The organism is Lacrimispora brassicae (assembly GCF_054772055.1).
The window spans coordinates 115,343-230,685 of record NZ_BRYH01000023.1; the positions used below are offsets into that span (position 1 = coordinate 115,343).

Consider the following 115,343-nt stretch of genomic DNA (forward strand, 5'->3'; position numbering starts at 1 on the left):
ACCTGGTCATCAAGCCTTGGAATGCAGTTCATAAGCCCTTCAGTGTAAGGATGCATGGGGAGGTCAAAAATCTCATCCGTAGTCCCCTGTTCCACCACTTTTCCTCCGTACATGACCATAACATCATCAGCTACCTCAGCGATCACTCCTAAGTCATGGGTGATCATCATGATGGAAGCGCCTGTCTTCTGTTTTAATTCATTGATCAGCTCCAGGATCTGGGCCTGAATGGTCACATCCAGGGCCGTAGTCGGCTCGTCACAGATCAAAAGCTCCGGATTGCAGCAAAGGGCCATAGCGATCATAACCCGCTGGCGCATACCGCCGGAAAGCTGGTGAGGGTATTCATCAATCCTTCTTTCAGGCAGGGGGATCTTCACCATGCGGAGCATGTCTATGGCTTTTTCCCGGGCCTGCTGCTTGGATATTCCTGCTTCGTGGATCAGTAAGGCCTCCGTGATCTGCTGCCCTACCGTAAAAACAGGATTTAAGGAGGTCATAGGCTCCTGAAAGATCATGGCGATCTTTTTGCCCCGGATCCTTCTCATTTCGTCAGGAGTCTTCTTTAAAAGGTTCTCCCCCCTGTAAAGAATCTCCCCTCCTGCGATCTTTCCCGGAGGCGTCTCCACAAGCTGCATGATGGACAGGGAGGTAATGCTTTTACCGCATCCGGACTCCCCTACGATTCCCAGGGTCTTTCCCTGTTCAATGGAAAAGGATACGTCATCCACAGCCTTTACCACACCTGCATCTGTATAAAAATATGTTTTTAGATTTTTAACGTCAATTAATTTATCGTCCATCTCTTCCTCCTGATCAGGTTCTAAGCTTGGGGTCCAGGGCATCTCTTAAGCCATCCCCAAAGATGTTGAACGCTACAACCGTCACCATAATGGCAATTCCCGGTACGATGCTGTACACAGGAAGGAAGCTGATAAAGGACTGGGCGGAGCTGATCATATTTCCCCAGCTTGGGGTGGGGGGCTGGATGCCAAGGCCCAGGAAGCTTAAAGAAGCTTCGTACATGATAGCATTGGGGATTCCCAGGGTCACCAGCACGATCACCGTTGATAAGCAATTGGGGATCAGATGCTTTGTAATGATCCGAAAGGAGGTCCCGCCGCTGGCCTTACTCGCCTCTACATACTCTTTTTCCTTAAGCTGCATGACAGAGCCGCGGATGAGCCTGGCAGTCCTTACCCAGGTCAGAAGGCCAAGGGCAATAAACAGGTTCTGGATTCCCTGGCCCATAAAGGTCATGATAGCCATGGCAAAGAGAAGATCCGGGAATGCTGCAAAAATCTCCATGATCCGGGAGATCAGGGTGTCCACCGCTCCCCCGAAATAGCCTGCAATGGCTCCCAAAGTGATCCCGATCAGGGAAGCCAGGAGCTGGGCCAGGATCCCGATGCTTAAGGATACCCTTGTTCCGTAAATCAGGCGGGATAAAATATCCCTTCCATATTCATCCGCCCCCAGAAGGTGCTTGGATGAAGGCGGGGCCAGAACCGAAGCATAATCCTGGTAAGTAGGATCATAAGGGCTTATCACCGGTGCAAACAGGGCCAGAAGGATCAGAAAAAAGATCACTCCCAGGCAGAACAGGGAGGCCTTATTCTTTTTAAGCCTCTTAAAGCTGTCCTTATAATAGCTGGAATATTCCATCTCACCGTTTAGGAGCTGTTCTTCAAATTTCTTCTGTTTTGTAAAAATGTTTAAAATTTTCATTAGTTCGCTCCTTTCCCATAGCGGATTCTTGGATCAATAAATGCGTAGGAAATATCCACCAGCAGATTTACGATAACAAATACAAAGGCAATGTACATGACGGTCCCTTCCAAAAGGGGCAGGTCACGGTTTGACATGGAATCCACCGCCAGTTTTCCGATTCCAGGTATGGAGAAAACCTTCTCAATGAGCATGGAACCGGTAAGCATGTTTCCAAGCTCCGTACCCACCAGGGTAATGATGGGGATCATGGCATTTTTCAAGGCATGCTTCATAATGACCAGGCCTTCCGTCACTCCCTTTGCCCTTGCTGTCCTGATATAGTCCTGCTTGATCACGTCAAGCATACTGGTACGGGTGATACGGGCAATGCTTCCTGCATAACGGGCGCCCAGAGCAATGCTTGGGAGAATAAAAAATGAAGGCCCATCAAAACCGGATATGGGAAGCAGATCCAGCTTCAGCCCGAATACGATCTGAAGGATGATGGCGATCCAGAAAGACGGTGCGGATACGCCGATGATTGAGGTGGTCATAAGGGCGGAATCGATCCATTTTCCCCGGTTGATGGCTGCAGCCATACCGCATGTGACGCCCAGGACCACTGCAAATACAAAGGACATGGAAGCCAGTTTTACAGTCACCATGAAGCAGCGCATCAGGGCCGTTGTCACCACCTCCTTGGTAAAATAGGATTTGCCGAAATCCAGGCGGATGGCGCCCTTTAAGAAATTCAAATACTGCTGGGGGAGGGATACATCAAGCCCCAGCTCATGGCGGACCGCGGCAATGGTCTGCGCGTCTGCCCGTTTCTCAAGCATTAACTCCACAGGATCTCCAGGTACGACCTGAAGAAGAATAAAAGTAATAAGACTGATGCCAAACAATACCAGCAGCGTCTGGAGCAGTCTTTTTGAAATATACTGAAACATATGGTTCCCCTTTTTCATAAAAAGGGAGTGGTTTTCCACTCCCTTAGGTCACTTACTCCAGTTGCATTATTACTGGAAATCTGCGTTAGCGTAGTTGCTGCGGAACGTTGAATCCATAACAAGACCTGTAATCTTCGGATTTAACAGATAGCACTTGGACTCGTTGTAAATAGGTGCAATGGCATAATCTTCTCTTGTGAGAATGTGTTCTGCCTTTACATAAATCTCCTGGCGCTTTGCGTCATCTGAGGTCTTGACACCCTCTTCCATCAGCGTCTTGAATTCTTCGTTATGCCAAAAGCTTGAAGAGCGGTCTGTACGGGAATCGCTTACCGGATACAGCATGCTGTCAGGATCGTTGTAATCTACATACCAGTTACCTACACCGGCATCCACACCGCCGGATTTCTTCATATCAGACCAGGCCGCTGAATCAACCTGTTCAATGGTAACGTTGATGCCTGCTGCCTTTGCCTGCTCCTGGAATGCGGTGGCAATTGGGATAGAGGTTGCATATTTTGTATTCACTGTAAGGCGAAGGTCATATCCATTGGCATATCCTGCCTCTGCAAGGAGAGCCTTTGCGCCTTCTGGATCGTAAGCGAACTCCTTCTGGGAATCGTCATGTCCGATGATTCCGGCGGGAATAAAGGAAGAGGCCGGTTTTGCAGTACCATGGAAAATGCTTTCGCAGATAGCCTGTCTGTTGATTGCCATGGAAATGGCTTCTCTTACCTTTGGATCGGAAATGGATTTTACGTTAAAGGTCATGTAATATCCGCCGATGGGCTGGAACATGTGCATCTGATCTTTTATTTTGGGATCAGCCTGATATACCGGATACATGTTTGTTTCCACATCCACGTAATCAATATTTCCCTTCTGATATTCCAGAACCTGGGTATTGGAATCCTCGATAAACTTATAGCTTACTCCGTCGAACTTGGCGGCAGTGCCGTGGTAGCCGTCAAATCTGGAAATCTCCACACCCACACCAGGGGTGTAGCTGTCAAACTTAAATGCACCTGTACCGATCAGCTCTGTCTTTCCCCAGTTATCCCCTGCAGCCTCGCAAGCCTCCGCAGGATAAACGGCACAGTAGGGAGTGGATAATACAGAAACAAAGGGCGTATAAACCTCTGACAGGGTAATGGTGAAATGAGTGTCATCAATGACTTTAATTCCTGTCAGCTCATTGGCGGAACCGTCTGCCAGGGCTTCATAGCCTTCCACCTTCTCCAAAAGGCTTCCCATACTCTGCTTTTTTACCACTCTCTCCAGAGAATACTTCACATCAGAACTTTTTAAGGTCTCTCCGTTGTGAAACTTCACTCCGTCAATCAACTCAAAGGAATAGGTAAGCATGTCATCGGATAATTCCGGCTCTTTGGCCAAAAGCGTTGGAACCACCTTTCCTCCGTCAATGGTGGTAAGGAGGGACTCTACTACATTATCCGTAACCTTCATAATAATGCTGTATGTATACTGCTGCATATCATATGCAACCTGAGGGTCTACTGCTGCCACACGGAAAATCTTTGCTCCTGTATTTTCAGCCCCTGCTGCAGAGTTTGCCGCAGCCGTTGTCTCAGCCGTTGTGGTGGAAGGGCCTGAAGAACTGCCGCAGGCGGATAATGCAGCCGCCATGGAAACAGCCAAACCCAGCGAAACAAGCTTTTTAATGGTTTTTTTCATAATATCTCTCCTCTTTTAGTGTTTAAATATACATCATTATGCATTGAGTACTTTCCTCAGTTTACTGATACTCCATAGATTTGTCAATATACCACGGTATGAAAATAATGCATAATTATAATTCCTCTGCGTTATACCTGAACGAAAAAACGGTTTCCACATTCACCCTTACACACAAAAAAGCCGCTTCTCCGCCCCTGATCACTCAGGGACAAAACAGCGGCCTCTGCAGGCTTAGCAATAACTTTTTACTTTTTTTCTTTTTTCTTCTCCCACATAGCCCAAAGCGTACCTGCCACGCAAATGGAAGAGTAGCATCCGGTCAGAATACCAAAGAACATTGGAAGAGAAAATTCCAAAATGGATCCGATCTGGAAATAGACCGAAGCAGCCAATATGATGAGCACACAGATCCCCGTGGTACAGGACGTATTAATGGATCTTCCAAGGGTTTGGGAGGTGCTGACATTTACCAGTTCATCCACCGGCATTTTGGAATCCTTCTTTCTGTTTTCACGAATCCGGTCATAGATAACAATGGTATCGTTAATGGAATAACCGATAATCGTAAGGACTACCGCCACAAAGGCATCGTTTAACGGAATCTTAAACAGCACGAATACAAAGAACACCACAATCACATCATGGAGCAGGGCGATCATGGCCGTGACTCCTGCCGAAAGGCCGGAAATGGCTGAAAACCGGATCCATACATATACAACAATAAACAGCATGGACAGGACAATGGCAAGGGCTGCGTTCTTCATGGCCTTTGCTCCGATATAAGGCTCAACCACAAAGGTCTCCGACAGCTTTGCATCTGCCTTGTCCGAAGTACTGTTGATGGCATCGGTCACCTTTTTCTGGTCTTCCGGAGACATCCCTGAATTTCCGGCAAGTGTGACGGAAAGCCTCTTAAGCCCGGTCATGTTATCTTCCTTGATCTGAACCGTAACCGGACGGCTTGTCTGCTTTTCAATGGCTGCCTGGATCTTACCCGTATCTGCCTCCTCTGTTACGGAATAGCTTAACACCGCACCTCCGGTAAACTGGGTATCCAGCTTTACGCCAAAATGGAAGCAGCCGATGATTCCGGAAATAATAACCACTCCCGAGATGATACCAAACATATATTTCTTCTGATAGAATGGTATGGTTTTTTTATCTTTTCTGATCCGGAACCATTTCTCCCCGCGCCATGGATCATACTGGATAAAGGATAATAAAAGCTGCTTGGAAACAGAAACCCCTACCAGAAGGTTTACGATCATACCGATCAATAAGGTATAGCCAAAGCTCAGCATGGTGCCTGAACCTAAAAACATGAGGATCACCGCAACAATGGCAGTGGTCACATTACCGTCTAAAACAGACGAAAAAGCATTTTTATATCCTGTCAATACCGCACCTTTCACGGATATGCCCTTTTTCAGCTCATCGGATATACGTTCTGAAATAATAATATTCGTATCCACTGCCATACCCAGAGTCAGGATAATACCGGCGATGCCTGGAAGGGTCAGGGTATACTGGGGAACGGAAATGGCAAGCATCTGCAGAACCATCTGGAGAACCAGGGTGATGCAGGCAATGATGCCTGGCAGCCTGTAAAATACGGTCATGAACAGGCAGATCACCAAAAACGCAGCAATTCCAGCATACACCATAATCGTTAAGGCATTATTTCCCAGAGAAGGACTTATGGTGGAGAAATTGGTAGTCTTAAGAGAAAATGGAAGAGAACCTGCATTGATCTTCTCTGCCAGATTCTTTGCCTCATCATAATCTTTCATCCCTGTAATAACTGCCTGTCCGCCTGAGATCTTGGTCTGAACCGTGGGACTGGAGATAAGATCCTTGTCCATGTAAATGCTCATCCGTTTTCCGATCAGCGTTCCTGTTGCTTCTTCAAACAGCTTGGCGCCGTTGGCGTTAAAGCTAAGAGCTACCTGATAGCTCTTGATCCCATTGGCATTTGTGGTCTCAGGTGATGCATTCTGCACATCCTTTCCCTGAATCAGCACATTTCCCTCCGGGTCACGGAAGGTAAGCTCAGCCATTTCTCCTAATTCCGCAATGGCATCTTCCGGATTAAAATTGGTTTCCCCTGATTTCCAAGGAAACTGGACGATGATATATCCTCCGTTGGTATCCACGGTTACTTCACGGTCCACGATATTCTGGTTATCCATTCGGGTTTCTATAACTTCCCTGGCTGTATTAAGTTCCTGTTCCGTAGGGCTGCGGTCAAGTCCCTGAGGTTCAAAAATCGCCTCAACTCCTCCGCGGATGTCGATGCCGTAGCGCATGTCAAATACGCCCTTAACACTTTTTCCAGCCCCAAATACTGCAATATAAACAAGAGCCGCAATTACTAAAAAAATTGCAGCAAGCATTTTCTTTCCTGGCTTCATAGGTTATCCCCTTTTATTGTTAAATTTTTAATTTGCCATGAGAATGCCTGCCGGGATCCCTTTCTCACCGTCCGAATCATGGATATACCCCATCAGATACTTTCTGCTAACGTACCCTTCCTGCATCAGTACAGTCCGTTCCGACCATAAAACCATGGGAACGAATAAGAAAATTTTATTCATTACAAGATATTTTATTGGTAAACTCCTGAAGAAAAACCGGCTGAAGCCATCGGCTAAAATCTCACCCATGGCATCTTCCTCTACTGTCCCCGGAAACTCAGCAATGGCGTCATTCTTCTTCGGATGGAAATGTCCCTTTGGTACGCCTCCTGTCAGGGCCAGATATTCCTGCTCTGGGATCCCGTCCATTCCAGGTGTATTCAGTTCTGCCAAAAGTAATGCAATACAAAATAACAACGCCAGCATCCGACTCACAGCCCTGGCCCTTTTTACCTGGTATCTCAATGGTACTCCTCCTGCGGCAGCCGCATCATAAAAAATCATAATTACCGGATCATATCCTGTTGCATTGTACTACAAATTTTTCTGAAACACAACCCTGACCCCCTGGAAGAATATGCAATCCATGGCGGGAGATTTCTACTTCAGGATTTTTTTCAAAATACCTTCCAGAGAGTTTTTTTCTTCCTCTGTAAGAGGGGCCAGCACGCCGTCATTCTCTCTTTTCCAGTCCCTGATATGTTCTTCTGCCCACTTAAATCCCTTGCCGGTCAAAGAAATTTTTATATTCTTATCTTCCGCCTGCTTCCGGCTGACATGTCCCTTTTTTTCCAGTTTTTCCAGGGCCTCTTCCAGCTCCCCGGAATGGAGCCCGGAATTTTCTTTTAGCTCTTTTTGTGTCAGGTCTCCTTTTTCCGCCAACGCTGCCAGTATGGAAAGCCTGGCCTCTTTGCCTCCCTGTTTCCCTGCCTTCCTGCCGGACAGCAGGTTGAAGCCGTTGTGATAAAGGCACAAGAGCCTGATTTCAGACTGGATATTTTTCCACTCTTCCTTTTTAAGAACCGGGACAAGTTCCTCTACCGGATTGGGTTCCCCTGGCAGCAGCTCATCCTTTTGCCTGTCTTCTTCTTTAAGGTGCTTTTCTTCCTTAAGACATTTTTCTTCCTTAAGGCAATTCTCTTCTTTAAGGCAGTTCTCTTCTTTAAGGCAATTCTCTTCTTTAAGACAATTTTCTTCTTTAAGGCAATTCTCTTCTTTAAAACAATTTTCTTCTTTAAGGCAATTCTCTTCTTTAAGACAATTTTCTTCTTTAAGACAATTTTCTTCTTTAATGCATCTATCTTCTTTAAGCTTTTCTTCTTTAAGCTTTTTTTCTTCTTTAAGCTTCTTCTCTTCTTTTATCTTTTTCTCTGCCAATGCTCTCCCCTTTCCGCAATGGGGATCTATTAAAGAACAATGTCTTTTGCAGTGCGGGCAGTGTTCTCCTGCCAGTATCTCTTTTTTCATGCCGGTTCCTCCATCTGTATATTCTATTTCTTCTTCCAAAAATCAAAGGTTACGTTTCTGGTTATTCTGCTGATTCTATTATTATATTTTTCCTAACCGGTTATTTCAAGCTTTTTTTTAGATAATCCCTTTATTTTTCCAGAATTTACAGAAAAAAAGGCCGGAAGGACAGATTTATAAAAGCCTGCGCTTCCGGCGTGACAGGAATTCTGGTGCCTTTCCCATCATTACAGTTCTAAAACCAACACCTGATATCCCTTTAAATCAAGGGTCTTTCCCTTACAGGAAACCTCATCATAATTATTTAACAGTACCCGGCTGTATTCCCTGGACAGTTCAACCGTCTGGGGCCCGGTCTGGAAATTACCTACCACCAGGATATCCTGGTCTTTTCCTCTGCGGTAATAAGCCATGATCCTTGTCCTGTCCCTGTAAACCGGTTCCATTGACCCATAAACAAAGGTATCCTTGTATTCATCCTGCTTTCTAAGGGCAATGAGTTTCCTGTAATAGCTGAATACGGAATCAGGATCATCCATTTGCTGTTTTAAATTGATCTTCTCGTATTCCGGATTGACCATGATCCAGGGACTTCCTTCCGTAAATCCGGAATTTTTGCTGTCATCCCACTGGAATGGAACTCTGGCATTATCCCTGCTGTACCGGCAAACGGTCTTAAACGCCTCATCCTCCGGAATTCCATTGTCCAGGGCCACCTTGTATTCGTCCAGGGTGGATATGTCATCCAGATCGCCAATGGATTGAAAGGGAACATTTTCCATTCCTATTTCCTGCCCCTGGTAAATAAAGGGCAGACCCTTCAGAAGAAAATAGACGGTGGCTAAAAGCTTCTTGGAAACATGGCTGCATTCCCCTTCCGGAATGTACCGGCTGACACCTCTGGGTTCATCGTGGTTTTCAATGATATTGGATAAAAATCCGATTCCTTCCGCCCTGAGCTGGCTGCCGAAGCAGCAGTCCCTGTAATCATCAGGGGAAATGGCCTGGTTATCATACCAGCCTTTTTCACTGGCTCCGAATATGGTTTCATTAAAATCAAACATGGAGGAAAAACATCCCTCATCTCCAATGAAATCGGGAAGGTCCTCCTTTTTTTCATTAAATACTTCTCCAACGGTAAATGCCTGGTATTTTTTAAAGGTGGAATCATTCATTTCCTTTAAAAAGTCCATTACACCCACAGCTTCTTCCAGCATCTTTTGGCAGGTCGCCAGCCCGTCGTCCCGGTCAGGCTCATAATCGTGAAACGGCAACGCTTTTTTGATGTTTATGATGGCGTCTATACGGAAACCGGCAATCCCCTTTTCCAGCCACCAGTTGATCATGGTATAGATTTCGTTTCTTACAACCGGATTTTCCCAGTTAAGATCCGGCTGTTTCTTATGGAAGAGGTGAAGATAATACCTGTCCGTATCCCCGATCCGCTCCCAGGCGCTTCCGCCAAAGTAGGACCGGATGTTGCTGGGCTCTTTGCCTTCCTTTCCTTCCATAATATAGAAATAGTTTCCATACTCTCCGTCAGGGTCTTCCATGGCCTTCTTAAACCATTCATGTTCATCCGAGCAGTGATTGACCACCAGGTCCATGAGAATATACATCTCTCTTTTCTTGGCTTCCTTTATCAGCTCTTCAAGGTCTTCCATGGTTCCAAACCTTGGATCAATGTTATAATAATCCGAAATATCATATCCCTGATCTGCAAGTGGGGAAGAATAGATGGGAGAAAGCCATATGATATCAATGCCCAGATCCTTTAAATAATCCAGCTTCTCTATCACACCTTTTATATCCCCGATTCCATCCTCATTGGTATCCTTAAAGCTCTTGGGGTAAATCTGATATGCCACCTTGTCATGCCACCATTGTTTTTTCATATCTGCAATCTCCATCCGGTTATTCCTTGATTTTCTTCTTTCAATCAACATCGCCTATGGGAAGTTATCTTTTCAGCTCCCCATAAAAACTGCTGTTTTAAACGCCGTCCATCCCGTTATGAAAGCAGCTTTTTGCTTTCTAAATATACAGCCGCTTCATAAGGACGGAGCCTGTTTCTATTCTCTTTCGACGGCTGCTCATAATTACTGATCAGGCATTCCACCTCTTTCCCATAAAATTCATTGGGTATGGAAACCTGTAATTCTTCAGCCGTGAAATTACACAACACAAGTAATGTTTCCTCTTCCAGCTTCCTGATATAAGCAAATACCCTGGAATCCTCCTCCATCAAAAGCTGGTAGCCGCCATAGACGATGATGTCATGGCGTTTCCTCAGTTCAATCAGCTTCCTATAATAGTGAAATACGGAATTATTGTCTGACACTTCCTTTTCAGCATTGATTTCCGTATAATTGGGATTTACCTGGATCCAGGGAGTGCCTGATGTGAACCCTCCATGGGGACTGTCATTCCACTGCACGGGAGTCCTTGCATTGTCCCTGCTTTTAAATCTTAGGTAGCTCATCATTTTATCATGGCTCACCAATCCCGCATCCACAAGCTGCTTATATATATTCAGGCTTTCAATATCCTTAAACTGTGACATGTCCTGGAAGGGAAAATTCGTCATCCCCAGTTCCTCCCCCTGATAAATGTAGGGGGTCCCCTTTAACAGGTGCAGACATGTGGCAAGCATCTTGGCTGAAGTTTCCCGGTATGCTTCACTGTCATCTCCAAAAAAGGATACAGCTCTTGGCTGGTCGTGATTATCCCAATACAGGCTGTTCCATGCACTATCTCCAAGGCCAACCTGCCATTTGGTAAAAATCTCCTTTAATTCCAGCAGATCCGGCCGTTGGTCCGTCCACTTCCCGATTTCACCGTTTATTGTCACATGCTCAAAATGGAATACCATATTAAGCTCTTCTTCCTCTTGTCCGGCATATTTTTTCGCCTCTTCAAGGGTAACGCCAAAGGCCTCTCCAACGGTCATCAAGTCATATTTTGACAATACCCTGCGGTTCATTTCCTTCAGATAAGCATGAACATTGGGACCGCTGGATGCATATGGAGAAAAATCCCCATATAGCCCATCCTTTACCGGGCCGTCAGGGAGGCTGGGTTCTTTTGATATCAGGTTGATCACATCCATGCGGAAGCCGTCAATGCCTTTTTGGCACCACCAGTCCATCATCTCAAATACCTCGTCTCTTACCTTGGGATTATCCCAGTTTAGATCAGGCTGCTTCTTAGAGAACAGGTGAAGGTAATACATCTCTGTGTCATGATCATATTCCCATGCAGGACCTCCAAAGCAGGAACCCCAGTTGTTGGGGCCGCTCCCGTCTTCCTTCCCTTCCCGCCATATGTAATAATCCCGGTATGGGTTATCCTTGCCTGTTCTGCTTTCCACAAACCACTTATGTTCATCGGACGTATGGTTCACCACCAGATCCATGATGATCTTTATGCCTCTTTTATGGGCTTCCTGAAGAAGTTCATCAAAATCCTTTATGGATCCGAACTCTTTCATGATCTCCTGGTAATCACTGATGTCATATCCGTTGTCATCATTGGGAGACTCATAGATGGGAGAAAGCCATATCACATCAATTCCTAAGAGCTTTAAGTAGTCCAGTTTTTCTGTAATCCCCCTTAAATCTCCTATCCCATCCCCATTGCTATCCATAAAGCTTCTCGGATAGATCTGGTACACCACCGCTTCCTTCCACCATCTTCGATCCATGTTAATATCCTGTCCTTTCTAATATTTATTTGATTGCACCTTCTACCATGCCCTGAATGATCTGCTTCTGTGCCAGCAAAAAGAGAATGATAACCGGTATCATGGCCAAAAAGGCCGCAGCCAGTATTAAGTCCCACTGCTTTACGTAAGAGCCTACAAAGCTGCTTACAGCCACCGGCAGTGTCTTGATCCTTCCGTTCAGCCCCAGCATCAGAGAAGGCAGGAGATAATCGTTCCAGATCCAGATTCCGTTTAATATGAGAACCGTCATCTGAACCGGCTTTAAAAGCGGAAATACCACCTTAAAAAAGGTTCCTTCCGGACTGCATCCGTCGATCCATGCCGCTTCTTCCAGTTCCCTTGGAACCCCTTTTATGAAGCCATGGAGGATAAATACGGACATGGAGCCGCCAAATCCTAAGTAAGCGATAATAATTCCCGTATAGCTGCTGAGAAGCCGGATGCCGGTAAAAGAAGACAGTTCCCGGAATGTGGATAAAAGAGGGAGCATGACCACCTGAAAGGGAATTACCATGGCTGCAACAAATGTCATGAAAATAACATTGGACCATGTGGTCTTATTCCGGACCAATACCCAGGCTGCCATACTGGAAAATAAGGTCAGAAGTCCCAGGCTGACAACGGTTATGAACAGGGAGCTGGAAAAAGATTTCCAATAGCTGAAATTCTGGTTGTGGATCACGTTCTGCAGATTAACAATCATCTGCCCCCAGTTTTCGGGCAGTGCAATGGGGCTAATAACAATGGACGCACTTTTCTTGGCCGCATTGAATATGACCAGAATAAACGGGGATAAAACCAAAAGGGATAATGCAAGGGCGATCAGTTCCACGATGGTTCCTCTTAATTTTCTGCTGCTCACAGTTCAATTTCCCTCCTTTTGCTGATGGTCACCTGGGTCAGGGACACGATTGCCAGAATGATGAAAAATACAACCGCTTTTGTCTGTCCCTGGGCATACTGGTTCTTGGCAATGGCCGTATTGTAAATGTTAAGGGCCAGAAACTCGGTGGAAGCAATGGCCTTGGCTCCCAGGATCCTGCTGGGGGCTCCGTTTGTAATGGCAAAGTTTAAGTCAAACTGCTTAAAGGAATTGACCAGGGTCAGGAAAATACAAACTGTAAAAGTATTGGCTATCATGGGCAGCTTAATATGAAACAAGGTCTTTAAGCCATTTGCCCCATCCACCCCTGAGGCTTCCAGTACATCCTTTGGGACCGATTGAAGCCCTGTCACATAGATCATCATAATATAACCGGCATACTGCCAGGTACTGACGATCAGTATGGCCAAAAAAGCCAGATTAGGGTTTGTCAGCATGGAAAGGCTTCCCGGAACAAGGGACGGGAACACCTTGTTAAATATAAACTGCCATACATATCCCAGAACAATTCCTCCGATTAAGTTTGGAAGAAAAAATGACGCCCGGTAAAAGTTTCTTCCTCTTGCCCCTGATGTACACAAAAGCGCCAAAGCAAAGGCCGCGAAGTTTACAACGATCATATTGACCACTGTAAACAGAAAGGTGATCACCAGGGAATATAAGTAGTCAGGAGACTGGAACATATTCACATAATTTTCCAGTCCCACGATCTGTGTAAACCCAATTCCATTCCAGTTTGTAAAAGAATAAAAGATGCCGAATAAAAAAGGAATCATGACCGTTATTCCAAAAGCACCCAGCAGTGGCAGTAAAAACAATCCATTGACGATCATCCTGTGCTTCTTCCCAGGAAAGAAATATAATCCGGCAATGACCAGAAGAAATCCAAGGACCAGAAGGAATCCCCTGAATGCCATATCCTTGTGGAACAAATCTAAATAAAGTGCATAAATAATTATCAGCACGCCAAGCAGCACAGGTAAAATAAATACAACCTTTTTTGCGTTTCCATCCATATATATTCTCCTAACCTCTTCCCCTATCTTCCATGGTGGCGACTACCTGGATAAGGCGGCTTTGTTAAGCCGCCTTATCCAAACTATTTTTTCACATAATCGGCAATTGCGGTTTCCATCATGGCAACAAACGTATCTCTGTCGATCTCTCCTTTTGCATACAATTCAAAAACAGCTCCTATTGCGTTCATGGCAATGCCTTCCGGCATCTTGGCCCATTCCCAGGAATAAGTATTTCCTCCATCCACATAGGTTTTCAAGCTCTTTGCAAGAGGGGTTTCAGGACTTACCGTACAAGTGGTATATGGAGAAATCATTCCGCAATCGGTCACAAGGGATTTCTGGCCGTCTGCTGAGGTTGCAAGTTCCTTTAAGAAGGCTTTTGCTGCGTCAATATTATTTCCTTTGTTATAAACGGCCCACCAGGAGGGACAATCGGCAAGCACGCCCTTCATTTCCTCTTTGGTAAATGCCAGAGGAGCTATCCCGCAGCCAAACTTCACCTGATAGTCAGGAAGGGATGGGTCGATCCAGTTTCCCTGAGTGATGAATGCAGTCTTTCCCTGAGCCCACAAAGCCAACTGATCATCGTAAGTTCCGGAAATCAGAGTATTTTTATCGGAATAATCAAAGAGCAGCCTGATGAAATCTGCAAACTGTCCCAGACGTTCCTTGTCCACGGTACCCGCTTTTAACATATCAATGTATTTGGTATCTCCTCTTTTTAAGCCGCCGGATAAATAATACCCAAACAAATGGTTTCCTGTTGACCAGTACATTTGTCCCGATTCCGCCGCAACGGAGCAAACCGCTGTGATTCCCAGTTCCCCTTTCTTGCTGTCAATGGTTTCAAACGCCTTCTTGAATCCATCGTAGGTTGTCAGAGAAGCTGGATCGATTCCGGCAGCATCCAGAATATCCTTATTATATGTAATTCCATATCCTTCCACCGCATATGGAAAACCAACGGTTTTTCCATCCGCCGACTGAAAGCCGAAATCTGTCTGGGAAGCCCATTCTTCTCCGCTTAAATCCACCATGTAATCCTTCCAGGTCTGATAATCCCCTTCTCCTCCAAATACGAAAACATCAGGCATATTTCCTGCTGCCAGATAGTTCTTTAAAGCTCCGTTAATATCCACTCCGCCTCCCAGGGATTCGATCACCACTTCCTGGCCGGTCTTTTCCTGATACTGTTTTGCAAAAGCTTTTAAGGGACCGTCAATTTCGATCTTTCCGTTTACAATGCGGATCGCCTCCCCGCCCTTACCTGGTGCAGCTTCTTCCTTTCCTTCCTGGGAAGCCGTACTTCCTTTGCTGCCGGAATTGCTCCCGCAGCCTGTTATCACTCCCAAAACCATTGCTCCTGCTAATGCCATAGCCACTAATCTCTTCTTCATAATGCCCCTCCATTATTCATTTTGCTGTTGACTGACAACTTTTTTTCATTTTAATTGTAACTTATGCGCATAAGTTATTTGAACATTATATTATCATTTTATTGACAAGATATCAAGTATTTTTTTTCGTTTTTTTATGAATAATTATTTTTTTCAAAGGGAAACAAGGTGTGAATTGTGATTTATGTACTCATTAACAGCTTATGCGTTTAAGTTCCTTTGGTAAAAGTCTCCAGATTAAGTATGGCGGCTCCTTGGATTCAATACACGGATAAAAAGGGCTGTCGCAAAATGCAAAGATTCAACAAGATATGGTTCTTGGCTGTTTGGCCAATACCGATATCTTGTATGAAAAATTCATTTTGCGACAGCCCCATATACTGGCTTTCACTTTCATTGTTATCCTCTGCCCTTGGTATTGCTTAAGGTACAGAGCTGCAAACTATTGGATTTCCCTTACGGAATCTCTTTCCACCAAATAAACAGGGAGCTGTTCATAATTATTTCCATAGTCCTCATTGCCGATCATTTGAAAAAGCTTTTCAACTGCAATCTCGCCTTTCTGTGTCACATCCTGGTGAACCGTAGTCAATGCCGGCCTTACCATTCTGCTGTAAATATTGTCGTCAAACCCTGCAACCGATAATTCTTCCGGTATTTTCATCCCTTGATCCTGTAAATAATTCATAATATTTGCCGCATAGTAATCGGAAGCACAAACAAAGGCGGTAAAATCCCCTGCCCTATGGTACACCTCAGATAAAAGCATGGACAAATCCGAGCCATTGGGCTCCAGCATGATAAAATCTTCCTCCTGATAAGAAATACCCGCCTCTGTAATCGCTTCCTTATACCCCTTAAACCGCTGATAATCCCCTCCCAGGCAGTTATCCGCAAGAAAGGCGATCCTTTGATGGCCTTTCCGAATAAGATAATTGGTTATTTCATAGCTTCCCCTCTGATCCTCAATTCCCACATTGACATATTCAAAGATGGAATCATCGAAATAACAGTCCACAAAGACCATGGGCCTTTTTACCTTCTTTTTCAGCAGGATAGCGTCCGCCTTCCGCATTCCTAACAGGATAAGGCCGTCCACATTCCAGCTTGCAACAGAATTAATAATCTCCGTAATATCATCGGAAATATAAAGCATGGTAAAATATCCCTTGTCCCGGACGCAGCCTTCAACGGCTCCAGTCAACTCTCCTGCAAAGGGATCCTTCATAAAATTATCATATTTGTCCCGGTTGGTTTTCATGGCCAGCCCAATAATGCCTGATTTATTTTTGGCAAGATTTCTTGCATTAATATTGGGAACATAATTATATTCTTCCAGCAGCCGCTTTACCTTTTCCACCATGGCCGGAGAAACCTCACCTGTTTTCCCATGAATGACATTGGATATGGTCGTCGTACTGGTGCCCAGTATTTCCGCCATTTTTTTTATTGTAATCATACCGTTCTCCTTAAATTTACAGTAATGGGGTTGAATGATTTGTGTCTCACAATTCAGGAGCCTATTTAAACTATTTTATTACTACTTATTTAATTATGCAAGGCAAATTCTGAAATGACAGGACTGCCCTGCCGGGTCATTGCAAAGTTCCAGTAAATCAAAAAAAGGCGAAGCCAGAAAAGACTTCGCCCAAAACCACTGATTATTCACCGAATACTGCTTTATAATCTGCCTTGAATTTCTCGATTCCCTGATCGGTCAGCGGATGCTTTGTCATCTGCACCAGTACACCATAGGGCACAGTGGCAATGTCAGCTCCTGCCTTTGCGCAGTCGATCACATGAATAGGGTTGCGGACGCTGGCTGCAATGATTTCCGTTTCAATTCCATGTTCCCTGAAAATGTCCATGATGTCACAAATCAGATCAATGCCCGGCATGGAAATATCATCCAGGCGTCCTAAAAATGGAGAAACATAGGTCGCGCCTGCGCGGGCCGCCAAAAGTGCCTGAGCAGCAGAAAACACCAGCGTCACATTGGTCTTGATTCCTTCGGAAGTCAATACCTTAACAGCTTTCAGCCCTTCCACGGTCATAGGGATCTTTACAACCATATTGGGATGGATTGCTGCGATTTCACGGCCTTCTGCGATCATGCCCTCTGCATCCACTGTGGTTGCCTTTACTTCTCCGCTGATGGGTCCGTCTACGATGGAAGTGATTTCCTTGATAACCTGGGCAAAGTCACGGCCTTCCTTTGCGATCAGGGAAGGATTGGTGGTAACGCCGCAGATGATGCCCATGTCGTTTGCTTTCTTTATTTCTTCCGTATTTGCTGTATCGATAAAAAATCTCATGGCAATTCTCCTTTAAATTTTATTTATTTAAAATTAGCCAACTTTGCAAAATTCAATCTTTTCCCCATTAGGACCCTGAAAAAGAAAGAAACGGTTGGTGAGAGGTGCAAACATCTGGTTGGATTCTATTCCGTCCGACAAAAGCTTATGTCCCTGAGCTGAGATTTCCTCATATGCTTCATCCAGATTTTCGCAGGATAAGGCAATGTGATCGATGTTTCCGATAGGCTTTGCATCCTGGCGTCTGGGGTAGTATTCAATGACACAGGTCCCACACTTCAGCATTCCCCTGATTCCTCCATCCACCAGTCTGGTAAAGCCCAGACTCTCATAAAAAGCTACGGTTTCTTCCGGTTCATCCGTGGGAATTGCCACATGGGCAACTCCCGATGGTTTATTTTTCAGCATAAGGAGCCTCCTATGCCAACAGGCTCTTTACATATTCTGCAATGGATTCATCTTTGCAGTTTGCAAAGAACAGCTCTCCAAACTTTTCGCCGCTTACGGCTCCCTTTACCAGTTCCTGGTCAATGCCTTTTAAACAGGTCAGGATATCTTTTAAGTTGTTCTCTCTTACCACATCTAAGATTTTTTTATTTCTCTGCTCCGGAACGGCTCTCTCTCTTGGATAGCCTTGTCCGCTTGCTTCAGAGAATAATTTCTCAAATGTATATTCCAGATTCAGCTCTGCGCCCCAGCCAAAGCCCTTTGCAAAAGGCATAGCAATGGCATTGCCGTCATTGATCTGTGCAAACATGTAGCCGTCGCTTGGGTCACATACATGACCGCAGATCACGCCTGGGAAGCTGTTTAATGCCAGCATGGCGCCTTCACCGGTTCCGCATCCCGTAACCACATAATCGGCTGCGCCGGAGTTTAAAAGTATTGCTGCCAGGATTCCGTTCTGTACATAAGTCAGGGAATTGCTGTCCTCTGCAGAATACATGCCATAGTTATCCACTACATAGCCCTTTGTATCAGCAACCTTCTTTAAGCTGTTGTAAATCATTCCGTTTTTAGCCGCCTGGCTGTTCTCATTAATTAATGCGATTCTCATGCTTCCACCACTCCTTTTATCTGATTATATACCTGTTTCTCACTGAGTCCGTATTCCTCCAGAAGCTCTTCCGGCTTTCCGGACTGTCCGAACCTGTCCTGAACACCGATCTTTTTAAATGTAACGTTGCACTTGTTTTCCAGTAAAACATCGCCAACGGCATCTCCAAGACCGCCGATAACGCTGTGTTCCTCTACGGTAATGACATTGCTGTACTTTAAAGCATATTTTAAAATGCAGTCTTTGTCAATAGGCTTAATGGTATGCATATTAACTACTGTAATGGACTTTCCTTCCGCTTCCAGCTTTTTTGCACATTCCAGCACAGTAGATACCATGATGCCGCAGGCAAAAACCACTGTATCAGTACCCTCTTTCAATACGTTTGCCTTTCCGATAACAAATGGCATATCCTCTTCAAACACCGGGCTTGGAAGCCTTGCCAGACGAAGATAAGCCGGTCCTTCCATCTCTGCAACTGCCTTTACGGCACGGTGGGTTTCACTGGCATCACAGGGAACCACCACGGTCATGCCGGGGATTACCCGCATAAGAGCCATATCTTCAATGGCCTGGTGGCTTCCACCGTCTTCTCCAAGTGTGATTCCGGAGTGGGTCATACCCAGCTTTACATTAAAATTAGGATAAGCTACGCCATTTCTCACCTGCTCATAAGCCCTTCCGGCGCCAAATATGGCAAAGGTGCTGCAAAAAGGGATATATCCCATAGTAGAAAGGCCTGCACTCATATCAACCATATTTGCTTCTGCAATCCCTGCATTAAAAAACCGTTTGGGGAACTTTTCTGCAAAGGTAGCAGTCATGGTGGCATGGGCCAGATCCGCATCCATTACAACAACCTTTTCATTTTCCTCGCCAAGTTCCGCCAATGCCTCACCGTATGCCACTCTAATTGCTTTCATTTCACTCATGTCTTAACCCTCCAGTTCCTTTAATGCCTGCTGTCTCTCCGCTTCACTTGGTGCCTTGCCATGCCAGCCTACCTGGTTTTCCATAAAGGAAATTCCCTTTCCTTTTACCGTGTGTGCCAGGATGCATTTTGGCTTGCCTTCCATGGTGCTGATGGAGTACGCTGCCAGCACTTCTTCTAAATTGTTGCCGTCGGGAAGTTCCAGTACGTTGAATCCAAATGCTTTGAATTTGGAAGATAAATCACCGAGAGACATGACCTGATCATTGGTTCCGTCGATCTGGAGACCGTTGTTATCAATGATGATGGTGAGATTGTCAAGCTGGTAGTTGGCTGCTGCCATGCATGCCTCCCAAACCTGGCCTTCCTGCAGTTCTCCGTCTCCAAGCAGGGTAAATATTTTTGTATCCTTGTTCTGAGCCTTTGCGCCCAGTGCCATACCCACTGCAATGGAGATACCCTGGCCCAAAGAGCCTGTGGAAGCATCGATCCCAGGAACCTTCTTGGCATCGGGATGTCCCTGAAGAATGCTGTGAAGCTGCCGGAAATTTTTAAATTCTGATTTATCGAAAAAGCCCATTTCGCCTAATACCCCATAGTAGCAGGGAGCTGCATGTCCCTTGCTCAGTACGAAGCGGTCACGGTCCTCGTTGTCCGGATCCTTTGGGTTTACCCGCATCTGTGTATAGAACAGCGCTGCCATCAGCTCTACGGCTGATAAAGAACCGCCTGGATGTCCGCTGGCTGCGTCTGCCGTCATATTAATAATATCCTTGCGGATATCATTGCATTTCCTTTTTAATTCCACAATGTCCATCATGTTCTTATGCCTCCGTCTGAATTATGAATATTACTTTTTAAGGGAACTTCTTTTTTTCAAATAATCCACGTATACCGCTCCAAGGATCACGCACCCCTTTACTACAAACTGCCAGTAGCTGTTTATCTTAAGCAGGTTCATACCGTTGTTTAAAACACCGATGATCAGTACACCGATAACGGTTCCGCCCAATGTACCGATACCGCCGTTAAAGCTGGTGCCTCCAAGTACGGAAGCTGCGATTGCATCACGCTCAAACCCTTCCCCTACCGATGGCTGACCGGAATATAGTCTTGCCGCTAAAACCGCACCGGCCAAGGCTGCCATCACACCGCTGATGATGAAAACTCTTACCTGGATCCATTTGGTATCAACACCTGCGTATTTGGCTGCTTCCTTATTTCCTCCGGTAGCATAGACATGACGTCCAAAGGAGGTACGGTTCATAATGAAATACAGAATGACAAATGCTACCATTACAAATACAACCGGAATGGGAATTCCCAGAAAGCTTCCTACTCCCATGTTGTTGAATGCTTCATTATTGGACTGTGCCGGCTGACCGCCTGTTAATATGTAACTGACACCGCGTACAATGATCTGCATGGATAAGGTTACGATAAAAGGCGGCAGAGTTGTATGTGAAATGACAAGTCCGTTGAAAAAACCAATGACAGCGCCAAATAACAAGGGTACCAGAAAGCAAAGGATGACGGGCAGTCCCGCATTCCCGCAGCGTACGGCGATGACACCGGCAGCCGCTACCACAGAACCTACGGATAAATCTATGCCGCCGCAGATCAGTACGCATGTGATGCCGAATGCGATGAAACCGTTTACGCATACCTGACGCAATACGCTGAACAGGTTATTTTTAACAAGAAACGTATCGGTTGTAATCGATAAAACAATACACAGGAATACCAACGCGATCATGGCCGCCATGTTGCGTTTCAGCCAGATCAGAAAGGGATTGGTGTTCCAGAGGCTTAGTGCCTTTATCTCAGATGGTTCTGATTGATTTTTCTTGCTTAACATGTTGTATGTTCTCCTCCCACTGCAAATGACATGATCGTTTCCTGTGAAGCTTCTGTTTCCTTCTGGTCAAGGATTCCTGCCAGATGTCCTTCCCGCATAATGGCAATCCTGCTGGAATTGTTGATGATTTCAGGAAGCTCTGAAGAAATCATGATAATGGAAACTCCTTCACTGGCCAGGGTGTGCATCAGCTTATATATCTCAGCCTTTGCTCCTACGTCGATCCCTCTGGTGGGTTCGTCCAGAATGAGTACCTTAGGCTTTGCCGCCAGCCACTTGGATATTACGATCTTTTGCTGGTTGCCGCCGGAAAGCTCTCCTGCCGACTGTTCAAGGGAAGCCATTTTAATAGAAAGCTTCTGCTTGAACTCGTCCACAATCCTGGATTCCTTTTTCCTGTCTACGCGTAACTGATGTATAAATTCAGAAAGCACCTGAAATGTCAGATTGGTTGCAATGCTGTGGCCAAGGAAAAGCCCCTGGTCCTTCCGCTCTTCCGGCACCAGTGCAATGCCTGCAGCCATTGCATCCTTGGGTCTGTTGATGATAAGCTTTTTTCCTTCCAGCCAGATCTCACCTGACTGAATGCTGTCGATGCCGAATAATGCCAGCGCTAGCTCGGTACGCCCCGCCCCTACCAATCCTGAGAATCCAAGTATTTCCCCTTTTCTCAATGTAAAACTGATATCGGATACCTTATTGGTTGTTAAATGTTTCACTTCCATGATGACGTCCCCGCCGGTTACACGTTTGTTTCCATACATGTTGTTAAATTCCCGGCCTACCATCATGCTGATCAATTCATTTTCTGTTGTTTCTTTTGTATCTCTGGTTCCTATAAACTTACCGTCACGGAGTACCGTTACCGAATCGCAGACCTTAAAGGTCTCTTCCATACGATGTGATATGTAGATCATCGCAACTCCGGCTTTTTTTAAACGGTCGATCTGTGCAAACAAATTGTCTGTCTCACTTTTTGACAAAGATGCTGTGGGTTCGTCCAGAATCAGGATTTTTGCCCCCTCATTCACCGCTCTTGCAATTTCTATCATCTGCTGCTGTGCTACGGATAGCCCCCGAATCAGCATTCCGGCATCCAGATCCAGTCCCAGCGCATCAAGAGCTTTCTGCGCCTCACTCTTCATTTTCCGGTAATCTACCATCTTTAAATGGTTTTTTGGTTCCCGGCCCAGAAAAATGTTTTCTGCAATTGTCATCTCAGGAATGTTGGTGATTTCCTGATGGATAAAACTGACACCATACCTGCGGGCATCATCTACGTTTTTTATGGAAGCTTCCTCCCCAGCCATGTAGATGGTTCCCGAATCAGCACTGAAAATGCCGCCCAGGATTTTCATCAGGGTGGATTTACCAGCACCATTCTCCCCCATAAGAGCCCGGACTTCTCCGGGCTTTATGGAAATACTGACTCCGTCAAGTACAACGTTGCGACCAAACGCTTTGGTAATATCTTTCATTTCAAAAACATATTCATTTGACATGTTTTTAACACTCCTGTTCTGCATTCTTCGCTTTGAGTCAACACTTTACGGATTACTGATCTACGTTCTCCTTTGTAATGATGGACATAGGTACGACTACCTTCTCTTCAATGGTCTGTCCGGACAGAAGACGGTAAGCAGTTTCGATACAGGTTGTACCGATTCCTGCCGGATCCTGTGCTGCAGATGCTACCATTTCTCCGGCACGGATAAAGCCTTTTCCTTCGTCAGAACCGTCTACGGAAACAACCTTGGCAGATTCTAAGCGGCCGGCTTCCTTTAGGGCTGCAATGGCGCCTCGGGCTGTGGGATCATTGATGGTGAATACTCCGTCGATTACCGGGTTTGCATTGATAAAGTCTACCATGATCGGCTGGGAATAATCAGACTTTGGCTTCTCAACGTCTTTGGTCTGGATGATCTCAATATCCGGGTAGTTCTTTAACTCTTCTTCAAAACCAAGCTGACGGTCATAGCAAACCTCTGTGGTACTATATGTAATCTCTACTACTTTTCCTTTTCCGCCTAAAGAATCAGCCAGAGCCTGGGCACAAAGCTTTCCGGCTTCTTTATTATCAGAAACAACGGTACACTGAACCAATTCCGGATTCTTAACCGATGTATTGAATGCGATGACTGGTATTTCTGCTTCCTTACATGCTTCCAGAGTGGCACGTACTCCCTCAGAGTTGATCGCAGAGATACAGATCACATCAACCCCCTGGTTGATCATATCAGCTACGTCATTCATCTGTTTGTTCTGGTCGCCTCCGGCATCCTGAATGATCAGTTCATCTTCTGGTCCGGTTAAAGCAGCCTGCATGGCATCTTTAATCTGAATGAAGAACACATTGGTTAAGTCAGGTGCAGAAACTCCGATCTTGATCGGCTTTTTTGTCTCCTCTGCCTTTGCTTCAGTTGTAGCCCCTGGGATTGTTTCTGCTCCGCTGCTTGCTCCTGTTGTTTCCTTTGCAGAGGAACCGCATGCGGTCAAAGACAATGCCATCATAGCTGATAATAAAATTGCGGTAACTTTTCTCATAATAATCCACCTCTCAACATTTTTTCATTCTTTTGTAGTATACTTTGAACTTATTTCTGTTTTTATACCCTAGTTTTTGTTACAAATGTTTAAATCATTGTATGATATCATTCTCAATTGCGTTCCCGGGTTTGCATTTTTGTCTGCTGTCATACAATATCGCAACTAAATAATACATTTTTTATCGAATTTTGTCAATAGGATTTTTAAAATTATGCAAAACTAACAAAAGACTGTCATACACTCTCCCACTGAGATTGTATTATAACCTTCCTTTTTGAGTCAAAAAGAGCAGCGCAGAACGATCTCTTTCTTCTCGTTCTGCGCTGCTCTTTCTATTGCTTACCGCTTAATGATAACATTCAAATCCGTGTTGATCAAAGAAATATGTCTCTTTGCATAAAGCTCCGACACCTCTTCGTCCCGGGCTTTTAAAGCTTCTACAATATTACGGTGGGCTCTGATGGCGTTCTGGGCATTCTGGGGTACCTGGAATGTCTTCAGGCGGAAATCCCGGATGCACTCGTCGATCTTTCTGCTCATAAAAATCAGCATCTTATTTTTGCTGGCTTCCACGATCTGCCGGTGCAGCTTCTCATCATATTTTGCCATTCCGGCAATGTCCTCTTCCTTTACTGCACGGATAAACCGGAAATGGATCCGCTCAATCTGTTCAAGCTCCGCATCGGTGGCCCGCTTTGCTACGATCCGGGCACATAAGGGTTCCACAGCACTTCGGACCTCAATATAATCCTTTAATTCCACTTCATTTTTAAGGAACCATTCCGCCAGTTCTTCCTGCCCCAGTTCTTTTTTACTGACCAGAAATGCTCCCCGTCCAGGTTTGATCTCCACTAATCCCCGGGCCTCTAAAATGCGGAAAGCTTCTCTGACTGTACCGCGGCCCACCGTCAGCTTCTCACACCATTCTTTTTCCGTAGGTAATTTTTGTCCCACATCTATTCCGTCTGCTGCAATAAATTCCTTCATGCTGTTTACAACCTGCTGCACAATAGGAATCCTTGAAACCTCTTCCATCATCTTCACTCCCTCTTCTTCATATTCATCCTTTGTATACATTTCATGATGTCATACAATCATTGTATCACATTTGACGTAAACTGCAAACACAAACATTGTTTTTTCTATTTTTTACATACCCATCAGACAATTCAGTGTCTTTTCCCCTGCAGCTCCCCCAGGGGCTCACTAACTCCAGTCTGAATTTTTTACTGCCTCATAAACGACCTGTGGAAATACTGAAAAAGGCCGAAGCAGAGACTTGAAAAAGTCTGCTGCTCCAGCCTTAATAATGAATTCTGTGGAAACATTGTATAATAAAAATGATATATGGACCAAACAGGACATGATCCTTTCTGCCTCACCTTACCGGAACGTAACTTTCCAGGTTTTGATTTCATAAGGGTGAATCAGAAATGAAGCCCTTCTATCCTGGCAGTTTACTTCTGCTTCTGCCTCATCCTCTTCCAGCATATTGCATTCCACAATTCTCTGAACGTCCATGCCAAAGGTCATATTCCCTCTGGTCCGTTTGTTATTTGTCTCATAAAAGCGAAGGATCAGTTCGTTCCCTTTCTGGGACTGCTTCACAACCTCAATGACAACATTGTCGGCATCCGCCTTTACCAGGGAATATTCCCCGGGAAGCGTCCCTCCAGCCTTTTCTTTTACAAGGGCTGTCATTGGGTTATTCATGGAATAAGCCTTTTGTATTGTTTTTGCCTTTTTCCAGTCACCCTTATGGGGATAGATGGAAAATACGAAGCTGTGATGTTCCTTGTCTGCATCCGGGTTTGGATAGGTTGCCGACTTTAACATGGAAATTCCCATTTCACCGTTATGGACGTGACAGCCGTATTTGCAGTCATTCATCATACTGACTCCGTAATCATCCTCGGAAACATCGATCCACTTATGCATGCATACCTCGAATTTAGCATAATCCCACATGGTGTTGTAATGGGTTTTCCGCTTTACATTTCCATACTGGATCTCAAAGGTGGCTTCATCCGTATGGATATCAACCGGGAATATGGACTTTAGGAAGATATGGTTTTCCTTCCAGTCGATTTCATTTCTTATGATGATTTCAGGGCTGTTATACAATAGTGAAATATACTGTTCAATGGAAGAATCCAGGTATTCTCTCTTTACACATATTGTCGCGCGGACCGGGCCGTTTTCCACAAGCTCCATGCTGCTTACTTGGGTGATTTCCCAGGATTTTTCTACATAATAATTGTTCACATCCCAGGCGTCATAGTTGTGGGGCCGGTCCTCATAGGTCATAAGCACATTGGCATACCTGTTTTCCTGAAGCACTTCCCGTTGACTTCCCTTATCATAAATTGAAGAAATCTGTCCATTCTCATGAAAGGTCACACGGACGTATTCATTTTCCAGATGTCTTTCATCCGCCCTTAAACCGGTGTCACAGGTTCCCTCCCTCAATTCAAAGGTCTTGTAGCCCTTGGAAGGAACTTTGGAAGGACAAAACAGCCAGGAGCCGTTCTCAGTCTTTTGGGCAGGCAGCATAAACTCCCCATCCATTACCGCCAGGTTTTCCATAGGCTCCGGAGCCTGAAAAGCTACCGCTTCCTCTCCTTCAAAGCTGTTGGGATTAAACACCACCAGATCATTCTTACGGGCATCCACATGTTCAGCAATATTAGAAAGGGCCATTTTTACCAGTTCCCCTCCGGTCTTTCCGATTGCTTCGTATTCCTCTCTGGAATCCTCATACACCTCTTTAATAGAGGATCCCGGAAGGATATCATGAAACTGGTTTCTTAAGATCACTTCCCAGGCTTCCTGGATCTCCTCTCTGGGATAAGGATTCTGGTTTAATATCCCGTCAAGCATTCCGTAAAACTCGGCATTTTCAAACAGAAATTCTGACTTCCGGTTGAATTTCTTGTTCCTTGCCATGGAGGTATAGGTGCCCCTGTGGTACTCCAGGTATAATTCTCCCACCCAGGAGGGCAGATACTTTTTCCCTCTCACTTCCTGATCCAGCTTTTCAAAAAATGATTTTGATGTGGTCATTACGGTCCTTGGACAGCCTGGAATGCCCTTTTCAAGTCTCCGCTGGTTCTCAAGCATGTCTTTGGTCGGGCCGCCGCCGCCGTCTCCATAGCCAAAGGACATTAAAACCTCATCGTTTAAATACTTCTGGCTGTATCTGGCCCAGGCCCCTTTTACCTGAGAGGGATTTATGTATGCGTTATAGGTGGTAAAATGCTCGGTTTCTGTTCCCCCCTCCTCAGCCGCCTTATTATAATCACGGCTTGGGCTGAAATGGGTCAGAATCCTGGTTCCGTCAATTCCCTCCCATTCAAAGGTGTCATAGGGCATTTTATTGAATTCATTCCAACTGATTTTCGTTGTCATAAAATATTTGATGCCGCATTTTTTCATGATCTGGGGAAGTGCGGCGGAATATCCGAAAACATCAGGAAGCCACAGGATCTCATTGTCCTTTCCAAACTCTTCCCGGAAAAACTCTTTGCCGTGAAGGAACTGGCGGATCAGGGACTCGCCGGAGGATAAATTACAGTCTGCTTCTACAAACATTCCCCCCTCTGTCTCCCATCTTCCTTCTGCAACCCGCTGCCGGATCTCTTCGTACATCTCAGGAGCATGTTTTTTTACATATTTGTAAAGCTGGGGCTGGCTTGACATGAAAAGGTATTCCGGGTACTGCTTCATCAGCTCCAGCACCGTGGAAAAGCTTCTCACCGCCTTATCCTCTGTGACCGCAAGAGTCCACAGCCAGGCAACATCAATATGGGTATGGCCTACACAGTAAACCGTTTCTCCCCTGTTACCGCAATATTTGTCATAGAATTCTTCCTTCATGTATTCCCTGGCCTTTTTCAGGCTTTCATAATACGCTCCGGAATATTCCTTTCTTAAATCCAGTAAGTTTAATGATTCATTGACCGCCTGAATGATATTGATATAGGCGCTGTCACTGTCAGGAAGGAGTCTGGCCACCTCATAGGGAACGGAAATATCGTAATAATACTGCTCTGTTTCCCGGTCCAGCACCTTGATCCTGGAATCCATAACAAGTTTGAAATTCTGATCCCCAGTAAACGCAGATAAAACCATCCGGAACGTCTCTCCTGCCTCCGCTTTTTCCGTCAGTAAAACTTCCCTGTGGTTGACGTCAAGCCCCTGTCTTCTCACACCATTGACGTAAATGGTAAACTGGGGATTGGTGGCATCCCACAGCCCTTCTCTTCCTGTTTTGCACTCATATACCACACATTGATCTTTAAACTCCTCAGGAATGGTAATGACTGTTTCAAACCAGAAATATTCCCTGTGGCCGCCCCACAGTTCTGCATTGGTAATCTCCTCCCATTCACCGTCAGGAAGGTCCTGAACATCTAAAAAGCGTTCTCCGGATTTTATCATCCGGTACCTGGGAATTGGCACTTCTTTGGAATAGATCAGGCCTTTTAAATCCTCCACCAATTTTCCAATCCGTTCTTTGATCAGTATCATTGTAATCTCCTCCTTTTGCATCAGCCTTTGGCTGCACCGGCCATATTAAAGCCCTTTGACATATAGTTTTGCGACAAAATATAAAGTAATATGGATGGAATGGCATAGACAGCAGAGTAAGCGGCCAACTGTCCGTATATTATCATACCATGCTGGCCAAAAAATTGGTATAGGGTAACTGATGCCGGTAATTTATTTAGAGTCTGCAACAGGATATAGGGTATGAAAAAGTTGCCCCAGCTCCCTGAAAAGGTAAAGATGAATACCACACAAATCCCCGGAAACATTAAGGGCGCAATGATTTTCCGGATGCTGTCCAGGGTGGAAGCGCCGTCTACCCAGGCCGCCTCTTCCAGCTCAATGGGGACATTGTCCATAAAGTTTTTCATAAGCCAGATTCCGTAAGGCATGGAAGTTGCCGTCAGAAACAAAATAAGCCCCAGGGTCTTGTCATACAGGCCGATGGTCAAAAACATCTTATACACCGGAACCATGACCGCCGTAATGGGAAGAGAGGTCATAAATAAAATGGTATATAAAAACAGGTTTTTATAACGAAGTTCATATCTTGATAAGGGATAGGCTGCCAGTCCTGCAAGGAACACCACCAGAAGCGACTGTCCAAAGGAAATAAGCAAACCATTGGCAAAGGCCCGCTGGTTGGTCCGGCTGGACAGGATTTCCCTGTAATTGTCAAGGGTCCACTGGGCAGGCAGCTTTACCGCCTGGGAGGCGTTGCCGTCAAAGGAGGCAAGCAGGATCCAAAGCAGGGGAAGGACAAAAACAATAGCAAGTATGGTCAGCACCCCATAGGGCACCGTTTTTCTGAATTTCCAATACATGAAGCACCTCCTTTAATCCTTTCTCATGACTCTTGTATAAAAAACGCTGAGCACGATCCCGATCACAAGAAGGATCATGGAAATAGCCGTGCCGTATCCCAACTGCTGGGAAATAAACGCCTGCCGGTACATGAAGATGGGAAGGGTCAGGGTTTTTGTTCCAGGCCCACCGCCTGTCATCATATAGATCAGACCGAATACTCCAAGAGTGGAAAGGGTATTCAGCATGGTATTTGTTGCTATGGTGTTTTTGATGCAGGGAAGGATGATTTGGATCATGGTCTGGAAAGGGCCTGCCCCATCCACCCTGGCTGCTTCCTCAATATCCGCCGGGACTCCATCTAAGGCCGACTGAAAATTCATCATGGAAAATGCGGTTCCATGCCATATATTTGCTAAAATGACCGTTGCCATGGGAATGGCAAACAAGAATTCCACAGTGGGAAGATGGAAAAAGGAAAAGATCTGGTTTAAGGTTCCTTCGTCTCCGAAAAAGGTGCTGCAGCATAAGGCCACCACCACCTCCGGCATGATCCAGCCTGCCAGAAAAATAGGGCCAACAATCCCCCGGAAGATCCTGTTTCTGTTCTTCATATTAAGGGCAATGAAAAAACCAAGCACCTGCTGCCCGATCAGGCTTCCAAGAAGAAAAACCAGGGTATTGGCAATGCTGATGCGCACAGTGCGGTCCTTGAACATGCTGGCATAATTGGACAGTCCGATAAATTTAAGCTGCTTCGCATTCTCCCCTGACAGAGCCAGGTTTGTGAAGGAGTAATAAACGGTCAGCAATATGGGCGTCACAAAAAACACCAGCAGAAGGACCATAGATGGCAGGATCAGAACGGATTTTCTCGCTTCCACATACAGCCTGCTGCTTTTTTTATTCATACTTTCCTCTTTTCTGCCCTGTTTTTCTGGGCATATAGGTATCCCTGTAAGGGGTTTCCTCTTTTCTGCCCTGTTTTTCTGGGCATATAGGTATCCCTGTAAGGGGCTTCCTCCTTTTGGATAGAAACAGGGAGGGCCAGGTGCTTTGCTGTTGCACGTTTGCCCTCCCCTTCAAATCCTGAACGTTTATTTTTCCACAGTATTTTCTGCGCCAACGCTGTTGGTCACGTCTGATTTATACTGTGCCATTGCATCCTCCGGGCTGTTTCCTGACACAACCGATTCTACCATGGTCTGGATGTGTGTGGTGACCGTTGAATACTGGCTGTTTCTTGGCCTGTAAAAGGCTCCTGACAGGAAGCCGGTGCACTTTTCCATAAATGGCTGGGAGGAGTAGGTGGGATCTTTCGCAATATCGGTCCTGGTCGCAATATTTCCCTGGGCAATGATGGTATCTAAGTACACATCATAGCTCATGCAGTGCTTGATAAAGTCCATGGCAGCATCCTTTTGATCAGAGAGCTGGGGAATGGATAAGGCCCATCCGCCTGACATGGTAATGCTTCCCGGTTTCTGTCCCTCAAAGGTGGGCATGGCTGCAATGCCCAGTTTATCCTTATATTCCGGCCATGGAGCCGCCCCTGTATCCTTGTAGTTTCCGGTCATCCAGTATCCGTCTAAGGAGATGGCAAGCTTGCCCCCTGGTAAGTATTCTCTGGAAGCAATGTTTCCTGCTTCTCCGTTTAATACCTTGGACAGGGATGGCCCGTATCCATCCTCATAGATGGTACTGATAAAGTTTAAGGACTTTAAAATATTTTCGCTGGATACGATCCATTTATCATTTTCATCCAAGAGCTGCTCTCCTGTCCCGTAAAGAAGCATTTCATAGGTCTGCATGGAAGTGGCTTCCCCGGTGGCTACCCCTGAATTACACCAGAAAGGCACCACATCAGGACATTTCTCCTTGATGACCTTGCAGGTATCCAAAACCTCCTGCCATGTTTTCGGCTGCCACTCCGTATCCAGACCGGCTGCCTGAAATACCTCCTTGTTGTACCATAACCCCCGGGTATCGGTGCAATAGGGGATTCCGTAAGCACTTCCGTCCGCGTATGTAACACCCTCCACCAAAGGCCCGTAAAAGGTTCCGTCATTCCATTCCTTGTAATCCTTTAAGTAGGTGGAAAGGTCCGTAAGATAACCGGCTGCCACGTCGGAGGGAAGCTGGAACGTATCCTCGCAGACAATGTCAGGAGCCGTATCCGCCGATTGGAGCGCCAGAGCTACCTTTGCAAAATAATCTCCTTCTGAGGCTGTAATGGGGGCAATGTCAAGTTCAATGGAATCTTTTTTGTCGTAAGTTTCATATGCGTTCTCAAACCAGTTCTTCAGGGTATCGCTTCCCCCATCCCGGAAGGTAATGGAAATTTTCGCCTTCCCCCCAGCCCCCTGGGTATCTGTTGTTTTTCCGGTTTCCCCGGAGGCAGCTTCCGTCTTCCCAGAAGCCGTTGTTTCCGCCTTTGTCCCGGCCCCCTGGCATGCCGCCAAAGAAAGAGCCATGGCCGACGCAAGCGCCGCTGCTGCAAGTTTCTTCACTTTCTTCATAAAACCCTCCCATCTCCTATTTGCTTCCCAGGTTTCCCGGGAATAAAGGTATACCTGTAAAATATTTATATTTCTTAAGCAAATGATAGCATAAGCCGGTTTCCCAGAGTATTCCAAAATTTTAGAAAAGGGGTATAATTTTAACCTCTCCAACTACCTTTCCATAATGGCGTTTCGGATGTCCCCCTGAAGCCTTTTGGCAACCTCCTCCGGTGTCATGGTCTTGTCTCCGAAAAAATCCGTTAAGTTCCCTGCAATCCCATCTGATATAATAAACCATGTGGAATAGGCATTTTTTAAAATGCTCTGATTCCTCTCCCGTTCCACGAACTCATCCGTAAGGCCTTTTTCCAGTCCGGGATTCACGGTTAAATCTGTCCTCACAGATAGACAGCAGGTGTTTTCGTAATAGCTTTTAATGACCTCCCTGGAGGTAAGGTAATCCAGCAGCTTTATGGACTCGTCCCAATCCGCCGTGGCCGTGATCCCTATGTTGTCTCCCTGGAGCAAATAAGTCTGTTTCTGGATATAGGGGATTTCCGCGATTTTGTACCGGCACTTTCTGTCTGAATTCTCCAGTATGGACATGGAGCTTAGCTCGGCAATGGCAATTTTTACATATCCTTTGGAAAATGCCTTCATCAGGTCCTTTTGGTTCCAGTTGATCACATCCTGTGCCATGATGCCCTCATCCCTCATATTGCCAAGCATCTCATACAGCTTCATGCAGTTTTCCGTATCCAGGCTCCGAAGAGTGCCTCCGGCGGAATAGATCATCTGCAAAAAGCTGGAGGTAATATCTTCTTTGTTCTTCATGGCAATGCCGAAATTATAGGTGCCAAGGGTATTGGTTTCCCTGCACAGCTTATAAAACCCTTCCATGTCACCGGGTATGGCGGCGCCATACTTCTTCAAATGGTCCTCATTATAAAATACCACATAGGGGTTGCTGGTAAAGGGGACTGCATAGCAGACGCCGTTTACCACTGTGCTGCTGTATGCATTCTTTAAATACATGGAGGCTTTGTCCGCTGTCATATAAGCGGACAGTTCCTTTAGGATCCCCATGGATTCCAGGGCAGGCGTCATGACATTTTCGCAAATGATCAGATCGGGAAGGTTATTCTGATCCTTATCAATGCATAGCTGCTTTTGAAAGCCGGATTGGGAGACATACTGGATCCTGACTTCCGGATTTCCAGGCATTTGGGAATACTCATCCACAAGCTTTTTTAAGTATTCCCCGCTTTCGTCTTCCTCGCAGACGGCCATGATCACAAGCTGGTTCCTTTTCGCCTCCGCCGCCGCCACCTGGTTGGATTCCCTGTAATACTTAAGGATTACGCTGACCAGCAATAGGCAAACCAGCATCCATAAACCGATCAGAAGTCTTTGTACGGTCCTGTTCATAATTTCAAAACACCTTTCTATAGTCTGAGGGGGACACTCCCATAATGGAACGAAATACCTTGTTGAAATACTTCGTATCCTTATACCCTACCATTTCAGCCACTTCGTGGATCTTATAATTACCGGTTGCCAGAAGCTTTTTTGCAATGCTGACACGGAATTCCCCTAAAAAGGTGCAGAAGTTGATTCCCATTTCCCTGGTAAACAGCTTGCTTAAATATTCCGGTGTAATGCCCACCAGATCAGCCGCATCGGAAAGGGAAATCTCCTTATCATAATTCAGCCTTATGAATTCTATTACATTTAAAATCATGCCATTGCCGGTCAATTCATTCTTTTCCCTGTCATCGGCCACCATATCCATCATCTTCCAGTAGTTATTTAAAAAGATCTCCCTGATGCTGGTTTTCATCATATCGTTTAACAGATATTGGTAAAGGGCCTCAATGTCTTTGTTTTTCATCAGATCCCTTGCGGTATTTAAGACAGCCATAACAAAGCGGACGGTATGGTTTTTAACTGTCTTAGGCTCTTCCCTGCTTTGAATGACCGCCTCTTCAAATTTCCGGGCACATTTTCTGATTCCCTCTTTATTTCCGTTCTTTATGTCTCTTTTTATCCCCCGCTCCAAATACTCCGGATATTCCACCTTTTCAAAAGACAGGTTCCTGACCAGCTCCATGTCCATGATGCGGCTGTCAGGAAATACAAAGGTATAGGAAAGATATTCCTGCATCTGCCTTAAGGTGTCCTTAAGCCCGGAAAGACTTTTCAGTTCCCCATAGCTGATGAGAAATTCTCCCTTCTTTTTCAGTTCCTTCAGTATCCGGGTTTTGAATATGGCCTTTAAGTACCTGGCATTCTGGCCGTCTGAGATCATGACCAGGATCTGCTTTTCATAGGGAAGCTTAAAGATGAAAAAGCCTGTGAGACATATGGCATCAAGGCTGTCCTTAAGGACTTCCGCCATTAAGTTGGTGGTATCCTCCAGTATGCTTTCCGACTGGATCAGAAACATGGAAATGTCCTGGTCTTTTTGGTTCCGTATCCTTTCAGCCAATTGCCTCTGAACCATTTCTTCATCATTCCCGTCTCCGGTCAGAAGGGAAAACAGCAATTGCTCCGCAGATACCTTTTCCACCTTGTTTTTTGATATCTTTTTTTCCACGGTCCCAAGGATTTCAATGATATCCTCCACATCCAAAGGCTTCAGCAAATATTCGGCAACAGAAAGCTGAATGGCGCGCTGGGCATATTCAAACTCCGAATAGCCGGTAAGAAGGATAGCCGCTGTCATGACTCCCGCTTCCCTGATCCTGTTGATCATGGTCAGCCCATCCATCCTTGGCATGTTGATATCCGTTATGACAACGTCAGGCCGCAGGGATAATACCTTTTCAAGTCCCGCCTCCCCATCACTTTCTCCTGCAATCACTTCATGAGGCGTATACTTTTCAATGATCTTGATGATCCCGTTTCTGGTGTTTGGCTCGTCTTCCACAATTACCACTCTCATACTTAAATCATTCCCCCTGTTTATTCTTCAAATAAAATCTCTGCCGTTATTTTGGTTCCCCTGTCACTTGATTGGATCAGGAAACTTCCCTCTTCCCCATAATAATATTTGATCCTCATGATCACATTCCTCACTCCGATGCTCCCTTCCATGGCGCTGCTTAAGTAATCATAATGGTTCAGTTCCCTGACCAGCCCCTCAGCCATGCCTGTCCCATTATCCTCCACGCAAATCACCAGATGCTTTTCCCCCTTTTTTCTCATGGAAACTGTGATCACATCCTGCCCTGTATTGCCTGGAAATCCGTGAATGATGGCATTCTCAATCAGAGGCTGGAACAGAAGCTTGTGCATTTTAAGATCCAGGACCTCCTCGTCCACATCCATGATACAGTGAAAGGAAAAGGAAAACCTTTGCTGCTGGAGAAAGATATACTGCTTTAAATATTCTATCTCACTTCTCACACTTACCACGCCATTGCTTTTATGTATGCTGTAACGCAGGATTGTGGCAAGATTTTTCAGCATCCTGCTGATGAGGAACTGTTCATTTTCTATGGCGATCCAGTTGATGGCATCTAAGGTATTATAGAGAAAATGAGGATTGATCTGGGCTTCCAAAGCCTTTAATTCCGCATTTTTCTCACGAAGCAGGGCTTCCTTTTCTATCTTTCCCGACTGGTCGATCTTTTGTACCATGTGGTTGAAATGCTTTGCGATCTTTCCAAACTCATCCTGCCAGGTATGCTCGATCTGCACCGTATAATCCCCCTTATAAGCCCTGTCCATGGCAGAGGTGATCTTTTCCACGCAAACCTGCAAGGAGCCTGCAAACTGGATCATAATAAGAATGCTGGTAATGATGATCAATACGGTAAGGAGAATGATCACCTCAAAGATATATTTAAAATCCTTCAAAGGCTCCTTGTTATCCCGGATGCTGACCAGCACGAACTGATCTTTCAGCACAGGCTTTGTGTAAATGCTGTAAGACCCGCTTTTCATAATCTGACGGGCTTCCACAGCCTGACGGATCTTTGCTTCCGTCTGGGAAAACAGCTCTCCTTGGCTGCCATCCCAGTCATCAAAGATGCCCGTTCCGATTAAGTCTGCCCTGGTGCTGGAAACGATGTTTCCACCGCCATCACAGAGGAAGGAAACATTGACCTCATTTTCGTTTTCCTGGGAATAGGTTTCCCGTATGTTGGTCTCGTCAAGGCAGATCAAAATACTTCCAACAGTCCCCTGTCTGTAATTGTTGATATCCGCGATCCGGTGCCCCAGATACATGATGTTTCTTTTTTTTCCGCCCGCCTCTTCCCTGCTTATGACACCGGAATAAACAGTCCGGGTATTGTGAAAGGTCTCATCGGTCACATTCAGCCAGCTCTTGTCCTTTTCCGGAAAGCAGTAGCTGTCCATGGTGCTGTTGGTGATGGAATCATACAGGATGCATTCCTTTTTCAGGGTCACCACCGCGATCCCCAATATCTCCGGGTGAAGATAAGAGATGTTTTCCAGATCATCTTCCAACTGCTTTTTTAGCAGATAATAATTCCTGGAATCCCACACATTCAGCTTTTCCAACTTTACGGCGTATTCATTTTCCGTATAAATGGACATGATAATGCTGTCATATTCGGAAAAGAAATCCTCCAGCCCTTTCTGGGATAATTTCATATTGCTTTCCACCAGAATATCCATCTGCTTTTTTAAGGTGTTGGCCGCAATGACACAGGTTATGATTTCAATTACCATGACAGGGACAATGGAGACAAAAAGCAGGATGATCAATGTCTTTTTTGCAATTCCCCAGCTCCGGTATCTGTTTACCAAATATTTGATCAAGCCTATTTCCCCCCTTGGTCAAGCGGATATTTCCAATCCGCTTTGTTACTTGATTCGGTAAATTTTTCCAAGTTTATTCTCATTTTTGTATTATAACATAATTTATAAATAAGGATAAGATTTTCAGTCAGCCCGGCAAGAAAGTGTCGAAGACACTTTCTTGTATAACAGGCTAAAGCCCATAAGCAAAATAAATCATTGAGGTATCTAACCCCAATGATTTATTTTTTATCAAAATTCATAGTGTGACCAAAGGCTGATGATCTTTACTGTTCTGGTATCCTCATGCACTTCATATACAAGTCGGTGCTTTATATTAATTCTCCGGAAAAAAGCTCCCTGTAGGTCTCCCTGCAGCTTTTCATAAGATGGCGGCTTTTGGTATGGATTGTTTCTGATAATTTCAATTAAATCCTTTACTTTTTTTTCTAATTTGGCGGCTTTTAACTTTGGTATATCATTTGTTGCCTTTTTGGTATAAACAATTGAATACATTACCACTCCACCCCATCTTCCGGTATACACTCTTCAAGTGGTGTGTTCATCCCCTCAATAATTTTTTCTCTCATACCTGGGAGAAGATATCTCCAAGATTAAAAATCCAGAACTATCCGCAGATGCAAACACAACTGAATCTTAAACAGAAAAGTTAATCCTTCCCCTGATATTTAAATAACACAATGAGCAGTGCTGCCTGACTGTCAGGGTATTTTTATGCCACTTAAGATATGACCGCCACAACTCACCAGAGATTTTCTGCCCAATATCTTCTCTTTGTAAAAGCATCAAAATCAATAGACTTCCATTTGTCAACATTGAAATGTAAAAAATAAACAATATATCCTTATTAAAAAAAAACCGATTGTATATTTTTATATTTATATATTGATTTTATTATATCCATATGATAACATCTATAAATGAAACGTTTTACGCCACTTATAATTATGTATTTTCACATGAATGGACTTGAAGAAGTAAAACTTATCTTTTAATGATAGATATGCAAAAACAAATTGTATTTTATCTATTTATATATGGGAGGCAACATGAAGAAATCAGTGAGCCTTAGAGACGTAGCCGAACATGCTGGCGTCAGTCTGGGAACAGCATCAAAAATTGTCAATGATACAGGCAATGTTAATGATAAAATGCGGGCAGATGTCTTAAAAGCAGTAAAAGAGCTGAATTATATTCCTAATCTATTTGCCAGAAGCTTAAAAACCAACCTGACTTATAGTATTGGTATTATTATTCCGGAGATTTCAAACAGCTTTTTTGCAGAAGTGGTGACTGGAATCCAGAATGTCTTTGAACCAATGAATTACAGTGTTCTGATTTACAACACGCACTTAGACTCACGGGAAGAGATCAAGGCATTTCAGGTATTCAATCAGAAAGTTGACGGCATTATTTTTGTCAGTAACACAATTAATGAGGAGCTAAAAACGGTACTGAAAGAATTAACGATCCCGCTTGTGTTGATTTCTACTTACGCAGAAGGCTTTGTGAGTCTTAATATTGATAATGAAGAGGCCGCCTGTACCGCTGTGGACTATTTATGCCAGGCCGGACATACAAAAATAGCGCTGATTTCCGGAAAACCAGACGACCTTAATGCAGGTTATCCCAGAATGAAGGGATATCAAAAGGCACTAAAGAAAAATGGGCTGCCGGTTATTGAAGATTATGTTAAAATCGGCAATTTCAAATTTGATGATGGGATTGAAATTACCAAAGAACTGCTGGCATTGAAAAACCGTCCGACCGCTATTTTTGCTGCCAGTGATACTATGGCAGTCGGTGTGCTGCATACAGCACTTTCAAAAGGCTTCCAGGTTCCTCAGGATATTTCCATCATTGGCTTTGATGATATTGAATATGCCAGATACTGCTATCCAGCTTTAACTACGGTCAGGCAGCCTCGGCTTCAGATGGGGGAAGAAGGTGCACATAAATTACACCAGTTAATTGAAAAAAAACCGGTTCCTGTCAAAAACTATATATTTGATTTTGAATTTATTGTTAGAAACAGCAGTGCTCCGATATAGTTTACCGGAGGACTGCTCTGCTGTCCCCTTTGTCCGCTTTTATATAGGACTGAAAAAATCAAACAGAATAATAACTTGAGGTGAAAATGTTGAAAACAGATACATGGGCAATTTCAGAATACGATTACAACAAAAAAGGATTACCTTTGTGTGAAACGTTATACGCACAGGGAAACGGCTATCTTGGTACCAGAGGAACCTTTGAGGAACACGAAAAAACAGCTACCGGCGGTGTGGAAGGCGTATATATCAATGGCTTTTATGAAACACAGGATATTCATTACGAAGAAGCTGCTTATGGCTTTGCTGACAAAAGCCAGACTATGCTCAACCTGCCTAATGGAAAAATGATTCAATTAGTTGTTGACGGCCAGACGTTTTCCCTGGATTCTGGCACTGTACTGGATTATTCCCGCAGATTGGATTTTAAAAAAGGGGCAGTTGTCCGTAAGATTTGCTGGCGTTCTGACAATGGCCGGGAAGTGTTAATTGAAATCAGCAGATTAATCAGCTTTAAAAGAAAGCATGTAATGGCCATCCAATATAAGGTCAAGCCATTGTCCGGTGATTTTCCGATCAAAATTATTTCTTCCATTGACAGCAATGTTACAAATATATCAAAGACAGAGGATCCCAGAATCGGCTCTAATCTGAAAGGGAGTGCTTTTACTATTGACTGTCTGGAGCAGCAGGACAATCGTTCCAGTCTGAAGCTCACTACTAAAAAAAGCCGTCTTTCCCTGTGTATTGCAATGCAAAATCAGATTAGTCATTGTAACCACAAGCATTCTTTTATCAAAGACGGATATCTTGTTGATGAGTTTACAGTTGCCGCCGGTCAGGCAGAAACAGTAACGCTCAACAAATATCTTGTCTATTATGAAAATCAGGATAAGGCGGAGCATGAACTGCTTACAGAAACAAAACAGATACTTTCTGAAACTGCACAAGCCGGATTTGAAAAAATAGCCGCTGAACAGGAACTTTACATGGCTTCTTACTGGGACAAAGCTGATATTCAAATTGACGGTGCCGATGAAATCATGCAGGGGCTTCGCTTTAACCTGTTTCATCTGCTTCAAAGTACAGGAAAAGATGGAAAAACCAGTGTTTCAGCCAAGGGACTTTCAGGAGAGGGATATGAAGGACATTACTTCTGGGAATCAGAAACCTACATTATGCCAGTATTTCTTTTCTCATTTCCGGAAATAGCCAAATCGATTTTAATGTATCGCTATCATAAACTTAATCAGGCCAGGGAAATCGCTGCTTTGATGAACCATAAGGGTGCCATGTTCCCCTGGCGGACAATCAACGGATATGAATGTTCGGCTTATTTTTTAGCCGGTACAGCCCAATACCATATTACTGGCGGTGTTTCTTATGCAGTTAAACGATATTTCGAGGCAACCCAGGATGATCCATTCATAATCCATTATGGTGCGGAGCTACTAATGGAAACAGCCAGGTTCTGGCTCAGTGCAGGACATTTTAATCCGCGAAAAGGAAATTCTTTTTGCATTGATTGTGTAACCGGCCCGGATGAGTATACTGCCCTGGTTAATAATAACTGTTATACAAATGTGATGGCTGCTGAAAATCTCTTGTCAGCCTTTGAAATTTATACATTTCTGAAAGAGAAGTATCCACAGGAATTGGAGATGTTAAAAGAAAAAATAACGCTGGATGAAGAGGAACCCGCCTTATGGAAAAAAGCCGGAGAACATATTTATCTGCCTTACGATGAAACGTTACATATTTACAAACAGGATGATACCTTTCTGGATAAAAAGATGTGGGATTTTGAGAACACACCAAAGGAAAACTATCCACTGCTTCTTCACTATCATCCTCTGGTCATTTACAGGCACCAGGTATCGAAACAGCCGGATCTGCTGTTGATTGAATTGCTGGCAAGACACCGTTTTGATCTGGACCAGATCAAAAGAGATTACACCTATTACAACCAGGTTATCACTCATGACTCATCCTTATCTGAATCAATCTTTTCAATCGTCGCCTGTATGGCAGGTGACTATCAAAAAGCAGAGGATTATTTCCTGGCAACAGTCAGGCTTGACCTTGACAACACTCACAACAATACGCAGGACGGTCTTCATATGGCTAATATGGCCGGAGCCTGGGCGTCAGTTGTAAATGGTTTTGCCGGAATGAGCATCGAACAGGGAAGCATTAAATTCCGCCCTTACATTCCTACTCATTGGAACAGCTATCGTTTTAAACTTAATTTTAAAAAGCGACTACTGGAAATTGCAGTGTTCCATGACCGTACGGAATTCAGCCTGTTGGCCGGTGAACCCCTGGAACTTTTTTGCTATGACCAGGCAGTTACAATTAATGATCAGGAAATGATTCAGAAAAATTATCATTCAATTTAAATATCCTGAGCGTGTTTTAAAGCTATCAGGCACCTCATGAATATAAAATTTATTTTAAAAAACAAAAAATGGAGGTTTTATTATGAGAAAGACAATGAAAAAACTGGTTTGTATCACTTCTGCTGCAATTATGGCTTTAAGTATGACTGCCTGCAGCAATCAGCCGGCTGCCAGCTCCACTCTGGCTTCCAAAGAGCAGGAACAGACCGCCGGCAATGAAGAAACGCTAATAATTTATACCAATTCTAACTCTGATGGCCGCGGAGAATGGTGGGAAACCAAGGCCAAAGAAGCTGGTTTTAACATTACGATTGTTGGTGCTGGCGGTGCTGACCTGACAAACCGGCTTATTTCAGAACAGGCCAGCCCTACCGCTGATGTTGTCTTTGGCTTAAATACCATGTTCTACGAAAAATTAAAATCCAATAACGTACTGGCCCCTTTTACTCCAGTTTGGAGTACTGAAACAGAAGCCGGTACAAACGATCCTTCCGGTTACTACCACTCCCTGGTAAAGCAGGCTCTGGTAATTGTTTACCATACTGATGAATACGACCAAACAACCGCCCCTGTCGGTTATGAGGATCTTTGGTCCAACGAAGAGTTTACTGGTAAATATGAAGTTCCGGCTCAGATGAATCAGGCTACTGCTCAAATTATTGTTGCCAGTATTCTCTCCCAATATCAGGATGAAAATGGCGAACTGGGTATTTCCGAAGAAGGATGGAACAACATAAAATCATATTTTGACCATGGCATGCCCGCAATTGAAGGGGAAGAGATTTATTCCAGTATGGCTAACGGCAAGGTAAGTATTGGTACCGCTGTTTCAGGAACGATGAAAGCGAAAGAAAAACAATATGCAATCGAAGTTGGAATTGTTCATCCAGAAATCGGAACACCAACGATTGTTGAGCAAATTGCACTCATCAATGGCACTAAAAAGGCAGAGCAGGCCAAAGCTTTTATTGACTGGTTCGGCAGTGCTGAAGTTCAGGCTGAATTTGCTAAAGAATTTAATGCTATGCCAACCAACGAGACTGCAGCAAAGTCTGCCAATCAGGAAGTGTTAGAGCTTTATGGCAATATAAAAACACAGGAACTTGACTGGGAATTTATTAACGAGAATCTGGAATACTGGATTGAAAAAATAGAGCTTGAAATCATGTGATCCTATGACACATTGGAGAAAGGTAGCTACTTATGATTAGATTTGAAGATATTGAAATCCGGTTCGGATCCTTTGTAGCAATCAAAGATCTGAACCTGACCATAAAAGAGGGTGAATTTTTCACCCTCCTTGGTCCCTCCGGCTGCGGAAAAACTACGACACTCAGAAGCCTGGTAGGCTTTATTAAACCTTCAAAAGGTAAAATTAAACTAAAGGATAAGGACATCACCAATACACCAGTGGAGAAGCGGAATATTAATCTTGTTTTTCAAAGCTATGCTCTTTTCCCCACCTTAAGTGTTTATGAAAATATTGCCTTTGGCTTAAAAGTCAAGAAAATGCCAAAAGCCGAAATCAGCCGGCAGGTAAAAAGTATTGCAGCAAAAGTAGATTTAAGTGAATTACAATTAACGAAGAAGGTTTCCGAACTTTCCGGAGGGCAGCAGCAAAGAGTCGCAATTGCCAGAGCCCTGGTCTTAAATCCGGAGATTCTGGCACTGGATGAACCACTTTCAAACCTGGACGCAAAGCTTCGCAAGCAGCTTCGTCATGAACTTAAAACACTGCAAAAAAAGTTTGGCATAACTACCATCTATGTTACCCATGATCAAGAAGAAGCACTGACCTTATCTGATCATATCGCTGTTTTTAACAATGGTGTTGTAGAACAGGTGGGAACACCGGAGGAAATCTATAACCATTCCAAAACTGAATTTATCTGCAACTTTATCGGCGAAAGCAATGATATTACTGAATTTGTCAACCACTCATCTGTACAGTCACTGAAAAAGGTGGCAGAAAAAGGTCAAAAGCACTATATCAGAATTGAAAAAGTATTTATCTTACCATCAGAAGATGATGCTGATGACAGTCTGGTTGTAATGGAAGGGGAGGTTACTGCCAGAGAATTCTACGGTATTTATACAAAATATACGGTTACCGGCAGCGATATTATTGTTCATATCATCGAAAAAGATTTAAATAAAAGCTTTCCGGTGGGTGCCTTCGTAAAGGCTGCTTTTCATACCGACAGTATCTTGACCTATAAATAAAAGGAGGCACTATGAAAAAACTCAGCAGTCAAATAAAATCGTGGGCTTCCCAGATAACATTGACACAGATTCTTTGTTTTTTGTTTTTCACATGGTTTGTTACGCTCTTTCTGGTTTACCCTAATTTCAATACAATTAAGGTAACCTTTTTTACAGACGGTCATTTTAATGTCGATGCGATACACAAATTAATGAAATCGGAAAGGGCCGTGAGAAGCTTAAAAAACAGCTTTGTGCTTGCTTGTACCCTGACATTTACAGTGAATCTGGTAGGAATTTTTATTGTCCTGGTAACTGACTACTTTCACATTGCCGGAAGCCGCATTTTGAAGCTGGCATATTCCACCACGCTGATTTATGGCGGAGTTGTTTTAGCAGCCTCATATAAAATGGTATATGGAGAGTTTGGTTTCTTAACTGGAATACTGGATGGCATCATACCAGACTTTAACCGGAGTTGGTTTGTCGGATATCCTGCCGTTGTCTTAGTTATGACCTTTGCCTGCACCTCAAATCATATTATGTTTTTGTCAAATGCCATCAAAAGTCTGGATTATCAGACGATTGAAGCAGCCAGAAATATGGGCGCCTCCCAGTGGTATATTCTAAGACGGGTGGTGCTTCCCACATTAAAACCAACCTTATTTGCTTTAACTATTTTAACTTTTTTGACTGGACTTAATGCAACCTCCGCCCCATTGATTCTGGGAGGAAAGCAGTTTGAAACCATAACGCCAATGATTCTGGCCTTTTCAAAAAGCACTACGTCCAGGGATCTGGCTACCTTTTTAGCTCTGGCCCTGGGACTTTCCACTACTCTCTTGCTGCTGTTTATGATACATATCGAACGCCGGGGCAACTATATGTCGGTCTCAAAAGTGGAATCAAAGCTGGAAAAGCAGACCATCAATAATCCGGCGATTAATTTAACCGTTCATGCAATATCGTATCTTTTATTTATTATCTATACCATACCAGTTGCAATGACAATCCTGTTTTCATTTACCAACAGCCAGGCCATTTCTTCGGCCAGATTTTCACTGAGCAGCCTGACACTGCAAAATTACCAGATGGTATTAAAGAACATGGCTTCTTTGAAGCCTTATCTGGTAAGTATTGTATATGCGTTTACCGCTTCATTGATCGTTATGGTGCTTTGTCTGCTGGCTTCCAGACTGATCCATAAATACAGTAACAGGCTGACTACTGTCCTGGAATTTTCATTGCTCATCCCGTGGGTTATTCCCTCCACCTTGGTTGCAATGGGATTGATCGTTACATTTAACACACCACAGCCTATGCTCTTTAACCTCAAGCTGGGTGGCACTGTCTTTTTGTTATTAACAGGTTATATCATTATTAAGATTCCTTTCACGTTAAGAATGACAAAAGCAGTCTTTTTTAATCTTCCCTCAGACCTTGAAGAAGCTGGAAAAAATCTGGGTGCAACTTCTCTTTATACCTTTATCAGAGTTTTGCTGCCCATCATTCTTCCCTCAGTAGCCGGTGTTTTTGTCCTTAATTTTATTGCTTTACTGCCGGACTATGATCTATCTATTTTTTTGTTTTCTCCGCTGTATAAACCACTGGGTATTATCGTCTCTGAAAACACCAATCCTCAGTCCTCCGGCGATGCCAGAGCAATGGCTCTGGTGTACTCGGTTATTTTGATGATTATTTCAACCTTAGCGTTGTATCTGGTTAATGGCAGAAAAAACAGGAAAGGAAAAAAACATGGGTATTAAAATTGCAAGCTACAACATCCGGATTGATTTGGAATCCGATGGACAGCATTCGTGGTTTTTTCGTAAAGAACCTTTGACAGCTTTGCTAAACCGTATGGATTTCGACTTTATTGGAATACAGGAAACAAGAAGATCCCAATATGATTATTTGCAGAAGCATTCCCAATACCAGTTGTTTGGAGACTACCGTTCTTTTCCGGAAGATCAGAATAACGAAGCATGTCCGATTCTATTTAATTCCAACCGTTTTACAATGGAGAAAGGAAATACTTTCTGGCTTTCTGAAACACCGGATGCAATCAGCAAATATAAAGATGCCGATTGTCTGAGAATCGCTACATGGGGACTTTTTAAAAGTCGTAAAGAGGGACAGAAGCTGGCTTTTATTAACACCCACCTGGACCATATCAGCCCACAGGCCAGAGTTTTTGGTGCCAAGCTGCTAACCTCATTTATAAAAGAAAACTTTCAGGATATTCCTGTCTTTTTGACTGGTGATTTTAATGAGAATGAACATGGACAGTGGTATCAGATTCTCACCGAAAGCGGAATGATTGATACCAGAGAAGCTGCGGTGACACCACACCAGGGACCTTATGGAACAGCTACCGGTTATGCCTTTGAAAAAGAAGTTCCTGTCAATGATTATATGCATATTGACTTCATCTTTGCCAACCATGTTCCAGCTATAAAATCTGCCTTTACCTTAAGTCCTCAAGAGACATTAATCTCAGATCATCTTTTAATATATATTGAAGCAGACATATAATTCAACATCAGAAATAGAAAGAGGCGTTATGAATACTCAAGAACGATATAACGATTGGCTTATACATACCAGCTACGATCCGGAAGCACACACTGAGCTGAAAAAGATACAGGGAGATCACGAACAGATAACTGACCGTTTTTTCAAAAATCTGGAATTTGGTACCGGCGGACTTCGCGGTGTTATGGAAATGGGTGATAACCGGATTAATAAGTACACCATCAGAAAAGCAACCCAAGGACTGGCAAACTATCTGTCAGGCAGGGAAACTCACCCTGCAGTTGTAATTGCCTGGGACTCCCGGAATCATTCCCGGGATTTTGCAAATCAGGTTGCAGCGGTCCTGGCAGCCAACCAGATCCGGGTACTCCTTGCTCCGGCAGTAATGCCTACACCAATCCTCTCTTTCTGTGTCAGATATTATCAAGCCAGTGCCGGTATCAACATTACTGCCAGCCACAATCCGAAAGAATACAATGGTTACAAAGTATACAACCAGTCTGGAGTACAAATTACCAACCAAATGGCAGCAGGAATCTTAGAAGAAATCGAAAAACTGGATCTGTTTCAAGACATCAGGGTATTGCCGGATGAAGCACTGACCGGCAATCCCTTAATTACCTTTATTGAATCTCAGGCAATCCGGCAGTACTGTCAGCAGGTCCAAACCCTGGTCTCACAAAACACTCCGGTTACCCAAAATCATTCTGAACTAAAAATCCTTTATACCCCGCTTCATGGAGCCGGCCTGGAGTCTGTTCCTATGGTCTTAAAACAGTTGGGCTTTGATGTTGATATGGTAGAAGAACAAGCTCAGCTTGACGGTAACTTCCCTACTGTAAATAATCCTAACCCGGAAGAACCGGAAGTTTTTTCAATGGCTCTTCAAAAAGCACGATCTGCAAATCAAAGCTATGATCTGCTGATGGCTACTGACCCGGATTGCGACAGGATTGGAATTATGGTAAAAGATCAGGATCATTACCTTTTACTGAATGGAAATGAAGTAGGAGCACTCCTGTGCCACTATCTCATTACTTCTTCCAGGCAGCTAGGCACCATGCCTGAAAAACCTGCAGTCATAAAAACAATTGTAACTTCTGATCTGGCCAGAAACATTTGCCAGGCACATGGTGTTACGTTGTTTGAAACTTTAACTGGTTTTAAATACATCGGTGAGCTGCTGGAACAATGGTCAATCACCGGAGAATATAATTTTATGCTGGGTTTTGAGGAAAGCTACGGCTATCTTGCAGGTGATTTTGTCCGAGACAAAGATGCCATTATTGCGGCTGCACTCATTGCCGAAATGGCATCCTTCTATAAAGACCAGAATCAAAACCTGATTCAGGTGATGGAATATTTATTTGATAAATTTGGCTGTCACAAAGAAGGACTTGTGTCAATCCGTAAAGAGGGGGCAGCCGGAGTTGCAGAGATTAAAGCAATGATCGATCATCTGCGTCAGAATTATGAAAGACTTTTTAAAGATAAAGGACTGGTTGCCATTGAAGACTACAACACAGGCATAAAAACTGATTTAGAGTATCACCAGACCACAAAATTAGCTCTGCCCTCCTCCAATGTGATCAAATTGTTCTTTGCTGATAAAAGCTGGATTGCAGTCCGCCCTTCAGGAACAGAACCCAAAATAAAACTATACATCTCAGTGGTCACTGACAATCGGGCTGCTTTAAACAAAACTTATGAGCATTATAAGGAAATGATCTTAAAGCTTCTGTCATAGTCAACGATTAGGTCCCTTGCTTCCAGGATTATCATTCTGGCGGCAAGCTCCGAAAAAGCATTTGCCAATTTTCTTATATAAAAATGTGTCTTCGACACTTCAGCTCCCCTAGCCCCTCATTCGAGGGCACTGAAAAACATGGGGTTTTAAATCCTGTATTATTAATAAGAATACAAAATCCACCAGCCTCAAGTTTTTTCTGGTGGATTTTTGTGTTTTTCCTGTTATTGATGCCTTGTTTTGAACCAAAGCTTCCTTTATTTTTCGCTCATCACCTTAATGATACGCTTGAGGTTTACTGCAAATATAGCCATCGCTCCCTGCATTTCCATACCAATAAGACCTGATGATGACGCAACGTCATAACCATTTCTGTGTTTTAATTCGCTGTTTTTTGCCTCTATCTTATAACGCTCTTTTGCTTTTTCTTTGAAATGTTCCGTTTCCTGAAATTGTGCCTGTTCACTATGTGAATCGCAGATGACAGTCTCTGCATAAGTCTTTTTTTTCGCTCCCTCTTTGTAGCATCTATCTCTGTAAGGGCATTTCTTGCATATTTCTATGTCAAAGAAATATGTCATCCGCGGATTTTTATCCTCAGTTTTTGGTTTATCTAAATATTTATGGATTACCAAATGCCCTGCTTTGCATTGATACATTCCAACATCTTTGTTAAATTTGAAGTCATCCGGCTTCGTACGGTTCCCTTGTGTAACAATACTGTTTAATCTGGTGACAAGTTCATAATTTCCATCTTTTGCAGCATCAATATTTTCTTTGCTTGAATATGCCTTGTCACCAATAACGGTTTCAACCTCCACTCCTGTTCCCCTGCTTTTCTGAACCAGGGCTGCCAATTCCTTTCCATCTGCTTTTTCGCCGCTGGTGATTGTGGCCGCTGTGATAATCCGTTCTTTCGTCATGGCGATATGTGTTTTATACCCAAAGAAAGAGCTTTCTGCTGTTTTATGTCCAATTTTTACATCCCCATCTTTTGAAGTTTCCAAATGTTCAAGATCATCACGGACAGCTTCTTCTAATAAATTCAGTTTTTCTTGCACTTTAGGATAACTGCATATATTTTTACTCTCTTTTATATTGGAAATAAGTTGTTTGCAATATTCCAGTTCTTTTTCCAAAGAATCTTCTGTGTTTTTAGCAGGAAACTAGTTTTTCATTGCTTCGTCCACTTCATAAACTGTACGGCGGAGTTTTCTTGACTGTTCCTGAAGTGCCTGCCGTGGAGTCTTTTGATTGTATCTTGATTTTGTATGTGTAGCATCAACAATAATAGATTTTAACTTTATAATTCCTTTATCTAATGCAATCTGAACTGTTTTAACAATCAGCAGGTCTAAAAGCTCCATATCTTTTAATCTCAGTTTACGAAATTTCGTCAACGAACTGGAATTAATAACTGTTTCCTCTGGAGCCATATCCAGAAAGTATTTAAAAGACATATCGTACTTGGAACGTTCTACCACATCAATTTCCTATTATACAAGTAAGAATCACTGTGTTTCTAAATGTTCAAGACCATCGTTCAAGAATCTGCTGTAATTATTTCGCTCCATTCAGACAGACCATAAAGCGTTTCTTACGAAGACTCCGCTTTTTACCGACATCCAGCAACTTCAAAACACTCAAACATTACTAACTCAACTTTCTGCATTACCACTTGTACCATCATTTTCACAGATGGTACAAGTCCCAGCAAGCCTTTCAAATTCACTAATAACAATGATGGCTCCCATAATCCGCTCCCCAAACTTGATTTTTTCGAGATCAATTCAATACTCACAAATGCGGCCGTCACAAGCTCAGCTGAATCTCCTGCACCATTATCCACTTCCCCAATATTAACAGCACTATTTAAAATCAGGACTGTGTCATTTTACTTTCATGATTCCTTATTGCCTGCATAATCTTGACCTCCGTTTCCAGCGAAAAACTGACGCTGCCATTCATTCCATAATATACTGTCGCTTGAGCGATACCTGCCATACCAGCAAATTTTTCAGCAGACAAACCATACTGCATTCTGAATCGTTCCATCTCGCACAGGCAATTGGTATTCTGGATGTCATATACCTCTCTAACCAAATCATCTCTATCAGCAAGCTTCATGATCGGACGCAGCTTATGACGGATAAAATCCCTGACTGATGGAACTGGCTTTCCGGTTTTACCGATCAGCCATCGTGTACACTGAAGCTGAAACCCCTTATTTTCCCAGGAAATATCCGGATAGGCATTTGTGATGACCTGTTCCCTGTCAAACTGAAACAGGACATAGAACAAACATCCCATCCAATTTCAATTCTTTAAATACTGGGTGGTACAGCATAGTCATAACCTCTACCGGACTCCAGTGCAGTACTTGTTTTATGGCATATCTGGTAATTTTTGCTGCGGCTTCATAGCTGTTTTCTCTTTTCCAATACTTTGATGGGAATTTACTTACTTTCCCCTCAAGTATCTTCTGATACAATCCCTCTGGCGTGTTTTCCGTCTCTTTGCTTATCTCAACCAGTTTATCATAATTTTCTATTACAAAAGAAAAGGTGGGGCGTTTTATTCCTGTTCTCCATGAATGCAGTACTTTAGAATTAACACCCAATTCCGCTGACAAGTCGATTCCATTGTTATGGCACTGGCAGAGTAGCCCATAGAAGTCCTCACGGTACTGTTCCTCCCGGATGCAAAGAGCTTCACATATTACATTATCAATTCCTTTTCCATGAAATAAAATTCTGGAAAGCCCATTTTCACTAAACTGCCGGGTCGCTAATGCCTTTGTCCCTTCTTTCTCCATCAACCATAATGTTGCTTGTGTACGATTTTTTTCTATTGCCCAAAAGCCTTTTGGAACCGTAAACTCCCATTCACAAAATTCACCTGGAAATACGGTGTCCAACAATTGAAATTTGCTTGTTTCTGCCTCTTTATCTTGCATAATCACGATAAAACGGTTTTTTACACAAAAGGCATTGTCATATAGCTTCACAATTTCCTCATGGCTTAATCCCTTGCATAGTTTACGAAGTCTAATGGCTTCTTTCTGCAAGATATTGTCTTCATGGCGCATACAGGTAGCACGCATTTCTTTCGGATCATATTCTCCAGGATACGCATTTTCAAGGACGGCCATAGGAGAATTTACAAATACTTTTTGCAACATGCCTAATAATTTATATTGTCTTAATAGTTCAGTGCTAAAATTTTTAGTAACCTCAACTCTATTCCATTTCAATATATCTTCTATCAAATATTTGATTATCACCTTGGCATGATACAGGTTCACCGTTCCATCTTCAGACCAGAAAAATTTAGGGAACTTCAAACGGATTCCCTTTAAAACCTCTTTGTAAATATCTTGTATTTCTTCCTCTGCATCTCCTATTACCCTAACTATAGTCCTTAAATTTTCCGTATCCATTGATACCATTTATATCCCATCCCTTGCCATTTAATCTTTTGTTAGTGCTGTATAATCAATTCTCTTTGCGTCCTTTACTATGCAAGCCTAGATTCATCTTGTTGTTCACTTTCCTCCATATTAACATCAACATTTTCTCTTGTTTCTGCACAAATAACCACAAGATCATACTGATCAAAGTCTAACCAATTCTCATAAGTCAGAGACTCATACAAGGTTGTCTCATAGGGAGCCCACTCATACTTAATATGTGTATCTTTCATTACATTAGAACATGCCCCAGAAGGCATATGATGTGGTGAGATATTGTCTTTAGGTGGTTTTAGATCCATGTATAAGACAGCTTCCAACTCATTCAGTAATAAACTACTATATCAAATAGTTTAAATTACCATTATCCTTTTTTCCTTGATAATATTCATCTCTCCGTTGATACAATGCTTCAACCTTCTGATCATATGTCATTCCAGGCAAGGTAGTAAGCATATCGTCTTAATAAGCATAACCACTGGGATCAAAGTAAATTACTGGATTATTATTACAGTACAAAGGTTCAGGCCGTCGCCAAGGTATGGGGCTTTTTGCATAAACCTGCCCAATGCCAGGTTATAAATCGTGCCCGCAGATAATATTGATCCAACTCCTGATCGTACTGCTGCCACATCTATAATTTCCGGTTTGCAGTTCTCCTGCATGGCCTCTCAGGTTTCCAAAAGCATCATAGGCAGTTTGTTTGACCCTGTTTTCCCATGATATATGATGTACTGTTCTGCTCGTCCAAATGATAAACACCCGGAAATTTGGGAAGAGAGAGGGAAGAATGCCATCACTGATACCTGAGACGGCAATATTATTTACGATATGGACTTAAGAATGTTATCTTGGTATTTTGTCCATCATTTACGTATAAATATACTATCTTTACCCAGTCAAATCCCCCCATTCTGCTGGATTTCCACAGCAGTACTCATACACATTGAAAGACTCCGATTCATTTTTATTTAGTTGCTCTCTAATATCGAATGTATCAATAAGATATATTTCAAACATAACACTAAATACAGCAAAGTCATTAAAAGCCTGTCTGACAGTAAAAAAATGCTGTCAAAAATACCTTTGTTGATGGCTTTTGTTCTGGGTTTGTGGATTACCCTTAAAGTCATGGGGAATCAGCATTAATTAAAAAAATAGCGAGAAGGTTCTTGTGTTAACCTTGATGTCTAAACTGACGGTGTACGGTTTGGGCAGTCATTTCAAGAGGGGCGTCCATATGTCATGCTAACAGACATTTCTCTCTTTATCATTAATATGCTGTCAACGGTTTCCATGAATCAATGACAATTTCGTTATCTTTTAAATCACCAACCCTATTAAGATACCCCACAGAACCATATTTTTGCATCAATGCGAAATATTCTTGTTCGGTAATACTCACTTCCTTACCGTCGACATCCTTCGTGTGGCTATATATAATGTCATCAGGCTCATAGTAATCATTGATTTTGCCATATGTGTAAAGTTTGTTGAGTGTTATTAATGTCTCTTTTTCATCAATCATATAGAATTTCTCCGCAACATATTCAATGTGTGTTCCCGAGGTTATTTTTATGATACTAATATCACTATTGTTGGAAAAGACGTTAAGCTGGCTCCAAGCATCTACTTGAATGAGTGACACCGGCTTACCATCTTGCAAGCCATATATTCCGGTAATGAAAACATCTGGCATAGCGGCACCATCAGCTTCGCCCAAATCTGCACCAATCAGCAGTTCAGGTATTCCATTGCCGTTCAGATCGTAAAAAGCATACATCAAACTCGGCTTTGTATCATAACCAATAAAATATGAACCATCACCATTCGGTATCAGACAAACGTCGTCACCCAGGATACTTTCATCGTACGAAGTATAGCCGCTCTGCTCCAGACCAATATACGCGTTGATGACAGACTTATATTGGTCGACATAATTGTAATCACCCACGTTGACCGTTTGTGTCGTTGAAACAGTACCCGTTGGCTGACTATTATTTAAGCAACCTGTAGCAAGTAGCATCAATGAAATAGTACTAATGACTCTTTTGAACATTGTAATTCGCTCCTTTATGCTACTATCACAAAGTCTACAATAAAAACAATATGTGACGGTAGGCTCGCTCTGTGAAAATATTTTTACATTGCCGTTATTGACAGATGTATTCAACTAATATTTCGCTAGGATTTGCTCGGCGTAATATGGTCGCAAAAGAATATTGCCATGCCATTTGCCATTATATTGGCTCCCTTAGTTCTTGCTTTCCAAATACAATTCAATACTGTCCTTCTCGGCTCCAAAACCACTTCGATACCCTACTAAACCTATATCTTGTTCCCAAACAAAGGTTTCATAAAATCCCGATTCAACAAGATTATTATAACTATGATATTGGCGTTGATTTTCATTAACCGAAATATACTCATGCTCTCCCTTCTGGTCTTCATTTAAAGAATCTTTTAATTCTTCATCTTGACAAACAATTTTACCCATTGAAAAAATGTCTTCTTCAGAGGTAATTTCATTGAGTATATTTTCCCCCCTGAGCAAAAAAATCTTATCTTCTTGAACATAAAAATACCCTAAATGAAATCTATCCCAATCATAATAAATTCGACCAGAAAATTCACCATCATAATTAACCTTTAATTCGTAAAGAATCCCATGCTTAAATCTTAAAATTTCATTTATTAATAAATCAACTTCTTGCGGCAGAGGTTCCTCTTCCAGAAAAGTAAATCGTGTCTTATATGTAATTGAGCTCTCATCAGGAAAGAAATACTTATTTTGAACAAAAAAATCTTTTTCTGAAGTCTGTTCAAAAGAGTGGTTGGCTATCAACAATTGTTCTTTCGGTATATTACTACAGCCACATAAGCTTATTAGCACATAAATCCATATAACAATAAATTTTTTTTTCATCCAAATTCCTACTTTCTACGTTTATACCGAAGTAACCAAAAGATATACTCCCGGCTGTTTGTCAACGGTTGTCGCACTATATGTTCCATCACTTACATATTTTCCTGAAACATACACATCTGTACCGCTATAAACATACGGACTCGCTATACCACGATAGTTTGTATAACCAGTTCCATTGTAAATTTCAGCAAATGTCATCATCATGACAATGCCTGAATTGGGGGTCAAATAAATACCTTTTGCTTTTTGTTCATATAACAAAGCATCAACCGCACCATCATGGAAATTATAAAAGATCCTTCCCTTAGGAACAATAGTGGTTACTGTACCTAACTTTTGCCCATTATGCAAATATGTATTGAAGTTTCCGCTAGATTCACGATAATGTAATGCTGCTATTAACTTTGCTGGAACTCCTGTCTCCTGTGATATTTTTTCATAAGTTTCTAAATTATTATTATATATTTTAGCAAAATTGTTTAAATCATAATCAAATTTTGAGCCCACATTCACCTGTGTGATTTGACCAATTAAATTATTATTATTATCGTAGTATTTTTGCAAACCGGGAGAAATGCTCTCCTGCCATGGTCCACTGGCCCCCTCAGTACAGACCCCATTTTTATCTGCATAATAAACAATACCTGTAGCAGGATCCGTTATTTGTTTGTTTACAGCCATTGATCCATCGTTTTTCTCTTGTAAAAAATAGAGTTTTCCATCTGTATGGCGCATCAAATAATCGTGTGCCATGATCCCTCTTTTTTCATCAGTATTATAAAAATAATACCATTTGCCACGGATTTCATGCCATCCGATCATCATATTCCCGTCACTGTCACCTGGGAGAAAATAGTACCAATTGTCATTTATCATTAGCCAATCTGTGATCATATAGCCCGCATCATCCGTTGGTTCTAAATAATACCACTTCTCCTTTAAATATTCCCAGTAACGTGACATTTTCCCATCAACTCTAAAATGGTACCAAGAGAAAACGCCATCTCCTCTTGCTATTTTTTTCCAACCAGTCACCATATATTCTTTATGATTTTCAGCATCATCTAAATAGTACCATATTTTGCTTCCATCAGCATTATAGTCAAAATGCCAGCCGATTTTATACCCACTTCCATCTTCCTTAAAATATTTGTAGCCATTCCCTACTTGAACCCAGCCGGTTTGCACGCCAACAGAACTTATACTGCCAGTACTTGCAGATGCAGAACCATTACGGCTAAATGTACCTAGGCTAGTCTCAGGCATTGCATCTGCAACTGATGTGTGTACCCCGATTGTTCCATCTTGGTTCGTGCCCACAGTTAGCGTATTTACAACAGGCATGCTACCAACCGTTGCATTTTCTAATAGGCTCTGTCCAGGAGAACTGCCCCTCATACCCGGTCCTGAAAGAGAAGTTGTTGGACTTGAGTGAGCTTGTGTCGGGCCATTTCCACTCATTTTAACAGCTCCATCTAACGATGGACCACCTGACATATATACTGTTTTAGCCATAATTCCCTCCTAAGTGTATTTTATTGCTTAATTATCATTGGTTCTTATCATTGTGAAACAACTTATTTATTGTATAGATAGCTCATCCTGGTTAATTTGTACTTCAGTCTCAGACACTCCTTCTTTCATCTCCCCCTCCTTTTCACTACCGAATGAATAGTCAGTCTAATCCAAGCTACCTTCCATTAGAATATTAGATCTATCCATATGTTTTATCTAGCCAGCGTAATTCGAAGGAATATCTTCCATAATATCAATATGAAAACCCGTTATTTGTTTTAGTTCCACATGCCAGTTTGGTTTATAACCATCAATCGATGTGTTGATTTTATAATCAAGCAGTAGTTCATAGAATTCTTTGTTATATTGGTTATCTCGTTCTCCCTCGTACTTTTGCATAAGAATAAATTGAGTTTTCGTGTCATAGATAAGGGTTACATTCTCTTTTACAAGACGATAGATGCTTCCTTCTCCGCCCGTTGACCAGGAAGCCCCCATACCATCAAAACTGAGATAATATTCCACAGTTTCGGGATCATCTGCATTCGGATTATTACAATCAGGATCTATCATAAATGTTAAGACATAACCATCAGTAGATACTTTGGTGACAGTGCCGTAACCCTCTATCTCATCTTCTGGTTTCAAACTCACCAAATATTCTTTTGTAGCAAATCCTCTGTCACAAAGATCTCCTGTCACTTTGATTGTATCACCTTCAATTGTGTATTCAGTTATATTAAATATTTTATCATCATAAAACGTTAGACTAGAAAAAACATCTTCTGACGCCCTCTGCTGCTCAATTGATACAATCATGTTTTGATTGGCCTGTTCAAATTCGTTGAAGATGGTATCACCTTTTTGATCAAACGATTCGGGTGTATACCTTGGAACATACCATGTTTTAGTCGCAAAATAACGTTGCAGATCGTCAGTAGTAAAGGATCTTCCATGACGAGCAAAGATTTCATTGTGAGCTAAACGAAGAACATAATCTGTCAGCTTGTTTAACTCTTCTCTGGTATAGCAACGACTGTCGCCTTCAGGCAGGATATATTCACTTTTATCTGCATCTTTAGTTGTTTCTTCCATAACCGCTTCTGTTGTTGCTAATATAGTTACCGCGGTAGTCCGGCTTTCTGGGTCCGGAAGAAATTCACTCGTGGCATCTGAGGATTTTGATTCCTGGAGTGACGCTTTTACCCCACTTTTGGAACATGCAGTCATACACAGAAATAGTGAGAGGATCAGCAGAATTGATTTTACGTTTTTGCTAGATTTTCTCATATAACACCTCGCGTATATACTGAATAAAATATTTTACATAGTAGCATGCATAGCTAATTTCATTAACTAAAAACAGCTTTTTGTTGAGGTTACTAAAAGGTTCTTCAGCGAAAACTCACCACGTTTATGCCTCTTATTACTCAACTGCTCACCGATTGTATACCTCCTGCTGATGGACAATGATCCCAATAAATCCTCTATATAAAATTTGGAGATTTTTTTCAGTAGTAAATCCTTTTACATTTTGTTATGTATCAAAATAACCTTTCACTAACTCTTAATCAGGACGTTACTTCCCTGCATATGACTCATCTTGCTCGTCTGCTTAAAGTTTCCTTGTATGGTCATTTCAACGAACAAGATGCCAAAGAGTTAAGAGTTCTCGCACAGAAGTCTGTTGGCACTGGCGACAGTGCTCTATCTATTCAGATAACCCATTCTATTGCACAGATTGAGTTATTGGATAACCAATTGGATAGAGTTGAATCTAAGATCACCGATATCATGAAATTCGGCTAATCAGTCATCGTGACCATTCCAGATATCGGATAAATCAATGGCGGAATGATACTCGAAAAATAGGTGGTATTTACCGTTGCTTTAGCCCTAGTAAGCTACTTGCTTTTACAGGTTTAGACCCGTCTGTTTACCAAATACCAATATCGATAGATGTTGAAAAATCACCCTAAGGAAGTTCTATTATAGTTGCCCTTTTTTATCACCGATACAAAAAAGAAATTTCCTGCTTATTTATGTTTTTCATAGCTGGTCTCCTACATGGTTTGTCTCATAATTATCATTAGTTCGATATACTTAGCTTTTGAAATCTAATTCGCTTAGTTGTGTAACTTACACAATATTGTAACTCCCCATTTTAACCTGCTTGTACCTCTGTCTCAAACTCTCCCTCTTTCAGCAGACGAAATGTTGTAATATATTGATCTCCTTTCTTAGTAATTGTCACTCTGGCACGAGTCTGATAGGTCAAATTAAGTGTGAATTCTAAATAATTTTCTTCGGCTATAGTTGTTTGAAATTCATTTCCAAACATAACACTAGCCACTGTTTCCTCTATTCCAACGGACTCCCCAAAGCCCTCTTGTTCCAAAAGTATAAACAATCCTTGTAAAGCCTGTGTATAATCACTAAAAACCATATCTGTTACCCGTTGTATATACTGATCAAACACAAGTTGAATATCGGCTTTAGAATATTCTATTCTGCTAATATCAGTAATTACACTATGTGTTTCATAGTTTTTTTCTACAGGTATATTGCCGGTTCCAGCAATTCCTATTCCGCCAGTAGGTGGTATTTCTAAAACCTTAATGCCCTCCGATTCCTTTTCACTCAAAACCTTTAACGTGGTATAATACGTCTCTCCCCGATCTTCTATACAAACCACAGCGATATCATTTGGAAAAAATAGGAAAAACTTGATTGTATCCTGATCCATAATCGCAGTCTGGTTGTCAGTTCGAAATCGTGTTCTGTATCGATCGGATTCAGCAAAAACCATCTCAGTCAGTCCTTGTAATGGGCTCAGATAATCTCCAAATGCCTCCTCACACAAATCCTGAACATCTGTGTAAAGCACGCCCTGTATTCTTCCTCTATCCCAATATAACCCCAGTTCAGAAACATACACCCCCTCTTTTGACATATCTTTTTGCATATCTCTTACCATAACGTCATCATCACTAACACTTTGCCAGACGGTATTAACATTCTTACTTGTCATGCCTGTATTTCCAAATTCCATTTCTTTATTTGCTTCCTCTGTCACATCCACCTCCACCAAACTACTGCCAATGTCTTGTTTGACATCATTGGTATTTAACTCAGTAACGATTTCAGCCTGTGTGTTTTCTATATGTCCCGTTGGACCGGTAGACATATTAATTTCTTTCACAGTAACTACAGAATAGGTAATAAAGACTATTACTACCAAAGCTGCTATAATCATAAGGCTTCCAAATACTTTTTTTTTCATCACATCCTCCTTTTAACTCTGGATGAATATTGGTCTATCAAAAGTTATGCTTAAATTTTTTCAATCTATATTCAGCTCCTAATGATTTGGAAGTGAACTTCCGATCATTTCCATGTGATCCCATTTCAACCCATACCATCTCATTAGTACTGGTATAACCCACAAAAACTATGACATGCCCATTCTTCCATTCCAATTTATCCTTACCATTAACCTTAACCGTTACATATTCCCCCTTAACAGCAATATCTGCTGGTTTTAATTCCTCCTTTGTTGTAGGTACAAAATCCGCCTTTTTAGACATACCTTCTGTAGTTGAACAGTCCATTTCAATCCCTGCTTTCCAATAGCAGTGTTTAACAAAAAATGAACAATCCAGGTATTTTGGCTCATTTATATTATATGCAGCCATCGTACTATAATCATATTCTTTATTCCCTTGTTGTGGATGTATCTCCCCGTCACAGCTACTCATACAACTATGAGGCGTTTTATATCCTGATCTTAATTGATGATATACACATCCTCGTTCCATGCATGCAATACCTGCCAAGAGAATGACTTTACGAATTTGACTAAGTTCCGGAGTACTCTCAATATAGGCTTTCCAAGACTGCATATTCGCATCAGCTGGCCGTGTGTTACCAATCGCTGTACACACTCCATCACCAGCTACCTCATAAGTAACACCATTATATGTAACGGTCTCCTGATCTTGCCTTGTTATCATTGCCCCTTTATCATTGACATAATATTTCTTACCATTATACTCCAAGATTTTTGAAACTTCCAGTTCTCCATTATCCCTAACACAATACCATTTCTCATCAACCTTTAACCAACCGCCATGTGCCATGGCACCACTTTCAAAAAGGTAATACCACTTTCCGTTATGAAATTTCCACCCGGTTACCATTTGCCCGTTACCGTTAGTCGTTTCAAGGTAATACCATTCCTGATTGATATACTGCCAGCCTGTCAGCATATGACCATTATTTGGTTCCAGATAATACCATAATCCATCTTCCTTTATCCACCCGGTTGCCATAATTCCAGTTTTTGGATCCAAATAGTACCAGCACCCATTATCGTACTTCCATCCCTTTACCATATTTCCGGTAACGGGATCAAAATAATACCAATCATTTCCGTTCTTCCACCAACCAGTGGCATTGCCTGAAGACTGGTTTTGCCCTGATCCATTTGCTCCCGGTGCCATTCCATTGACAGCATTGTTAAAATCAGTGCCAGGAGTAGCCGGCTGTACGCTTCCTCCTGAAGATGGCCCGCTTTGCTGCGGTGTCCCATTCAGCCCTGTAGATGGTCCGGAAAGTGACACCTCATCATCAATGGTAATGGTGTTTTGTCCCGAACCTTGAGTATTGTTTGAACTGCCACCTGAAGATGGCCAAGATCCTTGTCCCGGCAGGCTTATGGATGGGGCAGGCTGACCTCCAGCAAGTGGATTGGGTTGTATTATAGTCTCATTTGTGCTTGATCCAGGCATCATTTTACCTCCTGTACATTATATTTGGTTTCATCCAAAGTAATTCTGTATCTTTATCCATTAATTCTTTTAAAGTCAAACGATATTGTTAATTCACACCACAATCTTATCCCACACTACAGGCAGACGTTCCATATAATCTCCGCACAAAGCAGAAAAATGTTCTTCGATCCGTAAATTACTCTCTGTGATACGGTAAAAGTTTTCTTCTATCATTTCCGGAAACTGCTCTCTAAGAAGATTCCAGTCATCTTCCAGTAATTTCTGCTTCAATTTTAGAATCACCTCTTCTTCGGGCTGCTCGCCCTTTTCTTTTAACAGTTTTTTCACTTCCTTCATATCCACCTTCACACTCTGATAGATAGGCTCAGGATACCAAAAAACCGTTACCTTGGAATCGTCTAGGTAAAGATTGGAATTACTCATACCAAGCAGGACTTTATAGCTTTCCGTCTGCCTGCTGCTTGCCAGCTGACACAGGAATAGATAACGGACTCTTTCCTGCTCATCAAACAACTGTTTCTCTGTTTGGTGGTTAATCGCGGCATCCAATACCTCACAAAACAGCCGGTTTAATTGCGTTCTGTTTGTCTTCAACAATTTCTTTTTCTGTTCCATCCGCTTACTACAGTAATCCTCTATGTAAACTTCCAATTTCTCTAACTGTTCCAATATCGATTCCTCCAAATTCCTGCCACTATCTATTCGACTCCTTTTACATTTTCCTTTACTGTACAGAAAAGTATCTTTGCAATCTTCTCCCAGTCCGGCTTGTCTTCCTTTAAACAACTGAATGTTCCATATAGCAAATGTTGATCCAGTTTAATCAGATATACCTGGTTATAGCTTTGACCATCAATCTGATAGCCATGGTATTCAAACCAGTAAATTTCATGCCCGCTTTCTGTTTCCAATGCTCCCTGCCCGCGAATTCTGATAGACGGATTCACATTTTTCAAGATCTGTTGGCTCTGAAGTGCCAGTTCCTTTGTTCCTCCGCTTCCAACAATCATTTCCAGCTGTTTAAAAGCAAAGCTTACCGTTGCGTTCCAATTACACACGATAAACTCCGGGCCATTTCGGGATGGATATTTGATCTCTTTCATTTTCTCCGGCATTACCATGAATGATGTCGGAAGATACATACTAACACTGGTACAAGGAACATCAATACATTCAAACGTAATCAAGTCATCTCCGGCATAAATACCCGTTTCAACCGTTGTATGTGTTTGCTTTTCAATCTGCCATTTTGTCTCTAATAATTCTTCATCAAAATATGTCATCTGCCAGTTCTCCTATCCCTGGTGAATTTCAATCAAATCCAAAGTTTTTATATAGATATCACCGGCTTTCAGTTTGACGCTGCCGGTAGCTTGAATCCGTAATTGTTCCGGAGTCTGCAAATTGATGGAATGGTCACTGAGCATAAACTTATGCTTTTGTTTAGCTGAAACACCAATCTGCCCTTCGTATAACGTCAGAGCATTATTCTCGCCCGTCATCAGATAACGGTCCTGATACTCTGCATCTTCCCCTACATCCATCGGCAGACAGCGGCAGGCAAACCCCTCCCGTTCATCAGCACAACCAAAAGTCACAAATATCTTTGCGCCTTTTTCAGGCATCGCATAAACGCCATTTCCGGTTTCCGGATACCACTCATAGAAATAATCCCCGGTAGAAACGCCGCCATCGATCTCAAAGGCAACTTTTATCTGCTCTTCTCTCACTTCCAGGACAGTTCCCAAAAGTTCCATCCCAGTAAACTGTTCCCGATAAACGATCTTACTCTCTTTTTCCTTACTCATCAGATAGGAAAACATTAACTCGCCTCGGTCATAAGCAGCCTGCATCTCAAAGACCATGACGGTTTCTCCCCAAAAGGTCGTCGTGTCTCCCAACTGATAGAACTCCGAGCTATTTACTTTATATATCATCCGCTTTTCACCGGTGCCATGCTCACTTCTCTGTATATATACATCATAATCCTCTTCTGAATACCGTGAGATCTCTGCTGATTTTCTGATTCCAAACCAGATATTGGGCTTTCCTACTTCTATATCAGCGATAATATAAGTTCCCAGATAACTGGCCAGACGGATTGCAAACTCCCATTCTGTTTCCTGATAACGGATCACAGGCTTGTCAATTGTTATCTCTTTTCCCGCTGTACAAATAATCCGTCCATTGGCGGACTCAACAATTGTTCTAATTACATCCTCATAGGTGCTATCCGCTTCTTGAAATGATTGGCTGTCCGTCTTGCGATCCAGCATACACGAACCAGTGGTGGCTTCTAACAGTATTTTCTGCACATTTCCAGCCACAACTGTCTTTATACCAGTCAGACATCCATTAAAAATAGTTTCTTTATCCTTCGTTATCTTCACAGAGCTGTCATAAAGCTCCCCTGGCTGCCAGGAGATACTTGGATTCAGTAACCCTTCGAGCCTTAAAACACCATGATGATTCAGCTTCCAATCAAAATCAAACTTATGAACTTCCAATAACGGCACTTCTGTTTCGACTGTAACAAAATCGTTCATCTGAATTTTCATAAGCCCCTCCTACAATTTTATTCTTGATCCTTTTACATTGAACCCTTCTCTATCGACCATCAGCTCTGTTGTTCCCTGACGGATACTGATTCTCTTATTGGCATTTATTTCAATCAAGGAATTCTGGCTGGCAATCTCCAGCCTGGCACCAGCTTGAATCCGAATGGAACCATCACTTACAATTTCTATTCCATCCTCATCGGACATCTCCATATAAGATCCATTATTATTCGTTAACAGAATCCGGTCTTTTGCCAAACGGATCTCTTTTCCTTGTTTATTACGCCAGAACTTACAGCTTGGGTCTTTTCTCAGGCTGCTTCCTGTCTCGTGATATGCACTTGCGACATAGGCTTCCTCTTCTTTTTCCGTTGGAAAATACAGACGGATACCATCCCCTTTTTCCGGCATACAATACCAGCCGGTTCCATCAGCAGAAGAATAGACCGTTGCATAAGAAAACCAACGTTCTCCGGCATGATCTGCATTTTCATCTTCCTGCAGCGTTACCTGCACCTGTTCTTTCTGAATTTTTGTAACAGTTCCAAAGAGGGACGCTCCGGAAACCTTTATATTATCCTGCATGATCGTCTGAAAAGCGGACTCCGGCTTCATATAGTAAGTATGATACAGTTCGTTTCCTCGCATTACGGTTTCAATCTTCCAGACAATCAGTGTACGCCCCTCAATTACTCCCTTATCCCCTAGTTGATAGATATCCCGGCTTTTCCATATATAATAGTTGAGATCCTGTGGTGTAACATCGAATCCCTGGTTTTTCTTTTCCCAATAAGCTTTCATATTACACTGCTTATTATATTCCTGCATATCCCCAGCAATGGCGGCATCACGTTCTGGCAGACCAAAATAATATTTGGAGCCTTTTGTTTCTGCATCAGGCACCACTACCGTCTGGTTCTGACTGGCCAGACGTTTGATAAACTCCCAGTCCGTTTCCTGATACTGCACTACCAGCTGTCCAATCTGCCGCGTCTTCCCGACCTTCATGATTTTGGCGGCATTTTCATAACCACTGTTACAGGTTTCTAATAGCTGCTCGTATCGCAGTGATTTTGCCTGGAAGGTACGTGTATGCTTTTGCATATCCATCAAATCGGTACCGGAGGTTAACGTCAGCTGCATCAAGCAGGTTTGTCCTGTTACCTGCAGTACCATATCCTTTACCATCCCACAAATCCAAACCTCTTCACTATCTTCATTGATTGCATAAACATGAGGCCAGCAATTGTCATTTCCAAGAGCTGCATATTCTTTCATTCTGGCAATCGGAATTACACCCTCAAAGCAATACTCCATGTGTTCATTGACTTCCTGTGTTCCTTTGCAGCCAGATACCCGGAACTCATCAAAAAACTCCAGCTTTAAACGTCCTTCTCTCATGCGTTATCTCTCCTGTTCTTTTTGATATAGTTGAATTTCCTCAAATCCCAGTCCGGTGATTCCCCTCCGGATTAAACTTTCCACCAAATCCAGTGATAGAATGGTATGACGTTCTTCCCCTTCTGTTACCCAAAAGATGTGTTTTTCTATAGATGCTTTTTCTTTTCCCTGTTGTCCGGTCTGAGATACACAGGTTCCATCTTTATACCGACGGATTACTAATTGTACCTGCTCGGATTCATCAAATACAGGAAGATAATACAACTCCGGTTTCCCTTTCTGCTGCTCAAACAATACAATCTCTTTCGTAAAGATAAGCTCCCGGTACATCTTAATTATATCCTTTACCCGTGGGGATATCATCAAAAACGGGGCACGAATAATATCTGTGAATTGCAAATCATTTGCTGGTTCCACAAAAAATAACTGTCGCTCTGGCAGCTTGGGGTATGACTTTATGGTTATATCGCGAACATTAAACTGCCCATGCCAGTCTATTAGCTTTGGAGCGTACTTCAATTCCGGTGTATCTGTCATCCTAAAGTATTTCACGTCTTATACTCTCCTTTCTGCCTCCATATTTTTAATCAATCAGGATCTTTCTTCGTTCATTTCTTGGGGCATCCACCTGTATTTTTCCGGACTGTGCAGTTCTTAGAATTGTACACATACCCCTGTAAATATCCTTGTTTGTTTCTTTTCTTCTTCCACTTCCCGGTTCCCGGTCATTCACATAATGTTTGAGAATTGCGGGTGCGACTGCATTGGACTGATTCAGGCAGGTATAGGCAAATGCAATGTCTTCCGTTTTTTTTCCGGAAGCCTGTAATATTTCTTCTGCATAAAACTGTGTAACGAATGGTGACAGGGAATTTCCCCCTTTACCGCCCCAGCCTGCATAAAGCAGGTTGATCGTATCATACTCTGTTTCCAAATCGAAAAAATCTTTGTATTGCCCCCGCAAGGCTGCACCCTGGCGCAAATGAAAACGGCAAAACTCTATTTCATTTTCCATGCATTCCTCAGACAATGCCAGCCCAAAAGAAATTTGATATGTAATAAACTCAGGAGAAGGATCACACAGTTCAATTCGAGCTTTCAAATATTGAATGCAGTCGGTTGCTTGATATGGAATTCGTTCTGGCTCTGGCAAGAGTAATATTTTCTCGTCATATTTTATGATTCCCGGAGATATCACTAACTCAGCGCCCTCAACAAGAATGCTGCATCCAGATAAGATGCCAAAGCTAAAGTCCTGCCATGTTAAGCCCATCTGGTCGTAACTATAATCCCGAATTGCAATCAGTGCCTCTTTCTTTAAAATTCGGTTTTCTTCAAATAAAGGGTATCTGCCCTGCATGAATCCTACCTCCAGTATCATCTAATCTTTTATTTCGTCCCATCAAAAAAGTTTTGTACCCATTGCTCATTTTCAAAGCCAAAGATGTTTTCTTTTCCCAGATACAGTCTCTGCTGCTTGCGGTATACCGGAACAACAGAGAATGCCCACTCCAACGGTCTGGTCCATAGGAAAAACCGGACTTCATAATCTTCAATATCATCCGTATTCTCCTGCCGGATCCAATCCCCGTATTTGGCATAGATCTGTTCATATTCTGTTTCTTCAAAATCAGATAAGTTACTATTGCACAAATAGCGATAACGAAGCTTTCCGTCTACATCTTTTAAGTAAAACTCTAATGTCAAATTCTCTACATTTCTGGATATCATCCCGCTGGCACCGCTTCGGGCCAGACGCTCAATCAGGATTACCTCTTTTCCCTGATGGGTATAAGCACTAATCTGGTATGGAAGGGCCGGCTCTTTCGCCAATATGGAAATCCGTGTAAGGCCTAATTTCTTATCCCGCAGATATTTAATTGCGCCGTCTACACAGCTCATCTTAAAGCTGTTATCGATATTCTTGTCCTTTCTGCTCCGGCTGGTCTGAATTGCCCGTCCCGGAACAAACTCTTTGATGGCATCCCGAAACAATTCCATCTTGCAGGACTGACCCGTCAGTTTTATCATGGAATACTCTTCCAATACATCCCGCCGGTACATATCTTCCAGAAACTGCTTAATAATACTGTAGATGTCTGCCCGAAGAAGCAGCTCCAAATCAAAGATATTATAGACCACGGCCGGAACAGACTTTACCGTCCCCAAACCCTTTTTTCCCATAACTGAAAGTTTCCATTTATCGGTATCGATCCATGTAATATAGTTATTTCGCTCATCCCCTTCGCCGATGCCAATCTGCAGCGTGCCAACCTGATTGTAAAATTCCTTTTTCACGGTCTCGGCCAGGGTAAACAAAAAATAGAAATTATTCTTTACCTTATAATAATCTTCACGGCTGCGATTCTCATAGTCTTTGTATCTGGTTGGAAGATATTGCTCTGCCTCCCGGTAAACTGATTCTAATTCCTGGTATAATGCTGCAGCTTTGCTCTGATCCACACTCCGGTAGATATCCAGATCAAAACCATTCAGTATCGTTCTAGTTGATTTTAAACTTCCAATTTCCATACCGTTTACAATTGCGATCTTTAAAAGCTGCATCACGCGATAGGTCAGATTATTTCCACCAAAATCTGTATCACCATTTTCATATGCGGTTTCAATTTCAATCCAAAAGGAGGGCTTTCTATCTTCGATTCGGAAACTTCCGGAACACAAATCAGTGGTTCCGCCACCACAATCTAATATCAGTGCCTTATATTCGGCTCCATCTTCAAACTGATTTCCTGTAATCAGATCGGAAATGGTGTTATAAAGCACTGCCACTCCCTCATCAATCATATCGTCTTTTTCAATGGCGTAGCCTGGCAGTATCTCATCAAATAACCGGATAAATTGGTTTTTTTGCTTAACCGGACAGGAAATATGTACTTTATCAATCTTACACTTATATTGATCTGCAACTGAAAACAGCACATATTCAAAATATGCCTTTAAAATTTCTTTTCTTTTGATAAGCTGCCGGTGCCCTTCCCGGTCGGTTATTTCCTCTGCTTTTTCATAATCACCAATCCACCGCTTAATATCATAAAACACACAAAATCCTTCATCAATATAGCTTGAATTAGCCAGTCTGATTGCGTCATAGCCAAACAGATACTTCGGTTTTCCATTATGCAATGACTGTACGCCGACAACACTGGGAAGCATTGTAGTCTCTTTCCAGTCGTTAATCGTATTGTAAAAGGCAGCATAGCGAATGGAGTTAATTTGATTTTCTACTCTTTCATAAGCGTGGCCGGTTTGTTCAAAATAATGGTAATCCAAAAACACACCTGCTGTTGTATTGGTCGTTCCAAAATCAATTGCAACTGGCACTGACAACTTAACAGGCTCTTTGATTTCAAAATCCAGCAACGGAACTGGATATATTGGCAGGTATTCCGGAAAGTTTGTTTCTTTCCCCTCGTAAATCTGGTAGAACAGCTCTGATTCCCTTCGTTCCAGGCAATATAGAGTATAATTTTTCACGTCTGATTCATAACAGGCAATTTCAGCCGTCTTGGTCAGATACAAAACGTCGGTATGTTCTCCCTTTGGTAAGATATTTAAAATAGCACAGAGTGAACCATCACCGCTGACAAGAAGAGCATTACTTCCTGCAAATCGCGGATCATATGGAATCGTATAACCATCCTGATAATTCATTGCCAGTCCCCGGTAGACAACAAGCTTGGAACGGCAGTGCAGAAATCCCGCGTCCTGCAGTTGCAGTTTGCTGCGGCTCAACACTTCTTCGATTGATTTTCTTCCCACACCGTTCTGGCGTTGAATTAAAAAGTATTCATCTGCTCCCCGGTAATGAAGAATCGTATGGATCAACTCCTCCTTATCCATCGGGTTAATCATACCCTGTACAATTTTCTCCCTCATGCAGATTTCACGTAACTGGAAGGTAGTCATCAATTCCAAATCTGCTCTGCGATAACGAATATTTGATTTTTTCAGTTCCGTATTCTGTTTCAGTTGGTATCCGTATCTGTTCATTGTCTTCTCCATTACCTCTTACCTATAGTGGTTTTATCTTGTGATGCGGGATGTGGCTGTTACTTGCTGCTCACCAACGGGAGCGCCTCCGTATATTCTACCCTCCCCCAACGATTGGCTGAAAAGCGAGTTAAATTGCCATCCACCCAATCGGTCAGCAACTTATCATAGAGAAAATACTTCTTGTATTGAAGTAAATCCTCTTTTGTCAATCCGGCTTTTTCTATAATCAAAAGGATTTCTTGTGGATTTTTAGTATGTTCTCTAAAAAATCTCGGATTTTCATTATATATTTCACCATAATCGCATTCCACAGTTTCTGTTAACTGCTTTTTCTTGATATCGTATGTGTATCTATAAATGATATCAAACTCATTGAACCGTTTTACTGCTATTATTTCCATAGTTTTTTCGTTGCGGTCAAAAGTAATAACTAAACTTTCTCCTTCGCTTAAATACTCTTCTTTATACCCATTTGTAAAGTAACCATCCACTGTATAATTGCTCTCCGCATCTCTGGATATCTGTTTTATCTGTGGCATTTTACTAAAAGAATCAGCCTTATTTCCAAATCCTCCCAGCGCACCTCCCCACCAATCATAATGGGTTCGGATTCTAGTATAATACATCTGGTCAAAAATGTTCTGTATCTGAATAAACTGTTTATAGATAAATACTCCGGACAATAGTATACATATAATAATTATGATTCTTTTTCGGTACCTTTTCATGAAAAATCTCCTATCTCTGGAAGGTCATCTTCTAAGCTTCTAATAAAATTATATGTATCTTTTGAAATATCATTTTTAATTATATTCTTCCAAAAAGATTCTCTCTTATATTGCGCTTTAAGCTGTTCTATTGCTTGGTAACCATTTGTTACTGACAGTTTTACATTTAAAATTGGTCGAATTAATTCTTCAAAAATCAGTTCCTTAACCTCACTTAACTTAGTAATTTCTAAAAACTGCACTGCACGATTATCATTTAATAACCGCCTTCCATAATAATCTTCAAAACCATCTAAAAAAGAATAATTTTCATTTTTTACCATATGAGCAATATTTTCTGCATCGAGATCTGCCTTATAATCATCATTCCCTAAGGACGGTGGCCTATTATTTTTACCATATAAAGTTGCATCGCCCAACCAGCCAGCCATCTGCTCTCTTTTCCTGTTTCCTCCTAAATATGTAGTTGTAACCAGATCACTTAGATTTAATTCTGTTACAAGTATAGTAGCAGTTGTAATCATTTGATGTGCGAAATCTGTCATGCCACACATATCATCACATTGCTGGTTCCAATTTTTAATAAATTCTGTCTTTTCTAGTGTACCGCCTAAACCTGTTTTCATATTATCAAATTGTGACTTAGTATATGATTCTTTTTCTGGATTAACTCCCTCATTATCATATTTTCTATCCGTGGCATTTTCTCCCACCATAGCGTTCTGTATGCGTACTTTATATTGTAAATACTCATAATCTTCACCCGATAACCCCAATGTACTTACCATATAGTTTTTAAGAGTTAAATTATGTATGTTACCAGAGGCTCCTTTCTTGAGTGAATTTATGTGCCAATCTCCGGCTGTTGCATTCCATTTCATTACCTCAAGATCTTCCTCTTTTCCCTTTAATCCGTACTTAAGTCCTCCAAGTAATCTTGTGAATCGCCAGTCCCTCGCCCACTGACTTTCCTCTGAATAATTACTTTGAATCGCCTTATAAAGTGTCAGAATAATCTTAGCCGTTCTTTCATCAAACCCATATTGTTCTCGAAGAATGGCCATAAAACTTTCTTGCGGTGTTTTATTGATTTCCTTCACACAAATAAGTCCACCTGTATTGCATACCGCAAACGCATCTGCCTGCAGAACTGCCGCCCGATTAGAATCCGTAGTAGTGTTTTTGTTCTGCATCCACGGATTTATAATCTGGGGTATACACTTTGCTGCATATTCCGAAGTAGCTGTGATCAGCTTCTTTGAACAGATTCCAAACGGCGAAATATTCTGGCTGCCAAAGTCCATAGTTGTAAGGATTGGCAGATGGTTGCTCTTTACTTCTATCCCATGATCCTCTGCCAAGTCAATTCTGGTAAACAGACTCCCACAATCACAGGCAACGACCGATCCTTTTGTTACATACTTGACACTGCCCCCGCCTCCATAATACTTACCTTGAAGTGCTGCCCATTCCAGCCCCAGTACATCTGCACTTGCTTTATCTTTCTGCCAGCTCTGAGTATGGCTGCTCAGTCCTAACGAGCCTAATGTATCACTCTGAAATGTTGTTGTACTCCCATTTGTACCCATATTGTCTTCCTCCCTACGAAATGCTTACAACCCATTCTACTTATGAATACTTGTTATTTAAATTAAAACACTACCATTTCATCTAATATCATGGTCTCATCAATTCCGATAATTCCAAAATGATGTTCCCAAAACAAATAGACCTTTTTATTAATTGGCAGAAACACTGCCTGCAACAATTCCATCTGTCCCCTGCTCTTCTCTGTTTCTTTCTCTCCAATATAAATAAGCAGCTGATTTGCCTTTTCTCTGCTTTCATAAATAATTGATGACGGATATATCGCCTTCATTACTTCTTTAAACAGCAGGATACTGCTCCCACAGCGGTACAGCTTCCATACCAACCGCAGCAGCACCGCAACATACTTTGGTTCCATCTGCTGAATCACTGACTCTGATTTTATCTCACAAACATCTGCCAGAAAATCCTTCAAAATATATCTGAGTTGATATTGCTTTCTGGAAAGTCCCTGTCTTAAATCCAACTGAACGATATAATGAAGATAGATATCAAAAAACAATTTCCTGCTCATTTGATAATCACTTAAGTTGATATCAAACATGTCCGAAAATAAATTAGAAAATCGATAAAGTGGATTTATCTCTACCTCTGACTGAGTCAATGTTGTCGCATTTAAGTTTTTCAGAATCACCTCAACGTATGGACTGCCGTTTTTTGATGGGATATAACGGATATCTTCCCGGGCAAATCCGGATTTATCTGCACATAATGCTGCTTCCCAAGCCAAATTCATACTCGTACCCCAACCAGGTAATATTCCATTAGTTCCATTTGTAATTCTGATACCACAAAGTTTATCATGCTGTCAGTCAGATAATGATCCGGCTGTATGGTATCAAATTGAAGTGATAAAAAACGACGGTGGTGTAATGGAATCAGCCCCTCTGGTATAAACCAGTTCATGCTCTCCATCTCTGGTATCTCAGTTAATGTCTCGCTGATCTCATATCCCACTACTTTTATGTAATCCCGTATATCCAAATCCATAATCCGGCGGAATAAATCTGCTTTTGTCATTAACCGTATCCCTGAACCGGCAGAAAATCTGCCAAGAAATGTATCTCGTTTGTGATTTGTTAACAATGATTCCTGGTAGTCCAAAGAGCAAATCGTTTTATTCTGTGTAAAATGGAACACAGTCCAATTACGAAACTCCTCATGTAAAGATTTTACTACAATCTTTTTTGGCTCATGCCTGATTTCCAATATCTCTTCATTTTTTTCAATCAGATAACCATCTGTCTCTACCCAGTTTTTGATATTGATATCATGTACATAGTAACTTCCATCAATCGTTGCCTCTTTAAATTTCTCGCTGTCAAAGCTTAATCGCTCAATATTCCATAATGGTACCATCCCGAATTCAACTTTCGTCTTATTATCATCCCATTGAATATCCAATTCCGAAAGCAAAATCTGGATGCTGCTATTTTTTGAAATGCGTTCTGGTAAGGATATCATCTCAATATATACATCAAAGAAACGTTCGAGATGCCCTACATGTATCGTCTCCCATGCAATCTGATTATCCTGAAACATCTGGTAAAGCCTCTCAACCTCTTGGCGGTACCGCTTTGCCGGCCTGACAGAGATAGTCACATGTTCAACTTGATCTTGGTATTCCCAAAATGCAACAAAACGGCGTTCCGGCCGCCAACTCATTAATTCGGCTTCTGTAATCTTTAAAAAGACGGTTCCTGCATAAATTTCCTGATCCGATGACAATACGTTTGATAATTTCTGCTCCTGTAAGTCTGCTTCAAGCACCGGAAACAATGTTTGATTGATTGCGTCGTAATGCTCCCGCCGGATAACTGTTGTTACCACTTCAAACTGACTCCCCTGCAATTCTAACTCTTCATAGATGCGACGTTCTAAAGCCTGATACTTTTCCTCTGTCATCTGAATTGCGTTACCAAGCCCTGTTAACAACACTTCTTTTGCAAAGCCACGCTCTCCCAGGTCATCTATTTCACGCAAACGCTCCTCGATGTAGCGTCTAAAATCAAACGGATATTCTTCAACCCCAGACAGATTGTTTTCTTTCCAGTTCTTCATCAAGCCACCTCCACTTTTACTGACCTTGTTCAACGCCACTGGGCTTTTTGAATTAAATTCCCAGCGGATGTTGTTTATTGGGTTGAAGCCCCTGGTCCAATTGCATTTTTTGATGTCTTACCATCATTCGCGGCTGTTTCTGTTTGTGCCACTGCTTCAGACTGCGCCGCTGCTTCAGACTGTACCGCTGCAGCCTTCTGCTCTACCGCCAGACTTTCTGCTTCTGCCTTCGCCTTGTCGGCTGCCATCGAAACCTCCAACAAATCCAGCAGTCCGTCTATCTCTGCTACCTTATCGTCTAATTGCAATTCCCGATATATATTCTTAGCAAACAAATACTGTTTTTTTGCATCTAACATTTCACCTGCCGCTTCATGATCACTTCCTATCTGAAGATAGATCTCCGCCTCTTGTTCTTTTAATATATTAGAGTCAAGCTTTTGGCTGCTGGAATCACTCTTACCCTGTAACAGCTCAACGTGAGCCGTATCCCCTAACGTCTCATACTTCTCCATAGCCATTGCATAGTATACATTTGCACCAGCATAATCACCTTTGGCAAAAGCACTGTCGCCTTCTGCCACTAAGGAAGCTGCAGATACCTCCTCAATTGCTTTACTCTTGGCTGATGCTGTTTCACTTTGTTCGGTTTCATTGCGAGTTATATACAAGGCATCTAAGGAGTTCATAGCATCCTGCCGTCCTGCTTCAAAATATACTCGTGTAGCCAGATTTTTAGCCTCCAGGTATTTTTCTTCTGCCTTCTCATAATCTCCCTGAGCCGCAAGTGTATCCCCTAACTGAATATAGTCGAACACGGACAGGTATGCGGTTATCGTTTCCAGCCTGCCATCGATGTACTCATCTGCAATCCGGTCTGCATAGCGGGAACGCTCCATCGCAGTCAGATATGCTGTCTGAGCAGCCTTATAATTCTGACTATTGTATGCTTCGTCAGCAGCATTGATGGCTTCTATTAGTTTTTGATAATCCGATATTTGCGAAATTCGCTTTTTGTCACTTAGTTTTTCTGCCGCTTCCAAAGCCGCTGTGCATTCTTCATTCGCCCTCAGGAAGTTGCTGTCCTGTATGTACTCAATGGTGTTCGTATAGCGTCGATTCAGTTCATCCATCTGCTTTTGCCGCTGATAACGGAAAAACCAAAAAGCCAATGCCAAGATGGCAATTATCAAAACAGATGCTACGCTAACCATGATTACTTTTTTAATGGTTCTTTTCCTGTTGGGATCAAGGAACACCTTATGGACAAAAATCGCCGCACAAGTATAGTTCTCCAACTGCTTTGGCTGTTTTTCCAGTAAGCGTTTTTCCACCTCTTTTAAGGTTTCCTGGGGACTGTCCACTGCTTCAACAAAAATACTGTCCAGTTCTTTTGTTTCCAAAACCTCCCATATTCCCCTTGTATAAAGAGCAATGACATCTCCATTTTCCAGCTTGATCTTCTTGGAAATCGTCGGTGCAAGACCTCGTCCCTGACCGGCATAGGAATATAAATTATTTCGTTCTTCATGCTCAGCTAAGGTATCTTCTGGTAATTGATGTTGTGTTGCATCCTCATGAGCCAAAGACATATCATGTGACTGATTGATTACAAAGCCCTTCCGGTAGTGCCTCAGGCGGGTATTGCCCAGATAACCGTAGCGCATGTTAACAAAATCAGTAATTACAACCGTAATCGAAGCTTTTAGCAACTCACGGTTTTCCGCTTCACAAAGGGCCTTATCGGCAGCACGCAGACAAGCACCAAGTGTTTGTTTGGACATGGACAGATGTTCCTGGAATTTTAAAAAAACCGCCTGACTTGCCAGACTTGCACTCATCGGATCCGGTTCCTCATTTAATCCATCAGCTATTACATAGCAAGCATATTTGTCATATTCAACATAGGCAAAATAATCATTGTTTGTTAAATCAATACCTGCCTCTGATATAAAATCCGTTTGAAATGAGCTGTTTTGTTTCCTCACACTTCCATTCCTCCTAAAGTCTTATCTAATATACCCGTATTATCATAATAGAAGCATTATCTTTATCATTCTGTGGGTTTTGATCTATCATTTCCACAATCGCTTCGGCTTTTGATTGACAGCTTGCTTCTTTTGCCAGACACTCTTCGATATCACGCCACCGGACGGTATCATAGACACCATCACTCATAAGCAGTACATATTCTCCAGTGCGAAGTGTAATCGCAGTATCAAACACTTCTACATCATAAAACCCATCCCTTCCAACAAAATTATAGAGACGATGGTTTTCCAGAAGGGTTACTGTCTCCTGTTTTGTTAACGTACCTTCTTGGTATTTCTGCTTCGCCAACATATCAATCGTATGGCCCGTACTGATTGGCACAAGCTCACGATTTCGGTAAACGGCAATTTTTATATTACCTACGACTGCATAATAAAGTGTCAGGTTTTTTATCAGTGCCACTCCAACAGATGCAGTTCCCCGGTTATCCGCCAATTTTTGTAAAATTTCCTTATTGGCCCGGCGAAAGGCTTTGCCAAAATAATACTGCGGATGATAGAATGCTTCTCGCAATTGAAAGACCTCCTGAAATACTTGAATGGAACTCAGGCTGGCAATTCGTCCGCTATGGAGCTTACCTTGCCCATCTGCCAAAACAGCCATAAGGCCTTCGCCAAAATTATTGATTCCGTACTCATCTTCCTGTACTTCTCTATCACCGATGGTTTTCATTGTTCCTATTTCAAAACTGTCAATTCTGTTTTGGTTCTGCTTGTAACTTCTGTGAGGCAATGCAAGTAACACCCGAACAAAACATAGCATTAGCATAATCAAGAACAGAATAGCAATCGTAAGTTCTAAAAGTGTCATCTTCTGCTTCTTACCCCTCTATCTCTAAGGTTTGATTTATCATATTGGCGCCCTCCGATTCCCGTGCACCACGCGATGCAGAAGCAGTCGAAGAAGGCTGCTTCAATTGAAAACTCTGATCATTTTTCTGACTGCTGCTCTCAACCCACATAAAATTCTCGCCACAGAATGGTACAAACACACACTGGCTGTCTCCCATCTCAATAACATCATAGGCGGCCAGAACGGTTGGAGCAAATACGGCTACATTATTGTGATAAACCAGTCCGTTGCTGTCTCCTGGCAATAACAAGGTATTCTTCTGTTTCGGGTCAAAAACAATAACTGCATGATTTCTCCTGGCAATTTTATTATCATTCAGAATCTGAATATCCATATCGTCGGCCCGTCCTGCAAAATTCTTACCGGCTTTAACCCGATAATCGCGCCCCTGTTGTGGTCCTGATATACAGACGAGCCAACCACAGACCGGCTCAAGCTCCTCTTTTAGCAGTAACTGTTCAAGTTCTTCTGATTTTTCCTCTTGAGCTAACAGTTCGGCCTCTTTTTTACAAAAAGGGCATTCCTTTCCAAATACTCGTGTTGAGTATACATGTCCGCTTTCACATTTTTTCAAAGCTCCATTCATAATCCTTCTCCTTTAACTATTATTGTCAGGTCCTGCTGATCCCGATCACGTGCTAACGGAACCAAACTAGCGAAACAGCAGGCGGCTCAGGCCAACATACAAGCAATCCCCGGATTCAATGCGACATGGCACATCTGAAGCAATTCGATAGACTTGTCCGTCCTGGGCTTTTTCAACACGGATACCGTTCTGACTTTCCAGATCTGATACATACCAGTTCCCACCTGCAAAATTCAAAACAGCATGTTCAATATCAACCATACTCGCATAGGGACTTTGATTCAGCGAAATATCAACCCGATTTTCACCAACATCCCGGCCAATAATTACCGATACCTTATGATAGATATCCCATGCCATGATCTCGGTATTATCTTCGCTTAACAGGATGATTTCCGTGATTCCACCAGCCACCGGTATTTCTTTCTGTATTTCCTGTGAGGCAGCCGTCTGCTTCCCGGCAGTTTTGCTATCCTTGTCGAACTTCCAGTCACGGATTGCCAGTAGTAAAAACACCGGCATCAGGATGATGCTAACTCCCCAAATGGCGGCTGTGTTTCGGATTTCCTGTGGATATAGCCATGTAACTGCAAAAATTGCAAAATTGATACATACAAGCATCAAATCTACCATCACTTTTTTCATACCATTCACCTGTCTGATTATCTATTTTTTAATTCCCATATATCGTTCAAACAAACCCGAAACATCAATCGGTTCTGCTTTTGATTTCTCTTTTGGATTCAGCTTCTCATCATTTACCTTACCGGTTTGTGGATTGAAGCCGAAAAATCTTTCAAAACCGGCAGACACATTCTCATAATCGAAACCAGCTCCCGGCTGTCCGTAAGATGTACTTCTTGTTGTGCCCTTGCCCTTTCCGGCCGCAGCCTGTTTACCTGCTGCTTTTTTTCGTTCTTTATCGTATTTAGCCCGTTTATCCGCATCTCCCAACACGGAATAAGCTTCTGCTACTTCTCTGAAGCACCTGGCGGCATCTTCATCGCCTGGATTGGCATCCGGATGATACTGTTTGGCCAACTTGCGGTAAGATGCTTTTATTGTCTCATCAGTCTCGTCTGCGTTGACGCCCAGTACATTATAATAGTCCATTTTTTTCTCCTGACTAATTTGAAAATAGGGGTACACCCTTTTCGATGTACCCCTCTTGTTACTATGCAGCCGGGTATCCGCCTTCTACTGTTACCATGTTCAGCTTGTCTTTCTTCTGTTTAATTGTTAACGTAAACGTGCCGGTTCCATCTCCATCGCCGAAATCTTCTTTGTAATCAATAACAAAAGAGTTTGGAAAACAGTACTTTCTTTCCATGATTCCTGCAGCAACATGCTCAACCGTTACCTTACGATAACAATCTGCACTCTCAGCCGGCACGGTAGACCATAAGGCCATCTTCCTCGTGCTGTCAAACACATCTCCGTCTACTGCTGTCAAAATTCTGCCGGTAATGATCAGTGTTGTTCCCACATCCTTTGTACGGGCATTGGAATCTTCCGGAATATCAGTAATGAATTTCACATTTTTTACGCATTCTTTCGCAATTTCAAATGATTCTGCACCTTCAATATTTACTCTATAGGACATAATATATGTAATCCTCCTTTCTGTTTTGTATTAGTTATTGACCACTAAAACCGCCTTCGATATTAACTTGGTCATTTTCGTCTTTCTTTTGTCTCATATGGATGCAGAATGTACCCACACCGCTTTCGTCATCAACTTCTTCGCTATATGCTACAACAAATGCATTCGGCAATACAAACTGACGAACTACTTGACCGGCAGAGACAACTGTAATCTCTGCATTCCGGTAGCAATCTGCTTTTTCTGATGGTACCTGAGACCATTTTGCTAATTCAAGTGTAGAATCAGCACCCTCTCCACCTAGTTTGTAAAGCATCTTGCCCCATACTTTCACACCTAAGCCAAAGTCGGTCGCTCTGGCATTAGAATTTGGAGCTGAGGCTGAATCAAAGCTTACATTTGTGATGCTTTTCTCACTAAATGCTGCATCTTCCGCTCCTCCGGTAATTTTCATACGAAATCCCACGATTTATTCCTCCTTCACTTTCTTTTTTATTTCCAAAAGACGTCTTTACGCCTGATTGGACATCCTGTTTGTTTCCACTTCAAGATTACGCTGGTTTCCACCAAAGCTGATATTCAGCGAACAATAACCGTTCTTGCCATCAATCTCGTAAGTAATGTCATCTCCCTGCTTCAGTATTGCATTGATACAATCCTTTTTCGCAAGCCATTTACTCTTGCGGCTCGCCGGATTGCTTGAGAAGAATTCAATAATGGCATCTTCTTTAAAATCTTCTGTATCATGGCGCAGCACCCGTTTCATATAAGTAGTCGTCTGTGTCTTATAAACCGGCTCATAACTGTTGTTATCATCACGCTGCAGATTTCTGGCCTTGTAAACCATAATATTAGTAACTTCATGTCCGTCATAAATTGCGTTCTCAGAGCTGAAGATAAAGCCAAAGTTTTTCCGGTTAATATCATTCTTAATGGAATTGGTAAAACCGGTAATTTCTTTTGCCATCGTAGTTTTTATCTGAAGTGCATTCTTACCAGATTCAACGTCAAAACGTACACCCGGGAGATCAATATCAATATCCTTTTTCAGTATTTCTTTTAAATACTCCGGAGACTGGTAGGCGGCAACCAGACCGGCAGCCACATAAGCAGCACCGATATATACGCCCTCAATCCATAACTGCATGACATCTTCTTTTTCCTCTGAAAGGGCAATCGAATCCTCATTGATAACCATCCGACGATCCAGTACAATGCCAGAGCGGTCTTTCGGGATAACGGTAAAGTTCGGAAGGCAGGGAATTGCATATTCCGAGAAGGGTTTACCTGTCAGTGGTGTGCAGCGCTCCTCATACTTTTCGATACCTTCGGTGGCCAGAGAACTAAACGTAGCACTTTCTCCGGTCTCATAAGAGAAGAAACACTGTATCTCGTATTCCTTACATACATCCAGAATCCGCGACAGAGACTCAACACTGTTGGTATAGTTCTTTTCCACTTTTGAGTTGCCCTGAAAGCGCTCTCTTGACAGCTTCATTTTACTGTATTGATCCAGAGACACATCCGGCACAATTGCATACCATACCGTGTTTGAAAAATCATTTTTTCCATTGGTTGTATTTAAATATGTAATCAACCTGGGAATGTTGCTTGCTTTTGCAAGCATCTCATTTGGTTGATTGGCAATCAGCAGGGACGGGCGCATTCCCTTTACCTTTTTGGGACATTGCTCAAAAAAGCACCACACGCCTAACAGTTTTTCCAGCAAGGGTTTGACCACGTTAATAAATCTATTTTTTGAATCTCTGTAGAACTCCAGGTATGCGTTGTAATTTTCTACCTCCTGTTCACGGTCAATGCCACTCTCCATTGTCGAACTCAGCGGGCAGAACGTACGGGCTACCAATTCTTTTACATAATCATTGCTGTCTTCATTCAATGCCGCGTAGTCATCTTTCAGAGCCTCAATTAAGCCTGTATTAACTTCATCGTCCACAGTCGCCAACTCTGTCGTCTCAACTTTAGGACCCTCAAGAACTTTAAGTTCACCATTCTCTCCCATACTGAGCACGCCCAATGCCAGTGGAGCGTTATCTTTTTTATCATTGTCAACTCCCAGAAGCAAACGGGTTTTAACGTCCTCAATTAAAAGTGGGAGCATTGCATTCAGATTGTTATAATTGGCACTTGCTTCTTCAAACATTACATTGAGGGTGTCTGCCAGATCCTTCTTTTTAGGATTACCCTCATCCAGCTTTGCATATTCTCCATAGGTATACAGCAGTTCTTTACGATTCTGCTTAATCGATTCCATAACCTTTCTCGGGGAAATCATCTCTGTAATTTTCTCAAATTTAAAATCCACATTGATGCTTCCTTCTGACCGCTTCGCGGCAATCATAGACATAAGCATATTTACAAACTCATTATTCCTGTTTAAAGGAATTTCCGTTAACATTGCTTCCGGAATTCCTTCTGGTTTTTCGGCTAAGTATACCTCTTTCTGATTTGCTGCATCATAGTAGCAGTATACAGTCGGATTGAATTTTTCTAACATTTCATCAAAACTGTGAACAAGCAAATGATCGTTAATTTCCTTAATCTTATCGTCCGTCAAACTTTCCATGCCTCTGACATCTCCTACCAATGTCAAAATGTCCATCTTCTCAGGATTTATAACATCCATAAGTATGGCACGGTTCGTTTGCTTAATTGCGTCTCCCATGTCATTAGTCCTCCTCATTTTCATCTGTAGATATTTAGTTTTATATATGAATAGAGCAAGATGATGCTCTAATCATTTTTAATGGTACGTTCAGATGGCTTCAAACTTTGATAGTGAATTTCTATCTCCGTCTCATCATCAAAAGACACTGTGATTTTTGAGTTGTAGGAGACTGGATACTCAACTCCCTTACGCAAAATCTCCATGCCACGGTATACGGTGCACTGTGGTGAGTTATCCATAACAATCAAAGAATGTTCAGGGCCTGGAAAAAATTCAATTCGGTCGGTTTTATTTCTGCCTATAGGAATGCCACATGGTGCCAATATCTGTGTCAAAGTCATCCATTCTGCACTTTTTCCGAATAATCGGAAGGTCTGCGGCGGAATATCCTGATCCTCCGGCATTTTCACCATATAAATATTTAGTTTACCGGAATATACTGCCGGAACCGCCTTGGGAGTTGGTCTTGTCGGCTTTGGCGGTATCGATTGTGGTGCTGGAACATAAACCACTTTTTGCGGCCTTTTCCGCAAACAATATAAGGCAATTACCGCAATCGCAACTGCCAGAACTGCCAAAATAACGCATAGTGGCCGATAATCTAAAGTTTTTACTGGTTCTTCCGGTTGACTTACTTCAACTACCGGCAGCGTAATTACAACGCTATCAGGATCTAAATAGTGAATAGCCTTTGTGTCCATTGCTGAATTGAGTGAAACCTCTAAGTTTTCCGCACCATCAACCGGAATACTTTCTTTAATTACTCCATCTTTAATTACACCGATATAATCCATTCCATTGACTATGTAAGAAACCGTTTTCCCTTCATACCCGACATTTTGCCATAGATTATAATCATCATTGCCCTCTGCAATCAACTCGATCTGTATCTCTGTTGCTTCAGCAGTATAACCTGTCACGGATACCTTGGGCTGTGCTTTATACTCTGTTAAAGAATATGCGTGCAGCTTGTCCATATCAAAAGACTGTAACTGAATATTGACAGACGGCATAGTTGGCCGGGAAATATGAACAACAGCGAATTCTTTCCCAGCTATTACGGTCCCATTGTCTGCCAAAATTGAATCAATACTACTGCCTGACAACAAAATGTTTACTTGGCTGGCACCTTTTGGCATATCTATTTGAAACTGACCATTATCACTTGTTTCCAGTTCATTTACCGGATATTTTAAACGTTCTGAAACAATCCGATCCATAATATTTGATAAAGAGCCGGAATGTCCTTGCCAATAGATTGCTCCGTCCGTTAGTTCTGCACCATCAAAAATGTGCATTGAGGGATTAAACTCCGTTCCAACTGCCACAATATAGATTTTTATATTTCTTGCTTTTGCCCTTTTTGCAGCTTCTACATACTGCTCCCGTGAATTTTCCTTTGACTGCCCATCAGGCATATCAATCTCACCGTCAGACAACATGATAATATATTGTTCCATGTTATTATCGTCTGAGAATAAATCTACCGCCTGTTTTAATCCGGCACCTGCATTAGTGTATCCACTGTAACTTACTGCAGCAAGTTTTTCCTCTATCATCGTCGTTTCAATGCCCAAAGGAAGCACCGTCTCAGCTTGTGTTCCATAGGTTACAACCCCGCATTTATATGACGAAGGTATGCTGTATATCATCTGCTTTATCGCATCAATCGCCAGATAGTTGCTGTCCTGGCTTTTCATTGATAAGCTTGTATCCAGCAAAAATACAATCTCTGACTCATCACTTTTAGATTCTTCAGCCAATACAGGAACTGCAACCAATAAACTGCATATGATTGCTGCATATAGCAACGTCAGAATTCGCTTTTTCTGCGTAATCAAACAATTTGCCTCCCAACATTTCTTCTTATAATGATTCATTTTTTGTCTTTATCCGTAAAACATGTGAACTAGTTATAAGTTTCACTATCATATCAAGATACTTTTTTAGCAAATCGCTGCGTTGACATCCGAGACACTTTTCCGTCCGCTAATTTCCTCAGCAAATATATCATTGGGAATAGCCATGCTTAAGCAGATGATAACAGCAACAAACAAATATCTTGTGATTCTTTTATCCTTTTGTCTCATACTTCTCTTCCATCTTCCATCTTTTATTCTTTTTCATTTGGCGGCTACAAATCAACAATGCATTGATGTGCCGTTGTTAAAAAATACATATGCTGCAGTGCCCACTTTTCTCCTGTCGTAAGAGGCATACCGAACCGTCCTTCTTACTCTCCCAGATACAAACGCTTCCAGTTGCCCCAGACTTTTTGCCAGTTCAGGAAAGAATTCTGTACTAATTGCATCCTGGGTTTTCAGATGTGCATAAGAAAACCATATTGCCTCATGAAACTCGCCACGACCGACAATGTGCGAGCCGATTCCCAATTTTTCCAAAAACTTTCTTATGGTACGGCAGGGAAAGGTATTCTCGGTGTCATCCGATGGTTTTTCTTACGATAGCTCCACTTTGTCTATTGCAGGCTTGTACTTTTTTAAATTCTCCAACACTGCTATTTAGCCTGTTACCTATTTCTGTATAAAAATCCTATTATTTATCAATACAATGATATCTTTTTCCTGTTCTGAGATAAATGTGCCAAGATATTCTTTCAAACTTATCCCTCCGACTTTAAAACGTCACAAATGTTCTCGCTTCCATCTGCTGGCACAGGTACCGACGACTAATGAAAATGCCACAGACAAAACAGCAAGTACGAGGATCCAAAAAAAGCTGTTTGACAAGCTATACAAAAGAATGCCTGAAAAAACACTAATTAATACAATCATTCGCGCCCGGCGTTTATAACTTCTAACTTCATCTGAATCCATTAGATTGTTTTCACTTTCCACGGGAGCCAAGAATAGAATTACACCTACTGCCGCTAACAGCAGTAATAACCCTACGCCCGAACCAAGCCACACCGGTAAATGACGTGATAACAGCAAGACCCCTATCACCATAGCATTCGATAAAACCCAGCATTTCCATTCACTTGAAGCATGATATCCTCCGGCCCATGAACGCAAAGAGATGAATATTAACTGAAATATTAAACTCTCACAAAGCTGTCCCATAAACGCTCCTATCATGACAATTGTAACGAGATTCAGTACATCAGATAAAAGTGTTTCAATACCAAACTTATAGACTACAATGTCCTCCTGGTCGATAATCTTTGCTTGCAGTAAGTTCTGCACCACATGATTCGTAATATTGGAAATCATTCCGGTAACTTCCTTGCTTTCAATTTATCCGGTACCTTTCTCTGATAGAAGTTATGAGCACATCGTGTTGCTGCATTACTTGCAACAAACAGTATAAAAATTGCAATCGTATGTCCCCACTTCTGGTAAAATTTATTCATAATAGTTGCTCCTCCATAATATAGAATATACTTTATAGTTAACTATATTTAAAATTTAGTATATCACCAATCATTTATAATAAAAGTACATCACCAAAATCTATTATTTTTTCGCCATTTTCTCTTATTTTTCGACATTTAAACATTCTAAAAAGTGCTGGTTGCTATTTCTTTTTTTATTTGATAGTTCTTATTTTAATTAAGTAATTATTCATTTACTATCTGGTTACATTTTAGCTCTTTTGCTTTCTTTTATTTACACTTTTTTGAAACTATGATAATATCTTTTATGGGTTTTAATTTTTACGAAGGAGTTATAAAATGCTGAGAATTACAGTTTGTGATGATGAATCTTTTTATATTGAGGAAATCAAAAAATTAGTTATTGCTGTGTTAACAAAGATACCCGTTTTATTTTCGATAACTTGTTTTTCCAGTGGAGAAGAATTATTTAAAGATTTGCAAAATGGTTCTGCTTATGATATCGCTTTATTGGATATTCATATGAATAAAATGGACGGCATTGATATTGCAGAAAAGATAAGAAAATATTTCCAAAATGATAAAACCATTTTGATCTATATTTCAAACTATGATATCCGGGCGAAAGAAGTCCTTCAATTTAATACACACAGATTTCTCTCTAAACCAATTGATTATCTTCTTTTTGAGGAGGCGTTGCTTAGCGCAAATATACTATGGGAAGAACAACAACCTCAAAACTTTTGTTTCAAAGACACAAAGTCAGGTCATGTAGGAGTACCAATCAAAGATATCCTTTACATGGAAAGTGCACGCAATCATCGCGTTGATGTAACGACTGTTGAACATGTCTACACGATGTACGATGTCAAGTTATCTGATATTCACGAAAATTTATCTTCATTCAATTTTATCCTGATACATCACTCCATTTTGGTGAACTTTAGCCATATCAACGTAATTAGTTATGAGGAAATCAAGATGTCTAATGGCAAGATTTTAAATATAAGTGGTCCAAAAAGAAAACAGATACGAGAGCTGTTTTCTGAAATACGAAAGAGGCAGGAAAAGAATATATGGCTGTAGCGATTACATATTTACTATTTAATATAATTTTTATGTATTCCATTTTTACCTTTATTGATAATTTTTTACATACCAGAATAGTTTCTGGACAGATCATAATTTTGACTTATGTTTTATACTATGCCATAACAACGATGATCTATTTTAAAGCATTTAATGTGACGCTTAACGTAGTATTTCATTTATGCGTTTGTTTTGTCATGGGTTTCCTTTATCATTCATCAATCTTTAAGCGTATTCTTGCATCTGTGTTTATTTATATTCTTATGATCGCCAGTGATGATTTAACGCTCGCTTTGCTCTCAATTCTTTCGGCATCTTCATATAGTACAATAACCGGCGGAACTTATCTTACTTGTCTGGGAATCGCCATATCCATGACTTCTCTACTGGTTATCGTAAAATTAGTAAAACCACTCTTTGGCAGTCATGATTATGAACTGCCACGCACATATTGGATGGCAGTATTTTTGATTCCAACCGGAAGTATCTATATTTTGCACAAATTAAATGATGAATACATGAACGGCGGCATAAAAGATTTATCATTTATTCTTATAGCCATCTGCATACTGTTTGTAATCAATATTCTTGTATTTTATCTATACAATAAATTGCTCAAAGATCAAACCTTAAGGTATGAAAATATTATACTGCAACAGCAGAATATTAATTATGAAAATCAAGCTTTGCTGATTCAGGAGTTTCAGAATAGTCTTCATGATCAAAAACATGACATGAAGAATTATTTTTCAATTATAACGGGATATGCAAAGCATGGACAAATAGATCAGCTGTTAGAATATGTTGATACTCTTATTGATATGACAAAAGATATAGAAACCAGCTATTGCAGCGGCGATGTTGTCATAGACACAATGATTAACAGCAAATTGTATTTAGCCAACCGCCAGGATACTATATTTAATGTAAAAGTACATTTATCTCAGCCTTTGGAATTTAAACAGGTTCATTTAACAATTATTTTATGTAATCTTTTGGATAATGCTTTGGAGGCCTGCATCGAATTGCCAAAGAACAGACGTAAAATAAATTTTACATTTACGTATGATATGAATTTGCTGTCAATTACTGTTATAAATACTTACAATCCAAAGAAACTTAATCTTCAAAACGGAATAGCCTATACTACAAAAACTGACAAATCCACACATGGCATTGGATTGAAACGGGTCAAAAAAATTGTTGAAAGATACAATGGTACCTTTAAATACTATACCAATGATAGCGATACCGAATCATTATTTATAGCAGAAGCAATGCTCTATCCACAACTAATTGAAGAAAAGACAAACGTAGCAAAAGCAGCAAACGGGTAGTCAAATGCTTGCATTTCTGCAATTGGCTTATTATTCATAGGAATAAAGGGAAACACGAATGATAGCTACCGCAAAGTACTGGATGCATATGTCCCGGAAAAACACTTTAAAATGATACGCTGCTACGGCATTTATGCCAGACACAGTAAATCCGGCCACCGTCTGCGCAGAGCAATTTCAAACAACCGCTGGCGTGATTGCATCCTGCACTCGTTTGGATATGATCCCTTGAAACGCTCCAACTGCGGCACAACCATGAATTTGATGATGACGATTTGGGAGAAGAAGGTTTTTATATCTTCTGAATCCTGACCGTTTATTTCTTATGCCCACTTTTTGTGAGCATTTTTCATGTAAAAGTTCACCGCCAGGTGAACTTTCCTATAAAGCAAAGAAAAGCCCTCCTCAGCGGCTTAAGTTAACGCCAGAGCTGTTACGGATTTAAAGCGATGGCCTTCCTCTTCTATTTCACTGATCAGGACTTTTACGCCAAATGCCTCTTCCATATGTTCCTTTGTCACCACTTCATCCACTTTGCCGAATATGCTTTTCCCACTGCGGTTTAAAATCAGCGCCTTATGAGATATCTTCAGCGCATGTGCCGGATAATGGGTATTAAAAATACAGGATATGTTCTTCTCATCCGCCAGACGCCGGATAGTATTCAGAATAATCAACTGGTTTCTAAAGTCTAAATTGCTCTCCGGCTCGTCCAGTACCAGCATCCGGGGTTTCGCAGTTAAGGCCCGGGCAATTAAAACCATCTGCAGTTCTCCGCCGCTGATCCGGCTCACCAGTTTTCCTCTCAGATAATCGATTCCAACACTCCGGATGGCCTCATCGGCAATTTCCACATCCGCCTTTTTAGGACGGCTGAAATTTCCGATATGGGCACTGCGTCCCAGTAAAACCATTTCTTCCACCGTATAGGAAAAAAGAGACGCTTTCGCCTGGGGAACATAGGCGATGGTCTGCCAGATATCTTTCACAGGCATATCTGCCAGACATGTTCCATCCAAATAGCTTCCCCCTGATTTCCATTTCAGCAGTCCCATCATATTGCGAAGCAGTGTGGTTTTTCCCACGCCGTTAGGCCCCAGGATTGCCAGTACCTCTCCATCCTGAAGCCGGAATGTGATCTCTTTTAAAATTTCTTCCCCTGCCTTATATCCAAAGCAGCCTTCTTTTACTTCAAAAATCACAGCCATCCTCCTCCTGTCTTTCTCAGCAATAGAATAAATACCGGCGCTCCGATTACTGCTGTCAGGATTGACAGAGGAATTTCAGCAGTGGTTGCAGCTCTGGCAGTGGTATCCATAACCAACATAAATACTGCACCCAGGCTGATGCTGGCCGGAATGACCCGTTCGTTATTGCTTCCAAACAGCATCCGGACCCCATGAGGAATTAACAGCCCCACCCACTCAATCCGTCCGCACATGGAGGCACAGGAGGCCGTAATCAATGCTGCTGCCAGAATAATGATAATACGAAGTTTTTTTAAGTCAACTCCCATGGACCTTGCTTCATCCTCAGACATTGACAGAATATTCAGCCGCCAGCGCAGCAGATAGATCATCACAATTCCCCCGCCAATCAGAGGCCCGCCAATGGCCAGGCTTTTGTAAGTAATTCCGGCCATACTTCCCAACAGCCAGTAGGTAATGGCCGGAAGCTGAGACTCCGGATCGGCTACATATTTAATCAGCGATACCAGGGATGTAAAAAGAGAGGAGACCGCAATTCCCGCCAGAATAATCATAAACGTAGAAGACTGCCCTTTGACCTTGCTGATGGAATAGGTAAGCATAATCGCAGTCAGGCCAAATACCAGAGCCACTAGCTGAACCCATAAAAGGCTGTCCGAAAATAAAAGGGCCAGCGCCGCACCAAAACATGCTCCCTGCGCCACCCCCAAGGTATCAGGAGTCGCCAGCGCATTGGAAAACAGGGGCTGAAAGGCCGCTCCCGCGACAGCCAGCCCCGCTCCGCAAAGAAGTGCCAGAATAATTCTTGGCAGACGGATATTGAATACAACACTGTATGCCTGGGGTTCGATGGCATCTTTTCCGGAAACCCCGTAGGTATACAGCAGTTTACAGATGTCAGCCAGGTTAAAAGAATAGCGTCCGATGCCCAGACAGATCAGGGCCGTTAATACCGGAGCCAGGATCAGTAAGATCCTGGTTCCGGCTCCATATCGTTTCATCAACATGTTTATACTCCATCTGCTGCTTCACGGGGAGGATTGAACATGCCTTCCACCTCTTCATCCGTCAGCTCAACATTATAAAATTTCAGATAGAAGTCCTTAATTGTCTTGTTCAAATCAAGATCTGCAAATAATTCCGGATGATTTTTCTGGGCCATCCAGTAAAGGCACAAGGAAGAGTCAGATGACGGCGGAAACCAGCGGTACATTCCCAGAGGGAATTTATAAACCTTCTGTTCCCGTACAGCCTTAACCGGACTCCAGTCAAATCCTTCAATGCTGTTGTCATAGAAATCCTGAGGCAGGTAAGGGCTGAAGTTTGTTACATAAATAATATCCGGATCCCACTCATAGATTTGTTCCATGGTCAGGTCCACGCCTGCCCCCGGAATATCCTGGGATACGCTGACAGCTCCCGTGGCATCACACCAGTACTGGCCGAAGAACTGGTTGCCGGAGGTCTGGAACACTCCGTCTTTATAATGATAGATAATCATCACTCTCGGTTTATCTTCCTCTTTTACATCTTTTAAGCGTTTTTCAATATCAGCGGCTGCTTCACGTCCATAATCAGTAATACCGGCTACTTTATCCGGTTCATCAAATACTTCGCCCAACAGCTCAACCCATTTGTTTACTGTTTCCACCGTATTAAATCCTGCAATGGAAGTACTGAAGCCAACCACCGGAATCCCGGTTTTTAACAGCACTTCTCTTTCTTTTGCATTGTTGGCATTGCAAAAGATAACATCAGGCTTCAGCTTGATCAATTCTTCCACATTGATCTCGCCGCCCTGAATAAAAGAGGTATCCACATCCTTTAATTCCGGAGCCACCTTCATCAGCAGAGAATGTTCTGCCGCACTTTTAGAAGCCGGATGCATGCCCACCAGCTTGTCGCCTGAACCCTGATACAATACGTAAACCGAAGGCAGCGGCCATAAGGACGCAATTGCCACACGCTCAATATTAGCTGGAATAACCACCTCGTTGCCGCCATGGTCAGTGATCGTCTTAGTCTCGCCGGCTGCCGGAGTGGTTTCTTCCCCTTTCCCGGCCTCCGGTGTGGTTTCTGCCGCGGCCTCCTCTGTACCGGAGGTTGTAGCCGGAGCCTCTGTGGAAGCTGTCTTGGCCGTACAGCCGGATAATACAGCCAGACACAGGGCCAGGCTCAATACACGCGTTACTGTCTTTTTCATCTTTTCAGTTCTCCCTTCTTACTGTCATTGGAAGCAAAATAAGCTTCCAATCATCTGATAAGCTATAGCACCGCACATCGTTTTCCCATGAGCTGCGGCGCACGTTCCCAGCATATTTTGCTGGAAATCGCCACATGGGGCAGTTCGATGAATCGTACACTTTCTTTTTCCCGGATCAACTGCCGGATCAGCGGATCAGCTATAATGGTATGGTATTTTCCACTGTTCACCAGCTTTCGGATTTCACTCTCACTGTTCAGTGCAAGGCTGTCCTGCCGGTACACTCCCTGCGTCCTGCCAAATAAAACCGCCGGCTGAATGTCTCTTATTCCCCTCTCTTCACGAAAATGGAACGCCAGGGATTGGATCAGAACCTCTTCACCAATCATCAGAACCTGGCTTGTTTCTTCTGCCACCGTTTCCAATACCCGCTCCCGTTTATCTGCCATTGTTTCTTTCAGCATTACCGCCAAATGGTCAGCCGACGACTCCCCCGCCGGCACTCCTGCCACATAAGGAATCTGATACTGTTTTTTCATATATTCTGCCAGGCTCAGACCGCTCTTTGACACTACCAGGTTTACACTGGCAGACGGTGCCTGACAAGCCTTGTGGAAATCGGATACCATAGAAAAATCCGCCTGAATTGTAAAGCCACGTTTCTCCAGCTCCCCGATTAAGTCAACCGCATTGCTGTTGTTGGAAAAATCAAGGGGTGTCAGTCCCAGAATATTGATACTGTCCCCAGAGGGGCAAACCGACTGGGGTGACGGAAAGAACTTTTTCGCAAAAGCCACGTAAGCATCGGAAATTCCTTTATCATAGTAATGCAAACCGGTCGTTGCCAGTCCGATGGAGGGAATTCCGGTACGTTCTTCTAACTCTGCCGCTATTCCTTCCAGATCCGTACCAATGACCATGGGAGCAGGACTTCCCAGAAAGCAAATAAAATTCGGCTTTAAATCATTTGCGGCGTTTTCAATCTTTTGTATAAATTTTTCATCGTTGCCAAGAATCGCATCAATTTCCCTGAGCCCTGAACAGTACACCAGACTGCGGGAATCATACCATCGGGGTTCATCATAACCGGTATAATTTCCCGTACAGCCGGAAGCATCATGGATCACCAGCAGACCGCCCAGTGCAAACAGTGCGGAACATACGCCGGAATAATCAGGAGCAAAGGGCGGCAGTTGTATCGAAAGTTTATGCATTATATCACCAACCCATAATTTTTTATCAGTGTTTCTAAATCTTCTTCCACTTCAACTGCATGGACGATTCCCTGCATCAACCGGACTAAACCGTCAAATCCAAAGTTTCCTTCATTGTTTACCAGACCATACACATGACGGGCGCGGGTAACATATCCGGCTTCAAAGCCAATGGCAATGCTGTCCTCCGGAAATGCTCCGATCTTTGCCGGAATATCATGTGCAATGGGATTCAAAATCTGAATTTCCGGCATATGTTCGCAGATCCAGTCCGCATCTTCCTTTTCTGCCGCCCCAACTGTCTGGGCAAAAATTCCGGCCACATGGAAACCTGCCTCACACAATGCCCTTGCTGCCGCAAAAGGAAAAACCACAGCCGTATAATCGATAAAAACCGGTCTGTCCCCCGCTGCCTCTCTTGCCTCACTGACAGCCTGCCTTGCTTTCTTTTGGTACGGCTCCAGATCAAACAGGACATCCTTTTTGTCAGCCAGCTTTTCCATCAGCCGTTCATAGGTATCCAGAATATCTTCCTCCCGGTAGTTAGTATACGCTAACTCAAAGTCAATCCCCAGCCGGTCTTTCATGTCTTTGGCCGCTCTCACTGCCGGAGGGGCCATCACCAGGTTCCACTGGGCAGCCGCCATCTGCTGGTATGCTTCAAGGGTTTCAAACTGTGCAATGTGGTTGACCCCCTCAATTCCCAACGCCTGTAAAAATGCAAACAATTCAGATTCCGGCCGGATCTGAACCGGATTCCCAATGAAGTTGACCTGCCGCTTCTTAACTTCCGACGGTTCCAGGAGGCCGTACATCTTCCGGCGGATATTGACCGGCGGCGGATTATCCGTATCCATGGAGATAGGGTTCATATGGCAGAAAGTAAACCGGACATCTTCATGCTGTTCCCGTAAAACAGTCAGTATGGACTCATGATCTGTTCCCAGTAAGTCGTCCAGGCAACTGACGAAAATCATCAGAACTTTAGGTCTTTTCTCCAAGGTTTCCAATAGTTCTGCTACCGCTTCCGGAATTAAATCCTCATATCCTCCCGATACAATATCACTTTCATCAATATATAAATAGGAAAGACGGTCTTTTAACCCATGCCCGATGGCTCCCAGGGCCCCATGCCTCCCACAGGCAAAAGGGCAGACAAAGAGCTGGTAGCTTTCCGGAACCAGCATTGCCAGACGGACCATCCCCCACCCGCCGTGGGCAGGCGATGTATAATGAAGAGTACTGCAATCAGTTTTCATGACCACACACCTCCAGAATAGATTTGGCTAATGCACGGTATTCTCCTGCCATAGCACTGTCAGGAAATGCTTCCACGACTGTTTTCTTCTGGTTCTCTGCCTCCTGTACAATTCCGTCCCGGGGCAGAATCCGCACGATCTTCCCGCCGCTTTCCTCTGCAAACTCAGATACCAGTTCCTGTTCTTTTTCAATATTTCGTGAGTTTAAAATAATACCTGAATACCGGGCATATCCCCGCTTGGAAAACTGTCCCACAGCACTGACAATATTGGCAGCCGCATAAAGGGACATCTTCTCACCCGAAGTAACAACAAATACATGTTCGGCATAACCGCCCCGGATGGGCATAGCAAACCCTCCGCATACCACATCACCAAGAACATCATAAAGTATGATATCCGGCTTGTATATCTCATAAGCATTTAATGCTTCCAGCCGCTCAAACGCGGTAATAATGCCGCGCCCTGCGCAGCCAATTCCAGGAGTCGGACCTCCGGCTTCCACACATAGCACTCCGTTGTAGCCGGTAAATACAATATCTGAAAGCTCCACACAATCAGACTTTTCCTTAATTGCATCCAAAACCGTCTTTACCGGTTTTCCAAATGTCAGATTCTGTGTCGAATCTGCTTTTGGGTCACAGCCGATCTGCATCACCCCATATCCCATATCAGACAATGCTGCTGCCAGGTTTGAAGTGGTTGTGCTCTTGCCGATTCCTCCTTTCCCGTATACTGCAATCTTTAACATATTATGACTCTCCTTAACCCGCTTTTAGTTAGTGAAAACTAACCTCTGCATACTAACATGAAGCCGCCTGGGAGTCAAGCTGATACCGGGAAAACTGTCTCAAATGAGATACATCCTTGATCACAATCTTCTGATCCGTATACTCGATGGCCTGAGAAAGCCGGAAGTTGTCCAGCTCCCGATACAGACTGGCACGGCTGATCCCCAGACTGGAACACAATCCTGTCTTGCCTGTACGCAGGAAAATCACCCCGTTGCTGTTGGCATGACACACTAAATAGTCTGCCAGACGGGCTTTGGCAGAGGTGGTATTAAGCATCTCGATTTTCTTCTGCAGAAACAATATTTTTTTATTAAAAATCGTCATGATATGAAGCATCAGCTCCGGATCCTTTTTAAACACCTTCAAAAGCTCACTTTTCTTTATGTACAGTACGGTTGTCGGGCACATACACTGCAGTGTATTGGGCATATCGGCATGAGTAAAAATCGTGCAGATGCCAAAACAGTCTTTTGGGTAAATCCGTTTCATGGTTAATTCCTTTCCATCCTGGGTAACCGAAGAAACAGCGATTTCGCCGGTTACTACAATGCCGATGGATTTCTCTCCCAGGTAGCGATTGCTGACCAAGCTGCCTTTTTTTAAGCTGTGCATTGCATACTCCATATTCCCTACATTCATGCCTCGGAACAATTCTGTCGTTTTCAAAAATTCCAGGTCCTTTTCCCGTTGTGTCAAATGAGACACCTCCTTCTTCTCAGGTCTGCTATAATACGTTGGAAATACTATTATTATATAAGGAGACGGACAAAATGAAAAGTAAAATAATTCTCATTAGCGGAGGAGCTGCCACCGGCAAGACTCTGGCCGCCATAAATCTGATCCGGCATATTCAGTCTGCCGGTAAGCGCTCCTCTGTCTGCAAGATTGACTGTCTGCATTCCGATGATCCGGCTGCCTATCAGGCTCTGGGGGTTCCCTTTACCCTGGGCTTATCCGGTGATATATGCCCGGATCATTTTCTGGTTTCAAACCTGGAGGAAATGATCGCCTGGAATGAACAGCAGAAAACCCAATATCTGATTATTGAAACTGCCGGACTTTGCAACCGCTGTTCACCTGCCACCGTTCACACGGTCAGTATCTGTGTGACAGATTGTACCGGCAGCCTGCGTTCCCCCCAAAAACTGGGACCAATGCTGACAACCGCCGATATCATCCTCATGACCAAGATCGATATGGTTTCACAGGCAGAAAAAGAAATTATCCACTATAATATAAGTCTCTTAAATCCAACCGCTCATATCTTTCCTGTAGACGGATTATCCGGTTACGGCAGCGGACTTCTCTTCCAGTACTTAGAAAACCTCCCTGAAACCGGTTGGGACAGCAATGACACCCTGCGTCACACCATGCCCGCCGGTGTCTGCTCTTACTGTGTGGGAGAAAAGCGGATCGGCATCATGTACCAGCAGGGAATTGTAGAAAAAATGGATTTTATGGAGGTGCCCTGTGTTTCATGAATTGACAATTATCCCCGGCCGCAATAAAGACGGACAGCCGGAATCTTTTTCTCCCCTTACCATGAAGCCCGGACAGTTGTACGCAGTTGTAGGCCATACCGGTTCCGGGAAAAGCCGGCTGATTCAGGATTTAGAACAACTGGCCTGCGGTGACACAGTCTCCGGGCGGCATATATGGGTCAACGGAAAGGTACCGGAAAGACAAACCCGATTTAATACGTCCAGGCACCTGATCGCCCATCTCAGTCAGAATATGCGTTTTGTATTAGATGTGACGGTAGAGGAATTTATCCGCATGCACTGTACCTGCCGGCAGCGGGACTGGCATAGGGTTCTTCCGGAAGTCATTGACCAGGCCAATACCATTACTCCCGAACACCTGCACAGGAGTGACAGCTTAAATCTTTTAAGCGGGGGCCAAAGCCGCTCCCTGATGATCGCTGATGTAGCCGTTCTGTGTGAAAGTCCAATTGTCCTGATTGATGAAGTGGAAAATGCCGGTATCCATAAAGAAAAAGCTTTGCATCTGCTGCTTAAAAAACAGAAACTGGTACTGATCGCCACACACGACCCACACACAGCGTTAATGAGTGACTGCCGGATCTGTATGAAAAACGGCGGAATACAATCGGTAATTGAAAGAAATGAAAAAGAACAGGAAACCTGGGAACGCCTGCATACATATCAGCAATATATCGTAGAAATGCAGAGAAAGATGAGAGTCGGTGAATTATGCGTAAAATAAGTATGTACTGGAATAATATCTGTGTCCTGCACCGGTATGAAAAGAAACATATAGAAGAGGTAACATTGCTTCTGAAAGAACATGACATCCTGCTGGAAACGGAATATTTTGGTCTTGGATATCCGAAAAAACTGTCAGAAGAGGTAAAAAACACCGGGATCACACCGGATATCATCGTGTCCACCGATTTAGAGGTGTTTGAAGATCCGGAGATCTATGGTTTGTTTAAAGAAGACCTGCTGGAAATACAGGACCTGCTTCCATTAAAAGAGGAGATCCGAAACAGCAATCTCTGTCAGGACAAGCGTCTTCTTCCTTTTTTAGTGATCCCCCTTATCATGGTATTCAACAGACAGTTATTGGCCGGTCAGCCTTTGCCCGCAACATTTAAAGAACTGGCAGTGTATCCCAAGGCATTGGGAGGAAAGGCAAACTCAGCCGGGCGGGGCGTTTTTAAACAGCTTACCTGGCTGTACGGCAAAGAGTTTACTGATCTGTTTATGGAAAATGCCACGATACTGGATATGCCGGTCCAATCTCTCCAAAGTGTCCAAAAAGGACTCAACCCTGCGGCAATTACTCCCTCCATCTTTGCTTTCCGGGCAGATGAAACACTGCTTTCACTCCGGTATCCGAAAGAGGGAGCCTTAACCGTTCCTTCTTTTATCGCTGTAAAAAACACACTGTCCCCTGATCTTGCGGAATGGATTCTGTCAAAGCTGTTTACCGTTGACTTTTGTAATTACTTTGCTGAAAATGGGGAAATACAGCCCTGTTTTCAGCAGACCAAGGATGTGAAAATGGTGGCTGAACATCAATATGGCTTTGTATATCCTGACTTTTCTCAGATCACTTAATTGGTATCCAGTGTTTTTTCAGACGGCTTATAGGCAATGCCGTCAATCATACACAGACACCTGGGATCTATAAAATCACTGGTAATCGTCATACGTGCCACTCCGCCCTGCCTGAAATACTCAGCAAACACATCCGCACCTTTCCTGAAATTTTCAGTATCACGTATGTAATAATTAATCTGGGCCACATCGTCCAGTGTGGCTCCCACAGAGGCCAGTGTCGCCTTCATGGATTCAAAAGCTGCCCTTGTCTGGTGGGCAATATCCGGTACCGAAAAACCACCGGCATGATGGGCAAGATAGATCGTATCACCTGCGACAACACAGGAGGCACAGGTTTCATCCTTACAATGGGTTGGCATTCTTTTTACCATACGCATCTCCTTTATCGAACATATGTTTGCATTATAACTCTGTCTTTCTTTCCTGTCAAGGGTCTTTTTGAAACTATAAATTTATAAATAAGGATAAGATTTTCAGTCTGTACAGAGTAAAAAGAAGGCCTTGGCAAAATTGCCGAAGCCTTCTTTCTGATACCCCCTTAAAACATATATTCATCTTTTTCAGGATCATTTCTTTTCCTGCCTGAAATCTAGCTCAAACCCATTTTCTTTCTTTTCTTCATGATATGATCTTCAATATCCTTTGCCACCTGCACCGGATCATCTCCCAAAGCCACTTTTCCTCCGGTTAAGGCCTCCACGTCTACTGTGAATAATTTAACAAGTTCTGGTGCGCCGGTGATAAAAGGTGTTGGGGACAGATGGGTATAAGCTCCGTATGCTACTGCAAACAAGCCGTCTATGGTCGCCTTTTGTTCCATCCATTCCGGCGCGGTTACAGCGATGGGCAGATCGGAAATGTCCGCATCCAGGTGATCAGCCAGGGCCGTTACAAGCATGGACATCCTTCCCGTATCCGTACAGGTTCCAAAGCTTAACACCGGGGGGATTCCTAGAGCCCTGCACACTCCCTGCAAACCTTCTCCCGCCTGATTGATGGCATCTAAATTGCACATTCCCGCAACTTCCAGCCCATGGTTTCCACAGCCTCCTGCCACCACGAGGATGTCTTTTTTAATCAGTTCCTTTGCTAAATTCACCGTGTTCCAATCCTGGGGGCCGTTTCTTAATGTGGAGCAGTTAGCTAATGCCACGATTCCCTTTAACTGGCCTTTTGCGATCACATCCACCAGATTATTTAAATCATTTCCAATAGCACCTAACACCGCTTCCGTGGAAAAACCGGCAATGGCCTTTTGTTTGTACTTGGGCACCATTGGTTTGATTTGCTTGTGCCTTTTCTTAAAATTATCAATGGCAATGCGAATGCATTTTTCCGCCATCTCTTCCGCCTTTTGGGGATAATAGGGCATTTTGTGTTCTGTTCCGGGAACGCCGATGATCGTGCTGACACTTACCAGGGCAACCTGGTATTTTTCCGCATACTGGTCAATGGCCGGCGGAGAACAATTCTCCTCCATGACAAATGCGTCCACAGTCCCTGTTGCCAAAAACGGCTCAATAGCCAGCCAGTTGCCCATAAGACCTACAAACACATCATCCATTTCAAACCTCTGGAGCATTTCCTGCCCTGTTTCTATGGACCCCACAATGTGGATCCCCTTTGCCCCTGCCTGTTTGGCCAGATCCTGAAACTCCTGCTTCCTTGCCATCTGTAAAGCGGCGATTCCAATCCACGGCTGATGTCCATTAAATGCAATATTAACATAATCCGGATCCATAATTCCCAAATCCACATCCACTTCATGAGGCATGGGCGTTCCGAATAAAATATCCTGGGTCATTTCAAGGCCGATCTGGGCGGTATAAATCGTGGACAGACCTAAGCGCAAGGCTTTTGTTGCCAGAGAAACGTAATCTCCATCCACGTTTGTAAGGCAGCTTGCAATGCTGTTCTGCACTTCATGTTCAACACCGGAGGGGTATATGTGTAAGCCTTCCCAAATCTTTTTTCGTTTCTTCGGGGAAAATACCTCCACCATAACACTTTCCTCGTCAGGGCCTATTTTCATTTCCCGGTCAAGAAAGTCTGCCAGACAAATAGCCATCTGGTTCACATCCTGATTTGTATCGATTCCGGTCTTTTCACACATCCATTTTAACTTTTCAACGTCTTTGATCTGGAAAACCGTATTGCCCTTCCCTGTTTCCTTTAAGGTCCGGAAGGCTTCATATGCATGATGGGCATAGGTGGCTGCTCCCATGATATTTCTCATGAGAAGATTTCTCATGGCCATGGCATCGGGACCGATTCCGCAGACACCTTTTTCCGGTCCCTTTTCCCCGTTGAGCCTGCAGGGCCCACTGGTGCACAACTGACAGCTTAATCCCTGCAGGCAAAATTTACACCGTATCTTTTCCTGCTCATCCCATCTGGAAAATACGCTTGATAAGCCATCATCCCGTATCCTCACCAGCATTTCTTCTACGGAATCATGATAGCTTACCCGTCCCTCTGTTTTCTCTAAAACCGTTTCTGGCATAGTTACCTCCATATAAAATATTATTCAGTCAGTAGTATGCCAAATTTTAGAAATCCCTATTCCTTTTATTGCAATATCCGGCAATTCCTTACGGTTATGAAGAAATGACTTTCCACTGTTTTTTCCTATGTACATGCCTCATAGGCTTAAGCCCAAGTGCAGGATCCGGAACTTTCCGTTTCCTTCATAAACACAGCGGCCGTTATCATTACGATAACGGCCGCTGTCCTGGCCAAAGCTGCCTTTTCCCTGCAGATGGGGAGCATCTCCTGATTGAGCCTGCCCTCTCACCCTCCCAGGGTCACGTCCTGCCGGGAATACCAGTCAATGGCATCGTATACGTGCTGAGGGGTAAAATCAGGCCAGTAATCATCGATAACATACATATCCGAATAAACAGACTGTACCGGCAAAAAACCGGACAGCCTTCTGCGTCCTCCCCACCGGATCACCAGATCGATTCTGGATACATCGGCGGTTTTTAATGCAGGGCCTATGGCTCCGTCGTGAAGTCCCAGATCCCATTCCCAGCTATAATTCACCAGAAAATTGATTTTTATCCCGCCATTTCCAAACTGGTGCCTGTTGGTATAGGGCTTCAGTTCCTCCGGAAACATGGCAGACGTTGTTTTTCCCAAAACCAGCAGTTCCGCATCTTCCTTTGCCAATTCCTCCACTGCCTTTACACAGGCCTTTGAAAAAGCTTCTCTCTGGACTGTGGGGCGCTTTGTATTGTCTACTGTGAACCCATAAAAGGTCATTTCCTTTATTCCCAGCTTTCTGCAAAGATGATAAAGGACCATTCCAGGGGATATTCCATTGTCGTACCCGGCCTCTTTTCCCATTCCCTTATCAACGGCCCATCGGCGGTTTCCGTCTGGTATGATTCCGATGTGCTTTGGAATTCTCATACACCTTTCCTCCGTTTTTCCTGCTTATTTGAATCATATAGAAAGTATTGCCAATATTTCCCGTTCCATAATTCTTGCCCGGGGAAATATATTCGCAGAGAGTCTCCACCTTGCAATCACAAAAGAGTATCAATGGGAAATCAGAGAATGGGGGATTATGTTCCCCAAAATCTTTTGTGTTGTAAATATACAGCATCGTAGAATTTTTATCTGAGTATTACCATAACAAGTGTTGTTGTCTGCTTCATTTGCAAATAGCCAGAGAAACGATGACAGGGACAATTAGCTTAAGAAAGACCCCAGGACTTGTACTCCTGGGGTCTTCTCTTTGTCCATACATATAGAATTATTATCTTTTACCTTAGTGCATTATATCATATACACTCAAGAGATTTAACAATTATTTCTCGTTAAGAGCTGCCTGCGCTGCACGGGACCTTGATAGGTGTTTTTTCGCCATTTTCCATAATATACATAGACGGGTTGTTTTTTCGCCCTTCTACCATACACGATGTTCTTTGATTATACACATTTTCAAAGTTCAATGTCCAGTCAAATTGTTTGTTTCCATTCACTGGAGTGACTCTCTCAACAAATTTGTCTATTATTTCTTTTTGAACTTTGCCATCAGAAAAGTCAGAAAGTTCTTCTAGTGCAACTTTAATCTCTGCAAGCATATCATCTTTATTTATTTGAACTTCCTCTTTATTTTGTAATAACTCAATTTCTTCCTTTAGCTCTGAAATCTTACTTTCAATTTTTTCTTTTGTTTTAATAAACTCTTCCTTGCTTAACTCACCATCTGCCCTCATCTCTATATAGACCTCTTTTTTATTTACAAGGGACGTCATTTCTTTATTGATTTCTTCTATTGTTTTGGTGTTATCCTTCCTTTCCTCTTCATAGCAGTCTGCAATCATGTTGTAAGCGGTAATAACTGACTCTTTTTTATTTGTCCAGGTTTTATCAATTAGATATGAAGCCATGCAATCCAGTTTCCAATCCGCAACCATTGGTATATCACAATACCCCGCAACATCAAGCCCATTTTTTTCTCTAAAACCTTTACTACCATTATTAACCTGATTGTAGCATTGATAACCAAATACTTGTTCTCCTGAGTTTTTATTTGTTCTCCACTTGTTCTTTCTAAAGGTGGAACCACAAGAACACCTTAGTTTCTTTAACCATACATCAGAAGATTCTTTCTTACCAATTATCAAACTCTTTTGCTTATTAAAAGAACCTTTATCTTCAAGAACAATCCGTCTTGATAATCTTATTTCTTGTACTTTGTCATAATCCTCCTTGCTTATAATTGGTTCATAATTTGACTTCTTATATTCATAAGTGCTTTCATCATGATTATTAATCCGCTTTTGCTCTAAAAAATCGTTCACTTGACTTTTTTTATATCCTTGTATGCCTGTGTAGGTGCAATTACGTAATATTCTGTTGATTTTTGATGCCGACCATGCAACATTCCCAGATGTATCTTTCCGTTTATTTATCAGCAACTGGTTTATAATTCGTTTTGTCCCCAAACCTTCAAGGTACAACTTATAAATTATCTTAACAGTTTCTGCCTGTTCTTGATTTACTATGTAAGTGCCATCTTTTCTATCATAGCCTAAAATATTGCCATTACCATAGATAACACCTCTTTGCCTGCTGGTATACTGTCCAGCTCTGGTACGAATAGAGATTCTTCTACTTTCATCTTGTGCAAATGTTGCCATAAAGGATAATCTCATTTCTCCGTCACTATCCATAGTCCAAATATTATCTTGTACAAAATAAACTTCTACACCATTGGTACTCAGTTCACGAGTACAAACAAGAACATCTACTGTATTTCTAGCAAACCTGCATACTTCTCTAGTAACGATCAAGTCAAACTTTCCATATTTTGCATCCTCCATCATTTTTAAAAAAGCAGGTCTTTTTTTTGCCTGTGTTCCAGTTATTCCTTCATCAATATATTTATCTATAAGTGTCCAGTTATTATGATACTTCAATAAATCATCATACCATTCAATTTGATTTTGCAGTGCTGATATCTGTGCTTCATGTTCTGTACTTACCCTCGCATAAAATGCGACTCTTCTACTTCTCTCTCTTACTTGAATTGTTCTATCTTCCATATTTATAAATCCACCTTTCTAAAAACCATTTTTATAACAAACTTAATAGCAAGAACAATAAATTTCACTATAATTAGAAAAGAAGAGTTCCCATTTTGAGAACTCTCATCATACTTTTTCACTACATTTTTATAAGTTTGCTCATTAATTTTTCCTTGTTTATATAAGATTTTAATTAGCATTATCGCTGTTCTTGATGTGTCAATATTACTCATTTTATCGTTTATCTCCAAATTATTTATTTTGTAAAGTCAAATTTCAACTCTATAAATTTGTTATAATCTGAAAACTCAAAAAATGCCATAAAAAAATATAACTATTTTATTTTTGTTAAAAACTAATAAAGAAATAAATATTTTTCGTGAGATATGCCACTTGGAAATTTAATATTGTTCTGCTAGCATTTTGTGTCAAAGCTCTTCTAAATATCCAAACATTGTGAAGCTACCTCCCGAGTTGATTTTTTCATCTCTACCAAATTCTTCAAATTTTATGTATGGCTTAATAAAATCTGGTATTTCATAACTCTCTGTTTTTTCAATTAAATGATGTCCTAAATCTGCATCACTTTGGATATCCGTATGAAGAACAAAACAGTCCTTATGTTCCAACGCTTCTTCCAAATCATAAAAAAATTCGCCATCAATAATTGCATTAACTACATCTTGTTCGTGAATATTCAGTTTGTTGAAGACTCTTATTAAGCGATTCAGTCTGAATATATTTTCATATTCTGATGGCTCATATAACAAATCTGTCAAATCATAATCTGAAATAATAATATTATATTCTCCATCCTGACAATTCAATTTTTCCTTTAAAACTTTTGTTAAATTTTTATGATTATCACCAAGCTTTATCCATACCCCTACAACCATTCCTTCATTAAACGATTTTAAACTTTGAACAAATACCTTCATATTATTTTCTCCTTTGATATTTTTAATAAATGCCATATAGCACTTTTCTCTTTATCAATTTCCGCAAAAATGTAAAAGAGTTTTTTCATAATATATAATAAGCATTAAATGCTTTTTTATAACTAAATATTTGTGTTAGCACATTTTATCTTAATCGTTGATTACAACTCATCTATGAAATCAAAAAAACTAAAGGCTTGCAAAGCAATTCACTTTAGCCTTTAGTTTTTTTGAAAGAATAGATATGATAAATAACGATTACGATAAATTTTCCATCTGTTCCTTTATAAAATTATACACTTCATATCTTTCATAATTTATAGTTTTACAATCTTTAACAAAGATTACATCATAAAATAAAGAAGACAGTATTTTATACTCTGGAATTTGTTCAAATCGATTTTTCAAATTATCCATAATTTGAATTATATCTTGTTTTCTATTTTCTCCTTCCGTATATATTGTTATACGAAACTCATATGAATTTGTGTTGAATATATGCCACCATAAAATAAAGCAAGATTCAATTTTGGAAAATAGATTATCAAAAGTAAAACCTTGAGAACGGGTTTGAATAATTGCAAACTCAATAATATTTTTATGTTGTCCTTTCCCAATATGAGATATAAAAACACTTCTTTCACTTAAACTTGATAAAGTAATATTTTGTTCTTTAAATCTAACCAATCCATTCGCTTCAATTTTTTCATAAACAGGAAATTGAAAGTTTGTTCCAAGAATTTTAATTTTATCAGATTCAGATTTAATGTATTTTCTAAGTTCCTCAATATTGAAGTTGATTTCTTTTAATTCGTCAAAAGATTTATTCGTATCAGAATGTAAAAGTTTTTGATGATTTATTTTTAATATTTTTTGTTTTTCAAGAATCATATATAACAAATATTGATTTTTATACACTTCATTTTTATGCTCATGATAGAAAGAATATAGTAACTCTTTGTTTTCTCCTCTCATATAGTTGTTTGAAATAGATAATATAATATTTAGTATTTCTTGCAATACATCTTTCTTATTTTTTTCAGAAATAAAATCTTTTAAAAATGCAAAGGTCATTTTTTTACTTTTTGTTTCTTTTTTTAAGCAGTAGTGCAAAATACATGCTCTATATTTTCTGTATTCCATATCATTATCCAATTTTTCATATCCAAAGAAATTAATATTTTTTTCTGCAAATATCTGTGCTAATTCTTCGGAATATTTATTGACTGATAAAAATTTGCTGGTTTCTTCTTCTGTAATTTTTAATTCGTTTAAAATATCAATTCGTTCATTCTCTTTCTTTTCTAAATAGTCTTTATAAAGAAAATGTTTTAGAAATTGTAATCTACTATATTCTCTTCTTTCCTTTTTAGAAATGTTTTTAAATTCATCATATAGATAATTTGTCATAACCGAGAACACATAATTACTGGTAAGTTTAGATAATATTTTGTATTTTATTAAACTTTCACTTGGAAACTTATCATCATTTATTTGCACTTCTATAATATTTCCTTTCATGTAAATAGGATTATATTTAATATAGAATAAGCTGTTTTTAGTCAAACAAAAACACTTGCCAAACTCTCGGTCTATCTTACATGTAATATATTTCTTCTTTTCGAGTTTTATCATAATCTCTTCTATTTGCTGTTTGCCATAAGAAAAAGTAAATAATTCTACCATTTCTTCAAGAAAAAACACCTTGTGAAGATATATTATTTTTAAAATCATTTCCTCAATTAAATTAATATTTTTTGCAGGGTTATTCATATCTGGCATTATTCCAATGGTTCTTAATGTTTTTCTGATACGTTCATCAGTTTGTTTTTTATCATTTAAGACATTTTCAATGTATTGATTCATAAAAAATTCCTTTCATAATTTATACATATATTGTATGAGTTTGAGTGACCTGATCATATAGATAGTGGCGCTCTAAGTCCTCTTTTCCATAGGAATCAGTCACAATTTCTATCGTAAATCTGATTATGTTTGATTCTGATTGTTTAATAATTTCTTTCATACTGTTCATGTGGGTTTCCTCTTTTATATTGGTTTTATCAAAACACCGGAAACCCGCATGAATGCTAGCTTTTGACAAATTCTCAAGAAATTTGAAGCTTTCTTGCTTAGAACACAAGAAAGAAAAATCTGGAATGGAGTAGCGTTTTTCTTCTATAATAACGAGTGAGCGAGTTAAATTTTCCATTTTCTTAAGATATGTAATATTTTCCTGAAGTTTTTCTCTTAGTGATATCTCCGAAGAATTTTGCATTTGAAAATGCTGCTGATTCAGATTATTGATTTTTGATTCATACTCTTGCCTTTGTTTCTCTGTCCTCTGCTTAAATTCAGTACTTTTCTTATATTTCTGAAACTCCTTATCTATCTCAGTGCCTGTTTTAAACTGCCTATTCTGAATTATTTCTATCGGAATGCACTTAGCAACAGTTAATATCTTTTGACTATGTTGCAAGCTTGAGCCTTTCCCAAATTGGCTTCCTATCTGCTTTTCAATCTTGTTACGCAATAATTTTGTTCCCTGAAATACACCTTGACTTGTTTGCTTAATATAATTGCTGTTTTTTAACTGATAGAAGATATCTTTATTTCCAAGTTCATAAATGTTTTGTTTCGTTAATTTGTTTTCTGTTAATTGCAAAAAGTTTATCAATTGCTTTACTTTCGGATTTTGAAAATTAACTTTATTTCTATCTTTGTTTTTATTTTTTATATTTATCACCTCATTGTATATTGTAGATAATGAGGTGATAATTTATAAAAAAATGTGGTTGAACACCAACAAAGTAGAGAAAGCACTTCCACGCTAGCTAAAATTTCCAGTTTCTGTAAGGAAAATTTTTGTGAAATGAAATGAAACGAAAATAGGAAATCAAATTTATGTTCTATATAAATTTGCCCGTAGGGTTAAGCGTATTTTTCACAAAGTGAAAAACGTTTAAACCAGCTTTGTAAATATAAGTGAAACGTAATATTTACATTGCGTAGTTTATACGGCGTGGAGCAATAAAAAAGAATAGTATGACATTTTGGGGAAGGTAGTATTTGCCTATAATATAGCTGATTAGATATGTTTAGAAAAGTATAATTATATGTAGATTTTTAAACTATACTTTTTTGATTATGGAAACATAAATATTCAAATATAAAAAATTGAAACATTATATTATTAAATTAAATTAATATGGAAAAGCATTTTATTGAATTTTTTGATGATTAATGGTAAAATATGAGTGAAAAAAATATATAAATCACTTTTGAATAGGGAGGTATGTATGAAGAAGATAAATATTTTTATAACGTTTGCACTATCAGCCACATTTACTTTATCCACATTCATTATTGCTCATGCTGGAATATGGCATAAAGATAATAATGGTTGGAAATATCAGAATGAAAATAATCAAGATGTAACTGGTTGGATTTTAGACAACGAAAAGTATTATTACATAGGTGACGATGGATATATGTTGTCTGATACAATTAGTCCAGACGGTTATAAACTTTTAAGTGATGGAAGTTGGGACGGGGCTTTAATTACTGGTAATTGGGGAGTTAGCACTAGTGTTGTAGAAGAAATAAGAAAACAAGGAGATTCAATTGCTAATGAATTAAGAGCTTCTGGAAGACCAGTAGAAAATAGCGTTCTACATGTTTATGAAAATAAAGCTACTTTCGATATTGAAACTGGTGCTCCTAACATTGAATTAATTAAAAATGGTGGAGAATGTCAATTAAATATTTACGTAAGATTACAGTCTTATAATAAAAAAGGATTAAAAGAATTGTTAAAATTAACTGGTTCTAATTCCGACCAGTTGTATGAAGCTATTTTCCAGAGCTATGAAACATCGGGAAGCAAAATCAACTATGAAACATTTGAAATTATTGGTAATCATCAGGTTAAAGCAGTAAAAAATTCCAACTATATGACTTACATTATTAGATAGTCAGAAAGGAAAAATATGAAAAAGAATAAATGTTTATTTGCCTTACTTTTAACAACAGGGTTGGTTATTGCCACAACTATTATTTCCTATGCTGGAACATGGGAACAAGATACTAAAGGTTGGAAGTATATAAATGAAAATGGAAGCTACGCAACTGGTTGGATTATAGATAACGAAAAATATTATTATTTAGGAAACGATTATTATATGCTTGCCGACAAAGAAACTCCTGATGGATATTTTGTAGATAATAAGGGCGAATGGAAGAATGTAATAGGAGATTCTAATAAAGATTATAAATCTGGAAATTGGAATGTATCAAGTGAAACTGTTTCAGATATTACATTACAAGGTAAAAAACTTTTAGATGAAGCAAAAAGTGCTGGTATGTCAGTTGGTGACAGAACACAACTTATTTCAGTTTATACCAATCAAGCCATTTATGGGAATGATGGAATTATTTTAACTAAAACTTCTGATGGTTATACTGTTGATATTGGTGTACGTCTTACAAATTCTGTAAATCAAAAAGGTTTAAAGGAATTATTAAGATTAACAGGTAAAAATTATGAAGAATTATATAATGAACTATATAATTCATTTGAAGGTGATTCCAATATAAATCATAATGATTATGTTCAAGCTGGCAGCTATCAGATTAAGGCTATAAAAAATGGTAATAGCATTACTTATTTGATTAAATAAGCATCTAAAAGTCCAAGATTCGTACTTGGGCTTTTTTTTATTTTAATCAACCTTTCAAATACTTGTAATTTAAGAATAACTTTGTATAATATAGTGAAACTAAAAAACTATATTTGAAAGGAGCATTTATATCGAAGGAGTAAAAAGCAACAAATGGTTGCTAACAATTAATAATCCAGAAGAAAAAGGAATAAGCGATGACATCATTAAAACCATATTAGCCGACTTAAAATCTGTGACTTATTATTGTATGTCTCATGAGATTGGATTAAAAGAAAAAACATCTCATATACATATATTTATATACGCTAAAAGTACGATACGCTTTTCTACTGTTAAAAATAGATTTGAAATCGCCCACATTGATAAAGCAGAAGGAACTGTTAAACAAAACAGAGATTATGTTTTTAAGATCGGAAAATGGAAAGGTAATGAAAAAGAAGATACAAATTTAAAAGATACACACTTTGAATTTGGCATAATACCAGAAGAATCCCAAGGGAAAAGGAATGATTTAAAAGCTTTGTATCATCAAATAAAAGATGGAAAAAGCAATTATGAACTGTTGGAAATTAATTGTGATTACGCCAGTAAGCTTGATACCATCAACAAAATAAGACAAACCGTCCTTGAAGAAAAGTTTAAGAATACATTCCGACAATTAGAAGTAACATATATATATGGAAAAACTGGAGCAGGAAAAACAAGAAGTATTATGGAGCAATACGGTTATGAAAATGTATTTAGAGTTATAAACTATCAGCACCCCTTTGACAGTTATCAGCAACAGGATGTTATTATCTTTGAAGAATTCAGGTCTGACTTGAAAATTGGGAGTATGTTGACTCTGCTGGACGGGTACCCTCTTAATCTGCCTTGCCGATATGCAGATAAAGTTGCTTGTTATACTAAAATCTATATTATCAGCAATATATCTCTAAACGAGCAATACAAGAACATTCAAACCGAACAACCAGAGAGTTATAACGCTTTCATTAGACGAATTAATACAGTAAAAATTTATACTGACACAAATACCTGTAAGCAGTTCACTACGGAAGAATACTTTAATCCGACATCTATTGAAGATATTAAAGGCTTTGTCCATAATGATATACTTGACACAGAAGCACTTCCGTTTCCCATAGAAGAAGATATTGATAAACAGGACAACAATTAAACATTGAATATATATGACTGGATCAATGACGATCCAGTCTTTTTTCGCCATAGAAGTGGCGAGATGCCAAGGAAGTTATTTGATTAGAAACTCTGTATGTACAAGGCACTGGGAGTTTTGCCAAAAAAGTTAAAAAGATGGTCAAATATAGGCAGAGCCTTGTGTTGAGTATAAATGCCAAAGAAGTTGTCTAGGGTAATACTACGCCTAGACAACTTCTTTTAAAAGCCATTTATTATTTTATCTTACATACACGTTTACAAGAATATCATGCCATTGACTTCGTCTTAAATACTTTCCAGACTTTTCCCGAAATAGCCTTGCTTTTTCGTAGTCAATTAAGAGGTTAAACACAAAAATGCGTTCGCCTATCTTTGGTTCAACGCCGCCTGCGCTGCTGCCAGCTTTGCAATCGGCACACGGAATGGAGAACAGGACACATAATCCAGACCGATCTTATGGCAGAATTCTACGGAAGAAGGATCTCCGCCGTGCTCGCCGCAGATACCAACATGCATGTCCGGACGAATGCTCTTGCCTAACTTGATTGCTGTCTCCATAAGCTTGCCAACACCGATCTGATCCAGCTTTGCAAATGGGTCGCTCTCAAAGATCTTGGTGTCATAGTAAGCATTTAAGAACTTGCCTGCATCGTCACGGGAGAAGCCGTAGGTCATCTGAGTTAAGTCATTGGTACCAAAGCAGAAGAATTCCGCTTCTTTGGCAATCTCATCAGCGGTCAGGCATGCTCTTGGGATCTCGATCATGGTACCCACTTCATACTTTAAGCTGCTTCCTGCTGCTGCGATCTCTGCATCAGCAGTCTCAACAACGATCTTCTTAACAAACTTTAATTCCTTCTCATCGCAGATCAGCGGGATCATGATCTCCGGGCAAACGTTCCAGTCAGAATGTGCTTTCTGTACGTTGATGGCTGCGCGGATCACTGCCTTTGTCTGCATTCTTGCAATCTCAGGATAGGTAACTGTCAGACGGCATCCACGGTGTCCCATCATTGGGTTGAACTCGTGTAAAGAATCGATGATGCTCTTGATCTGAGCCACGGTCTTGCCCTGTGCGTCTGCCAGCTTCTTAATATCATCTTCCTCTGTTGGAACGAACTCATGAAGAGGCGGATCTAAGAAACGGATGGTAACAGGATTTCCTTCCAAAGCTTCGTAAAGTGCCTCAAAGTCGCCCTGCTGTACCGGAAGGATCTTTTCCAGTGCTGCTTCTCTCGCTTCAACGGTATCGGAGCAGATCATCTCACGGAATGCGTCGATTCTGTCTCCTTCAAAGAACATATGCTCGGTACGGCAAAGACCGATTCCCTCTGCGCCCAGTTCTCTTGCTTTCCTTGCATCAGCCGGTGTATCCGCATTGGTTCTTACTTTCAGCCTTCTGTATTTGTCTGCCCATGCCATGATTCTTCCAAACTCTCCGATAATGGAAGCATCTACGGTAGGGATAACGCCGTCATAAATCTTTCCTGTGGAACCATCAAGAGAAATCCAGTCTCCTTCATGGTATTCCTTGCCAGCCAGGGTGAATTTCTTGTTCGCTTCATCCATAACGATTTCGGAACAGCCGGATACACAGCATGTCCCCATACCGCGGGCAACAACGGCTGCATGAGAAGTCATACCACCGCGTACGGTTAAGATACCCTGAGCGGCTTTCATTCCTTCAATGTCTTCCGGAGAAGTCTCAAGACGAACCAGAACCACCTTCTCGCCTCTTTCATGCCATGCCTTTGCTTCGTCTGCTGTAAATACGGCCTTGCCGCATGCAGCTCCCGGAGATGCTGCCAGAGCCTTTCCAATTGGTTCTGTCCTCTTTAATGCTTCTGTATCAAACTGAGGATGGAGTAAGGTATCCAAGTTTCTGGGATCAATCATCTTAACTGCCTTTTCCTCTGAAATCATGCCTTCGTCAACCAAGTCACAAGCAATGGTTAAAGCAGCCTTAGCTGTTCTCTTGCCGTTACGGGTCTGAAGCATGTAAAGCTTTCTATCTTCAATGGTAAATTCCATATCCTGCATATCTCTGTAATGATCTTCCAGCTTGTCGCAGATTCCTATGAACTGCTCATAAGCTTCCGGCATAACTTCCTTTAACTGCTCGATCTTCTGAGGAGTACGGATACCGGCAACTACGTCCTCGCCCTGTGCGTTCATTAAGAACTCACCCATAAGGTGTCTTTCTCCGGTTGCTGGGTCACGGGTAAATGCAACGCCGGTACCAGAGGTCTCGCCCATGTTTCCGAAGGCCATCATCTGAACGTTAACGGCAGTACCCCAGGAGTATGGGATATCGTTGTCGCGGCGGTATACGTTTGCTCTTGGGTTGTTCCAGGAACGGAAAACAGCCTTGATAGCTTCCATGAGCTGTACCTTTGGATCTGCCGGGAATTCAACTCCGATCTTCTCCTTGTATTCAGCCCTGAACTGATGAGCAAGCTCTTTTAAATCCTCAGCCGTTAAATCTACGTCCTCTGTAATGCCCTTTTCTTCTTTCATCTTATCAATGAGCTCTTCAAAGAACTTCTTGCCAACCTCCATAACTACATCGGAGAACATCTGGATAAATCTGCGGTAGCAGTCATAGGCCCAACGCGGATTGCCGGATTTTGCAGCCAGAACTTCCACTACTTCTTCATTTAAACCAAGGTTTAAGATGGTGTCCATCATACCGGGCATGGATGCTCTTGCACCGGAACGAACAGAAACCAGAAGAGGATTTTCCTTATCACCAAATTTCTTTCCGGTGATCTCTTCCATCTTTGTGATGTGCTCCATGATCTGGTTCATGATCTCATCATTGATCTTTTCGCCATCCTCATAGTACTGAGTACAAGCCTCTGTTGTTATGGTAAATCCCTGGGGAACTGGAAGACCTAAATTTGTCATCTCTGCCAAATTGGCGCCTTTTCCTCCTAACAGGTTTTTCATGCTTGTATTACCTTCGGTAAACAAATAAACCCATTTTCTTGCCATAAGTATATTTCCTCCTCAAAATGTGTTGGTTGTTCGGCTCTTCTGCCGGTTCCTTTTGCGGAAAAGCCCTGCAGATATTATAGCATAATTCAAACGCTAGTAAAGGGGGTTTCTGTAATTATTGCCAAAAATTAGCTCTTTTTTCAATACAATTGTTCTGAAAGTGCTTCCATATTCTGTCTTTTTCTGATATGCGATTTTGATTCGTATATGCGAATATTATGTCAAAAAACTACTATCATTCCCCACTTTTATTAAGATAATTTCAGGAATTTTCAGGCAAGACAGACTTCTGTTTTTTCAGCAATATCAGGCCGGTTACAAGAGTCAAAAGCTCTGCTGCCGGCATGACGGCCCATATCCCGTTCACTCCCATTGCCATTGGAAGGAGGAATACAAGAACACTGCTTAAGATAAGCCCTCTCATCAGGCAGATGAACAAGGCATTGCCCGGCCTTAACACGGACTGGAACCAGGTGCTGAACAAAATATTGAATCCCATGGGAAGAAATGACAGGAAATAGATTCTGACAGCAGGGACCGACATGGCCAAAATCTCATCCGTGGGCTCCTCCCCCCACCCTAAACAGCATTCCGGTCCCAAAAAACAGGCTGTATAAAGGCAGGAGAAGGTTTAAGGCAGCAATGCCGATGGCGCCTACTCCACGACCGATCATCAGGGTATCAGCCAGTATATATATAGAAGTGACCAAAGTGGCACTGATGGAAGGCATCAGATACCTTAAGAACAATTTCTTCACCGGTTCTTCCAGCAGGTTTGATTTCTTCATATACATCCTCCTTTTTTTAAGTCTTTTACCAGTTTATCATTATTTTCTTAAATAACAAGTGAAACCAGGAAAGATATGCCTTGTAACCAAGCCTGGGAATATATTTCATAAAATACTTGGCTGTTTTTTGATTTTTTCTGTAAAATAACACCAAATGAGATTGTTTCTGGAACAAAAATGTGATACATTAATGGTATCTCTAAATTAATCAATAACAGGAGGAAAATCAAGATTATGAAAAAGAGAGCATTAGCATTAGTTATGGCAGCTATGATGGCTGCAACCTTAAGTGGATGCGGTTCTTCCAAACCAGACGGCGGCGCTACAACTGCCGCACCTGCGGAAACCACAACTGCTGCCGGAAAAACAGCAGAAACAACCGCTGCAGCCTCAGAAAAGTCCGAAAATGGATACGAGCTTGCATTGGTTACAGACTTAGGGACTATCGATGATAAGTCCTTTAACCAGGGTGCATGGGAAGGCATGAAAAAGTATGCGGAGGAAAACAAGCTTTCCTACAAGTACTACCAGCCCCAGGAAGGTACTACAGATTCCTATCTTGAGACCATCGGCCTTGCTATCGAAGGCGGCGCCAAGTTAGTTGTTTGCCCCGGATTTTTATTTGAAGAGCCTGTGTTCCTTGCCCAGGAGCAGTACAAGGACGTACATTTCATCCTTCTGGATGGCGAGCCTCACAATGCCGACTATTCAGAATTCAAAACAGAGGCTAATGTAATGCCTATCCTGTTCCAGGAAGATGAGCCTGGATTCTTAGCTGGCTATGCAGCAGTAAAAGACGGCTATACAAAGCTTGGTTTCTTAGGCGGTATGGCAGTTCCTGCTGTTATCCGTTACGGCTACGGCTTTGCTGAGGGCGCTGACTATGCAGCAAAGGAAATGGGAATCGATAGCGTGGAAATCATGTACAACTACACAGGCGCATTTGCTGCTACTCCGGAAGCACAGTCTATGGCAGCTTCCTGGTACCAGAACGGAACCGAAGTAATCTTCGGATGCGGCGGTGCCGTTGGTAACTCCGTAATGGCTGCGGCAGAAGAAAAGAGCACAAAGGTAATCGGCGTTGACGTTGACCAGAGCTACGAATCCAATACTGTCATCACCTCTGCCATGAAAGAGCTGTCTGTTTCCGTATACGACGGAGTAAAGGCATTCTATGACAATGCTTTCCCAGGCGGAAAAACCAGTATCTTCTCTGCTAAGAACGATGGTATCGGACTTCCTATGGAAACTTCCAAATTCACCAAGTTCACACAGGCCGATTATGACGCCATCTTTACTCAGTTAAAAGACGGTAAGATCGAACTGGTACAGCCTTCCCAGGATAACAACAATCCAACGGTTGACTTAAAGCTTGAAAAGACAAAAATTACCTTTGTAGAATAATCTGCAAAAGAATCGCCCTTGGGGCATACCTTTATGCCCGTTAAAACCGGGTGTACTCTGCCCAGAAAGCGTGGGCAATAAAGAGGAACGCCCTTCGGGCATACCTTTGTGCCCAGAAAGCGTGGGCAATAAAGAGGAAAGGAGATGCCGTTTGACTCACCAGTCAGAACAGATCTGGTCTCTTACGGCATCTCTTTTTTATTTTCTAAAAAGCAGAAACATACCAAGGCATATTTTATTAACCAGGTCCCATAGACAGGTACCGAATTAAGGGGGATTTTATGGATTACATTATTGAGATGCTTCACATCACAAAAGAATTTCCTGGTATCATCGCCAATGATGACATCACTCTTCAATTAAAGAAAGGTGAAATACACGCCCTGCTTGGTGAAAACGGTGCGGGAAAATCCACGCTTATGAGTGTCTTATTCGGCCTGTACCAGCCGGAAAAAGGCGTCATCAGGGTAAGGGGTAAGGATGAAAAGATCACCGGTCCTCTGGATGCCAATACTTTGGGGATTGGCATGGTTCACCAGCATTTTAAGCTGGTAGAGAATTTTACCGTGCTCCAGAATATTGTTCTGGGCATTGAAACCACGAAACGCGGGTTCTTAAAAATGGATGATGCCCGAAAAAAAGTAATGGATTTAAGCGAGAAATACAAATTATTCGTGGATCCGGATGCAGTCATATCGGATATTACCGTAGGAATGCAGCAAAGGGTCGAAATATTAAAAATGCTTTATCGTGACAACGAGATCATGATTTTTGACGAACCCACTGCGGTTCTTACTCCTCAGGAAATTGATGAACTGATGCAGATCATGAAAGACCTGGTAAAGGAAGGAAAGTCCATCCTGTTCATCACCCACAAGCTTAATGAAATCAAGGCGGTTGCGGACCGCTGTTCTGTCCTGCGCCGCGGTAAATATATTGGAACGGTAGATGTAGCAGATACAACGCCTGAAGAAATGTCGGAGATGATGGTTGGCCGCAAGGTGAACTTAACCGTTGACAAAAGTCCTTCCAAGCCCGGAGACATTGTGCTGGAAGTAAAGGACCTTTCTGTTGAGGCGAAAAGGGAAGGCCAGACAAAGAAACTGGTGCATGATGTTTCCTTAAAGGTAAGAAGAGGTGAAATCGTCTGTATCGCCGGCATTGACGGCAACGGCCAGACAGAGCTTATTCATGCCATTACCGGTATCTCTGACATGAGCACCGGAACTGTCACCATCAACGGGGAAGACATGACGAAAAAAAGCATCCGCTACAAAAACACCCATGGATTGTCCCATATACCGGAAGACCGGCACAAACACGGCCTTGTTCTGGATTATAACCTGGCCTATAACCTGGTCCTTCAGCAGTATTTTGAAAAGGATTTCCAAAGCGGTACGTTCTTAAAAAATGACAAGATTTATGAATATGCGGATAAACTGGTCCAGGATTACGATATAAGAAGCAGCGAAGGCCCCTTTACCACCACCCGAAGCATGTCCGGCGGCAATCAGCAAAAGGCCATCGTAGCACGGGAGATCTCAAAAACTCCCGATATCCTTCTGGCGGTTCAGCCCACCAGAGGCTTAGACGTGGGTGCCATTGAATACATCCACAAACAGCTTGTAAAGCAAAGAGATGCGGGAGCGGCTATCCTCCTGGTATCTCTGGAATTAGATGAAGTCATGAATTTAAGCGACCGGATTCTGGTCATATTTGAAGGCGGAATCGTAGCCGACTTAGATCCCAAGAACGTCACGGTTCAGGAACTGGGTCTTTATATGGCAGGCGCAAAGAAGGAAGGTGGCAAATCATGAAACCAAAACAGATAAAGGACCATACAGGCATTCTCTCTTCTGTCTTT

At 41.9% G+C, this 115,343-nt stretch carries 99 protein-coding genes and 2 pseudogenes (2 of these 101 running past the window's edge); 19 read left to right on the forward strand and 82 right to left on the reverse strand.

The features are described 5' to 3' along the window. The 30 genes from ACYVD3_RS10875 to ACYVD3_RS11020 form a co-directional block, all read right to left on the reverse strand. A protein-coding gene (locus tag ACYVD3_RS10875; protein WP_460642536.1) for an ABC transporter ATP-binding protein crosses the window boundary here: on the reverse strand, positions 1-803 show its 5' portion. It extends 187 nt beyond the left edge of the window; only the first 803 of its 990 coding nucleotides appear in the window; the start codon lies at positions 801-803; the stop codon falls past the left edge of the window. A 13-nt stretch (positions 804-816) separates the two neighbouring features. Continuing rightward, entirely contained in the window at positions 817-1,728 is a 912-nt protein-coding gene (locus tag ACYVD3_RS10880; RefSeq protein WP_460642537.1) for an ABC transporter permease, read from the reverse strand. Beyond that, positions 1,728-2,660: an ABC transporter permease gene (locus ACYVD3_RS10885; protein WP_460642538.1), complete on the reverse strand. Its 933-nt coding sequence runs from the start codon at positions 2,658-2,660 to the stop codon at positions 1,728-1,730. The genes ACYVD3_RS10880 and ACYVD3_RS10885 overlap by 1 nt, the downstream gene beginning before the upstream one ends. 69 nt (positions 2,661-2,729) lie before the next feature. Next, positions 2,730-4,355 carry an ABC transporter substrate-binding protein gene (locus tag ACYVD3_RS10890; protein ID WP_460642539.1) on the reverse strand — a complete coding sequence of 542 codons (1,626 nt, stop codon included), beginning with the start codon at positions 4,353-4,355 and terminating at the stop codon, positions 2,730-2,732. A gap of 248 nt (positions 4,356-4,603) precedes the next feature. Further along, positions 4,604-6,769, reverse strand: a complete 2,166-nt coding sequence (gene secD, locus ACYVD3_RS10895) for a protein translocase subunit SecD (RefSeq protein WP_460642540.1) — start codon at positions 6,767-6,769, stop codon at positions 4,604-4,606. A gap of 27 nt (positions 6,770-6,796) precedes the next feature. Then, positions 6,797-7,237: a hypothetical protein gene (locus tag ACYVD3_RS10900; RefSeq protein WP_460642541.1), complete on the reverse strand. Its 441-nt coding sequence runs from the start codon at positions 7,235-7,237 to the stop codon at positions 6,797-6,799. A 135-nt stretch (positions 7,238-7,372) separates the two neighbouring features. Further along, complete coding sequence (locus ACYVD3_RS10905; protein ID WP_460642542.1) at positions 7,373-8,239, reverse strand: MarR family winged helix-turn-helix transcriptional regulator; 867 nt, start codon at positions 8,237-8,239, stop codon at positions 7,373-7,375. 227 nt (positions 8,240-8,466) lie between these two features. Continuing rightward, a complete protein-coding gene (locus ACYVD3_RS10910; protein ID WP_460642543.1) occupies positions 8,467-10,134 on the reverse strand; it encodes an alpha-glucosidase in 1,668 nt (555 codons plus the stop codon). A 116-nt stretch (positions 10,135-10,250) separates the two neighbouring features. Next, a complete protein-coding gene (locus ACYVD3_RS10915; protein ID WP_460642544.1) occupies positions 10,251-11,942 on the reverse strand; it encodes a glycoside hydrolase family 13 protein in 1,692 nt (563 codons plus the stop codon). A gap of 25 nt (positions 11,943-11,967) precedes the next feature. Next, the gene (locus ACYVD3_RS10920; protein ID WP_460642732.1) at positions 11,968-12,798 is read right to left on the reverse strand and encodes a carbohydrate ABC transporter permease; all 831 of its coding nucleotides are present in this window, start codon (positions 12,796-12,798) and stop codon (positions 11,968-11,970) included. A 23-nt stretch (positions 12,799-12,821) separates the two neighbouring features. Next, positions 12,822-13,862, reverse strand: a complete 1,041-nt coding sequence (locus ACYVD3_RS10925) for a carbohydrate ABC transporter permease (RefSeq protein ID WP_460642545.1) — start codon at positions 13,860-13,862, stop codon at positions 12,822-12,824. An 83-nt stretch (positions 13,863-13,945) separates the two neighbouring features. Beyond that, positions 13,946-15,262 (reverse strand): ABC transporter substrate-binding protein, encoded by a 1,317-nt coding sequence (locus tag ACYVD3_RS10930; RefSeq protein WP_460642546.1) that lies wholly within the window; start codon positions 15,260-15,262, stop codon positions 13,946-13,948. 442 nt (positions 15,263-15,704) lie between these two features. Continuing rightward, complete coding sequence (locus ACYVD3_RS10935; RefSeq protein ID WP_460642547.1) at positions 15,705-16,721, reverse strand: LacI family DNA-binding transcriptional regulator; 1,017 nt, start codon at positions 16,719-16,721, stop codon at positions 15,705-15,707. 202 nt (positions 16,722-16,923) lie between these two features. After that, positions 16,924-17,577 (reverse strand): fructose-6-phosphate aldolase, encoded by a 654-nt coding sequence (fsa, locus tag ACYVD3_RS10940; protein ID WP_460642548.1) that lies wholly within the window; start codon positions 17,575-17,577, stop codon positions 16,924-16,926. A 33-nt stretch (positions 17,578-17,610) separates the two neighbouring features. Beyond that, positions 17,611-17,985 (reverse strand): VOC family protein, encoded by a 375-nt coding sequence (locus ACYVD3_RS10945; protein WP_460642549.1) that lies wholly within the window; start codon positions 17,983-17,985, stop codon positions 17,611-17,613. A gap of 10 nt (positions 17,986-17,995) precedes the next feature. After that, entirely contained in the window at positions 17,996-18,634 is a 639-nt protein-coding gene (locus tag ACYVD3_RS10950; protein ID WP_460642550.1) for an RpiB/LacA/LacB family sugar-phosphate isomerase, read from the reverse strand. After that, complete coding sequence (locus ACYVD3_RS10955; protein WP_460642551.1) at positions 18,631-19,566, reverse strand: transketolase family protein; 936 nt, start codon at positions 19,564-19,566, stop codon at positions 18,631-18,633. Before ACYVD3_RS10955 ends, ACYVD3_RS10950 begins: the two co-directional genes overlap by 4 nt. Positions 19,567-19,569: 3 nt before the next feature. After that, positions 19,570-20,382 carry a transketolase gene (locus ACYVD3_RS10960; RefSeq protein WP_460642733.1) on the reverse strand — a complete coding sequence of 271 codons (813 nt, stop codon included), beginning with the start codon at positions 20,380-20,382 and terminating at the stop codon, positions 19,570-19,572. Positions 20,383-20,415: 33 nt separating this feature from the next. Next, on the reverse strand, positions 20,416-21,423 hold the full coding sequence (locus ACYVD3_RS10965; RefSeq protein WP_460642552.1) for an ABC transporter permease: 1,008 nt from the start codon (positions 21,421-21,423) through the stop codon (positions 20,416-20,418). Then, positions 21,417-22,925, reverse strand: coding sequence for a sugar ABC transporter ATP-binding protein (locus tag ACYVD3_RS10970; protein WP_460642553.1), 1,509 nt, complete (start codon positions 22,923-22,925; stop codon positions 21,417-21,419). The genes ACYVD3_RS10965 and ACYVD3_RS10970 overlap by 7 nt, the downstream gene beginning before the upstream one ends. A gap of 52 nt (positions 22,926-22,977) precedes the next feature. Further along, a complete protein-coding gene (locus ACYVD3_RS10975; RefSeq protein ID WP_460642554.1) occupies positions 22,978-23,967 on the reverse strand; it encodes a substrate-binding domain-containing protein in 990 nt (329 codons plus the stop codon). Positions 23,968-24,309: 342 nt separating this feature from the next. Beyond that, on the reverse strand, positions 24,310-25,047 hold the full coding sequence (locus ACYVD3_RS10980) for a FadR/GntR family transcriptional regulator (protein WP_460642555.1): 738 nt from the start codon (positions 25,045-25,047) through the stop codon (positions 24,310-24,312). Between the two features lie 306 nt (positions 25,048-25,353). Next, the gene (locus ACYVD3_RS10985; RefSeq protein WP_460642556.1) at positions 25,354-28,500 is read right to left on the reverse strand and encodes an alpha-mannosidase; all 3,147 of its coding nucleotides are present in this window, start codon (positions 28,498-28,500) and stop codon (positions 25,354-25,356) included. A gap of 20 nt (positions 28,501-28,520) precedes the next feature. Beyond that, the gene (locus tag ACYVD3_RS10990; protein ID WP_460642557.1) at positions 28,521-29,342 is read right to left on the reverse strand and encodes a carbohydrate ABC transporter permease; all 822 of its coding nucleotides are present in this window, start codon (positions 29,340-29,342) and stop codon (positions 28,521-28,523) included. Positions 29,343-29,354: 12 nt separating this feature from the next. Then, positions 29,355-30,233, reverse strand: coding sequence for a carbohydrate ABC transporter permease (locus tag ACYVD3_RS10995; protein ID WP_460642558.1), 879 nt, complete (start codon positions 30,231-30,233; stop codon positions 29,355-29,357). A gap of 186 nt (positions 30,234-30,419) precedes the next feature. Further along, on the reverse strand, positions 30,420-31,841 hold the full coding sequence (locus ACYVD3_RS11000; RefSeq protein WP_460642559.1) for an extracellular solute-binding protein: 1,422 nt from the start codon (positions 31,839-31,841) through the stop codon (positions 30,420-30,422). A gap of 153 nt (positions 31,842-31,994) precedes the next feature. Further along, the gene (locus ACYVD3_RS11005) at positions 31,995-33,251 is read right to left on the reverse strand and encodes an ABC transporter substrate-binding protein (protein WP_460642560.1); all 1,257 of its coding nucleotides are present in this window, start codon (positions 33,249-33,251) and stop codon (positions 31,995-31,997) included. Between the two features lie 4 nt (positions 33,252-33,255). Further along, a complete protein-coding gene (locus ACYVD3_RS11010) occupies positions 33,256-34,767 on the reverse strand; it encodes a response regulator transcription factor (RefSeq protein ID WP_460642561.1) in 1,512 nt (503 codons plus the stop codon). A gap of 20 nt (positions 34,768-34,787) precedes the next feature. Next, the gene (locus ACYVD3_RS11015) at positions 34,788-36,614 is read right to left on the reverse strand and encodes a sensor histidine kinase (protein ID WP_460642562.1); all 1,827 of its coding nucleotides are present in this window, start codon (positions 36,612-36,614) and stop codon (positions 34,788-34,790) included. Positions 36,615-36,845: 231 nt separating this feature from the next. Next, the gene (locus ACYVD3_RS11020) at positions 36,846-37,109 is read right to left on the reverse strand and encodes a Txe/YoeB family addiction module toxin (protein WP_460642563.1); all 264 of its coding nucleotides are present in this window, start codon (positions 37,107-37,109) and stop codon (positions 36,846-36,848) included. A 554-nt stretch (positions 37,110-37,663) separates the two neighbouring features. On the opposite strand from ACYVD3_RS11020, the gene ACYVD3_RS11025 reads away from it, so the two are divergent. The 7 genes from ACYVD3_RS11025 to ACYVD3_RS11055 all read left to right on the forward strand — a co-directional run bounded on the left by ACYVD3_RS11025 (position 37,664) and on the right by ACYVD3_RS11055 (position 47,548). Next, entirely contained in the window at positions 37,664-38,665 is a 1,002-nt protein-coding gene (locus ACYVD3_RS11025) for a LacI family DNA-binding transcriptional regulator (RefSeq protein WP_460642564.1), read from the forward strand. An 86-nt stretch (positions 38,666-38,751) separates the two neighbouring features. After that, positions 38,752-41,064 (forward strand): glycoside hydrolase family 65 protein, encoded by a 2,313-nt coding sequence (locus tag ACYVD3_RS11030; protein WP_460642565.1) that lies wholly within the window; start codon positions 38,752-38,754, stop codon positions 41,062-41,064. A gap of 82 nt (positions 41,065-41,146) precedes the next feature. After that, positions 41,147-42,235 carry an extracellular solute-binding protein gene (locus ACYVD3_RS11035; RefSeq protein WP_460642566.1) on the forward strand — a complete coding sequence of 363 codons (1,089 nt, stop codon included), beginning with the start codon at positions 41,147-41,149 and terminating at the stop codon, positions 42,233-42,235. Between the two features lie 32 nt (positions 42,236-42,267). Then, positions 42,268-43,287 carry an ABC transporter ATP-binding protein gene (locus ACYVD3_RS11040; protein WP_460642567.1) on the forward strand — a complete coding sequence of 340 codons (1,020 nt, stop codon included), beginning with the start codon at positions 42,268-42,270 and terminating at the stop codon, positions 43,285-43,287. An 11-nt stretch (positions 43,288-43,298) separates the two neighbouring features. Beyond that, positions 43,299-45,032, forward strand: a complete 1,734-nt coding sequence (locus tag ACYVD3_RS11045) for an ABC transporter permease (RefSeq protein ID WP_460642568.1) — start codon at positions 43,299-43,301, stop codon at positions 45,030-45,032. Then, positions 45,022-45,801 carry an endonuclease/exonuclease/phosphatase family protein gene (locus ACYVD3_RS11050; RefSeq protein WP_460642569.1) on the forward strand — a complete coding sequence of 260 codons (780 nt, stop codon included), beginning with the start codon at positions 45,022-45,024 and terminating at the stop codon, positions 45,799-45,801. The genes ACYVD3_RS11045 and ACYVD3_RS11050 overlap by 11 nt, the downstream gene beginning before the upstream one ends. A gap of 28 nt (positions 45,802-45,829) precedes the next feature. Next, on the forward strand, positions 45,830-47,548 hold the full coding sequence (locus tag ACYVD3_RS11055; RefSeq protein WP_460642570.1) for a phospho-sugar mutase: 1,719 nt from the start codon (positions 45,830-45,832) through the stop codon (positions 47,546-47,548). Between the two features lie 257 nt (positions 47,549-47,805). Here the strand turns inward: ACYVD3_RS11055 and ACYVD3_RS11060 are convergent. The 33 genes and pseudogenes from ACYVD3_RS11060 to ACYVD3_RS11220 form a co-directional block, all read right to left on the reverse strand. Then, positions 47,806-49,041: pseudogene (locus ACYVD3_RS11060) on the reverse strand (transposase); the annotation flags it as partial. Between the two features lie 385 nt (positions 49,042-49,426). Continuing rightward, positions 49,427-49,849: a helix-turn-helix domain-containing protein gene (locus ACYVD3_RS11065; RefSeq protein WP_460642571.1), complete on the reverse strand. Its 423-nt coding sequence runs from the start codon at positions 49,847-49,849 to the stop codon at positions 49,427-49,429. Then, positions 49,824-50,996, reverse strand: coding sequence for a DUF4046 domain-containing protein (locus ACYVD3_RS11070; RefSeq protein ID WP_460642572.1), 1,173 nt, complete (start codon positions 50,994-50,996; stop codon positions 49,824-49,826). The genes ACYVD3_RS11065 and ACYVD3_RS11070 overlap by 26 nt, the downstream gene beginning before the upstream one ends. Positions 50,997-51,064: 68 nt before the next feature. Continuing rightward, complete coding sequence (locus tag ACYVD3_RS11075) at positions 51,065-51,319, reverse strand: hypothetical protein (protein ID WP_460642573.1); 255 nt, start codon at positions 51,317-51,319, stop codon at positions 51,065-51,067. A gap of 971 nt (positions 51,320-52,290) precedes the next feature. Beyond that, positions 52,291-53,076, reverse strand: a complete 786-nt coding sequence (locus tag ACYVD3_RS11080) for a hypothetical protein (protein ID WP_460642574.1) — start codon at positions 53,074-53,076, stop codon at positions 52,291-52,293. A gap of 195 nt (positions 53,077-53,271) precedes the next feature. Next, positions 53,272-53,943: a hypothetical protein gene (locus ACYVD3_RS11085; protein WP_460642575.1), complete on the reverse strand. Its 672-nt coding sequence runs from the start codon at positions 53,941-53,943 to the stop codon at positions 53,272-53,274. Positions 53,944-53,964: 21 nt separating this feature from the next. After that, positions 53,965-55,461: an N-acetylmuramoyl-L-alanine amidase family protein gene (locus ACYVD3_RS11090; RefSeq protein WP_460642576.1), complete on the reverse strand. Its 1,497-nt coding sequence runs from the start codon at positions 55,459-55,461 to the stop codon at positions 53,965-53,967. A gap of 216 nt (positions 55,462-55,677) precedes the next feature. Next, positions 55,678-56,751, reverse strand: coding sequence for a YARHG domain-containing protein (locus ACYVD3_RS11095; protein ID WP_460642577.1), 1,074 nt, complete (start codon positions 56,749-56,751; stop codon positions 55,678-55,680). An 874-nt stretch (positions 56,752-57,625) separates the two neighbouring features. Beyond that, positions 57,626-58,744 (reverse strand): hypothetical protein, encoded by a 1,119-nt coding sequence (locus ACYVD3_RS11100; protein ID WP_460642578.1) that lies wholly within the window; start codon positions 58,742-58,744, stop codon positions 57,626-57,628. Between the two features lie 37 nt (positions 58,745-58,781). Beyond that, positions 58,782-60,254: a hypothetical protein gene (locus tag ACYVD3_RS11105; RefSeq protein ID WP_460642579.1), complete on the reverse strand. Its 1,473-nt coding sequence runs from the start codon at positions 60,252-60,254 to the stop codon at positions 58,782-58,784. 90 nt (positions 60,255-60,344) lie between these two features. After that, positions 60,345-60,923, reverse strand: a complete 579-nt coding sequence (locus ACYVD3_RS11110) for a hypothetical protein (RefSeq protein ID WP_460642580.1) — start codon at positions 60,921-60,923, stop codon at positions 60,345-60,347. Between the two features lie 29 nt (positions 60,924-60,952). Next, positions 60,953-61,537: a hypothetical protein gene (locus ACYVD3_RS11115; protein WP_460642581.1), complete on the reverse strand. Its 585-nt coding sequence runs from the start codon at positions 61,535-61,537 to the stop codon at positions 60,953-60,955. A gap of 12 nt (positions 61,538-61,549) precedes the next feature. Continuing rightward, the gene (locus tag ACYVD3_RS11120) at positions 61,550-62,812 is read right to left on the reverse strand and encodes a hypothetical protein (RefSeq protein WP_460642582.1); all 1,263 of its coding nucleotides are present in this window, start codon (positions 62,810-62,812) and stop codon (positions 61,550-61,552) included. 9 nt (positions 62,813-62,821) lie between these two features. After that, complete coding sequence (locus tag ACYVD3_RS11125) at positions 62,822-64,213, reverse strand: contractile injection system protein, VgrG/Pvc8 family (RefSeq protein WP_460642583.1); 1,392 nt, start codon at positions 64,211-64,213, stop codon at positions 62,822-62,824. A gap of 3 nt (positions 64,214-64,216) precedes the next feature. Further along, entirely contained in the window at positions 64,217-64,765 is a 549-nt protein-coding gene (locus tag ACYVD3_RS11130) for a hypothetical protein (RefSeq protein WP_460642584.1), read from the reverse strand. Between the two features lie 31 nt (positions 64,766-64,796). Beyond that, positions 64,797-65,573, reverse strand: coding sequence for a hypothetical protein (locus tag ACYVD3_RS11135; protein ID WP_460642585.1), 777 nt, complete (start codon positions 65,571-65,573; stop codon positions 64,797-64,799). 29 nt (positions 65,574-65,602) lie between these two features. Further along, on the reverse strand, positions 65,603-68,224 hold the full coding sequence (locus ACYVD3_RS11140) for a molecular chaperone (protein ID WP_460642586.1): 2,622 nt from the start codon (positions 68,222-68,224) through the stop codon (positions 65,603-65,605). Positions 68,225-68,283: 59 nt separating this feature from the next. Then, a complete protein-coding gene (locus tag ACYVD3_RS11145) occupies positions 68,284-68,955 on the reverse strand; it encodes a TipC family immunity protein (RefSeq protein WP_460642587.1) in 672 nt (223 codons plus the stop codon). After that, positions 68,952-70,544 (reverse strand): DUF4280 domain-containing protein, encoded by a 1,593-nt coding sequence (locus ACYVD3_RS11150; RefSeq protein ID WP_460642588.1) that lies wholly within the window; start codon positions 70,542-70,544, stop codon positions 68,952-68,954. Before ACYVD3_RS11150 ends, ACYVD3_RS11145 begins: the two co-directional genes overlap by 4 nt. A 62-nt stretch (positions 70,545-70,606) precedes the next feature. Beyond that, entirely contained in the window at positions 70,607-71,299 is a 693-nt protein-coding gene (locus tag ACYVD3_RS11155; protein WP_460642589.1) for a hypothetical protein, read from the reverse strand. Continuing rightward, positions 71,296-72,624, reverse strand: coding sequence for a hypothetical protein (locus tag ACYVD3_RS11160; protein ID WP_460642590.1), 1,329 nt, complete (start codon positions 72,622-72,624; stop codon positions 71,296-71,298). Before ACYVD3_RS11160 ends, ACYVD3_RS11155 begins: the two co-directional genes overlap by 4 nt. A gap of 74 nt (positions 72,625-72,698) precedes the next feature. After that, positions 72,699-74,612 carry a hypothetical protein gene (locus tag ACYVD3_RS11165; RefSeq protein ID WP_460642591.1) on the reverse strand — a complete coding sequence of 638 codons (1,914 nt, stop codon included), beginning with the start codon at positions 74,610-74,612 and terminating at the stop codon, positions 72,699-72,701. A 25-nt stretch (positions 74,613-74,637) separates the two neighbouring features. After that, positions 74,638-75,486 carry a PP2C family protein-serine/threonine phosphatase gene (locus ACYVD3_RS11170; protein WP_460642592.1) on the reverse strand — a complete coding sequence of 283 codons (849 nt, stop codon included), beginning with the start codon at positions 75,484-75,486 and terminating at the stop codon, positions 74,638-74,640. Positions 75,487-75,496: 10 nt separating this feature from the next. After that, positions 75,497-76,114, reverse strand: coding sequence for an FHA domain-containing protein (locus ACYVD3_RS11175; RefSeq protein ID WP_460642593.1), 618 nt, complete (start codon positions 76,112-76,114; stop codon positions 75,497-75,499). 66 nt (positions 76,115-76,180) lie between these two features. Beyond that, the gene (locus tag ACYVD3_RS11180) at positions 76,181-76,759 is read right to left on the reverse strand and encodes an FHA domain-containing protein (RefSeq protein ID WP_460642594.1); all 579 of its coding nucleotides are present in this window, start codon (positions 76,757-76,759) and stop codon (positions 76,181-76,183) included. Between the two features lie 21 nt (positions 76,760-76,780). Beyond that, entirely contained in the window at positions 76,781-77,227 is a 447-nt protein-coding gene (locus ACYVD3_RS11185; RefSeq protein WP_460642595.1) for a DnaJ domain-containing protein, read from the reverse strand. 61 nt (positions 77,228-77,288) lie between these two features. Further along, entirely contained in the window at positions 77,289-77,717 is a 429-nt protein-coding gene (locus ACYVD3_RS11190; protein WP_460642596.1) for a membrane-associated protease 1, read from the reverse strand. A 34-nt stretch (positions 77,718-77,751) separates the two neighbouring features. Beyond that, positions 77,752-78,183 (reverse strand): hypothetical protein, encoded by a 432-nt coding sequence (locus tag ACYVD3_RS11195; RefSeq protein ID WP_460642597.1) that lies wholly within the window; start codon positions 78,181-78,183, stop codon positions 77,752-77,754. A 45-nt stretch (positions 78,184-78,228) separates the two neighbouring features. Then, the gene (locus tag ACYVD3_RS11200; RefSeq protein ID WP_460642598.1) at positions 78,229-80,403 is read right to left on the reverse strand and encodes a transcriptional regulator; all 2,175 of its coding nucleotides are present in this window, start codon (positions 80,401-80,403) and stop codon (positions 78,229-78,231) included. A gap of 68 nt (positions 80,404-80,471) precedes the next feature. Beyond that, positions 80,472-82,247, reverse strand: a complete 1,776-nt coding sequence (locus ACYVD3_RS11205; RefSeq protein WP_460642599.1) for a vWA domain-containing protein — start codon at positions 82,245-82,247, stop codon at positions 80,472-80,474. Between the two features lie 105 nt (positions 82,248-82,352). Next, positions 82,353-82,496: a hypothetical protein gene (locus tag ACYVD3_RS11210; protein WP_460642600.1), complete on the reverse strand. Its 144-nt coding sequence runs from the start codon at positions 82,494-82,496 to the stop codon at positions 82,353-82,355. Between the two features lie 555 nt (positions 82,497-83,051). Beyond that, positions 83,052-83,639 carry an accessory gene regulator B family protein gene (locus tag ACYVD3_RS11215; protein WP_460642601.1) on the reverse strand — a complete coding sequence of 196 codons (588 nt, stop codon included), beginning with the start codon at positions 83,637-83,639 and terminating at the stop codon, positions 83,052-83,054. After that, a complete protein-coding gene (locus ACYVD3_RS11220; RefSeq protein WP_460642602.1) occupies positions 83,636-83,779 on the reverse strand; it encodes a cyclic lactone autoinducer peptide in 144 nt (47 codons plus the stop codon). The genes ACYVD3_RS11215 and ACYVD3_RS11220 overlap by 4 nt, the downstream gene beginning before the upstream one ends. A 321-nt stretch (positions 83,780-84,100) precedes the next feature. Here ACYVD3_RS11220 and ACYVD3_RS11225 point away from each other — a divergent pair, with 321 nt between their 5' ends. The 3 genes and pseudogenes from ACYVD3_RS11225 to ACYVD3_RS11235 form a co-directional block, all read left to right on the forward strand. Further along, entirely contained in the window at positions 84,101-84,847 is a 747-nt protein-coding gene (locus ACYVD3_RS11225) for a LytR/AlgR family response regulator transcription factor (protein ID WP_460642603.1), read from the forward strand. Then, complete coding sequence (locus ACYVD3_RS11230; protein WP_460642604.1) at positions 84,838-86,187, forward strand: sensor histidine kinase; 1,350 nt, start codon at positions 84,838-84,840, stop codon at positions 86,185-86,187. Before ACYVD3_RS11225 ends, ACYVD3_RS11230 begins: the two co-directional genes overlap by 10 nt. 78 nt (positions 86,188-86,265) lie before the next feature. After that, a pseudogene (locus tag ACYVD3_RS11235) lies at positions 86,266-86,445 on the forward strand (IS91 family transposase); the annotation flags it as partial. A gap of 155 nt (positions 86,446-86,600) precedes the next feature. Here ACYVD3_RS11235 and ACYVD3_RS11240 read toward each other — a convergent pair. From ACYVD3_RS11240 to ACYVD3_RS11270, 7 genes are all read right to left on the reverse strand, one after another. Then, complete coding sequence (locus ACYVD3_RS11240; protein WP_460642605.1) at positions 86,601-87,395, reverse strand: ABC transporter ATP-binding protein; 795 nt, start codon at positions 87,393-87,395, stop codon at positions 86,601-86,603. After that, on the reverse strand, positions 87,386-88,402 hold the full coding sequence (locus tag ACYVD3_RS11245) for a FecCD family ABC transporter permease (protein WP_460642606.1): 1,017 nt from the start codon (positions 88,400-88,402) through the stop codon (positions 87,386-87,388). Before ACYVD3_RS11245 ends, ACYVD3_RS11240 begins: the two co-directional genes overlap by 10 nt. 2 nt (positions 88,403-88,404) lie before the next feature. After that, on the reverse strand, positions 88,405-89,598 hold the full coding sequence (locus ACYVD3_RS11250; protein WP_460642607.1) for an ABC transporter substrate-binding protein: 1,194 nt from the start codon (positions 89,596-89,598) through the stop codon (positions 88,405-88,407). A gap of 62 nt (positions 89,599-89,660) precedes the next feature. Further along, the gene (locus ACYVD3_RS11255) at positions 89,661-90,812 is read right to left on the reverse strand and encodes a nitrogenase component 1 (RefSeq protein WP_460642608.1); all 1,152 of its coding nucleotides are present in this window, start codon (positions 90,810-90,812) and stop codon (positions 89,661-89,663) included. Then, positions 90,812-92,071, reverse strand: coding sequence for a nitrogenase component 1 (locus tag ACYVD3_RS11260; protein WP_460642609.1), 1,260 nt, complete (start codon positions 92,069-92,071; stop codon positions 90,812-90,814). Before ACYVD3_RS11260 ends, ACYVD3_RS11255 begins: the two co-directional genes overlap by 1 nt. Further along, positions 92,061-92,822: a nucleotide-binding protein gene (locus ACYVD3_RS11265; protein ID WP_460642610.1), complete on the reverse strand. Its 762-nt coding sequence runs from the start codon at positions 92,820-92,822 to the stop codon at positions 92,061-92,063. Before ACYVD3_RS11265 ends, ACYVD3_RS11260 begins: the two co-directional genes overlap by 11 nt. A 52-nt stretch (positions 92,823-92,874) precedes the next feature. Beyond that, the gene (locus tag ACYVD3_RS11270) at positions 92,875-93,561 is read right to left on the reverse strand and encodes a Crp/Fnr family transcriptional regulator (RefSeq protein WP_460642611.1); all 687 of its coding nucleotides are present in this window, start codon (positions 93,559-93,561) and stop codon (positions 92,875-92,877) included. A 74-nt stretch (positions 93,562-93,635) separates the two neighbouring features. On the opposite strand from ACYVD3_RS11270, the gene ACYVD3_RS11275 reads away from it, so the two are divergent. Genes ACYVD3_RS11275 through ACYVD3_RS11285 form a run of 3 tightly spaced genes read left to right on the forward strand, consistent with a single transcriptional unit; the run spans position 93,636 to position 95,948 of the window. Further along, a complete protein-coding gene (locus ACYVD3_RS11275; RefSeq protein ID WP_460642612.1) occupies positions 93,636-94,346 on the forward strand; it encodes a GTP-binding protein in 711 nt (236 codons plus the stop codon). Beyond that, complete coding sequence (locus tag ACYVD3_RS11280; RefSeq protein WP_460642613.1) at positions 94,336-95,091, forward strand: ATP-binding cassette domain-containing protein; 756 nt, start codon at positions 94,336-94,338, stop codon at positions 95,089-95,091. Before ACYVD3_RS11275 ends, ACYVD3_RS11280 begins: the two co-directional genes overlap by 11 nt. Continuing rightward, positions 95,079-95,948, forward strand: coding sequence for a hypothetical protein (locus ACYVD3_RS11285; RefSeq protein WP_460642614.1), 870 nt, complete (start codon positions 95,079-95,081; stop codon positions 95,946-95,948). The genes ACYVD3_RS11280 and ACYVD3_RS11285 overlap by 13 nt, the downstream gene beginning before the upstream one ends. Here ACYVD3_RS11285 and ACYVD3_RS11290 read toward each other — a convergent pair. The 9 genes from ACYVD3_RS11290 to ACYVD3_RS11330 all read right to left on the reverse strand — a co-directional run bounded on the left by ACYVD3_RS11290 (position 95,945) and on the right by ACYVD3_RS11330 (position 105,175). Beyond that, complete coding sequence (locus tag ACYVD3_RS11290; protein WP_460642615.1) at positions 95,945-96,322, reverse strand: RidA family protein; 378 nt, start codon at positions 96,320-96,322, stop codon at positions 95,945-95,947. The genes ACYVD3_RS11285 and ACYVD3_RS11290 overlap by 4 nt on opposite strands. Before the next feature lie 218 nt (positions 96,323-96,540). Then, positions 96,541-98,454 carry an anaerobic carbon-monoxide dehydrogenase catalytic subunit gene (gene cooS / locus ACYVD3_RS11295; RefSeq protein WP_460642616.1) on the reverse strand — a complete coding sequence of 638 codons (1,914 nt, stop codon included), beginning with the start codon at positions 98,452-98,454 and terminating at the stop codon, positions 96,541-96,543. 138 nt (positions 98,455-98,592) lie between these two features. Then, on the reverse strand, positions 98,593-98,745 hold the full coding sequence (locus tag ACYVD3_RS11300) for a hypothetical protein (RefSeq protein ID WP_460642617.1): 153 nt from the start codon (positions 98,743-98,745) through the stop codon (positions 98,593-98,595). Continuing rightward, positions 98,742-99,365, reverse strand: a complete 624-nt coding sequence (locus ACYVD3_RS11305) for an undecaprenyl diphosphate synthase family protein (RefSeq protein ID WP_460642618.1) — start codon at positions 99,363-99,365, stop codon at positions 98,742-98,744. Before ACYVD3_RS11305 ends, ACYVD3_RS11300 begins: the two co-directional genes overlap by 4 nt. A 410-nt stretch (positions 99,366-99,775) precedes the next feature. Continuing rightward, positions 99,776-101,509: a recombinase family protein gene (locus ACYVD3_RS11310; protein WP_460642619.1), complete on the reverse strand. Its 1,734-nt coding sequence runs from the start codon at positions 101,507-101,509 to the stop codon at positions 99,776-99,778. Between the two features lie 2 nt (positions 101,510-101,511). Then, positions 101,512-101,724 (reverse strand): hypothetical protein, encoded by a 213-nt coding sequence (locus ACYVD3_RS11315; RefSeq protein WP_460642620.1) that lies wholly within the window; start codon positions 101,722-101,724, stop codon positions 101,512-101,514. Positions 101,725-101,919: 195 nt separating this feature from the next. After that, positions 101,920-102,465, reverse strand: coding sequence for an antirestriction protein ArdA (locus ACYVD3_RS11320; RefSeq protein WP_460642621.1), 546 nt, complete (start codon positions 102,463-102,465; stop codon positions 101,920-101,922). Between the two features lie 222 nt (positions 102,466-102,687). Further along, positions 102,688-104,295: a PHP domain-containing protein gene (locus ACYVD3_RS11325; protein ID WP_460642622.1), complete on the reverse strand. Its 1,608-nt coding sequence runs from the start codon at positions 104,293-104,295 to the stop codon at positions 102,688-102,690. 19 nt (positions 104,296-104,314) lie between these two features. After that, a complete protein-coding gene (locus ACYVD3_RS11330) occupies positions 104,315-105,175 on the reverse strand; it encodes a hypothetical protein (RefSeq protein WP_460642623.1) in 861 nt (286 codons plus the stop codon). A gap of 553 nt (positions 105,176-105,728) precedes the next feature. Here ACYVD3_RS11330 and ACYVD3_RS11335 point away from each other — a divergent pair. The 3 genes from ACYVD3_RS11335 to ACYVD3_RS11345 all read left to right on the forward strand — a co-directional run bounded on the left by ACYVD3_RS11335 (position 105,729) and on the right by ACYVD3_RS11345 (position 108,288). Beyond that, positions 105,729-106,403 carry a hypothetical protein gene (locus ACYVD3_RS11335; RefSeq protein WP_460642624.1) on the forward strand — a complete coding sequence of 225 codons (675 nt, stop codon included), beginning with the start codon at positions 105,729-105,731 and terminating at the stop codon, positions 106,401-106,403. Positions 106,404-106,418: 15 nt separating this feature from the next. Further along, the gene (locus tag ACYVD3_RS11340) at positions 106,419-107,108 is read left to right on the forward strand and encodes a hypothetical protein (protein WP_460642625.1); all 690 of its coding nucleotides are present in this window, start codon (positions 106,419-106,421) and stop codon (positions 107,106-107,108) included. Between the two features lie 157 nt (positions 107,109-107,265). Continuing rightward, positions 107,266-108,288 carry a replication protein gene (locus ACYVD3_RS11345; protein WP_460642626.1) on the forward strand — a complete coding sequence of 341 codons (1,023 nt, stop codon included), beginning with the start codon at positions 107,266-107,268 and terminating at the stop codon, positions 108,286-108,288. 368 nt (positions 108,289-108,656) lie between these two features. On the opposite strand, the gene ppdK is transcribed toward ACYVD3_RS11345, so the two are convergent. The 3 genes from ppdK to ACYVD3_RS11360 form a co-directional block, all read right to left on the reverse strand. Continuing rightward, complete coding sequence (gene ppdK / locus ACYVD3_RS11350) at positions 108,657-111,284, reverse strand: pyruvate, phosphate dikinase (protein WP_460642627.1); 2,628 nt, start codon at positions 111,282-111,284, stop codon at positions 108,657-108,659. Positions 111,285-111,549: 265 nt separating this feature from the next. Further along, the gene (locus tag ACYVD3_RS11355) at positions 111,550-111,831 is read right to left on the reverse strand and encodes a hypothetical protein (RefSeq protein ID WP_460642628.1); all 282 of its coding nucleotides are present in this window, start codon (positions 111,829-111,831) and stop codon (positions 111,550-111,552) included. A 10-nt stretch (positions 111,832-111,841) separates the two neighbouring features. After that, the gene (locus tag ACYVD3_RS11360; RefSeq protein ID WP_460642629.1) at positions 111,842-112,075 is read right to left on the reverse strand and encodes a hypothetical protein; all 234 of its coding nucleotides are present in this window, start codon (positions 112,073-112,075) and stop codon (positions 111,842-111,844) included. Between the two features lie 234 nt (positions 112,076-112,309). Here ACYVD3_RS11360 and ACYVD3_RS11365 point away from each other — a divergent pair, with 234 nt between their 5' ends. The 3 genes from ACYVD3_RS11365 to ACYVD3_RS11375 all read left to right on the forward strand — a co-directional run. Then, positions 112,310-113,479 carry a BMP family lipoprotein gene (locus ACYVD3_RS11365; protein WP_460642630.1) on the forward strand — a complete coding sequence of 390 codons (1,170 nt, stop codon included), beginning with the start codon at positions 112,310-112,312 and terminating at the stop codon, positions 113,477-113,479. Between the two features lie 281 nt (positions 113,480-113,760). Further along, positions 113,761-115,296: an ABC transporter ATP-binding protein gene (locus tag ACYVD3_RS11370; RefSeq protein ID WP_460642631.1), complete on the forward strand. Its 1,536-nt coding sequence runs from the start codon at positions 113,761-113,763 to the stop codon at positions 115,294-115,296. Beyond that, on the forward strand, positions 115,293-115,343 hold the start of the coding sequence (locus tag ACYVD3_RS11375; RefSeq protein WP_460642632.1) for an ABC transporter permease. The gene runs 1,059 nt beyond the window's last position; the window shows 51 of its 1,110 coding nt (coding positions 1-51); it begins with the start codon at positions 115,293-115,295; the stop codon falls past the right edge of the window. Before ACYVD3_RS11370 ends, ACYVD3_RS11375 begins: the two co-directional genes overlap by 4 nt.

What these genes read in the sequence shown, in the direction of transcription:
- ACYVD3_RS11245 (WP_460642606.1), bottom strand. Translation starts at nt 88,402, where the DNA reads ATGTTGATGAAACGATATGGAGCCGGAACCAGGATCTTACTGATCCTG.
- ACYVD3_RS11315 (WP_460642620.1), bottom strand. Translation starts at nt 101,724, where the DNA reads ATGAGTAATATTGACACATCAAGAACAGCGATAATGCTAATTAAAATC.
- ACYVD3_RS11155 (WP_460642589.1), bottom strand. Translation starts at nt 71,299, where the DNA reads ATGAATTTGGCTTGGGAAGCAGCATTATGTGCAGATAAATCCGGATTT.
- ACYVD3_RS10990 (WP_460642557.1), bottom strand. Translation starts at nt 29,342, where the DNA reads ATGTATTGGAAATTCAGAAAAACGGTGCCCTATGGGGTGCTGACCATA.
- ACYVD3_RS11190 (WP_460642596.1), bottom strand. Translation starts at nt 77,717, where the DNA reads ATGTCCTATAGAGTAAATATTGAAGGTGCAGAATCATTTGAAATTGCG.
- ACYVD3_RS11225 (WP_460642603.1), top strand. Translation starts at nt 84,101, where the DNA reads ATGCTGAGAATTACAGTTTGTGATGATGAATCTTTTTATATTGAGGAA.
- ACYVD3_RS11320 (WP_460642621.1), bottom strand. Translation starts at nt 102,465, where the DNA reads ATGGCATTTATTAAAAATATCAAAGGAGAAAATAATATGAAGGTATTT.
- ACYVD3_RS11010 (WP_460642561.1), bottom strand. Translation starts at nt 34,767, where the DNA reads ATGAGAGTGGTAATTGTGGAAGACGAGCCAAACACCAGAAACGGGATC.
- ACYVD3_RS11365 (WP_460642630.1), top strand. Translation starts at nt 112,310, where the DNA reads ATGAAAAAGAGAGCATTAGCATTAGTTATGGCAGCTATGATGGCTGCA.
- ACYVD3_RS11185 (WP_460642595.1), bottom strand. Translation starts at nt 77,227, where the DNA reads ATGGACTATTATAATGTACTGGGCGTCAACGCAGACGAGACTGATGAG.
- ACYVD3_RS11290 (WP_460642615.1), bottom strand. Translation starts at nt 96,322, where the DNA reads ATGGTAAAAAGAATGCCAACCCATTGTAAGGATGAAACCTGTGCCTCC.
- ACYVD3_RS10995 (WP_460642558.1), bottom strand. Translation starts at nt 30,233, where the DNA reads ATGAATAAAAAAAGCAGCAGGCTGTATGTGGAAGCGAGAAAATCCGTT.
- ACYVD3_RS10985 (WP_460642556.1), bottom strand. Translation starts at nt 28,500, where the DNA reads ATGATACTGATCAAAGAACGGATTGGAAAATTGGTGGAGGATTTAAAA.
- ACYVD3_RS11100 (WP_460642578.1), bottom strand. Translation starts at nt 58,744, where the DNA reads ATGAAAAAAAAAGTATTTGGAAGCCTTATGATTATAGCAGCTTTGGTA.
- ACYVD3_RS11260 (WP_460642609.1), bottom strand. Translation starts at nt 92,071, where the DNA reads ATGAAAACTGATTGCAGTACTCTTCATTATACATCGCCTGCCCACGGC.
- ACYVD3_RS11240 (WP_460642605.1), bottom strand. Translation starts at nt 87,395, where the DNA reads ATGGCTGTGATTTTTGAAGTAAAAGAAGGCTGCTTTGGATATAAGGCA.
- ACYVD3_RS11070 (WP_460642572.1), bottom strand. Translation starts at nt 50,996, where the DNA reads ATGGTATCAATGGATACGGAAAATTTAAGGACTATAGTTAGGGTAATA.
- ACYVD3_RS11075 (WP_460642573.1), bottom strand. Translation starts at nt 51,319, where the DNA reads ATGGATCTAAAACCACCTAAAGACAATATCTCACCACATCATATGCCT.
- ACYVD3_RS10880 (WP_460642537.1), bottom strand. Translation starts at nt 1,728, where the DNA reads ATGAAAATTTTAAACATTTTTACAAAACAGAAGAAATTTGAAGAACAG.
- ACYVD3_RS10925 (WP_460642545.1), bottom strand. Translation starts at nt 13,862, where the DNA reads ATGGATGGAAACGCAAAAAAGGTTGTATTTATTTTACCTGTGCTGCTT.
- ACYVD3_RS11135 (WP_460642585.1), bottom strand. Translation starts at nt 65,573, where the DNA reads ATGCAGGGCAGATACCCTTTATTTGAAGAAAACCGAATTTTAAAGAAA.
- ACYVD3_RS10980 (WP_460642555.1), bottom strand. Translation starts at nt 25,047, where the DNA reads ATGTATACAAAGGATGAATATGAAGAAGAGGGAGTGAAGATGATGGAA.
- ACYVD3_RS11305 (WP_460642618.1), bottom strand. Translation starts at nt 99,365, where the DNA reads ATGAGAATTCCAAAGCACATCGGAATCATACCAGACGGAAACCGCCGA.
- ACYVD3_RS11370 (WP_460642631.1), top strand. Translation starts at nt 113,761, where the DNA reads ATGGATTACATTATTGAGATGCTTCACATCACAAAAGAATTTCCTGGT.
- ACYVD3_RS10950 (WP_460642550.1), bottom strand. Translation starts at nt 18,634, where the DNA reads ATGAGAATCGCATTAATTAATGAGAACAGCCAGGCGGCTAAAAACGGA.
- ACYVD3_RS11210 (WP_460642600.1), bottom strand. Translation starts at nt 82,496, where the DNA reads ATGAGACAAAAGGATAAAAGAATCACAAGATATTTGTTTGTTGCTGTT.
- ACYVD3_RS10965 (WP_460642552.1), bottom strand. Translation starts at nt 21,423, where the DNA reads ATGTTAAGCAAGAAAAATCAATCAGAACCATCTGAGATAAAGGCACTA.
- ACYVD3_RS11285 (WP_460642614.1), top strand. Translation starts at nt 95,079, where the DNA reads ATGCGTAAAATAAGTATGTACTGGAATAATATCTGTGTCCTGCACCGG.
- ACYVD3_RS11340 (WP_460642625.1), top strand. Translation starts at nt 106,419, where the DNA reads ATGAAAAAGAATAAATGTTTATTTGCCTTACTTTTAACAACAGGGTTG.
- ACYVD3_RS11310 (WP_460642619.1), bottom strand. Translation starts at nt 101,509, where the DNA reads ATGGAAGATAGAACAATTCAAGTAAGAGAGAGAAGTAGAAGAGTCGCA.
- ACYVD3_RS11055 (WP_460642570.1), top strand. Translation starts at nt 45,830, where the DNA reads ATGAATACTCAAGAACGATATAACGATTGGCTTATACATACCAGCTAC.
- ACYVD3_RS11150 (WP_460642588.1), bottom strand. Translation starts at nt 70,544, where the DNA reads ATGGGTACAAATGGGAGTACAACAACATTTCAGAGTGATACATTAGGC.
- ACYVD3_RS11115 (WP_460642581.1), bottom strand. Translation starts at nt 61,537, where the DNA reads ATGACATATTTTGATGAAGAATTATTAGAGACAAAATGGCAGATTGAA.
- ACYVD3_RS11120 (WP_460642582.1), bottom strand. Translation starts at nt 62,812, where the DNA reads ATGAAAATTCAGATGAACGATTTTGTTACAGTCGAAACAGAAGTGCCG.
- ACYVD3_RS11020 (WP_460642563.1), bottom strand. Translation starts at nt 37,109, where the DNA reads ATGTATTCAATTGTTTATACCAAAAAGGCAACAAATGATATACCAAAG.
- ACYVD3_RS11275 (WP_460642612.1), top strand. Translation starts at nt 93,636, where the DNA reads ATGAAAAGTAAAATAATTCTCATTAGCGGAGGAGCTGCCACCGGCAAG.
- ACYVD3_RS11220 (WP_460642602.1), bottom strand. Translation starts at nt 83,779, where the DNA reads ATGAATAAATTTTACCAGAAGTGGGGACATACGATTGCAATTTTTATA.
- ACYVD3_RS11215 (WP_460642601.1), bottom strand. Translation starts at nt 83,639, where the DNA reads ATGATTTCCAATATTACGAATCATGTGGTGCAGAACTTACTGCAAGCA.
- ACYVD3_RS10910 (WP_460642543.1), bottom strand. Translation starts at nt 10,134, where the DNA reads ATGAAAAAACAATGGTGGCATGACAAGGTGGCATATCAGATTTACCCC.
- ACYVD3_RS10890 (WP_460642539.1), bottom strand. Translation starts at nt 4,355, where the DNA reads ATGAAAAAAACCATTAAAAAGCTTGTTTCGCTGGGTTTGGCTGTTTCC.
- ACYVD3_RS10970 (WP_460642553.1), bottom strand. Translation starts at nt 22,925, where the DNA reads ATGTCAAATGAATATGTTTTTGAAATGAAAGATATTACCAAAGCGTTT.
- ACYVD3_RS11175 (WP_460642593.1), bottom strand. Translation starts at nt 76,114, where the DNA reads ATGAATGGAGCTTTGAAAAAATGTGAAAGCGGACATGTATACTCAACA.
- ACYVD3_RS11145 (WP_460642587.1), bottom strand. Translation starts at nt 68,955, where the DNA reads ATGAAAAGGTACCGAAAAAGAATCATAATTATTATATGTATACTATTG.
- ACYVD3_RS11335 (WP_460642624.1), top strand. Translation starts at nt 105,729, where the DNA reads ATGAAGAAGATAAATATTTTTATAACGTTTGCACTATCAGCCACATTT.
- ACYVD3_RS11085 (WP_460642575.1), bottom strand. Translation starts at nt 53,943, where the DNA reads ATGAAAAAAAAATTTATTGTTATATGGATTTATGTGCTAATAAGCTTA.
- cooS (WP_460642616.1), bottom strand. Translation starts at nt 98,454, where the DNA reads ATGCCAGAAACGGTTTTAGAGAAAACAGAGGGACGGGTAAGCTATCAT.
- ACYVD3_RS11140 (WP_460642586.1), bottom strand. Translation starts at nt 68,224, where the DNA reads ATGAACAGATACGGATACCAACTGAAACAGAATACGGAACTGAAAAAA.
- ACYVD3_RS11125 (WP_460642583.1), bottom strand. Translation starts at nt 64,213, where the DNA reads ATGAGAGAAGGACGTTTAAAGCTGGAGTTTTTTGATGAGTTCCGGGTA.
- ACYVD3_RS11045 (WP_460642568.1), top strand. Translation starts at nt 43,299, where the DNA reads ATGAAAAAACTCAGCAGTCAAATAAAATCGTGGGCTTCCCAGATAACA.
- ACYVD3_RS11170 (WP_460642592.1), bottom strand. Translation starts at nt 75,486, where the DNA reads ATGACACTTTTAGAACTTACGATTGCTATTCTGTTCTTGATTATGCTA.
- fsa (WP_460642548.1), bottom strand. Translation starts at nt 17,577, where the DNA reads ATGAGATTTTTTATCGATACAGCAAATACGGAAGAAATAAAGAAAGCA.
- ACYVD3_RS10930 (WP_460642546.1), bottom strand. Translation starts at nt 15,262, where the DNA reads ATGAAGAAGAGATTAGTGGCTATGGCATTAGCAGGAGCAATGGTTTTG.
- ACYVD3_RS10885 (WP_460642538.1), bottom strand. Translation starts at nt 2,660, where the DNA reads ATGTTTCAGTATATTTCAAAAAGACTGCTCCAGACGCTGCTGGTATTG.
- ACYVD3_RS11255 (WP_460642608.1), bottom strand. Translation starts at nt 90,812, where the DNA reads ATGCATAAACTTTCGATACAACTGCCGCCCTTTGCTCCTGATTATTCC.
- secD (WP_460642540.1), bottom strand. Translation starts at nt 6,769, where the DNA reads ATGAAGCCAGGAAAGAAAATGCTTGCTGCAATTTTTTTAGTAATTGCG.
- ACYVD3_RS11325 (WP_460642622.1), bottom strand. Translation starts at nt 104,295, where the DNA reads ATGAATCAATACATTGAAAATGTCTTAAATGATAAAAAACAAACTGAT.
- ACYVD3_RS10905 (WP_460642542.1), bottom strand. Translation starts at nt 8,239, where the DNA reads ATGAAAAAAGAGATACTGGCAGGAGAACACTGCCCGCACTGCAAAAGA.
- ACYVD3_RS11105 (WP_460642579.1), bottom strand. Translation starts at nt 60,254, where the DNA reads ATGATGCCTGGATCAAGCACAAATGAGACTATAATACAACCCAATCCA.
- ACYVD3_RS10960 (WP_460642733.1), bottom strand. Translation starts at nt 20,382, where the DNA reads ATGGACATTGTGGAATTAAAAAGGAAATGCAATGATATCCGCAAGGAT.
- ppdK (WP_460642627.1), bottom strand. Translation starts at nt 111,284, where the DNA reads ATGGCAAGAAAATGGGTTTATTTGTTTACCGAAGGTAATACAAGCATG.
- ACYVD3_RS11230 (WP_460642604.1), top strand. Translation starts at nt 84,838, where the DNA reads ATGGCTGTAGCGATTACATATTTACTATTTAATATAATTTTTATGTAT.
- ACYVD3_RS10955 (WP_460642551.1), bottom strand. Translation starts at nt 19,566, where the DNA reads ATGAGTGAAATGAAAGCAATTAGAGTGGCATACGGTGAGGCATTGGCG.
- ACYVD3_RS11080 (WP_460642574.1), bottom strand. Translation starts at nt 53,076, where the DNA reads ATGTTCAAAAGAGTCATTAGTACTATTTCATTGATGCTACTTGCTACA.
- ACYVD3_RS11035 (WP_460642566.1), top strand. Translation starts at nt 41,147, where the DNA reads ATGAGAAAGACAATGAAAAAACTGGTTTGTATCACTTCTGCTGCAATT.
- ACYVD3_RS11180 (WP_460642594.1), bottom strand. Translation starts at nt 76,759, where the DNA reads ATGAAAAAAGTGATGGTAGATTTGATGCTTGTATGTATCAATTTTGCA.
- ACYVD3_RS11025 (WP_460642564.1), top strand. Translation starts at nt 37,664, where the DNA reads ATGAAGAAATCAGTGAGCCTTAGAGACGTAGCCGAACATGCTGGCGTC.
- ACYVD3_RS11250 (WP_460642607.1), bottom strand. Translation starts at nt 89,598, where the DNA reads ATGAAAAAGACAGTAACGCGTGTATTGAGCCTGGCCCTGTGTCTGGCT.
- ACYVD3_RS10935 (WP_460642547.1), bottom strand. Translation starts at nt 16,721, where the DNA reads ATGATTACAATAAAAAAAATGGCGGAAATACTGGGCACCAGTACGACG.
- ACYVD3_RS11360 (WP_460642629.1), bottom strand. Translation starts at nt 112,075, where the DNA reads ATGAAGAAATCAAACCTGCTGGAAGAACCGGTGAAGAAATTGTTCTTA.
- ACYVD3_RS11090 (WP_460642576.1), bottom strand. Translation starts at nt 55,461, where the DNA reads ATGGCTAAAACAGTATATATGTCAGGTGGTCCATCGTTAGATGGAGCT.
- ACYVD3_RS11200 (WP_460642598.1), bottom strand. Translation starts at nt 80,403, where the DNA reads ATGGGAGACGCAATTAAGCAAACGAACCGTGCCATACTTATGGATGTT.
- ACYVD3_RS11000 (WP_460642559.1), bottom strand. Translation starts at nt 31,841, where the DNA reads ATGAAGAAAGTGAAGAAACTTGCAGCAGCGGCGCTTGCGTCGGCCATG.
- ACYVD3_RS11355 (WP_460642628.1), bottom strand. Translation starts at nt 111,831, where the DNA reads ATGTCGGTCCCTGCTGTCAGAATCTATTTCCTGTCATTTCTTCCCATG.
- ACYVD3_RS11095 (WP_460642577.1), bottom strand. Translation starts at nt 56,751, where the DNA reads ATGAGAAAATCTAGCAAAAACGTAAAATCAATTCTGCTGATCCTCTCA.
- ACYVD3_RS10975 (WP_460642554.1), bottom strand. Translation starts at nt 23,967, where the DNA reads ATGAGAAAAGTTACCGCAATTTTATTATCAGCTATGATGGCATTGTCT.
- ACYVD3_RS11040 (WP_460642567.1), top strand. Translation starts at nt 42,268, where the DNA reads ATGATTAGATTTGAAGATATTGAAATCCGGTTCGGATCCTTTGTAGCA.
- ACYVD3_RS11005 (WP_460642560.1), bottom strand. Translation starts at nt 33,251, where the DNA reads ATGAACAGGACCGTACAAAGACTTCTGATCGGTTTATGGATGCTGGTT.
- ACYVD3_RS11050 (WP_460642569.1), top strand. Translation starts at nt 45,022, where the DNA reads ATGGGTATTAAAATTGCAAGCTACAACATCCGGATTGATTTGGAATCC.
- ACYVD3_RS10915 (WP_460642544.1), bottom strand. Translation starts at nt 11,942, where the DNA reads ATGGATCGAAGATGGTGGAAGGAAGCGGTGGTGTACCAGATCTATCCG.
- ACYVD3_RS11265 (WP_460642610.1), bottom strand. Translation starts at nt 92,822, where the DNA reads ATGTTAAAGATTGCAGTATACGGGAAAGGAGGAATCGGCAAGAGCACA.
- ACYVD3_RS11030 (WP_460642565.1), top strand. Translation starts at nt 38,752, where the DNA reads ATGTTGAAAACAGATACATGGGCAATTTCAGAATACGATTACAACAAA.
- ACYVD3_RS11160 (WP_460642590.1), bottom strand. Translation starts at nt 72,624, where the DNA reads ATGAAGAACTGGAAAGAAAACAATCTGTCTGGGGTTGAAGAATATCCG.
- ACYVD3_RS10945 (WP_460642549.1), bottom strand. Translation starts at nt 17,985, where the DNA reads ATGCTGAAAAATAAACCATCGGGAGTTGCCCATGTGGCAATTCCCACG.